The sequence below is a fragment of the Nostoc sp. EspVER01 genome (assembly GCF_034530635.1).
Classification (GTDB): domain Bacteria; phylum Cyanobacteriota; class Cyanobacteriia; order Cyanobacteriales; family Nostocaceae; genus Nostoc.
In genome coordinates this window covers 1-115,343 of record NZ_JAVRCS010000016.1, presented here as the reverse complement: position 1 = coordinate 115,343, position 115,343 = coordinate 1, and the positions used below count along the sequence as shown (strand labels likewise).

General features: G+C 41.1%; 100 protein-coding genes and 2 tRNA genes (1 of these 102 running past the window's edge). 45 read left to right on the top strand and 57 right to left on the bottom strand.

What is annotated here, in order from left to right:
* Nucleotides 1–467, top strand: partial view of a TolB family protein gene (locus RMX69_RS16040; protein ID WP_289796452.1) — the 3' portion only. 58 nt of this gene lie to the left of the window's left edge; 467 of the gene's 525 nt are visible here — the last part of the coding sequence; the start codon falls outside the window, past its left edge; it ends in the stop codon at nucleotides 465–467.
* Nucleotides 468–574: 107 nt separating this feature from the next.
* Here the strand turns inward: RMX69_RS16040 and RMX69_RS16035 are convergent, their stop codons facing one another.
* Together RMX69_RS16035 and RMX69_RS16030 are read right to left on the bottom strand one after the other, a co-directional pair.
* Entirely contained in the window at nucleotides 575–1,579 is a 1,005-nt protein-coding gene (locus tag RMX69_RS16035) for a succinate dehydrogenase/fumarate reductase iron-sulfur subunit (RefSeq protein ID WP_289799955.1), read from the bottom strand.
* 1,160 nt (nucleotides 1,580–2,739) lie between these two features.
* Entirely contained in the window at nucleotides 2,740–2,901 is a 162-nt protein-coding gene (locus RMX69_RS16030) for a hypothetical protein (protein WP_289796451.1), read from the bottom strand.
* Between the two features lie 148 nt (nucleotides 2,902–3,049).
* Here RMX69_RS16030 and RMX69_RS16025 point away from each other — a divergent pair, with 148 nt between their 5' ends.
* Both RMX69_RS16025 and RMX69_RS16020 read left to right on the top strand, forming a co-directional pair.
* Nucleotides 3,050–3,487, top strand: a complete 438-nt coding sequence (locus tag RMX69_RS16025) for an AbrB family transcriptional regulator (RefSeq protein WP_289796450.1) — start codon at nucleotides 3,050–3,052, stop codon at nucleotides 3,485–3,487.
* Nucleotides 3,488–3,635: 148 nt separating this feature from the next.
* The gene (locus RMX69_RS16020; protein ID WP_322638014.1) at nucleotides 3,636–4,511 is read left to right on the top strand and encodes a type II CAAX endopeptidase family protein; all 876 of its coding nucleotides are present in this window, start codon (nucleotides 3,636–3,638) and stop codon (nucleotides 4,509–4,511) included.
* Between the two features lie 88 nt (nucleotides 4,512–4,599).
* Here RMX69_RS16020 and RMX69_RS16015 read toward each other — a convergent pair whose 3' ends face one another.
* On the bottom strand, nucleotides 4,600–5,562 hold the full coding sequence (locus RMX69_RS16015) for a M48 family metallopeptidase (RefSeq protein WP_289796448.1): 963 nt from the start codon (nucleotides 5,560–5,562) through the stop codon (nucleotides 4,600–4,602).
* A 132-nt stretch (nucleotides 5,563–5,694) separates the two neighbouring features.
* Between RMX69_RS16015 and RMX69_RS16010 the strand changes: the two genes are divergently transcribed.
* The 3 genes from RMX69_RS16010 to RMX69_RS16000 all read left to right on the top strand — a co-directional run bounded on the left by RMX69_RS16010 (nucleotide 5,695) and on the right by RMX69_RS16000 (nucleotide 9,035).
* A complete protein-coding gene (locus tag RMX69_RS16010; protein WP_322638013.1) occupies nucleotides 5,695–7,275 on the top strand; it encodes an ATP-dependent DNA helicase in 1,581 nt (526 codons plus the stop codon).
* 166 nt (nucleotides 7,276–7,441) lie between these two features.
* Nucleotides 7,442–7,657, top strand: a complete 216-nt coding sequence (locus tag RMX69_RS16005; RefSeq protein WP_289796446.1) for a DUF2839 domain-containing protein — start codon at nucleotides 7,442–7,444, stop codon at nucleotides 7,655–7,657.
* 1,033 nt (nucleotides 7,658–8,690) lie between these two features.
* On the top strand, nucleotides 8,691–9,035 hold the full coding sequence (locus RMX69_RS16000) for a DUF1815 family protein (RefSeq protein ID WP_289796445.1): 345 nt from the start codon (nucleotides 8,691–8,693) through the stop codon (nucleotides 9,033–9,035).
* A 273-nt stretch (nucleotides 9,036–9,308) separates the two neighbouring features.
* Here RMX69_RS16000 and RMX69_RS15995 read toward each other — a convergent pair whose 3' ends face one another.
* Nucleotides 9,309–11,378, bottom strand: coding sequence for a CHAT domain-containing protein (locus tag RMX69_RS15995; RefSeq protein WP_322638012.1), 2,070 nt, complete (start codon nucleotides 11,376–11,378; stop codon nucleotides 9,309–9,311).
* Between the two features lie 116 nt (nucleotides 11,379–11,494).
* Between RMX69_RS15995 and RMX69_RS15990 the strand changes: the two genes are divergently transcribed.
* Complete coding sequence (locus tag RMX69_RS15990) at nucleotides 11,495–11,995, top strand: acyl-CoA thioesterase (RefSeq protein ID WP_289796443.1); 501 nt, start codon at nucleotides 11,495–11,497, stop codon at nucleotides 11,993–11,995.
* Between the two features lie 66 nt (nucleotides 11,996–12,061).
* Here RMX69_RS15990 and RMX69_RS15985 read toward each other — a convergent pair whose 3' ends face one another.
* From RMX69_RS15985 to RMX69_RS15975, 3 genes are all read right to left on the bottom strand, one after another.
* Nucleotides 12,062–12,259: a hypothetical protein gene (locus RMX69_RS15985; protein ID WP_251956093.1), complete on the bottom strand. Its 198-nt coding sequence runs from the start codon at nucleotides 12,257–12,259 to the stop codon at nucleotides 12,062–12,064.
* A gap of 418 nt (nucleotides 12,260–12,677) precedes the next feature.
* Nucleotides 12,678–13,340 carry a hypothetical protein gene (locus tag RMX69_RS15980; RefSeq protein ID WP_322638011.1) on the bottom strand — a complete coding sequence of 221 codons (663 nt, stop codon included), beginning with the start codon at nucleotides 13,338–13,340 and terminating at the stop codon, nucleotides 12,678–12,680.
* Between the two features lie 63 nt (nucleotides 13,341–13,403).
* Nucleotides 13,404–14,753, bottom strand: a complete 1,350-nt coding sequence (locus RMX69_RS15975; protein ID WP_322638010.1) for an AAA-like domain-containing protein — start codon at nucleotides 14,751–14,753, stop codon at nucleotides 13,404–13,406.
* Nucleotides 14,754–14,923: 170 nt separating this feature from the next.
* Here RMX69_RS15975 and RMX69_RS15970 point away from each other — a divergent pair, with 170 nt between their 5' ends.
* The 3 genes from RMX69_RS15970 (at nucleotide 14,924) to RMX69_RS15960 (ending at nucleotide 19,544) form a co-directional block, all read left to right on the top strand.
* Entirely contained in the window at nucleotides 14,924–18,664 is a 3,741-nt protein-coding gene (locus RMX69_RS15970; RefSeq protein ID WP_322638009.1) for an AAA-like domain-containing protein, read from the top strand.
* 77 nt (nucleotides 18,665–18,741) lie between these two features.
* Nucleotides 18,742–19,152 (top strand): hypothetical protein, encoded by a 411-nt coding sequence (locus RMX69_RS15965; protein ID WP_322638008.1) that lies wholly within the window; start codon nucleotides 18,742–18,744, stop codon nucleotides 19,150–19,152.
* Nucleotides 19,149–19,544: a type II toxin-antitoxin system VapC family toxin gene (locus RMX69_RS15960; RefSeq protein ID WP_289796437.1), complete on the top strand. Its 396-nt coding sequence runs from the start codon at nucleotides 19,149–19,151 to the stop codon at nucleotides 19,542–19,544. Before RMX69_RS15965 ends, RMX69_RS15960 begins: the two co-directional genes overlap by 4 nt.
* A gap of 118 nt (nucleotides 19,545–19,662) precedes the next feature.
* On the opposite strand, the gene RMX69_RS15955 is transcribed toward RMX69_RS15960, so the two are convergent.
* Both RMX69_RS15955 and RMX69_RS15950 read right to left on the bottom strand, forming a co-directional pair.
* Entirely contained in the window at nucleotides 19,663–19,929 is a 267-nt protein-coding gene (locus RMX69_RS15955) for a BrnA antitoxin family protein (protein ID WP_322638007.1), read from the bottom strand.
* Complete coding sequence (locus RMX69_RS15950) at nucleotides 19,913–20,188, bottom strand: BrnT family toxin (RefSeq protein ID WP_322638006.1); 276 nt, start codon at nucleotides 20,186–20,188, stop codon at nucleotides 19,913–19,915. The genes RMX69_RS15955 and RMX69_RS15950 overlap by 17 nt, the downstream gene beginning before the upstream one ends.
* Nucleotides 20,189–20,650: 462 nt before the next feature.
* Here RMX69_RS15950 and RMX69_RS15945 point away from each other — a divergent pair, with 462 nt between their 5' ends.
* Together RMX69_RS15945 and RMX69_RS15940 are read left to right on the top strand one after the other, a co-directional pair.
* On the top strand, nucleotides 20,651–20,899 hold the full coding sequence (locus RMX69_RS15945; RefSeq protein ID WP_096728755.1) for a type II toxin-antitoxin system HicA family toxin: 249 nt from the start codon (nucleotides 20,651–20,653) through the stop codon (nucleotides 20,897–20,899).
* Nucleotides 20,896–21,126, top strand: a complete 231-nt coding sequence (locus tag RMX69_RS15940; RefSeq protein WP_096575287.1) for a type II toxin-antitoxin system HicB family antitoxin — start codon at nucleotides 20,896–20,898, stop codon at nucleotides 21,124–21,126. The genes RMX69_RS15945 and RMX69_RS15940 overlap by 4 nt, the downstream gene beginning before the upstream one ends.
* 390 nt (nucleotides 21,127–21,516) lie before the next feature.
* Here RMX69_RS15940 and dxr read toward each other — a convergent pair whose 3' ends face one another.
* Nucleotides 21,517–22,713, bottom strand: a complete 1,197-nt coding sequence (gene dxr / locus RMX69_RS15935) for a 1-deoxy-D-xylulose-5-phosphate reductoisomerase (RefSeq protein ID WP_289796434.1) — start codon at nucleotides 22,711–22,713, stop codon at nucleotides 21,517–21,519.
* Nucleotides 22,714–23,214: 501 nt separating this feature from the next.
* Here dxr and RMX69_RS15930 point away from each other — a divergent pair.
* A complete protein-coding gene (locus tag RMX69_RS15930; RefSeq protein ID WP_289796433.1) occupies nucleotides 23,215–24,522 on the top strand; it encodes a mannosyltransferase family protein in 1,308 nt (435 codons plus the stop codon).
* A 64-nt stretch (nucleotides 24,523–24,586) separates the two neighbouring features.
* Complete coding sequence (locus RMX69_RS15925) at nucleotides 24,587–26,518, top strand: DMT family transporter (protein ID WP_322638005.1); 1,932 nt, start codon at nucleotides 24,587–24,589, stop codon at nucleotides 26,516–26,518.
* Nucleotides 26,519–26,851: 333 nt separating this feature from the next.
* On the opposite strand, the gene RMX69_RS15920 is transcribed toward RMX69_RS15925, so the two are convergent.
* The 3 genes from RMX69_RS15920 to RMX69_RS15910 form a co-directional block, all read right to left on the bottom strand.
* Entirely contained in the window at nucleotides 26,852–28,396 is a 1,545-nt protein-coding gene (locus RMX69_RS15920) for a glycosyltransferase family 39 protein (RefSeq protein ID WP_322638031.1), read from the bottom strand.
* 22 nt (nucleotides 28,397–28,418) lie between these two features.
* Nucleotides 28,419–28,580 (bottom strand): hypothetical protein, encoded by a 162-nt coding sequence (locus RMX69_RS15915; RefSeq protein ID WP_289800145.1) that lies wholly within the window; start codon nucleotides 28,578–28,580, stop codon nucleotides 28,419–28,421.
* A 220-nt stretch (nucleotides 28,581–28,800) separates the two neighbouring features.
* Nucleotides 28,801–31,098 (bottom strand): PhoD-like phosphatase, encoded by a 2,298-nt coding sequence (locus tag RMX69_RS15910; protein WP_289796431.1) that lies wholly within the window; start codon nucleotides 31,096–31,098, stop codon nucleotides 28,801–28,803.
* A gap of 254 nt (nucleotides 31,099–31,352) precedes the next feature.
* Between RMX69_RS15910 and RMX69_RS15905 the strand changes: the two genes are divergently transcribed.
* Nucleotides 31,353–31,562: a hypothetical protein gene (locus RMX69_RS15905; protein ID WP_289796430.1), complete on the top strand. Its 210-nt coding sequence runs from the start codon at nucleotides 31,353–31,355 to the stop codon at nucleotides 31,560–31,562.
* Between the two features lie 264 nt (nucleotides 31,563–31,826).
* On the opposite strand, the gene RMX69_RS15900 is transcribed toward RMX69_RS15905, so the two are convergent.
* The 3 genes from RMX69_RS15900 to RMX69_RS15890 form a co-directional block, all read right to left on the bottom strand.
* Nucleotides 31,827–32,255: a DUF2358 domain-containing protein gene (locus tag RMX69_RS15900; protein ID WP_289796429.1), complete on the bottom strand. Its 429-nt coding sequence runs from the start codon at nucleotides 32,253–32,255 to the stop codon at nucleotides 31,827–31,829.
* A gap of 12 nt (nucleotides 32,256–32,267) precedes the next feature.
* Nucleotides 32,268–33,422 carry a glycoside hydrolase family 10 protein gene (locus tag RMX69_RS15895; protein ID WP_322638030.1) on the bottom strand — a complete coding sequence of 385 codons (1,155 nt, stop codon included), beginning with the start codon at nucleotides 33,420–33,422 and terminating at the stop codon, nucleotides 32,268–32,270.
* Between the two features lie 180 nt (nucleotides 33,423–33,602).
* Complete coding sequence (locus RMX69_RS15890) at nucleotides 33,603–34,421, bottom strand: DUF1206 domain-containing protein (protein WP_289796428.1); 819 nt, start codon at nucleotides 34,419–34,421, stop codon at nucleotides 33,603–33,605.
* 209 nt (nucleotides 34,422–34,630) lie between these two features.
* On the opposite strand from RMX69_RS15890, the gene RMX69_RS15885 reads away from it, so the two are divergent.
* Entirely contained in the window at nucleotides 34,631–35,494 is an 864-nt protein-coding gene (locus RMX69_RS15885) for an alpha/beta hydrolase (RefSeq protein ID WP_322638004.1), read from the top strand.
* 306 nt (nucleotides 35,495–35,800) lie between these two features.
* Nucleotides 35,801–36,256, top strand: coding sequence for a pentapeptide repeat-containing protein (locus RMX69_RS15880; RefSeq protein WP_289796426.1), 456 nt, complete (start codon nucleotides 35,801–35,803; stop codon nucleotides 36,254–36,256).
* Between the two features lie 236 nt (nucleotides 36,257–36,492).
* Here RMX69_RS15880 and RMX69_RS15875 read toward each other — a convergent pair whose 3' ends face one another.
* On the bottom strand, nucleotides 36,493–37,350 hold the full coding sequence (locus RMX69_RS15875) for a sulfite exporter TauE/SafE family protein (RefSeq protein WP_289796425.1): 858 nt from the start codon (nucleotides 37,348–37,350) through the stop codon (nucleotides 36,493–36,495).
* Between the two features lie 224 nt (nucleotides 37,351–37,574).
* Here RMX69_RS15875 and RMX69_RS15870 point away from each other — a divergent pair, with 224 nt between their 5' ends.
* Nucleotides 37,575–37,760 (top strand): hypothetical protein, encoded by a 186-nt coding sequence (locus RMX69_RS15870; RefSeq protein WP_289796424.1) that lies wholly within the window; start codon nucleotides 37,575–37,577, stop codon nucleotides 37,758–37,760.
* Complete coding sequence (locus RMX69_RS15865) at nucleotides 37,757–38,941, top strand: anion transporter (RefSeq protein WP_289796423.1); 1,185 nt, start codon at nucleotides 37,757–37,759, stop codon at nucleotides 38,939–38,941. Before RMX69_RS15870 ends, RMX69_RS15865 begins: the two co-directional genes overlap by 4 nt.
* 326 nt (nucleotides 38,942–39,267) lie before the next feature.
* Here the strand turns inward: RMX69_RS15865 and metK are convergent, their stop codons facing one another.
* Entirely contained in the window at nucleotides 39,268–40,542 is a 1,275-nt protein-coding gene (gene metK, locus RMX69_RS15860) for a methionine adenosyltransferase (RefSeq protein WP_289796421.1), read from the bottom strand.
* Nucleotides 40,543–40,803: 261 nt separating this feature from the next.
* The gene (locus RMX69_RS15855; RefSeq protein WP_289796420.1) at nucleotides 40,804–41,808 is read right to left on the bottom strand and encodes a phosphoribulokinase; all 1,005 of its coding nucleotides are present in this window, start codon (nucleotides 41,806–41,808) and stop codon (nucleotides 40,804–40,806) included.
* 1,226 nt (nucleotides 41,809–43,034) lie between these two features.
* On the opposite strand from RMX69_RS15855, the gene petH reads away from it, so the two are divergent.
* Together petH and RMX69_RS15845 are read left to right on the top strand one after the other, a co-directional pair.
* Complete coding sequence (petH, locus tag RMX69_RS15850) at nucleotides 43,035–44,381, top strand: ferredoxin--NADP reductase (RefSeq protein WP_289799952.1); 1,347 nt, start codon at nucleotides 43,035–43,037, stop codon at nucleotides 44,379–44,381.
* A gap of 247 nt (nucleotides 44,382–44,628) precedes the next feature.
* Complete coding sequence (locus RMX69_RS15845; protein ID WP_322638029.1) at nucleotides 44,629–45,915, top strand: homoserine dehydrogenase; 1,287 nt, start codon at nucleotides 44,629–44,631, stop codon at nucleotides 45,913–45,915.
* Nucleotides 45,916–46,337: 422 nt separating this feature from the next.
* On the opposite strand, the gene RMX69_RS15840 is transcribed toward RMX69_RS15845, so the two are convergent.
* A complete protein-coding gene (locus RMX69_RS15840; RefSeq protein WP_322638003.1) occupies nucleotides 46,338–46,751 on the bottom strand; it encodes a hypothetical protein in 414 nt (137 codons plus the stop codon).
* Nucleotides 46,752–46,896: 145 nt separating this feature from the next.
* On the opposite strand from RMX69_RS15840, the gene RMX69_RS15835 reads away from it, so the two are divergent.
* On the top strand, nucleotides 46,897–47,052 hold the full coding sequence (locus RMX69_RS15835; RefSeq protein WP_322638002.1) for a hypothetical protein: 156 nt from the start codon (nucleotides 46,897–46,899) through the stop codon (nucleotides 47,050–47,052).
* Nucleotides 47,053–47,268: 216 nt separating this feature from the next.
* Here RMX69_RS15835 and RMX69_RS15830 read toward each other — a convergent pair.
* From RMX69_RS15830 to RMX69_RS15805, 6 genes are all read right to left on the bottom strand, one after another.
* Nucleotides 47,269–47,340: transfer RNA gene (locus tag RMX69_RS15830), tRNA-Lys, on the bottom strand.
* A gap of 63 nt (nucleotides 47,341–47,403) precedes the next feature.
* Nucleotides 47,404–49,653, bottom strand: a complete 2,250-nt coding sequence (locus RMX69_RS15825; RefSeq protein WP_322638001.1) for a GAF domain-containing protein — start codon at nucleotides 49,651–49,653, stop codon at nucleotides 47,404–47,406.
* A gap of 350 nt (nucleotides 49,654–50,003) precedes the next feature.
* Nucleotides 50,004–50,567, bottom strand: coding sequence for a hypothetical protein (locus tag RMX69_RS15820; protein WP_289796416.1), 564 nt, complete (start codon nucleotides 50,565–50,567; stop codon nucleotides 50,004–50,006).
* On the bottom strand, nucleotides 50,567–51,805 hold the full coding sequence (locus RMX69_RS15815) for a glycoside hydrolase family 10 protein (RefSeq protein ID WP_322638000.1): 1,239 nt from the start codon (nucleotides 51,803–51,805) through the stop codon (nucleotides 50,567–50,569). Before RMX69_RS15815 ends, RMX69_RS15820 begins: the two co-directional genes overlap by 1 nt.
* Nucleotides 51,806–52,036: 231 nt before the next feature.
* The gene (gene glcD / locus RMX69_RS15810; protein WP_322637999.1) at nucleotides 52,037–53,509 is read right to left on the bottom strand and encodes a glycolate oxidase subunit GlcD; all 1,473 of its coding nucleotides are present in this window, start codon (nucleotides 53,507–53,509) and stop codon (nucleotides 52,037–52,039) included.
* 61 nt (nucleotides 53,510–53,570) lie between these two features.
* Nucleotides 53,571–54,458 carry a WG repeat-containing protein gene (locus tag RMX69_RS15805; RefSeq protein WP_289796413.1) on the bottom strand — a complete coding sequence of 296 codons (888 nt, stop codon included), beginning with the start codon at nucleotides 54,456–54,458 and terminating at the stop codon, nucleotides 53,571–53,573.
* 171 nt (nucleotides 54,459–54,629) lie between these two features.
* Here RMX69_RS15805 and RMX69_RS15800 point away from each other — a divergent pair, with 171 nt between their 5' ends.
* Entirely contained in the window at nucleotides 54,630–55,337 is a 708-nt protein-coding gene (locus tag RMX69_RS15800) for a Uma2 family endonuclease (RefSeq protein ID WP_289796412.1), read from the top strand.
* A gap of 53 nt (nucleotides 55,338–55,390) precedes the next feature.
* On the opposite strand, the gene miaA is transcribed toward RMX69_RS15800, so the two are convergent.
* Nucleotides 55,391–56,296, bottom strand: a complete 906-nt coding sequence (gene miaA / locus RMX69_RS15795) for a tRNA (adenosine(37)-N6)-dimethylallyltransferase MiaA (RefSeq protein WP_322637998.1) — start codon at nucleotides 56,294–56,296, stop codon at nucleotides 55,391–55,393.
* A 214-nt stretch (nucleotides 56,297–56,510) separates the two neighbouring features.
* On the opposite strand from miaA, the gene gyrB reads away from it, so the two are divergent.
* A complete protein-coding gene (gene gyrB / locus RMX69_RS15790; RefSeq protein WP_289796410.1) occupies nucleotides 56,511–58,448 on the top strand; it encodes a DNA topoisomerase (ATP-hydrolyzing) subunit B in 1,938 nt (645 codons plus the stop codon).
* A gap of 1,665 nt (nucleotides 58,449–60,113) precedes the next feature.
* On the top strand, nucleotides 60,114–61,283 hold the full coding sequence (rpoD, locus tag RMX69_RS15785; RefSeq protein WP_094353188.1) for an RNA polymerase sigma factor RpoD: 1,170 nt from the start codon (nucleotides 60,114–60,116) through the stop codon (nucleotides 61,281–61,283).
* Nucleotides 61,284–61,414: 131 nt separating this feature from the next.
* Here the strand turns inward: rpoD and RMX69_RS15780 are convergent, their stop codons facing one another.
* The 3 genes from RMX69_RS15780 to gyrA form a co-directional block, all read right to left on the bottom strand.
* Nucleotides 61,415–61,600: a chlorophyll a/b-binding protein gene (locus RMX69_RS15780; RefSeq protein ID WP_289796409.1), complete on the bottom strand. Its 186-nt coding sequence runs from the start codon at nucleotides 61,598–61,600 to the stop codon at nucleotides 61,415–61,417.
* A gap of 307 nt (nucleotides 61,601–61,907) precedes the next feature.
* The gene (locus RMX69_RS15775; protein ID WP_289796408.1) at nucleotides 61,908–62,372 is read right to left on the bottom strand and encodes a GNAT family N-acetyltransferase; all 465 of its coding nucleotides are present in this window, start codon (nucleotides 62,370–62,372) and stop codon (nucleotides 61,908–61,910) included.
* Nucleotides 62,373–62,380: 8 nt separating this feature from the next.
* Complete coding sequence (gene gyrA, locus RMX69_RS15770; protein WP_322637997.1) at nucleotides 62,381–64,933, bottom strand: DNA gyrase subunit A; 2,553 nt, start codon at nucleotides 64,931–64,933, stop codon at nucleotides 62,381–62,383.
* Between the two features lie 283 nt (nucleotides 64,934–65,216).
* On the opposite strand from gyrA, the gene RMX69_RS15765 reads away from it, so the two are divergent.
* Entirely contained in the window at nucleotides 65,217–65,621 is a 405-nt protein-coding gene (locus RMX69_RS15765; protein WP_289796406.1) for a response regulator, read from the top strand.
* A gap of 228 nt (nucleotides 65,622–65,849) precedes the next feature.
* Here the strand turns inward: RMX69_RS15765 and RMX69_RS15760 are convergent, their stop codons facing one another.
* Nucleotides 65,850–66,743 (bottom strand): tetratricopeptide repeat protein, encoded by an 894-nt coding sequence (locus tag RMX69_RS15760; protein ID WP_322637996.1) that lies wholly within the window; start codon nucleotides 66,741–66,743, stop codon nucleotides 65,850–65,852.
* 571 nt (nucleotides 66,744–67,314) lie between these two features.
* Here RMX69_RS15760 and RMX69_RS15755 point away from each other — a divergent pair.
* The 6 genes from RMX69_RS15755 (at nucleotide 67,315) to RMX69_RS15730 (ending at nucleotide 74,088) form a co-directional block, all read left to right on the top strand.
* A complete protein-coding gene (locus RMX69_RS15755; protein WP_289796403.1) occupies nucleotides 67,315–67,872 on the top strand; it encodes a hypothetical protein in 558 nt (185 codons plus the stop codon).
* 101 nt (nucleotides 67,873–67,973) lie between these two features.
* On the top strand, nucleotides 67,974–69,587 hold the full coding sequence (locus RMX69_RS15750) for an efflux RND transporter periplasmic adaptor subunit (RefSeq protein ID WP_322637995.1): 1,614 nt from the start codon (nucleotides 67,974–67,976) through the stop codon (nucleotides 69,585–69,587).
* Nucleotides 69,588–69,609: 22 nt separating this feature from the next.
* Complete coding sequence (locus RMX69_RS15745) at nucleotides 69,610–70,890, top strand: ABC transporter permease (protein ID WP_409878825.1); 1,281 nt, start codon at nucleotides 69,610–69,612, stop codon at nucleotides 70,888–70,890.
* Nucleotides 70,891–70,996: 106 nt separating this feature from the next.
* Entirely contained in the window at nucleotides 70,997–71,668 is a 672-nt protein-coding gene (locus RMX69_RS15740) for an ABC transporter ATP-binding protein (RefSeq protein ID WP_289796401.1), read from the top strand.
* A gap of 117 nt (nucleotides 71,669–71,785) precedes the next feature.
* On the top strand, nucleotides 71,786–73,198 hold the full coding sequence (locus RMX69_RS15735; protein ID WP_289796400.1) for a TolC family protein: 1,413 nt from the start codon (nucleotides 71,786–71,788) through the stop codon (nucleotides 73,196–73,198).
* A 140-nt stretch (nucleotides 73,199–73,338) separates the two neighbouring features.
* Nucleotides 73,339–74,088 carry a class I SAM-dependent methyltransferase gene (locus tag RMX69_RS15730; protein WP_289799950.1) on the top strand — a complete coding sequence of 250 codons (750 nt, stop codon included), beginning with the start codon at nucleotides 73,339–73,341 and terminating at the stop codon, nucleotides 74,086–74,088.
* 113 nt (nucleotides 74,089–74,201) lie between these two features.
* On the opposite strand, the gene RMX69_RS15725 is transcribed toward RMX69_RS15730, so the two are convergent.
* Nucleotides 74,202–74,492, bottom strand: a complete 291-nt coding sequence (locus RMX69_RS15725) for a hypothetical protein (RefSeq protein WP_322637994.1) — start codon at nucleotides 74,490–74,492, stop codon at nucleotides 74,202–74,204.
* 28 nt (nucleotides 74,493–74,520) lie between these two features.
* Complete coding sequence (locus tag RMX69_RS15720; protein ID WP_322637993.1) at nucleotides 74,521–74,988, bottom strand: VOC family protein; 468 nt, start codon at nucleotides 74,986–74,988, stop codon at nucleotides 74,521–74,523.
* Nucleotides 74,989–75,065: 77 nt separating this feature from the next.
* Between RMX69_RS15720 and RMX69_RS15715 the strand changes: the two genes are divergently transcribed.
* The gene (locus tag RMX69_RS15715) at nucleotides 75,066–75,548 is read left to right on the top strand and encodes a DUF4385 domain-containing protein (RefSeq protein WP_322637992.1); all 483 of its coding nucleotides are present in this window, start codon (nucleotides 75,066–75,068) and stop codon (nucleotides 75,546–75,548) included.
* A 206-nt stretch (nucleotides 75,549–75,754) separates the two neighbouring features.
* Here the strand turns inward: RMX69_RS15715 and RMX69_RS15710 are convergent, their stop codons facing one another.
* The 5 genes from RMX69_RS15710 to RMX69_RS15690 form a co-directional block, all read right to left on the bottom strand.
* Nucleotides 75,755–76,492, bottom strand: coding sequence for a hypothetical protein (locus RMX69_RS15710; protein ID WP_322637991.1), 738 nt, complete (start codon nucleotides 76,490–76,492; stop codon nucleotides 75,755–75,757).
* 276 nt (nucleotides 76,493–76,768) lie between these two features.
* Nucleotides 76,769–76,906: a hypothetical protein gene (locus tag RMX69_RS15705; RefSeq protein ID WP_289796393.1), complete on the bottom strand. Its 138-nt coding sequence runs from the start codon at nucleotides 76,904–76,906 to the stop codon at nucleotides 76,769–76,771.
* Nucleotides 76,907–76,942: 36 nt separating this feature from the next.
* Nucleotides 76,943–77,962 (bottom strand): aldo/keto reductase, encoded by a 1,020-nt coding sequence (locus RMX69_RS15700; protein WP_322637990.1) that lies wholly within the window; start codon nucleotides 77,960–77,962, stop codon nucleotides 76,943–76,945.
* 97 nt (nucleotides 77,963–78,059) lie between these two features.
* On the bottom strand, nucleotides 78,060–78,395 hold the full coding sequence (petJ, locus tag RMX69_RS15695) for a cytochrome c6 PetJ (RefSeq protein ID WP_322637989.1): 336 nt from the start codon (nucleotides 78,393–78,395) through the stop codon (nucleotides 78,060–78,062).
* Nucleotides 78,396–78,450: 55 nt separating this feature from the next.
* The gene (locus RMX69_RS15690) at nucleotides 78,451–78,675 is read right to left on the bottom strand and encodes a hypothetical protein (RefSeq protein WP_289796390.1); all 225 of its coding nucleotides are present in this window, start codon (nucleotides 78,673–78,675) and stop codon (nucleotides 78,451–78,453) included.
* A 191-nt stretch (nucleotides 78,676–78,866) separates the two neighbouring features.
* Here RMX69_RS15690 and RMX69_RS15685 point away from each other — a divergent pair, with 191 nt between their 5' ends.
* Nucleotides 78,867–79,667: a histidine kinase gene (locus RMX69_RS15685; RefSeq protein WP_322637988.1), complete on the top strand. Its 801-nt coding sequence runs from the start codon at nucleotides 78,867–78,869 to the stop codon at nucleotides 79,665–79,667.
* Nucleotides 79,668–79,878: 211 nt separating this feature from the next.
* On the opposite strand, the gene RMX69_RS15680 is transcribed toward RMX69_RS15685, so the two are convergent.
* The 4 genes from RMX69_RS15680 to RMX69_RS15665 form a co-directional block, all read right to left on the bottom strand.
* Nucleotides 79,879–80,070: a YqaE/Pmp3 family membrane protein gene (locus RMX69_RS15680; RefSeq protein ID WP_322637987.1), complete on the bottom strand. Its 192-nt coding sequence runs from the start codon at nucleotides 80,068–80,070 to the stop codon at nucleotides 79,879–79,881.
* 132 nt (nucleotides 80,071–80,202) lie between these two features.
* Nucleotides 80,203–80,601, bottom strand: a complete 399-nt coding sequence (locus tag RMX69_RS15675) for a phage holin family protein (protein WP_190940546.1) — start codon at nucleotides 80,599–80,601, stop codon at nucleotides 80,203–80,205.
* Between the two features lie 379 nt (nucleotides 80,602–80,980).
* Nucleotides 80,981–81,334 carry a 2Fe-2S iron-sulfur cluster-binding protein gene (locus RMX69_RS15670; protein WP_322637986.1) on the bottom strand — a complete coding sequence of 118 codons (354 nt, stop codon included), beginning with the start codon at nucleotides 81,332–81,334 and terminating at the stop codon, nucleotides 80,981–80,983.
* A 13-nt stretch (nucleotides 81,335–81,347) separates the two neighbouring features.
* On the bottom strand, nucleotides 81,348–83,507 hold the full coding sequence (locus RMX69_RS15665) for a Tex family protein (RefSeq protein ID WP_322637985.1): 2,160 nt from the start codon (nucleotides 83,505–83,507) through the stop codon (nucleotides 81,348–81,350).
* 672 nt (nucleotides 83,508–84,179) lie between these two features.
* Between RMX69_RS15665 and RMX69_RS15660 the strand changes: the two genes are divergently transcribed.
* The 7 genes from RMX69_RS15660 to RMX69_RS15630 all read left to right on the top strand — a co-directional run bounded on the left by RMX69_RS15660 (nucleotide 84,180) and on the right by RMX69_RS15630 (nucleotide 92,725).
* Nucleotides 84,180–84,398, top strand: coding sequence for a hypothetical protein (locus RMX69_RS15660; protein ID WP_322637984.1), 219 nt, complete (start codon nucleotides 84,180–84,182; stop codon nucleotides 84,396–84,398).
* 1,962 nt (nucleotides 84,399–86,360) lie between these two features.
* Entirely contained in the window at nucleotides 86,361–86,750 is a 390-nt protein-coding gene (locus RMX69_RS15655) for an EamA family transporter (protein WP_289796385.1), read from the top strand.
* A 23-nt stretch (nucleotides 86,751–86,773) separates the two neighbouring features.
* Nucleotides 86,774–87,130 carry an EamA family transporter gene (locus RMX69_RS15650; RefSeq protein WP_322637983.1) on the top strand — a complete coding sequence of 119 codons (357 nt, stop codon included), beginning with the start codon at nucleotides 86,774–86,776 and terminating at the stop codon, nucleotides 87,128–87,130.
* A gap of 89 nt (nucleotides 87,131–87,219) precedes the next feature.
* On the top strand, nucleotides 87,220–88,524 hold the full coding sequence (locus RMX69_RS15645) for an NAD(P)/FAD-dependent oxidoreductase (protein WP_289796383.1): 1,305 nt from the start codon (nucleotides 87,220–87,222) through the stop codon (nucleotides 88,522–88,524).
* 45 nt (nucleotides 88,525–88,569) lie between these two features.
* Nucleotides 88,570–89,394, top strand: a complete 825-nt coding sequence (locus RMX69_RS15640; protein WP_289796382.1) for a glycosyltransferase family 2 protein — start codon at nucleotides 88,570–88,572, stop codon at nucleotides 89,392–89,394.
* Nucleotides 89,395–89,702: 308 nt separating this feature from the next.
* Nucleotides 89,703–91,175 carry a TldD/PmbA family protein gene (locus tag RMX69_RS15635; protein ID WP_289796381.1) on the top strand — a complete coding sequence of 491 codons (1,473 nt, stop codon included), beginning with the start codon at nucleotides 89,703–89,705 and terminating at the stop codon, nucleotides 91,173–91,175.
* A 209-nt stretch (nucleotides 91,176–91,384) separates the two neighbouring features.
* Nucleotides 91,385–92,725 carry a TldD/PmbA family protein gene (locus tag RMX69_RS15630; protein ID WP_322637982.1) on the top strand — a complete coding sequence of 447 codons (1,341 nt, stop codon included), beginning with the start codon at nucleotides 91,385–91,387 and terminating at the stop codon, nucleotides 92,723–92,725.
* A gap of 70 nt (nucleotides 92,726–92,795) precedes the next feature.
* On the opposite strand, the gene RMX69_RS15625 is transcribed toward RMX69_RS15630, so the two are convergent.
* From RMX69_RS15625 to RMX69_RS15610, 4 genes are all read right to left on the bottom strand, one after another.
* Nucleotides 92,796–93,236, bottom strand: a complete 441-nt coding sequence (locus RMX69_RS15625; RefSeq protein ID WP_289796379.1) for a pentapeptide repeat-containing protein — start codon at nucleotides 93,234–93,236, stop codon at nucleotides 92,796–92,798.
* Between the two features lie 171 nt (nucleotides 93,237–93,407).
* Nucleotides 93,408–94,421 carry an aspartate carbamoyltransferase catalytic subunit gene (locus tag RMX69_RS15620; RefSeq protein WP_289796378.1) on the bottom strand — a complete coding sequence of 338 codons (1,014 nt, stop codon included), beginning with the start codon at nucleotides 94,419–94,421 and terminating at the stop codon, nucleotides 93,408–93,410.
* Between the two features lie 176 nt (nucleotides 94,422–94,597).
* Entirely contained in the window at nucleotides 94,598–95,950 is a 1,353-nt protein-coding gene (gene mgtE / locus RMX69_RS15615; RefSeq protein WP_289796377.1) for a magnesium transporter, read from the bottom strand.
* Nucleotides 95,951–96,386: 436 nt separating this feature from the next.
* Nucleotides 96,387–97,508: a glycosyltransferase gene (locus RMX69_RS15610; RefSeq protein ID WP_322637981.1), complete on the bottom strand. Its 1,122-nt coding sequence runs from the start codon at nucleotides 97,506–97,508 to the stop codon at nucleotides 96,387–96,389.
* Between the two features lie 1,113 nt (nucleotides 97,509–98,621).
* On the opposite strand from RMX69_RS15610, the gene RMX69_RS15605 reads away from it, so the two are divergent.
* Both RMX69_RS15605 and RMX69_RS15600 read left to right on the top strand, forming a co-directional pair.
* Nucleotides 98,622–101,828, top strand: a complete 3,207-nt coding sequence (locus RMX69_RS15605; RefSeq protein WP_322637980.1) for a glycoside hydrolase family 15 protein — start codon at nucleotides 98,622–98,624, stop codon at nucleotides 101,826–101,828.
* A gap of 41 nt (nucleotides 101,829–101,869) precedes the next feature.
* The gene (locus RMX69_RS15600; RefSeq protein ID WP_289796374.1) at nucleotides 101,870–102,247 is read left to right on the top strand and encodes a GxxExxY protein; all 378 of its coding nucleotides are present in this window, start codon (nucleotides 101,870–101,872) and stop codon (nucleotides 102,245–102,247) included.
* Nucleotides 102,248–102,387: 140 nt separating this feature from the next.
* Here RMX69_RS15600 and RMX69_RS15595 read toward each other — a convergent pair whose 3' ends face one another.
* From RMX69_RS15595 to RMX69_RS15585, 3 genes are all read right to left on the bottom strand, one after another.
* Entirely contained in the window at nucleotides 102,388–102,702 is a 315-nt protein-coding gene (locus tag RMX69_RS15595; protein ID WP_289796373.1) for a YkvA family protein, read from the bottom strand.
* 240 nt (nucleotides 102,703–102,942) lie between these two features.
* A complete protein-coding gene (locus RMX69_RS15590; RefSeq protein ID WP_322637979.1) occupies nucleotides 102,943–104,673 on the bottom strand; it encodes a serine/threonine-protein kinase in 1,731 nt (576 codons plus the stop codon).
* A gap of 229 nt (nucleotides 104,674–104,902) precedes the next feature.
* Nucleotides 104,903–105,751, bottom strand: a complete 849-nt coding sequence (locus RMX69_RS15585) for an alpha/beta hydrolase (protein ID WP_322638027.1) — start codon at nucleotides 105,749–105,751, stop codon at nucleotides 104,903–104,905.
* 295 nt (nucleotides 105,752–106,046) lie between these two features.
* On the opposite strand from RMX69_RS15585, the gene RMX69_RS15580 reads away from it, so the two are divergent.
* Nucleotides 106,047–107,579 (top strand): SagB/ThcOx family dehydrogenase, encoded by a 1,533-nt coding sequence (locus tag RMX69_RS15580; protein WP_322638026.1) that lies wholly within the window; start codon nucleotides 106,047–106,049, stop codon nucleotides 107,577–107,579.
* Nucleotides 107,580–108,416: 837 nt separating this feature from the next.
* On the opposite strand, the gene RMX69_RS15575 is transcribed toward RMX69_RS15580, so the two are convergent.
* The 7 genes from RMX69_RS15575 to RMX69_RS15545 form a co-directional block, all read right to left on the bottom strand.
* Nucleotides 108,417–109,145, bottom strand: a complete 729-nt coding sequence (locus tag RMX69_RS15575) for an ABC transporter ATP-binding protein (protein WP_289796371.1) — start codon at nucleotides 109,143–109,145, stop codon at nucleotides 108,417–108,419.
* A 65-nt stretch (nucleotides 109,146–109,210) separates the two neighbouring features.
* Nucleotides 109,211–109,435 (bottom strand): indolepyruvate ferredoxin oxidoreductase subunit alpha, encoded by a 225-nt coding sequence (locus RMX69_RS15570; RefSeq protein WP_094353237.1) that lies wholly within the window; start codon nucleotides 109,433–109,435, stop codon nucleotides 109,211–109,213.
* 194 nt (nucleotides 109,436–109,629) lie between these two features.
* Nucleotides 109,630–110,844, bottom strand: a complete 1,215-nt coding sequence (locus RMX69_RS15565; RefSeq protein WP_289796370.1) for an ATP phosphoribosyltransferase regulatory subunit — start codon at nucleotides 110,842–110,844, stop codon at nucleotides 109,630–109,632.
* Nucleotides 110,844–111,794 (bottom strand): J domain-containing protein, encoded by a 951-nt coding sequence (locus RMX69_RS15560; RefSeq protein ID WP_289796369.1) that lies wholly within the window; start codon nucleotides 111,792–111,794, stop codon nucleotides 110,844–110,846. The genes RMX69_RS15565 and RMX69_RS15560 overlap by 1 nt, the downstream gene beginning before the upstream one ends.
* A gap of 74 nt (nucleotides 111,795–111,868) precedes the next feature.
* Nucleotides 111,869–112,681, bottom strand: coding sequence for an inositol monophosphatase family protein (locus RMX69_RS15555; RefSeq protein ID WP_289796368.1), 813 nt, complete (start codon nucleotides 112,679–112,681; stop codon nucleotides 111,869–111,871).
* 99 nt (nucleotides 112,682–112,780) lie between these two features.
* Complete coding sequence (locus tag RMX69_RS15550) at nucleotides 112,781–113,326, bottom strand: thermonuclease family protein (protein WP_322638025.1); 546 nt, start codon at nucleotides 113,324–113,326, stop codon at nucleotides 112,781–112,783.
* Between the two features lie 98 nt (nucleotides 113,327–113,424).
* Nucleotides 113,425–113,793 (bottom strand): 2Fe-2S iron-sulfur cluster-binding protein, encoded by a 369-nt coding sequence (locus RMX69_RS15545; RefSeq protein WP_322637978.1) that lies wholly within the window; start codon nucleotides 113,791–113,793, stop codon nucleotides 113,425–113,427.
* Nucleotides 113,794–113,899: 106 nt separating this feature from the next.
* Here RMX69_RS15545 and RMX69_RS15540 point away from each other — a divergent pair.
* Nucleotides 113,900–113,986: transfer RNA gene (locus tag RMX69_RS15540), tRNA-Ser, on the top strand.
* 808 nt (nucleotides 113,987–114,794) lie between these two features.
* Here RMX69_RS15540 and RMX69_RS15535 read toward each other — a convergent pair.
* On the bottom strand, nucleotides 114,795–115,067 hold the full coding sequence (locus RMX69_RS15535) for a hypothetical protein (RefSeq protein WP_322637977.1): 273 nt from the start codon (nucleotides 115,065–115,067) through the stop codon (nucleotides 114,795–114,797).
* Nucleotides 115,068–115,343: the final 276 nt, after the last annotated feature.

Sequence of the window (115,343 nt, the reverse complement as noted above, 5' to 3'; positions counted from 1 at the left end):
TTGGCTACCCTCGCCTTTTGAGTTATCCCTTTGATCCAGGGGGTCGGAGTCTCAATAGTTTAGCGTCGGAATTAAACCCCCAAATTTCTGGGAGATACATTGTTTTTATTACTGACCGGCGCGGTAGCCAAGATGTTTATATGTTTGATACGGTAAATCGTGATTTGGTTGATTTGCCAGGTTTAAATTCCTTTGATGCGATCGCAAATCATCCTAGCGTTTCACAAGATGGTCGTTATATTGTGTTTGCTGCTAGCCGTCAGGGGCGATCGGCTATTTTTCTCTACGACAGAGAAACACGCCAATCGCGGAATTTGACCAATAACCTGCAAGCCGAAGTCCGTAACCCTACAATTAGCGCTGATGGTAGCAGAATCGCTTTTGAGTCTAGTAACAATGGTCAGTGGGATGTTTTAGTATATGACCGTTTTGGACAACCGTTAAATATACCTCAAGAACCGCGTTGAACTAAAGTTAAGAGTTAGAAGTGAGGAGTTATGAGTTAAAAATTCCTAACTCCTAATTCCTAACTCATAACTCATAACTCCTAAGTTTTACTTCTAACTCCTCACCTCTAACTTTTGTTTTCTACTTGTTGCACAGATTCAATGAGCAATCGCACTTGTTTTGTCCCCTCAGAAGCTTCAAATGATAGGGGAAACTTACCCCGGAGGATCATCCGCAAGCCGAGGGGTGCAAGACTGAGTAATCCTTTTAAATCCTGAAAATAATTACCGACAACTTGTAAACCAAATTGACGTTCATCAATCCAACCACCTTCTTTAACCAAATCTACCAATACTTTCCGGTGACGAATTGAGCGACTATCGCTGGCTTGTTTCTGGGTGAGAATTTCTTGTTTAACTTTGGTGATTTGTTCTAATGGTGCAACTTCCATTGGACAAACTGAATCGCAGTATAAACAACGGGTGCAACCCCACACACCTTTAGTCCCTTCGTTGTAGCTTTCTAAGCGATTTTCGGTGTCGCTATCGCGGGAGTCTGCTACCATTCGGTAAGCTTTGGCAAGGGCATGGGGACCTACAAAGTCTGGATTAACTTCACGAGCGTTGCATTCAGAGTAACAAGCACCGCACATAATACAGTTACCAGTTTGATCGAGACGCGATCGCTCTTGTGGTGTTTGCAAAAACTCTCTTTCTGGTACTTGTCGTGCTGCCGTACTCACATAAGGGGCAACTGCCTCTAGATTATTCCAAAAGCTGCTCATATCTACAACCAAATCTTTAATCACGGGCATATTGCCAAGAGGTGCGATCGTGATTTCATCAATAGCATTTACTTTACTTTGAGATGATGGTATTTGTTGTAATCTGGCAAGTTCACTCCCAACATTTTCTTTACAAGCTAAAGCCGAACGCCCATTAATTCGCACAGCACAGCTACCACAAATAGTATTGCGGCAATTTTTGCGAAATGCCAAAGTTCCATCTTGCTCCCACTTAATTTGATTGAGGCAATCCAAGATTGTATTACCTGGTTCGGCTTCCACAAGGTAGGTTTGTACAACAGGGGAGGAATTTTGTTGCTGTCGAATGACCTTAAAAATAACTTCCATAACTACTAACCAAAATTTTAAAATTACTTCACCAGCCTCAACAATCATGAGTCAAAGCAGGTAGTTGCGAAAAGGGTGTTATGCTTTTTCGCCCCTAATTCAAATCCTGGTGTTAATAGGCTGACGATTCAAGGGCGACTGATTCTAGTTTAAGGATAACCATTAAAATTTTACTTGTAGTAGCACTGTCGGCAAGATTTTCGTCAAATTCTGAGTTAAAACGCCAAAAATGTAATCGCAGCTTTGCATTGAATTTACCTGTTTGGAATGTAAAGGAAAGAGGGTTTGCTTAAAAAGTAACTTAAGTTGATCTTTGACCTAGCGATCGTATCCAAATGAAATGTATGTGAAGTTAGCAACATGTCTTGATGTCAACTTGAGTCAAGCAGTCCTGACAGTAAAATTCCACCTTCGCTACCACTTGACGGAATTTTTTGATTATATAGAAGTCTGAAAGCCCATGTTTAATATATAGTAGTGGCAATCAAGCACTAGGCAGATGTTAAGAGATTTGTTCTTCCCATAGACAGACGTGTAAAATCTTCTGACTGCTTTTGACCTGAAGATAATAAACCGAAGAAAAATCCCCACCACTTTCAAAGAAAAGTTAGAGCACCGCGAAACCCGGAGGTGAGAGACTTTTCGCTTTTTGGCTTGCTCTCAATCAAGAAAATATGGGATTGAACTCATTGGTCAAAACTGCTCGTCTCAATTATATAAATTTTTATAAAAGCCAGATAGCAATGCTCACGCTTGCAATAAAGGGTTAAGAAAATCGTCACTGCTTTTTTCTTCTTTTAGTCCAGGAATTTAAATAAAAATTTACCAGCAACTTTAATTCAAAATTAAACAACTATTTTGCTATTATTAGTCCATGCTAGTATTTAATATAAAATTACGAAGTAGCAAAACCAGAATCAATAGCCGTATCAGCGCGGTTACTACTGCTTTGTTGATTCGTAATGTAGAGACAAGAAAATTCGCGTCTCTACTGGTAGGACAAAAGGGTGTATGCCCGTAGGACTCTATTGAAATACTATGCTGTCCTAAGCTTGAGAGGACGAGTGGAGAAAACTCTACTTGCTCATTGCCAAGAAAGGCAAGCACTGAAAGTGAAAAACCTGCAATTTTTTGGGTCTACGACTTATTTGCAGTAGAACCTAACCCCATTTGTAAAGGTGGCTGAAAGTTACACCGCTACAGTAACGCCAAAGGAGAAAATAGTTTTCTTTCTGATGGCGAATAATGGTTAAAAGTGCCGTAACATCACCAAAATTAATGTCTGTGGCAACTATGGCCTCTAGTTGGTTGTAGACAACCATATATAGAAGTGCTTTTGGCTCCTATCGGCAGGAATTCACCCGTTACACTAGGGTCTTCAGTAGCTCTATGCAAATGCTAAAAAATTAAATGCTGGCATGAGACTACATAATTTATCAGTTTGGAGAGAGTAAGGAAAATTTGAGCATAATGACTGAAACTGCAACCGCGCCATTAACTGGAAAAGCACTACTTGCTAAAGTAAAAGAACTTTCCACATTACCACGCCGAGAAAGAGCTAAACAGTGCGGCTATTACACTGTTACTAAGAATAACCAAGTTCGTGTCAATCTCACCGATTTTTATGACGCTTTGCTGTCTGCTAGGGGAATTCCTCTAAGTCCAGAAGCACCTAAAGATGGTCGTGGTCGTGAACCGACATATCGGGTTAGTGTCCATCAAAATGGTCAGATTGTAATTGGTGCTACATATACCAAAGCAATGGGCTTGAAGGCTGGAGATGAGTTTGAAATTAGGCTGGGATACAAACATATTCACCTAATTCAACTAGGTGAAAGCGATAAAAAACTAACCTCACAAGATATAGATTCTGACGAATCAGACGAAGATTTGGAAGACGAAGACTAAATTTGCTGATGGTAAGGATAAGTTTCAGGTGATGATAACTTGTCCTTACCCCCACAGCAAACTGGTAGCCAGCTAAAAAATACGATTAGACCCCTTGCAGAAGTCACCAAATTGAGTAGAGTCTTGATTAATCAGCAAGAAATCTATAATGCAAGAAGTCTATCGTGTTTTTTTGTTTATTTTGATAACTTTCTTTGAATCTTCGGTCAACGCCTTACTGGCGTTTATAGAAAATGCACCGCCACTAGTTATAGTGACGGCATTTTTTCTTTTCTGGATAGTTTGCTGGTTGCCAGTAGCAACAGTATCGGCAATATTGCTTAATTGGCAACCTCCTAAACCTTTACAGCCAGAGCAAAAAATGCCGTTATTGGTGTCACTTTACCTATTAGCTCCCCCGATCCTCTGGGGAGTTGTTTGGTTGACTAATAAATCTTTTTCAGATTACGGCTTTGTTGGCAATCTTTCAACTCTTGGTTTTTTAGCACTAGGTTTTAGTTTAGGAGTGCTGAGTCTAACTATTGTATTTGGTGGGCAATTCGGGTTAGGTTGGTGTTCTTTTGAAAAGTCGAATTTCAAGTTACTACTACCCATCTTGCTACCAATTTTCTTGATAGCGTTGTTAGTCGGTGGGATAGAAGAGTTAGTTTTTCGCGGTTTCCTGTTCACAGAATTAGCGCAGGATTACCCAGTTTGGGTAGCAGCAGCAATTTCTAGCTTGATTTTTGCCTTGTTACACCTGATTTGGGAGCAACGCGAAACTGCACCCCAACTTCCTGGATTATGGCTGATGGGAATGGTGCTGGTATTAGCACGCTTTGCTACCAGTGGTAATTTGGGTTTAGCTTGGGGATTGCACGCAGGATGGGTATGGGCGATCGCTACCATAGATACAGCAGAACTAATTACTTACACTGGTATTGTCTCTGACTGGTTTACAGGTAAAAATAAAAAACCCTTAGCGGGTTTGGCGGGAATTATTTGTGTATTGGGAACTGGAGTAATTATCTGGTTCAACTCTTAAGTATTTTAATTTTCTGTAAAAAGTTGCTAGCCAGATCCCCGACTTCTCAAAGAAGTCGGGGATCTAAATCCACCCTTAGTACTAAAAACTACTCATTCCTTCTAATTCTGTCGATTTCTCGTTGTAATTCTTCAATTTGACGGCGTAAAACTTCTGTTTGACTTGCGGAAGATTCTGCTGCAACATTTACCGATCCGGAAGCAGGCGATCGCTGATAATTTCCTCGGCGAATTTGCTGATATTCTTCGGATACAGCCCACGCCCGTAAGTAATGTAAGCGTTCAACAGGGAAAGGATGACTCAACATCATACCCTGAGCGCCATTGTAGATCAAGAATTTATATATCTGATTCAGTCCATCTTCATCCAGTGCCTGATAATTTTCTGACTGCTTGATAAACTCTTGTAAACTACATTCATTGGCATATTTGTTACTACCGCCAGAGAGTTTCATCATCGTTGACATCACAGGATTCAAGTCATCCATTACTAGTAGTGCAGCGCGATCTGACGATAACTCGGCTTTGCGCCGCCACTCAAAAAAGGCATAAATCAAGCCTTGTGTGACAATATTACCGATGCCAAAGGTCAATTCTCCCAAGGCAGAAGCAGCATTCATCGCCCACATCGCCATTTGAATTAAAATAGTATGACCACATTTAATATGCCCCAGTTCATGGGCTAGCACCGTCCTCATCTCGGCTTCGTCTAGTAAGTCTAGTATCCCTGTATTTATGACTATATAAGGATTCTCTTGCCCCAGCGCATAGCTATTTGCTTGGGGATTTTGCGAGACAAACAGTGTTGGTTCTGGGTAAATGTCCAAATCTCGGACGCATTCCCGAAACATCTGGTAAATAGTGGAATATTGACGCGGCCCAACTTGGATGCTGTTACCCATTAGATAGACTAATTGAGGGCGTTCGTAGATAAATTCCACAAATTTACGAGCGATTAAATCAAATCCTGGTAAATTTCGTAAAGCTTGCTCGGCTTGGCGATCTAGTGGATGCCTGAAGGCTTCGCTGGAAATTCCTGTGTAAGTTGGCATAATTTAGGGTATTGGGTGATTGGTCATTGGTCATTGGTCATTAGCAAAGGACAAAGGACAAATGACAAATAACAAGATAATAGAAATGGGGCAATTGGAAGTAAAAATCACTTTGTATGGAATTGAAAGCGTGTGATTGAGGCAGAAGTTCATTTGTCACTACATAACTTTTTGCGATCGCAAGCGGGGTTCCCTTCCTGGCCCCATCATTTGACGATGGCACGGTTGGTAGCACGCGCCTTGCGCCTGGGACGTAGTGCCCTAATTCAAGTAGGGGCAGTTAGTGGCTATCAAGGGCGGTATCGTACTAGTTTCGTAGCATCAGCCCTAATGTGGCATGGCCCTGTAATTATTGTTGCTCAAGAAACAGTGCAGCAACTTCTACTGCGGGTGGAAATTCCCCGTCTACAGCAATGGCTACCAACCAATAAATCGATTAGGACAGGTGATGCTTGGCCTGATGCTGAGTTCCAAGGGCTACTCTTAACTTCCCCAGAAGCTTGGTTAAAAGGACAATTGGCTGGTGGTGGCTCACGCTTTCCCCAAGGCATCCCCACAATTATTGATGGGGTAGACGATCTCGAAGACTGGGTGCGTCATCAACTTACCCAAGATATTCAACCCGATGATTGGGATCAACTCATGCTAGCTTGTCCCAACCAAGCGGAGGCAATTCGCGAAGCACGGATACAACTAACACACGAACTTTTTCAGCATCCTGCCAATCCCTATGAATGCTATCTAATTTCCCAGCCAGAAATAGAAATTTTAAGCCGTCTCTATTCTGCTTTCGAGTCAGTACAAACACTGCCAGAACCTTGGAAACAATTCTGGCAACAATTTCAAACCCTTGATGAAAATCTTTCCCCCCCTACTCTCTCATCTCCCCCTGCTCCCCCCCCTCTCTTCTGGGCGACTATTGCCCATCGACAAGGTTTATTTTCTTTGCACTACGCCCCAATGGAATTAGGAGAAATACTTTCACCTGTTTGGCAGCGACAACCAGTAGTTTTAATTGGTAGCGCTATCGAACCGGAAACTGAGGCTCCCCTTTTTCACCAGCGCTTGGGTTTGGACGATTTAACTTGCCTGAAGTTCTCTTCGGAAAGTCAAGCGGAAGCAATTCAACTGTATGTACCCTATAAGTTGCCTCTACCCAACACACCAGAATTTCAAGCGGCATTTATTCACAAAGTCCGCACACTGGTTTGTTTAAGTGCAACAGCACCAGGATTAACGGTTGTCTTAGTGGGAGATGTACCACTAAAGGCTCAAGTGGCGACAATTCTAGCCTCAGAGTTTGGTTCGCGGGTGCAAGTAGAAAAAACTTGTTTAGATGAAAATGGTATTTTGATTAGCGGTTGGGAATTTTGGCGAGAACATCAACGAGTCTTGCCAGCGCCCCATCTATTAATCATTGCTACTTTGCCCCTACCATCTTTAGAAAATCCTCTGGTAGCTGGTAGGGTAGCTCTTTATAAGCGATCGCATCAAGATTGGTTCCGTTTATACTTGTTGCCAGCAGCTTTAAATGAATTACAACGGGCGATCGCTCCAGTACGAGAAAGTCAAGGAATTGTGGCTTTGCTTGATAGTCGTGTAGTTAACCGCAGCTACGGCGCTCAAATTCTCGCAGCTTTAAGTCCTCTGGCACGCATTAACTATCTCGATCCCAGTCTGTTTTCCAATACCGATGAGGAAAATTCTGCCTAAAGTTCAGTTACCAATGCCCAATTTAAATTTTGTCAACCAAAGCGCGATCGTCTAAAAGCAAGCACTATTATCAGCTTATAGAAGGTGATGGAATTCATTGTCTTTCTGTAGGCATGATTCCTGGCAAAATAAATTTAGAACCTAAGTAGAATTTGAGTTGCTGATTATGGGTGAAGCAAAGCGTCGTAAAACCACACTAGGGGAAACATACGGTCAAGAGACTCGGATCTTGTCTTGGGTTCCAATCACAAAAACTCAAGGCGAACAATTTGTCGCTTGGACTACTCGTGGTGCTTGGATAGGCATTGGTCTCATGGTTGTAGGATGGGCAACAATCCGTTTTATCGGCCCAGCTTTCGGTTGGTGGCAAGTAGTCTATTAATTCTGAATTCATAATTGAATTAGTTGGATATCTAGATATCCAACTAATTCAATCCCACAAACAAAGACAATTACGCGCGACTGTTTCGACAATCATGACAAATTACGTTAGCGCAAGGGTAGCAAGCTTGCGTACCCCTATGGGAAGGAAGCTAGGCGCAGCCTCTCGTACAAAGCGTTATGACTAATTACGAATTAGTTAACTGAGTTATTAATAAAAAATAATTACTCTCTTGGGATAGATAATCGAAATATATTATATATTCATTAAATTTGGCAAAACCAAACTAAGATAATAATCCTTCTAAATTATCGTGTTTTGGTTCGTACAACTTTTTAAAAATAATCCGAAAATACCTGTAAATATTGCCTAAATGGCAACATTGTTCTGCTGAGTTTAGGTATCGTCAGTATTAAGTTTTTCCATTGTCGATTCTACACTCAAATTTCTCTTACTAATTACGTTGGCTTTGTATAAAGTGTTGCTTTTATTCTCCAGCAACTACTTAATTTAGAATTTGCACTGTCATCTTCTTAACTTTACATATATGGGAGGAACGAATTTGGTATAACTAATCATTTGTATATACCAAAATCTACGTTAAAAAGAGAACAGATTAAAAATTTAAGCAAGAGACACTATAACGATGTAAAACTACATTCTGTCGTCTAATAACAGTGCATTTGACTGCACATAGCCAATATAAACCAAATATGTAGCTTTTCTGTAGTTGACTAGTGCTAAATTTAAGTTACTCTTAAAGCGGATCGCTTACTCTAAGAATCTACTCTGACAGAGGTGTATAAAGATATAGTTAAATTTAGCAATTCTGTCCGAAATTTTGAATTTGCAAACTGAATAGTTTGATACGGCTCTCAAAACCTCGATCCACTACCCTAAACAAGGTAGTCAATTAACGACTCAATATCATCTGTCTGGTAATTGTAATGAATAGTTTACAATACCAATGGGTGAGAAAATCTAAAGAAAATATAAAAGAAACTCAAATTACTGTGGTGTCTGGAGGACAAAAGTGTTTCTGAGACTAGCACATCAACATCGACAATTTGTCCAAGATTTGGTAATGAACCTACAAGCCTTGGCGATTGTATTAGAGCGACGTGGGTATCCTGCATCCTGCTATACCTGTGGCGACCAAATGAATAGTGCATCGTTTATGGTTAGCTTGGGTGATAACCATCTGATTCGATTTTTAGTGTCCGATTACGGCATTACTTGGACGGAAATGCGGGATGACCGCGAATTAATGAAGCTAGAGGGTGCGGAGGCAATTAGCCAGCTAGATGAACTGGCCGATCTTGTCAAGCAATCTATGCAAAATGATACAGGCTCTAAAACTCTTGCCAAGAAGTATTAAGTTTCAGAGATCGATAGCAAATTAGAAATTGATTAACGGTAACTGTTAATCAGTAATAGTGGTTTAGTTAGCGATCGCTCTTACCTATTTCTCCATTACCATTAAGTGATTGGACATAGCTAGCCCATCGCACATTTTCTGTAGCTGCCAAAATCTCATGAGCCGGATTTTCAGCCTACTCCTGCGGTCAAAATCACCGTTATTGCGCGTTACTAAGGTGTCCGATAGTGAATCTGGGCAGTAGCAGCAATTATAATGTCAGATGCCATACACTTAAAGTCCATTGCCAATTAAAATAAAGGATGCCCAATAGTACGGATGACTAAAGTCATTAACTGCTGCTACGGGTGCATTGTGAATTATTTCCTTCCAGTTTCCAGTAATTAATGAGACTTGAGCTTGACGTAAAGCTTCAGTTTTACTCATATTTTCAGTAGAGAGAATACCATAAAAAGCACTCATGAGTGCTTGCGTACCACCATCATCTACAGACCATAAAGAGGCGATCGCGGCTCTAGCGCCGGTTTGTTGCATCTGATAGCCAAAGCCCAAAATTTCCTCACCGTTACCTAACTTGCCTCCCAAACCGGTTTCACAGGCGCTCAACACTACCAAATCTACATTCGGGAGTGACCAAGTGGCGACATTTCTAAAATTAACGCGATCGCCATTCCCGAATAAAATAAACGAATCTTCTGGTTTACCAACCACAAAGGCTGCATGAGTCGCTAAATGGACAATCGTATAATCATCCATTTGGGGTACAGCGACTCTGGGGGTAAAGGCATCGTCTAAAAGTTTCGTAGTTTCAGGAACCGCAGCTGCTAGACTTTCCACCTCCCGCGTTGCAAAGGGTAAGCCAGCAAAAGCAACTTGTCGATTACCAACTTTGATTTGATAATTACCTTTAGTAAAAGCACCCGCTAAAACCCGCAAAGTAGATTGTTTTGGGGTGTTTAAGTTAGTTAGGCTAGCCGATGTAATGTGATTCAGATTAAAGCGCTGCACCAGCCATTGTTTGCCATCATATAAAGCAGTTAACGGAATGTAGCGTAACCGATCGTCTGGAGCGTAAATCAGAGTTTGCGTACCTGATAGCTTCAAGTCTTTCTCTATCGGTTTAATGAGCCAGTCATATAATTGGCGTGCAGGTGCTTTAATATTTCGACTGGGATTGATTAAAGCTTGGCGGAAAGCATCAATTGTTTGATAGAGGTTTTCGCGCTTGACAGCAACGGTGCGATGAATTGGTGGGGATTCAGGAGTTACCAATACCAATTCCAAACTATCTTTTAAAATCAGTGGGTAGAGTAGTGCTGATTTTTGAGGTAATCGCGCCAAATTATCTCGAAGTTCGTTGAGACTCTCCAAATCCAAATTTTGCCGCCTAGCTGTACGGCTAATTTGCTCTACCTGTGCTTTCACTGAAGGACTATTGATAAATTGGTTAAATCCATCTAGAAGTTGCTGTTGATTTAAGACTAATTGTTCGATGCGTTGTTTCTGTTCGAGCGATCGCTCCTTGGGGGAAATTTTCCGTAGTGTTGTCAGTTCTTTACCCAGCACAACAGCATTATCCACACTTTGATCCAACTTTTGTTTAATTGGTTTTTCTGTTGCCGCTATATTAATACCTTTGACAGTACGTTGATTACCCGGCACGGTCTGGAGATATTCCTCTAGTTCTTCAACTTTGAGTAAATCCATTGTCCTTTGTGCTTCAGCAACACGTTCTTGTTTGAGCAATCGTTCACCCAAAATGCGATATGTCTGGCTAACAGTTATGTTGTAAGCATCTGGTTGCGGCGCACTCAATGCTGATGGATTCAAGCGAGCTTTCTCACGATTAATCAAGCAATGCTTGTAGAAAAAAATTGCTAACTCTGGCTGGTTTTGGATATCGAATAAGTAACCTATGTTACTGTAGGTTTTGCCAAGTCGAACCAGATCCCCAAGTTCTTTGTTAATTAATAAAGCTTGCTGATAAGATTGAAGTGCTTCTGGATACTTTTTTTGATTTTGGTAGATTCTGCCAATATTGTTGAATGTTACCGCTTCCCAAGAGCGCTCTCCAAAGTCCCTGCTGATGGCTAATGCTTTCTCTAATTTCTGCAACGCTTCTTGCGATTGACCTTGACGAGATTCTTTGATAGCTTCTTCATTGAGCCTTGCAATTTCTGAGAGTTCATTATTCTTGGGTAAAGCTTGAGCTTTTTCTCCAGATTCGTACCTCAACCTTGCATTTGTATTTACCTGGTTATTGTCTGGGTATGCCATCCCAAAACCTAGTAAGCTAAGTAGAGATAAAGTAACAACACTCACATGCCGGAGATTAGGCTGCATAACAAAACACTCCCTATGCTCGGAAGGTAAATATTAAATCAATAAGTCCGGCAACGCAATTAATTTTTATGCTATTCAATAATTTGGAAAATTTATAGGCACTGAGAAATTTGAAGATGTCAGAAGAAAAACCCAGCCGACCAAAATTGCCACCAACCAGCGCCCTTGACAATCCATCCAGTCACGAGTTTGGGAATTGGTTTGAATATCCTGTCAGAGTGCAACCCCACCACACAGACTATGCCGGTCTTGTCTGGCACGGTTCCTATCTAGCTTGGATGGAAGAAGCGCGGATTGAATGTTTGCGATCTATAGGGATTGAATTTGCTGATTTAGTTGCTATAGGTTGTGATTTACCAGTTGTAGAACTGTCAGTGCGCTATCACCGTTCAATTCAATTGGGTATGGCAGTGGTAGTAAAAACCCGCATGGCTGAGGTGACAGGTGTCCGCATCAATTGGGATTATGCCATTGTCTCAACTGATGGACAAGAATTATACGTTACGGCTAAGGTGACATTAGTGGCTTTAGATCGCGAAAGAGGCAAGATTATGCGTCAGTTGCCGCCGAGTTTTAAGGATGCCTTAGCCAAGATTTCAGCATTAAATAATGATTGACCAAGAAAGGTTGTCATTTCATATTTTATACTTCACCTTTCATTAGTAAAAGTGAAGTATAGATTGTTACTTTCCAGTTTGGATCTGCGACAGATTTTGAGCAAACTGCGTTACATAATGCCAAATATCTTGGGGAGTAATGCCAAAACTAATATTTAATAAAACAAGGATTGCCGCAAGAGTTAATGCAGTACTCACGGTTGCTTTCAACAATTTCCATAATATTATGAAGATTATCCAAGCTATAATCAACGTAATAATCATATATATTAATTCCTTAATAATTGCCCTTGTTTGAGAGTGGGCCGATTCAGAAAGGGGAAATTTTTATCTAAAGTCAAAACTACTATTGCTAAAGCTATTAGACCTAATTTGGAATAGATACTAAAGCTAAGATTTTTGTCTAACTGTGCCAATGCCATATTAGCTGAAAATGATCCAATTATTCGGGTAAAAGGCAACTTATTTGGCAAGTTGGCAGAATTACTGGAAAGACTTTTTTGAAATTTTTGTATCAATAATCACAAGATACGAGAGTTAGATTAGGACTCCGATTTGATTTTTGAAAACATCCTGAGACTGAAAGGCTGTTGTATCAGGGTTTCATTTGAAATTTTGTTCAGAAATCAGACAGGAGTCCTAATAGTTGCTAAAAAAATCTATTCAGCAACTAGTAAGATAATTACTGTATCAACTCGAAGGATTCAAAAAACTTTCTGACATCACTGACTTGAGGATTTTTATCGCTTCCAACGAAGAGTATATACAACCGTTGATTAACAATAAAAACTCTACCCGTCATAAAAATTCCTTCTTTTTCATCCCACAGCTTCATTTCTATGCCCGGATATGCACCTAGAGTAATATTTTCCTGACTTAGTAATTTTTTCCCATCCTTTAACATTGCTTGTAGAGCAGAATCCAATAATTCACTTGAAGGAATCTGAGTCACATCATTGTTAAAGTCAGCATAGCTAACCATAAACACATTTGTTTCATTAGTACTCAGATACATTTTTGTAGACTCAACACCTTCATGCATCTCGCTATTATCTGGTGTCATGTCTGAAATTTGCTCACCGGGCATGAGAATAGAGAATTTACCTTCATCTGGAGAGAATTTTTTCCATTCTGGTGCTGGTGCGATACCTTCGATGCTGCACGCATCGCAAATCTCACTTGATGTCGGTAATTGGGTTAGATTTAGATTCTGGCTATTTCTTGCATCAACTTTAGGACTATTGAATGTTGTTGCTGATACCAAAACCAAAGCTGCTAGAAGTAATTTGTTGGACTTGATGATTTGTAACATTGAATTGCCTGTTGAAGTGGACAATTCCATCATCTACAACTGATACTTGAGTACAAACTTGCGTTGTAATTGAGTTAATTTAGTTAAATAGTCTTTTTAATGACTGCGAAAATATTGACGGTATAACTCACATCTCGGCGTTACTTGATCACCTTGTAACTTTACTAGTCCTAGACTATATAATTTAAATCTTATAACATTGGGCAAATGTACTGGACTACTACTATAAGCAACCTCTTGCATTGCATCCCATAATTCTGGTTGTTGCTGCAAAATAGATTCTAGGCGTTGCAGATGTTTACTATAAATGCCTTCTGCTGTGGCTGCGGTTTGCAAAAATTCGGCTAAATTGATTTCTTGCCGAGCAATTTGATACAGAGCTAAACGCACTAAAAATGGATGCCCTCCCACCAATCCTGTCAACTTTTCTACCTCTATATCGCTCCAATTGAGTTGATGCCGTTGGGCTAAATCCTTTACTTGTTCGTGGCTAAATTCTAGTAATTCCACTGCCAAGCCAACGTTAAATGGTGATTGGTTGATATCTACTGGTACATAAGCTTCAGTGGAATATACTAACACCAACCGAAGTTTTTTCCAGATATCTCGACGTTTGGCTTCTTCATGTAAAGCGCGTAATAATCCAAAAAAATCTCTGTAGATTTTGGGATATTCAAATAATCTATCGACTGTTTCTAAGCCTAAAACTAACGGTTGATTGATTTCTGGAAATAAATAGCGCTCAAAGTAATTTTTACAAGTTTTCATATAGCCAAAGCGCTGTCCCGATTTCCAATGCTCATCGAGTTGTTGCAGCAATTTTTCGAGTAATTCTCGATTATTTCCCGCAACTGCTTCGGTGACGGTATCGCAAAACCAGCGCAGAAATTTATTTAAGTCGGAGAAAAACTCCTCTTCTGCTAGCTGAAAATCGATAGCTACTGTTATATTTCCTTGATTTTCTGATTGATGCAGAATCCGCGCTAGGAGTGAAGATTTACCCATCTGCTGCGGTGCTTTGATGCGAATTAGGAAACCTGGTTTTTTGATTTCTTCGTAACAACGCTGTTCTATGGGAGGACGTTCTACATAAAAGGGAGAGTCTAATGCTACTTCCCCTTCTGGATATTCAAGTTCGCAAGTAGAGAGTAAGGAAGGAGAAAATGATGGAGAATTATTTATTTTTTCTATTTTTTGGGGTTTTTGTGTATATGTATCTGCGAGTACTTCAAAATCGGCAATTTCCTTGACTTCAAAATCTAATACATTGCAAAATTCTAAAAAGTTGAGATAGTCAACTGGTTTTCCATTAAGGAAATTGTAAGCTGTTGATTGTTTGCGATCGATTCTCTCAGCTAAATCGATTTGACGGGCAAAGCCTTTTTCTCTCATCCTTTGCTTGACAAGGGTAATGCACTCTGTACGAACTCTAATTCCGCGTGGCATAGCTGGGTTATAAAAAAACTATGCAATTTACATTACAGGATAAGTGTTTATTTGGTAAAGTCAATTACAACTCAATAGCAACTCAATAAAAACTCAATACGTACTCAATATTCTCGAAATTAAACTCAAGATAGGCATCCATGTAATTGTTATCTATTGGAAATTAAATTATGACTGGAGACTACGAGTATAAAGTTGGTGGCAGTTTAGGAGAAGATGCTCCCAGCTATGTAACACGGCAAGCGGATTCTGACCTTTATTACGGATTGAGGGCAGGTGAGCTTTGTTATGTTTTTAACTCCCGACAGATGGGAAAAACGAGTTTGTTGGTGCGGACGATGAAACAGTTACAAGCTGATGGTTTTGCTTGTGCTGTGATTGATATTTCGGGATTGGGTAGTCAGGATATCAGCCTTGAGCAGTGGTATGCAAGTATTGTTGATAGCCTGTTGACTGAACTTAATTTTGTTGAACCAGAAGATTTGGTTGTGTGGTGGGACAAATCTATCGAAATTGCTCCGGTGCGACGTTTGGCGAAACTTTTTGATGAGTTGTTACTGCCAAATATTAGCCAAAATATTGTGATTTTTCTCGATGAAATCGATAGTATCCTTCGCTTGGAGTTTCCGGCGGATGATTTTTTTGCTTTGATTAGAAGTTGCTATCAAAGACGCTCTTTTAAAGCTGAATATAGACGTTTGACTTTTGCTTTAGTTGGGGTAGCAACACCTTCAGATTTAATTAAAGATGAGGAAAGAACGCCGTTTAATATTGGTACAGCGATTCAACTTTATGGTTTTAAATTAGATGAAATTGCACCTTTAGCAAAGGGGTTAGAGGGGAAGGTGGAGAATCCTCAAGCTTTGATGCGAGAGGTTTTGGCTTGGACGGGGGGACAGCCTTTATTGACACAGAAGGTTTGTAATTTGTTAATTCGGGATTTGAAAAACCCCAATTTGCTAGCGAGGAGGGGAGAAAAATGGGTGGAAGAGGTGGTGAGGAGTGGAATTATTGATAATTGGGAAGCGGAGGATGAGCAACAGCATTTAAAAACTATTCGGGATAGGATGCTTGCTAAGGAGCAAATTGCTGTGGGTTTGTTGGGTTTATATCAGCAAATTTTGCAGCAGCGTGAGATTAATGTTGATCGTAGTCTCGAAGAGATGAGGTTACGGTTGACTGGTTTGGTGGTGGAACAGCAGGGAAGATTGAGAGTTTATAACCAAATTTATGCGAATGTTTTTGATTTAAGTTGGGTTGATAATGAGTTAGGTAAATTACGTTTTTATGCTAATAATTTAAAGGCTTGGGAAGAGAGTGAATATCAGGATGAGTCCTATTTATTGCGGGGGGAAGATTTAGAAAAGGCTCGTCTTTGGACTGATGGAAGGAGATTAAGCGATACTGATTATCGGTTTTTGTCTGCGAGTGTGGAAACCGAGTTAAATCAGAAGGTTGTGGAAACGGAAGAGAGACAAAATCAGGCTTTAGAGCAAGAGAAGAAAGCCAAACAGCGTTTACTACAAACACAACAAAATATTGAAAATACACTTATTGAAGAAAAGCTAGTAAATAAACGGCTAACCAAATTACAAAAAAGAACAAGACGGGTATTGCTGATTGGGGCATTCGGATTAATTATCATGACAATCATAGCAGGGATATGGTTTAACATTGCGCGAGAAACACAAATAGCAGCAGATTTGGAATTAAACGGTGCGCTTGTACAACAGCAATTTGAAAATGACCCACTGGGAGGAATGCTAAGAGCGATGGAAATTGCTCGAAAACTACAACAGCAAGTCAGCGATGGTCGCCCTTTAGAAAAATATCCGGCTCTAAATCCAATGCTAGCTTTACGAAGTATCTTAGTTAATATTAAAGAACGTAACCAGTTTAAAAATTCCGTACTTTTTGCACGTCAGCAAGTATCATTTAGTCCTAATAGTCAGTATTTTGCAACAGCAGGAGATACAGTAGCTCTATGGGATAGTAAAGGGAAAAAGCTTGCTGAGTTTCATGGCAAAAAACCAGGTGGTACAAAATGTGATGGTAGTAGTTGCATTTTTTATAGTGTGAGTTTTAGTCCTAACAGCAACCAAATTGCAGCAGCACACAATGACGGCTCAATAGTGTTACTGAAAATATCCGGGCAAAAGCTTGTGAAATTTAAGGAGTTTAAAGCACATTCCGATATTGCAGGTAGCGTCAGTTTTAGTCCAGATGGCAAGCTACTTGCTACTGCATCTCAAGAAGAGAATGAAGCATTTTTATGGGACTTGTCAGGAGAAAAAAAAGCTGAATTTAAAGGTCATACAGATATTATTAATAGCGTCAGTTTTAGTCCAAATGGTCAATTAATTGCAACTGCCAGTAATGATAAAACAGCACGCTTATGGAATCTTTCTGGACAAAAGCTTGCCGAATTTCAAGGGCATAAGAACGTAGTGAATGATGTTACTTTTAGTTTTAATAGTGATTTAGTTGCAACTGCCAGTAGCGATAACACAGCACGGTTATGGAATTTATCTGGGCAGCAAATAGCAGAATTAAAAGGAGGACTTAACAGTATATTTAGTGTGAATTTTAGCCCTGACGGTCAACAAATTGTAACTGGAGGAGGTGATGGTAAGGTGCGCTTCTGGAATTTATCTGGACAACAACTAAGTGAATTAAAAGTTAGTCCAAATCTTCTTACCAGTACAACTTTTAGTCCCGATGGTAAGCAACTTGCCACAGCCGGAAATGATGATATGGTAAGGTTGTTTAATTTATCAGGAACAAAGACAACAAACGAATTTGACTTGCTTACTGATAGAATTGTCGATTTTATGTTTAATCCACAAATTGTTGACAATGTAAGCTTTAGTCCTGATGGTAAGTTCATTGCAACAACTGAAGATGGAATGATGAGGATATGGACTTTAGATGGACAAAAAATTCACGAACTTAAACCGCCTGAAAATTTTGTCGATTCTGCAAGTTTTAGTCCTGATGGTAAGTTCATCGCTACAGCAGAACCAAAAGGTTTGAACTTTATCAAATTGACTTTATGGGATTTGGCAACACAGTCATTAAAAAAAATAACAGAGTTTCAGTATCATGTAAGCATGATTTATGGTAATTATATAAGTTTTAGTCCCGATAGTAAGCGACTTGTGACACCAGGAATAGATAAAGATAATAATCAAACAGTACAGTTAAGAGATTTATCAGGAAACATTATTAATGAGTTTAAGATTGAATTTTTGGCAGCCAGGATGAGTTTTAGTGATGATGGCAAACAAATAATCGTTGTTGGTGATACTTTAGGTGCAGATAAAAATAGCAAGAAGCTATATGAATATAAGATAGTGCAGTTTTGGAAATTATCAGGAGAAAAAGTAGGTGAATTTAAAGTACCGAAGAAGCAATCAGTGATGGATATTAGTAATGATTTTGAAAATGCAGTAATTGCTACTACCATCATAGATGAAGAAGATAAAGATTACGGCACAGTTTTGTTGTGGAAACTATCTGGAGAGAAACTCGCCGAATTCAAACCATATCAAGGTTTAGTTAAAACTGTGGAATTTAGTCCTAATGGCAAGATAGTTGCAACATCAGGAATTGATAGCACAATCAAGTTGTGGAACCTCAACGGAAGGCAAGTTGGTGAATTTAAGTTAGGTCAAAATAATAGCAAATTAAAAACTAGATATGGTTTAGATAACAGAACTCGAAATGATATTAACTGGATGAGTTTTAGTCCTGATGGCAAGATGCTTGCTGCTGCATGTAATGATGGGATGATACGTTTGTTTGTAGTTGATAATTTAGAAAAAATGTTAGAGCGAGGTTGTAAGTGGTTGGATGATTACCTTGCTACTCATCCTGAGATGCGAAAAGAAATTTGCCCTGATAATAAATAGCCACACTACACATTTGTGGTATGGGGGAAGTGCGATCGCATTTATTGGGTTGATGAGAAAGTGCGATCGCATTTGTGATGTTGGGGAAGTGTGATCGCCTTTGTGATTTTGGGAAGGTGCGATCGCCTTTATTAGGGTTGATGGGAGTGCGATGTCTGACGACAAGCCTTACGGCTACGCACTACCTGTCATCAGACGGATTGGAGAGTTCCGCTAAAATAAGTAACACAGTCATTAGGCGCAAAGTTATGAGCAATCAAGAACTAGAGCAACAACTCCTCAGCCTCGACTTAGCAGAAAGGATTCGCATCCTTCAACTTTTGGCTCAAAGCCTGACAGTGCCATCATCACAGCCATCCCGAACCCCTGACGAATTTGATTTAACCTGCGATCGCACTCCTCAGCATCCCCTACGCAAAATCCCCGTGACAATTCCTCCAGATTTTGACGAACCCATGCCTGAATTATGGGATGCTTTGGGACAATGATTTTGCTAGACACCCACATTTGGCTTTGGTGGCTCCATACTCCAGAACAGCTTTCTGAGCGTGGACGTACCTTATTAACCATAGGCGAAAATCAAAATGCCCTCATCGTTTCTGCCATTTCTGTTTGGGAAATCGCAGTCAAGCATAGTAATGGGAAACTACCACTTCCCCTTACCGTCAATGAATGGTTCGCACTTGCAAAAACTCGACCTGGAATTACCATAGAACCACTCGATCCACTAGATGCAATCGCCAGCACCCAATTACCCGGCGACTTCCACAAAGACCCAGCTGATCGTATTATTGTTGCGATCGCCTACCGCCGCAATATAGAACTTATGACCTGCGATCAAAAAATTCTCAACTATCCACACGTCAAAACACTTTGGTAAGTGCGATGTCTAACGACAAGCATTACGGCTACGTGTTTTGGTTTTGGGCTATGCGTTTTGGTTTTTGGGCAGTGCGATCGCATTTATTGTTGATGAGATGAAGTGCGATCGCTAAGTTTCAGCCTATTTTCTCCAATAGTGCTTCATTGATAACCGTTTGATAGCCTACCCCTCGTTTTTCTGCCTCTTCTTTCGCCCAGGCTATGATTTTAGGATGAAATCTGATAGAAATCGGCTCATACTTTTCCTCTTCATCCTTAGCCGGTCGTCCACGCTTCCTGAGTGTAACCCCAAACTGATCTGCGATCGCATCTCTGAATATTTGGTTTTCTTCTGGTGTAACTCGTCTTGCTCTCTCAAAAGGAAACTCAGATTCCTGACTCATATTGTTGACACTCCTTTTTTGTAGCTCTTCTTGCACTAATTATCCTTATTTGCTCACCTCGCATGGTAAAAACAACTACAACAATTGACCCATCTTCTATTTCACCAATCGCCAATTCTCTTTCTTCTCCCTGAGAATGAATAGAGTCTTCCGTAAACAGAAGATAAGGGTCGGCAAAAACTGTTACAGCTTCCTCGAATTGAATACCGTGTTTCAAAAAATTTGATTCGGCTTTGTTGTCGTCCCACTCAAAACGCATTTATAGTATATACCAAAAATATTTACCTTTGCTATACTACACGGACTTTGACTTTCGGATGAAGTGCATAGACGCGATCGCATTTGTGATGTTGGGGAAGTGCGTTAGCGCAGCTTAACGTTCGCGTAGCGTCTCGTAGAGAAGTTATCGCATTTGTTGGGTTTGTGGATGGCGATCGCTTTTGTGATGTAGGGGAAGTGCGATCGCTTTTGTGATGTTGGGGAAGTGCGATCGCATTTGTTGGGTTTGTGGATGGCGATCGCCTTTTGTTTTTTTGGAAAGTGCGTTAGCGCAGCTTAACGTTCGCGCAGCGTCTCGTAGAGAAGTTATCGCCTAAAACAGAGTTTTGCTTACCGCCACAACCACTCATGCAAGGATATAACATCTAAAATACTAACAATTAATCTGGGATTTTTGGCTTTTAAGCAGAGAAAATAAATGAGAAGTTGGCGGTGAGGAGTAATGCCGAAAAAAGTAAGAGAGTTGAAAGCAATGGTGTCAAAAGTTGGCTATATTCTTCAACCAGGAAGAGGTAAAGGAAGTCATACATATTGGAAGCATCCGTTGTTACCCGAAGAACCCCTGACCATACCAGGTAAAGACGGCGATGATGCTCCGTTATATTTAGAAAAAAACATCCAACGGGTGCTGAAAAAACTGCAAGAAATGGAAAACACGGAAAACGAAGCAAAACAGGAGCCAGAAGAATGAACTATCACTACAGCATGGTAATTCAATGGTCGGAGGAAGATAGACTTTTTTTAGTACACTTACCTGAGTTCCCCTGGCAACAATTTCATACGCATGGTAGGACTTATGAAGAAGCAGCAAAAAATGGTCAGGAAGTAATTGAGACTTTTGTGGAAATGTTGAAAGAGGAAAACAAACCACTACCAGAACCGAGAATGCTTCCTAAAAAACCGTTGCAAGTTGCGTAAGTTAAGTGGGGGCTACGCATTTATTGTAGTTGGGGAAGTGCGTTGGCGCAGCTTAAAGTTCGCGTAGCGTCTCGTAGAGAAGTTATCGCGTTTGTTGGGTTTGTTGGAAAGTGCGTTAGCGCAGCTTAACGTTCGCGTAGCGTCTCGTAGAGAAGTTATCGCATTTGTGATTTTGGAGAAGTGCGATAGCGAAGCGCTGACTTGTCAATTCGCATTTTTGTTGAAGTTTGGAAAGTGCGATGTCTGACGACAAGCCTTAAGGCTACGCGGGTTTTTGATATTGGGAAAGTATAATATTTGATCGTTAGCCTTCAGCATTAGGCTGAAGGCTAAACAATAATTGGTCAAGAGCTAGAAAATCTGCCTTTTGGGTATCTCAATTAAAGGTTTTTATCGCAAAGAAATTATCCGCGATTGATTTTCTAACTTTTCAGTCGCTATTAAAACTTCTTGTCTTGCCCATTTATCTGCTGCCAAAATGTCATCTAAAGAGGGATTTGTACGGTTATCATTTTGATGGCGATCGCACACCCATTCGATACACCGAGGAATATCTAAAAAGCGAATTTTTTCATCTAAAAATAAAGCTACAGCTTGCTCATTGGCGGCATTTAAAACAGCTGGCATCGAACCACCAGCTTTACCCACAGCATAAGCTAACTGCATACAAGGATACTTTTGGTGATCTGGTTCGCGGAAGGTTAAGTTTCCAGCTTTGACTAAATCTAGTCGTTCCCAGTTGGTGTAGATGCGATCGGGCCAAGATAGAGCATACAGCAAAGGTAAGCGCATATCCGGCCAACCGAGTTGGGCTAAAACGGAAGTATCTTGCAGTTCAATCAGCGAGTGAATAATACTCTGGGGATGAATGACAATTTCGATATTGTCATAATCCAACCCAAACAGGAAGTGAGCTTCGATTACTTCCAGTCCTTTATTCATCAAAGTAGCAGAGTCTACTGTGATTTTCCGTCCCATCGACCAATTAGGATGCTTGAGAGCATCAGCAACGGTTACATCTGCTAACTTTTCTACATCCCAGTCGCGGAAAGCCCCACCAGATGCGGTGAGCAAAATTTTCCGCAAGCCATCTTTGGGAACACCTTGGAGGCATTGAAAGATTGCGGAATGTTCGGAATCGGCTGGGAGTAATTTTACACCATGTTTTTCGACTAGGGGTAGAACCACAGGGGCCCCAGCAATGAGAGTTTCTTTGTTTGCTAAGGCAATATCTTTACCAGCTTCAATCGCTGCGATCGTCGGTAGCAAACCAGCGCAACCAACAATCCCAGTTACCACGGTTTGGGAATCCCCGTAACGGGCGACTTCTATCACTCCGGCGTCACCTGCCAATAGAATCGGTTGGGGATCAAGGTCAATGAGTGCTTCTTTGAGCGCGGGTAATTTAGCTTCTGAGCAAATGGCTGCTATTTCCGGTCGAAACTGCCGAATTTGAGCAGCCAACATTTCGACATTGCTCCCAGCCGCCAATCCCACAATCCGAAACTGATCTGGGTACTGAGTGACAATATCTAAAGTCTGAGTACCAATAGAACCAGTGGAACCAACGAGAGTAATCGCTTTCACAATTGCTTAAGGATTTACAGACAACTCCCACTATAAATTGCTGGGGACTCTTTAATAACAGCAATCACTATAATCGATACACTGACTCCACGAGAGGGGAGATGAGGGACAAGGGGGACAAGGGAGAGGATCACTAACTAATGACTATTGACAAATAACAAATCAGGACTTACGCAAAATCATGAAAAAACGAACCACAGAGGGCGCAGAGGACACGGAGAAATAAGAGTTTCAGAGAGTTATTGCGTAAGTCCTACAAATGACAAATTCTCATATATATAGACAAAATTTGTATTTATAAATACTATACTTTTAAAGATAAATTCCGACAAAATTGACAAAATTAACCAAGTAGGGAACACTTTTAAGTAATTTTTAATCTGTACAGTTTGTTAATTATTTTGATGGAGGATTTAATATGCAAGATTTTACTCATAAATCGCTGTGTTACAGCCATAGTTAAAAGGATATATAAAGGAGTTTGTTGAAGCACTCAACCTTATGGTCAAAGTTCAGATAGTTATAAAAAAAGCTTTATGGAAAAATGATTTCCTGTTTCCAGCAGCAATATGGCTTGCCAGCCGAATATTTATTTGGACAGCTATGTTGCTGGTTGCGCCAAAGCTACCGTTAGCAACAGAGGAATTTTTGCCTAGTTTTAGCTGGGGAGTTTTTGATGCCTGGGATAGTATACATTACCGTGCGATCGCAACTTCTGGTTATGAATTTGTGAATGACGGCAAGCAGCATAATCTAGCCTTCTTCCCCCTATTTCCCTTAAGTATCTGGGTTTTGATGAAGTTGGGCTTACCGTTTGAATTGGCAGGCACCTTAGTCAACAATTTGGCATTTTTTGCAGCGCTTTACTGTTTGTACTTTTGGGTTAAGGAGCATTATGACATCAATGCAGCGCAATGGGTAACTGCTGTGCTTTCTTTGTATCCAGCTTCGATGTTTACGGGAGTGATTTACACAGAGGGGCTGTATTTGTTTTTGAGTACGGCGACTTTGCGGGCATTTGATCAAAAACAGTATGGCTGGACTGCCCTTTGGGGGGCGATGGCGACAGCAACACGTCCTACAGGTATGGCACTAATTCCAGCACTGGCGATCGCAGCCTGGAAAGAACGCCGACCACCCATTGCCTATATAGCTGCTTTGACTACTGCTATTGGCATACTTCTATTCAGTTTGTATTGTGCGATTTATTTTGGCAACCCTTTCGCTTTTATCGAAGCACAGCGGGGATGGCGACCAACTCTAGGGTTTGATTGGCAGGGTTGGTTAAATATGTTCATGCAAATTGCCGTTGGTAGTAAAAATTGGCAATTTGGCTGGGTTCAAAACTCCTCTGGTGCAATTCAAGACCCCTGGTATCTCTTGTTATTTGGCGTGATTGTTGCCAGTGGCTATCTTTTATGGCATTTCCGTCAACGTTTTAGTTCTGTAAAATTATTTTATGGGTTTTATGGTTTAGTCTTATTTTTGTTGATTCTGGCAAGCGAACAGTGGATCAATAACTTCCTCAACTTGTTCATGGTCTTAGGTGGTGGCTATGTGTTGTGGCGCTTACACACGCAACTGACCCCAGTTACAGTTATTTATGGCTTTTGTGGTATTGGTTTACTGTTGGCCTCTGGAGGCACTATTTCCTTGAGCCGTCTCGCCTACGGTATTGTGCCTTTGAACATAGCAATTGGTGTGCTGCTATCTCACCATCCTCGTCAAGGATATTTAATATTGGGCGCTTTTGTGACACTACTAGCCAAAATAGCTGTAGGATTTGCCCAAGACCACTGGGTTGGTTAAAAGGTTTGATCCATATATTTGTATTTGGTTCTTTCTTGGTAAGAAGTTGAATTTAAATTTCCTAATGAATCTATCCGATCAAACGAAGATAGCCCTTGCTTCATTATTTGTAGGTGTCGGTGCCATATCTTTTGGCTCTATTTTCGTAAGATTGAGTGAAACTGAACTTAGTCCCAATGCCACTGTATTTAATCGCCTTTGGCTTGGTAGTGTGGTCTTCTTGCTCTGGCATGGATACAAGACGATTCGTCAGCAACTTTACTTAGAAAAACCTGTACAACAGCAGCCCTACACTAGTCAGGATCTGTGGCTATTGCTTGGTGCTGGTATTTTTTGGGCTGCTACTTTAGTCTTCTTGGCTTGGTCACTGACTCAAACTAGCGTTGCGATCTCTAGTGTCTTACATAATCTCGCCCCCATATTTACTAGTTTAGGAGTGTGGCTGTTATTTCGTAAGGGTTTTGAGAAGCAATTCCTGATTGGCATGGTCATCGCCCTTGGGGGAGCGATCGCCATTGAATTTGAGGAACTGCAAATCGCTACAGACGAAGCTCAAGGGGGGTTTACTGCGATAATTTCTGCGGTTTTCTTGGGTGCATACCTGCTAATCGTAGAAAAATTACGAACCAAATTTTCTCCCGCCACAATTCAGTTGTGGATCTGTGCGATCGCGGCTTTAGCCATCTTCCCCATACTTTTGTTCACTCAAGCTCAGATTTTCCCCTCTACAGTCAGTGGGTGGCTTTGGGTCATTTCTCTAGCTCTAATTTGCCAAGTTTTAGGTCATGGGCTTTTGACCTATAGCCTTGCTAGGTTTTCTTCTGTGGTTGTCTCCTTGGTGCATCTATTAGAGCCAGTATTTAGTGGCATTTTCGCTCTTGTAATATTTTCAGAAAAATTAACTTTCTCAAATTGGGTAGGTTTTGCTGTAGTTTTAATCGGTTTATACTTAGCCATATCTAGCCAAGCTACTCTTAATTTGCCGTTCCAGGAATCTGTCAAAACTATAGTTAACACTTTCGTTAAAAGTATGACGCTCAAACTGTCATTACTAAAGCAACAATTCTCCGAAACACCAGCTTTATTAGGAGCTATCTCATTATTTGCTGCCCTAATTCCCATATCTTTAGCACCATCTCTGGCAAAATTGTGTCAACAAGAAATTGGTGCAAATGCTGTAGGATTTCATCGCAGTTGGATCGCCGCAGTCGTCTTTGGGCTGTGGAATGCACTTGAGGCTTTGCGTCGTCAACAATCTGATCATCAACCTATAGAACCGAAGCCTTTTACAAAACAGGACGTGTGGCTGTTATTGGCAATGGGAACTGCTGCAACTACCTCCCTATTATTGTGGGCTTGGTCACTAAGTCAAACTAGCGTTGCTAACGTGGCTTTACTGTCTAATTTGAACCCGTTATTTGTTGCTGCGGCTGGGTATCTGTTATTAGGTCGGCGCTTCGATAACAGATTTGTTATTGGTATGGTCATAGCGCTTTTAGGAGCGATCGCCTTTGAATTTCATAAAATGCAATTTGCAACTGACCAAATACTTGGTGATGCGCTAGCATTTTTAACCGCGATTTTTATCGCCACCTATTTGTTGCTGATAGAACAACTCCAAACCCGATTTACGACCGCAACCATCATGCTTTGGCGTTGTGGTGTGACTACAATATTTCTGTTACCTATCCTCCCATTTATCGAAGAGAGATTATTTCCCTATTCTTGGATGGGGTGGTTTTTCATTATTTTTCAAGCTCTCTTCTGCCAAGTGTTGGGTCAGGGACTTATAACTTATAGTCTCAGCAGACTTTCATCAGGCATCGTCGCCGTTACCCTTCTCCTCAATCCAGTCCTGTCTTCCATTTTTGCTTGGTTCATTTTTTCAGAACAGGTAGGCTTGTTTGACTGGGTAACTTTTGCCGTAGTTTTAGCGGGTATCTATCTAGCCCAATCTAGTCAATTCACAGTTCAAGTAACGAACGAAGGCTCGTAGCATCATAACATCTAGTACCGCAAGGCGGAAGTCAAAAGTCAAAAGTCAAAAGTCAAAAAGTTTTAATTTTGGGCTTTCTGGCTGTAATGAAATAGTAGGTTTATTTCCACCTACCTCTACTAGTAGGCTAGTAGCATCATAACAGCTAGTAAAAGTTCATTTATCTATAGGAATAATAAATAATTTGCTATTCGATTTGCCCGCAATCTTTAGGTAGTTTAGGTTAATTAATATCAATGTTTTATGGGTTTTATGGTTGATCAACGAAATATCTCTAAATTATTTGAAAGTTTGGATATCTAAGATAATCTACTATTCAATAGATGAGGATAATTAATTTTTAGTAATCAGAGTAAAACCGTTGGCTACTCCTATAATTTTACTACCAGTTAAATCGATTTGCTGTAAAGCCGCATCGTCTAATAGCAAATAAGATTTATTAGATAACATTTGTTGTAAAATTGGCACAGTCGCAGCAGTTACCTTGCGATCGCTATAAAAGTTCAAACTCGGACGATTATAAGCAAAAGAAGTGTAAATTTGTGTTCCTGGTGAAACATTTGCTCGAATTAATTCTGCTACTGGTTTAACTGGAAAAGCTTCCTTTAATTCCCAAATCCATGATTGCGAACTCATTAACAGTGCTAAAACTAAGTACATCCCAGAAAATAACACTGGAATAAAGTTGCGATCGCGTTGTCTAATTAACCATACTGCGATGCTCATACTTATTGCCAAAACAATACTCATGATTATTAAAGTAGGCTCTTTCTTTGCAAGAATAAAGTAAACACAACCTCCTAAACCAGCAATAGCGATAATAGCCAGAAATATTGTCAAACTTCGCGCCTTAAAATGACCATACTGCCAAATGTCGCTAAGTTTAGCACCAATTGCCAAAGCTAAAAATGGATATACAGGCATAACATACCACGGGAGCTTAGTTCTCATTAAAGAGATAGTTCCTAAATAAATGATTGTGCCAATAATAATTAAACTTCCCCAGGAAGTATGACGTTTTTTCCAAGCTAAATAAAAACCTCCTGGTAAAAATAATAGCCAGGGAAAACTATACTTAATTAACTCAATTAAATAGTACCAGGGTGGGCCACTATGACCTTCAACAGGTTGTGTAAGGCGATCAAAGGTTTGTGTTTGAAAGTTCACTTGGAAGAAAGTTTCGCCATAATGTTGCCATTGAGCAGCAAACCAAGCGATCGCAGGTGCATTTCCTAATAACATTCCCACTAATAAATAAGGGCTTGTTAACAAAGCAAACTGCCGATCTGCAATCAGGAATAAACAAGCGATCGCTCCTAGCGGCAAAACTATCATCCCTTTCGTGAGAGTGATTAACCCTAGACAAAATCCCACACCTAGAGCATACCGACGATTCTGACGTGCTTTTAGCAAACAAAATAACAGCAGCAAGAAAAAGGTAATAGTTGTACCATCTAGCATTGCTAGCCTTCCGTGACGCAGCACAGGCAACATTGTCAGGTAAACTAAAGCGCTAAACAGAGCTGGTAAACTTTGGTTAAAAAGCAAACATCCCACCAAGTAAAGCAAAGGCACTCCCAAGGCAGTTAACACTGCACCCGGTAGACGTGTTGTCCACTCATTCACGCCTGCGATCGAGTAAGTCCAAGCAATTAATAAGTGCATCAGGGGTGGCTTATTATGATAAGGTTCTCCTCCCAAGGTGGGGTAAAGCCAATGCATTGAACCAAATGGGGCACGCCAAATTTCACGGGCAACCTGTGCCACAGTACCTTCATCCCAATCTCGCAAAGGGGAGTTTCCCAAAAATATCAGCCATAGAAATAGAGATATTACCAGTAGGCTAAATAACCATTCTTTTTCTCGGAATAGACGCATATCTAAAATCGGGATAATCATCTCAAACCTCCAGGATATCCCCACTAAAGCTTGCTTTATATGGCATCATAGCAGCTTCGGAATCAACCAAAAATGGTAGATTTTCTTTAATGGTGGCGATCGCTTGCAACACAGCATCTCTGTCTGTTTGTGCCAATGTTGCACTAATTGGGGTCGTAGACACAGAAATCACTCTCCAGTAAGTTTCTTTAATCTAGAGTGCCTACATATACAACTAAAATTTCCATTCACACAGCAAAGCTGGTTATCGTAAGAGTGTTCCAAAAAATAAATGATCCAAAACCCGTCATTGCGTTCGCGTAGCGTCTCGTAGAGAGCAAAGCGAAGCAATCGCAAAGACTGAGATTGCTTCGCTTCGCTCACAATGACAATTGGGTATTTTTTTACTTAGAGTACTCTAATAAAGACTGATTGGGCGTTAACTGGCTCTCAAAACGGCTGTAAACAATTTGGGTTGGATACCAACAAGAAAACCAGTATAAATCTTGAATAACTTTGCAAGAATTACTCTCATCTGCTAACTCAAAGTGAACTAGAGCTAAATTATTCAATCCAACTACCTCTCGTCCCTCCTGAAACCAACGAGATTTCCAAAAAATCAGGGGTTGTAACCATTTCCATTTGGCATTTTCGGCTCGTTTCCAAGGAGCTATCAAGGATAATATATCTGCTGTGTAGGTAGAAGTCTGAACGCTGTTTCGAGGTATCCATTCCAGCACACAATGCCAGTCAGAGTCATTCAGCAGTTGGCGATTATGGTGTAATTGTTTCTCGGAAATTTCTACCATATTGGGTGGGTTGCTCCAGCCTATCCAATGTCGCACTTGTTCTGGGAGGAGCCAATCTTTCAATCGTGTATGAATCAGCCGCGTCAACATCTCTTCATTCTTCAATGCACTAGCGGTTAACTGTACCAAGACGGATTGTAATTTGGAATGGGTGCGTGCATAAGACAAGTGAGCAACAGAACTATAGTGGATATCCCCAGATAGAATCACGACTTGTTGACGTTCCTCAAACAAAGTAGTTAGAAATTTCGCCAGTGCTTCAACATTAATGTTCCAGGCATCTCCAACATCTGTTGAAAAAACTTTCTCCTGTTTTAAGTGCCAATGATGAATCCAATCAATCACTTGTAATCCAAATACATTTGTGGGCGCAATCACAAATGTAGTTTGAATCTGAGTTTGTTCAACTAGTTCTTGTAAAGGTAAAACTAGTTGTTGCTCAAAAGCTTTTGGACACAATAACATTGGTGGGGCAATTGGTTTTTGATCGGCTGGATAACCCCGCCATGTACGTGTATCCAGCACAATTACTTCATGGCAATCGCTGCGGACTATGTAATGCCAAGTCAGCGCTTCAGGATCTCTATCCAGAATAAATACTGAACCGTCTCGGACTAAAACAGGTAAACCTGTAGCGGGATCGTTGGCTGGCATACCTACATAACGAGCGATCGCCTGATCAGCCTTTGCATCTGTTCCTTGAGAAGCTGACCAAGCTTGTGCAGCCGCCAACAGCTTTTCACCTGGTTTTCCTTCTGCAAATTGCCCTGGTGTATTGCCCCATCCTTGAAATACTGTATAGGCTAACAATGCATTTTGGACTATTCTTCGCCCTAATGGCCGCCCCAGGACTCGCAAACACCAAGCTTGGTTCAAATTCCAGTCATCACTAACATCATGGTCATCAAAGATGCTGTGCATGGGGATATTGGCAAGGGCGCGGCGCACTTTCCAAAGGGTATAGATAAATTGTCGTAAATGCTTAACTGCGCGATTCCAGTCTTTGATAGCATGGCGATCGCGTGTTACTTGCTCTCCTTTGGGAAATGTTGTTGGCCAGCACACTGGCGACCAAGCGAGTAAATAAGTAGCGTAATATTCACCCAGACTGAAAAGATGACTGTTGACTTTCTCAGCTTTATTATGTAACCCTGCGGTCAAACCAGCTTGAGTTGTCGCAGCATCAGCACGTTCTCCAGGTGGTAGCTGCTGGGGAGTGCAGTACACTCCATTCACCGGAAGTCGTTCTTCCCAACCCAAGAGGGCATCACCAAGAGTAGTGGCAACCCACAACGATGGATCTGCTACATCATCTCCATAAATTTGATCTCCCGTGAGAAACAGCTGATGAGGGCGGTGCTGGGGTTGATTTGCTGACGCCTGAATCATACTGTCGAGAATTGGCAATGCATCAAACCCATGACCATGAGGTTTACGGCAGGAAGCATGGACAATTTGCAAATCTTGAAGACGGTTTGGCGGTAGAGCAAAGGTTGGTTTTTGATGATCGAAGTAGCTGATGCTAACTGTAGGAGAGGAGTTTGAACATAATGCTTGTTGCAGAGTTTCCGTGGTTTGGTCAGGAACAGTAAACTGGAGGTCGTATGCATAGATGCGACCTCCAGTTAGGCGATGTCCAATTGTAGAGCGAGCCGTGATGGCAACTACATGAAGATACTTACCCAGAGCAAAGGTAGAGCGTTCTCCCTCCAAGAAGCAATTTCCTATTGCTTCACCATCATTTGTTGTGTCATAAACCTTAAGTTCTACCTGACAAGATTGTTTTAGTGCCACCCATACTGTCACAGACTCTGGCTCAGTATGTTTGAGGATTGGTCCCCCTAAAATCAGTGGCAGTTCTTGTAAAAACTTGTCTCCAACTTGATACTTCATTGCAAACAGTTGACAGTGACGGTGTTTTAGATGTGTTACTTTGCTCCTAAATTGGTAGCCCCAACTCATCTAATTACCAATCATGCATCAATTCTCATCTGTTTAACATCAGTTCATAGCGCAAATTGATTGCAGCCTAAAAGCTCAGGGAGGAGCAAGACGCCCATCCTATAATAGTGATTATTTGAGTTAGGGAACTCCAAGAAATAAATTATCCAATATTGTGGGGTGGGCAACATGAGCGCCCAGTCGATATGGCTCTCGTGTCGCCCACTCCACAGGAGTTAATTGAATATTTTTTTATTTGGAAGTCCATTGAAGATGAATGGTTACATCTCAAGCGTGACGAGCTTGCTGGTCAAGTTTTTGAAGATGAATATGAGTTAGCGATCGCTATTATGGATGGTATAAATCATAGAGCCAAGCAAGGTCAGTATCAAGTTGAGCGTTTTACGTTTAATTAAGTTGAACTACTTATAAGTTCAATTAATGATCTTTTGCAAGGTTTGTAATCGTTTGTAAATAGACTTTTCTGTCTGCATCTTAATATTTTTAAGCCAAGGGTAAAAGGTGGAATTAGGGACTTCCAACTAAACAAAATATCCCATCGCTGTCTAGGCAGGGGAGCATACTTCTCTACGAGAGGCTGCGCCAACGACTACGCTCAGTAACCGGGGGGGTGGGGTTCTTGTACCTCACTCAACTGAGAACCGCTATATAATAGCTGACTAACTATCTCCTTCCCTTTGCCAAAACTGCCGTAAAATCTCCCCTGGCTTTCTATCCCAGGTGTCGATATGCTCGTATATCAAATTATCTTGATTGAGTTTATATGTTGAATAGCCATTAAAAAGCAACCCTGCTTTCCAGGGAACGCGCAACACTCCCCGCACCGTCCACTTTGCTAAAATCGTGTCTTCGGCTGACTGATAAACCTCATGTACATCAAAGTGAATTTGGGTAAAAAATAGCCGAGCGTGAAATCGTAAAGTCCAAAATATAATGCGATAATTAAATTTGTATTTGAATGTATTCACCGGATCTTGAAAATAGATATCCTGTGTATAAATTTGATATGAAATATCTTTTTCAAAAAGTGTCGGTAAATCCTCTTTTAAAGTCTTAATTACATGTTCCACCGAAAATTGAGATTCCACGCGCCTTTTCCCTTAAAAAATCTTTTTTAACACCCTTTGCAACCCTGGCCAAATAGAAGATGTTTTCTTGTGACTCACACCACCCGCACTCAAATCTGACAGAGTGGGAAATGATGCAGATTTAGCGTAAGGCCCATTTCGCAAAACTTTAGCTAGGGTATTATTATTTTCGCGCAAACCTTCGTAAAAAAAGAATACCTCTCCTTGAATGCCAAGTTGACGATTGTATTCAATTGCCTGCACCAGATATTCTGAACTAATACAGTAAGAGCCAAGCTTCATCAGTATTCCTGGTGCTAACTTGGGCAGTATCGCATCTGTGAACTGCTGGTTTACCAGTTTATCAGCGATCGCAGCGTAACTCCTAAAGTCACGGCGATAAATCTGCGGCTGAATCATATCAACAATTCCCCGCTTCAGCCATGTGGGTGAATCTTGCAGATATTCCTGGAATGCCCAATCATAGATATTAGGTGCGATCGCTATTAATAAATTAGGATTCACCGCTTTCACCTCCTGATAGAGACGCGCCAAAAACTCACTGAGAATATCTGCACGCCACTGTAACCATTGTCTATCCTTGGGGTTCTGTGGCGGATTGCGATCGAATTCCTGGCGATAGCGGTTGACAGTTACCTCATCATAGCCACCTTCACAGGGTAATGCAGGGAAGCGATCGTCTCCTTGAACACCATCCACATCATAATTCTTTACAACTTCCAGTACCAAGCTCAACAAGAATTCTTGCACCTGTGCATCGAGGGCATTCAACCACTCAAAGCCGTTTTTCTTCAGTAAGTTGCCGTTACAATCACGTGCAGCCCATTCCGGTTTTTTCTGTAAAAGTACACCACCATTCAAATTGTAGGAACTGGCAAAACCGTATTCAAACCAAGGAATGACTTTCAACCCAACTCGCCGCGCCTCAACTACCACCTCTTCTAAAGGGTCACGGTCTACAGACATCGGGTCAATTTCGACTCCAAATGTCTGCTGCATTATTTGACTAGGATATAAAGTTACTGCCTTATTCCAAACAACGGGAAACACCACATTAAATCCCGTTTCGGCGAGCAAATCCATCGCCTCAGCAATGCCTTGCTTTGACCTGAGAACCTTACTATCAGTAGTAGTCAGCCAAATACCACGGGTTTCTATTATTGCCATTTCTTTGAAGAAGAATTCAGGAGTCACAATTCAGGAGTCCGAATCAATTAGTAGACTAAATTTTCTTGTTTTGTAGGGGTTTTAAACCCGATTATTCGTCCGCCAATCGTACAGAATACCCAACTGAATTCTGACTCCTGAGTTCTGTTTGATAAATTGAAATTCTCGGCACTGCACCATCTAAACATTGACTAGCCGACGATACCGCGCCTGTATTATTGTGTAAATCCCATAGGCAACTAAACCTAGTGCCACAATACCCAAAAGCCATGCTCCATTAGGCTGTTGCGCTAGCGTCTGTAATACTTCATCCAAACCTTCAGCGGTAGCGGCGTTTGATTGTCTTGCAGCTTCAATTAAAAACCAACCGATAATACAAAATACTATACCCCGTGCTGCTAAACCAAATCTGGAAATCCTCATTACCCATTGGGCTTCTGTGTTGCTTAATTCAGTTAAATTGAGTTCTTTACGAAATTTGCCACTAAAAGCTTGATAAAACTGATAGAAACCTAGAGCAATTACAAACGCCCCCACAGTTCCAACTAACCATTCACCAAAGGGTTGAGAAAGCAAACGTGCTGTCGAATCTTCAGTAGAATCACTACTATTTTTACCGCTGCCTGTACCCATAACGATTTGTACAGCACTTAAGGCTAAACTTGCATAAATCAAGCCATTAACTGCGTAACCAATTCGTATTGCTAAACCTTTGGCATCATTACCTTTATTTTCTGGGTCTTTAATTGCCTGTACAAAACGCCAGATTACGTATCCAATCAAGCCAATTGCAACTAAAGCCAGCAAAAATTGACCAAATGGTTGGTTAACGATTGTTTGGAGAGCGCCTTGGGTATCAGTTGTTTTACCACCACTGCCAAAAGCCACTTGTGCTGCCAGTAGTCCAACGATACCGTAAACTACTCCTTTGGAAAGATAGCCAAATCGTCCCAGTCGCTCAACCCACAATGAAGCATGGTTTGTCAACTGTTGTGTCATGGTAGTTGGGAAGAATTATTATTATTTACCTTTTATCAAAATTTACCCACGATTCACATCTACCTCAAGACAAATTGTCTAATATTTTTGCAAAAAAGCACTATCGTAATACTGTCTTTCAATAGATGTGAGGCTGCTCAAAATAATATTACAGTTGCTAAGTACAGTATTATTATTTAGTATTTTTTAATGCTAAATTTGGATTAATTATGTCTCTAATAGAAACTTATTGTAAACACGAATATATAATTACCAATGGGGCAAAACTACATTACGTTACCCAAGGTGAAGGTCCTTTAATGTTGATGTTGCATGGGTTTCCTGAGTTTTGGTACTCTTGGCGGCATCAAATACCAGAATTTTCCCAAAACTTTAAAGTCGTCGCCCTTGACTTGCGTGGCTACAACGATAGTGATAAACCAAATGAGCAATCAGCTTATGTAATGGATGAATTTATCAAAGATATTGAGGGAGTAATTAAAGGATTAGGATACCAAAAATGTGTATTAGTTGGACATGATTGGGGAGGTGCGATCGCTTGGAATTTTGCATACACTCACCCCGAAATGTTAGAACAATTAATTATTCTTAACCTGCCTCATCCTGCCAAATTTGCCCAAGGGTTACGCACTCTCCAACAGTTGCAGCGAAGTTACTATATCTTCCTTTTTCAACTACCCTGGATGCCAGAATTATTCTTACAATTTTCAGGCTACCAAGCAATTGAAACAATTTTTAAAGGTACAGCAGTTAACAAGAGTGCTTTCACTCAAGCCGATATTGACGCATATAAAAATGCTGCTGCAAAACGCGGTGCCCTCACAGCAATGTTGAACTACTACCGGAATGTTTTTCAGCAGAGAATGCTTAATCCAAATTGGGGCGTTCTGAAAGTGCCAACACTGATGATTTGGGGAGAAAATGACCCTGCACTCGGCAAAGAGCTAACCGACGACACCGGAGCCTATGTCAGGAATTTCCAAATCAAGTACATTCCAAATTGTGGTCATTGGGTGCAGCAAGAACAGCCGGAATTGGTTAATCAATATATGCGAGAATTTCTGAGGAATTAAACTGAATCATCAATTGATAAGTATAAATACTTCTCTAACTATCTATAGAGAAGTAGCGCCAGTTTTTTATTTTAAAAAGATTTAATAGTAATTTAATACTGGCATTTTTTGAGAAATTTTTGGTAAAAATAGCCAAAAAATCGGAATTAATGGCATTTTTGACATCACTTTTATCTGTGTTTCAGATCACAATTAACTTGTCAGGAGATAGATTGTCACAAGAGAGATTGACCTCACGAAGTTTAGTGAGATAATAGAGCTGTGAGGGACAGAACGGACGCAACTTGATTATTAAGGGGGAAAATTATGAAACTCCAGCTATTAGCGGCCATTGCCTTAGCAACTCCCCTATTTTTTGCTAGCTCGGTTAGAGCTGAGAATCCACAGGATTTACAAAAGCTGCTTTCAACTGGGGAATGTGTTAAGTGCGATCTATCAGGAGCTAACCTCAGTGGCGCTCATTTGATTGGTGCTGATTTGAGAGGCTCGAAACTCCAAGGAGCTAACCTTGTAGGAGCTAACCTCGAAGGTGCTGACTTAACTGGTGCAAACTTGGCAGGTGCTAACCTAACATCTGCTTATGTAACCAATGTGAATTTGAAGCAAGTTAATCTCAACGGAGTAAATTTTACTCGTGCTACAATTCACGATTCTAATGTGTATCAAGCATCAATGAACGATCTAAATCTTACTGATGCGGAAATATTTAACACTGGAATTGGGATTGGTGGAGAAGACGCTCAAATTCCCGATTGGAAATAGACCCAACTGAGTACACAGGTAAAAATCAATACAACATAGGTTTTGGCGGGTTTTAAATCAAATAAACTAGTTTTTTGCGAGAATTATCTTTAAAACCTGCCTCTACAAAAATATTAAAATAAATGAAACCCCTCTGCGCTGTAATCACTTTACTATGGTAAAAGCAGAGGGGGTTTCTTATGGGCATTGTGGCCGATATCTACACAAAAAGTGCAATCAAAATCTGAAAAGCTTTGTTATTTCCCATTAGAAGACTTTACTTTGTGAAAGACCCGAAACGCCGATATATTCAAAATTATCCCTAGTGTTACCTTTAGTATCCTTGGTGGAACAATACCGACAAGCATTCCTCCGATTATGGCTCCAATCACCGAGCCAACTCCCATAGGCGCTATAGTATTGCCCAAGAGTGTACGATCTGCAAATGCACCTCGACTAGCATATTTGATAACCCCTACTAGTACAGTTGGTAAGCTAACGATAAGACTGGCTGTACCTGCTGTTTTAATATCTGCACCAAAAGCAAAAACAAGTGTTGGGATTATCACTTCACCCCCTGCAACCCCAAGTAAACTGCTTACCAGCCCAATTGCTAGACCAAATAAAATACCTGCTGGAATACGCCAACTTAAAGCAGGCGGTAAAAAAGCTGGTATTTGTTGAGGTAGAAAACCCTCGACTATTAGGGCAATACCAATCACTACTAATAACATTAAGATGATGCGCTCAAGCTGTTCGTTTGAGAGCCTTCCTGCGATCGCTGCCCCGAAAAAGGCTGTGATAACCGCTCCAGTTATCAAGGAGAAAACCACAGGAAGTAATGGAATAACTTGACTCAAAGAAAGTGTACTGCCCCGGATTGTCAGAGAAGCAGCGATCGTAATCAAGCTGACAGCTAGGTTCAAAGGTATGGCCTGCCGCACTGAATAGTTCAATGTGCCAGCCAGGACTGGCAGTCGAAACTCTGCACCTCCTAAGCCAATCAGCCCGCCTAATACCCCAATTGGCACGGCGTAGAGAAAGGATAATCGGAAACGACGAACTTGCAAGCTTGTAGTTGTAGGCTTTAGTGCAGACGAATTATTCTTTTTCATTAATTTCCTGCTTAGGTGCTTTTCTCGTCAAAGCTATATATATCAGGATTTATTAATAAAAAAGAGGGTTAGATAGGTGAATAGGTTGTAATTAAACATTTAACCATGCAGGTAATCTGCTAGCTGCAACTCTCGCTGCTTTAGCAGGTTAATTTATTACGCGCAAGGCTAGATTTTGAGTGTGATTTCCGTGTCAATGGTAACTTATTTGACTAAATGTAGGGATGCTCAACACTACCATTGGTGTTGGTGCTGGTTACAATGTTGGTTTTTTGATTCTAGCAGCGATGCCTGCTGCGGGCTATGCCTACGCAGTTGTGGCTTTGGCAGTTTTTTGGTTCTGTGTACCTGAAACAAAAACAGGAGTTAATAGAAAGGCATCAAATCAAAAGAATCTAGCGAAATCATGATTGTTTTCAAATCCATCATCATTGGGCTGACTTATATAGGTTTGGGTTTAGGATATCTCCCTGGTTTGCGGATGAACCGAGCCAGTATTGCTTTAGTTGGTGCAGCTTTGCTGATGGCATTCGGGGTATTAGACCTCAAAGAAGCATGGCAAGCAATAGACTATAAAACGCTGATTTTCCTGTTTGGCATGATGGTAATCAGCACAAACTTAGCTTACGCTGGTTTTTTCCAGCTAACCCTTGATACAGTTACACACTTTACCCGTAGCCCTTTGGGTTTGCTAATTGTTTTAACTTTTGGCAGTGGAATTCTCTCGGCTTTTTTTCTGAACGATACCATCGCTCTAATTTTGACTCCTTTGGTTCTCGGTTTAACCCAAACTTTGAACCTCAATCCGATTCCTTACTTACTTGCTTTGGCAGGAGCAACTAATCTGGGTTCAGTAGCTACATTAAGTGGCAATCCACAAAATATTCTAATTGGTTCGTTTTCTGGTATCAGCTATCTCGATTTTGCGAAAGCATTGACTCCCATCGCATTAGTAAGTTTGTTGATCCAAATTGCGTTATTGTGGTGGCTTTATCCTGATGTCCGTTCTACTAAGTCTTGTCCGAGTGTAACCCCAGTGCGTTACCGCATATTTAAACCGTTGCTTACTAAAAGCCTATTGATAACAGGAGGACTATTATTTACATTCTTAATTGGCATACCCCCAGCCCAAGCAACACTCGTAGCTGCCAGTTTACTGTTTATTACTAGGCGAATCAAACCGCAACGAGTTTTAAATAAAGTAGATTGGGATTTATTGGTGATGTTTTCTGGACTATTTGTTGTTACCGCTGGAGTAGAAAAATTAGGAATATTGAATTTATTTAGCGGTTTAGTTTATACTCCCTTGAGCATATTAGGAATTACTGCTCTGCTTTCAAATTTAGTTTCTAATGTTCCAGCAGTATTATTACTACAACATTTACTTCCCCATCCAGACACGAAAACCTGGTTACTATTAGCAGCAGGATCTACCTTAGCAGGTAATCTAACTTTATTAGGTTCAGTTGCTAATTTAATTGTTGCTGAGGCTGTTGCAAAACTTGGTTATCAGTTATCATTCTGGGAACATCTACGTTTTGGTCTACCGTTAACTGTCCTGACTCTCATCCTGACTTATTTTTGGATTTAGTCATTTGTCATTGGTCATTTGTCACTTGTACTGAGTTTCGACTGCGCGGTAATCGAGCGAAGTCGAGATTCAACTACCGCGTAGTCGTAAAGCCTGCGGCATAGCTTCGCTTCGGGCGCAGCCTCTCGTAAGAGAAGTATTGGTCATTTGTCAACAAGTCTCCGGGACCCTGAACTAATATGGGTAGAGTATTCAGAATTTAGAATTCTGACTCCTGTTTTATTTTTCGATATTCAGGTGGTTACTAAAAAATAAGGGTATTGTAACTTGTTAAGTTGCCAATACCCTCATGTAGATAAACTAAGTTTTGACAGTAGCGTATAAGTCTAAGTCAGTGCCTGAGCAACTGCTGCCGAAAGTGACTCATTTGCTGCTTGCTTCAACAATTCGGCTTTATCGGTCTGTTCCCAAGGCAAGTCTAAATCAGCCCGCCCAAAATGACCGTAAGCCGCGACGTCCTGATAAAAACGTCCGCCTCGTTCACTTGGTAAGTTGCGTAAGTTGAAGGTATGGATAATCCCTGCTGGACGGAGTTCAAAGTGTTTGTTGATTAATTCCAGTAAGGTTTCTTCATCCACTTTGCCAGTACCAAAGGTATCCACTAGAATGCTTGTTGGTCGTGCTACACCGATAGCATAAGATAGTTGGATTTCAACTTTTTCTGCCAACCCAGCGGCGACAATATTTTTCGCGACATAGCGAGCCGCATAAGCAGCAGAACGGTCTACTTTCGTGGGGTCTTTACCAGAAAAAGCGCCGCCACCATGACGTGAATAGCCACCGTAGGTATCAACGATTATTTTCCGTCCTGTCAGACCAGAGTCTCCTTGAGGACCACCAACGACAAATTTGCCAGTGGGGTTGACTAAAAAACGTGTTTCGTCATTAGGTTTAACGTCAATGTCGCCAAAAACAGGTTCGACCACTGCTGACCAGAGGTCTTGTTTAATTTTGGCTTGTACCGCTGCCTCATCCGTAATTTCCCCAATACTGGCTGTATGCTGGGTGGAAATTAGAATCGTATCAATACCTACGGGGCGTCCATCTTCGTAGACCACAGTTACTTGGGTTTTACCGTCAGGACGCAGGTATGACAATTCACCTGTTTTACGAACTGCTGCCAATCGGCGAGCAATGCGGTGGGCGAGACTGATGGGTAAGGGCATCAGTTCTGGTGTTTCGTTGCTGGCAAAGCCAAACATTATACCTTGATCGCCCGCACCAATTTTATCGAATAGCTCATCACTATCTTGCTGGCGGGTTTCTTGGGCGGTGTTAACGCCTTGGGCAATATCGGGTGATTGTTCGTCTAAAGCCAGCAGAACGCTGGTGCTGTTAGCAGAAAAGCCATTGTCGGCATTGGTATAACCAATTTCGGCAATTTTTTTCCGGGCGAGATTGACAAAATTTACATTAGCTTTGGTGGTTATTTCACCAGTGATTAGCACCAAACCAGTATTAACTACGACTTCAGCGGCGACACGACTGCTCGGATCTTGTGTCAATAGGGCATCCAGAATAGTATCAGAAATCTGATCGCAGATTTTATCTGGATGACCTTCGGTGACTGACTCAGAGGTAAATAGATATCGACGAGACAAAGGAAATTCCTCCATCGAGAGTTTTTTTGTTAACTAAATGTGAGTATTTAGTTTAACTACTAATTTCTGAAATCATAACAATATTTATACTTCAGTCGTTAGTATCTTCTTGATATTGATAAAAACCACTAACTATAAGGTAAATATCCGTAAGTAAGATAAATGTATGCTAATTATTTTGCAGCTAAAATGTATTTAATAACACAAAAAAAGGGGGTACCCGGAAGCGCCCCCACAAGCTTTGACACAAACACTGCTGCTTTAAACCTGAATCGCTAACTTTGCTTCCGTAGCTGTCAACCGCTCATAAGCAGCACGCATCTTCAAACCTGTAAGCACTTGGAAGAAACCAGTTCCATTATTGGAACCTGGATACTCGCGGTGCTGGAGTAACAAGTGAGTCAATTCACCCTGATATTTGGTGGATGTATTGCTGAGATGGGTTTCGATGTAAATGACTTCTTCCAAATTGTCAAATTGACCATCCACCTCTAGTACTGAGACATAGCGGCCGTAGTAAACATCTGAACCGTAGTACAGTTGCATACCAGGATAAGAACATGTCAGCTTGCGTCCACAAGGAGTCCAATTAATTGTTGACCCTTCATCAAATAGGTAGGTTGGATCGAACCCTTCCTTACCTTCCCGCTGGAGCATACGTACCCGTAGGACTCTGCGCTCGGTGTCGTTTTTGATCAAGTTTGTGGGCAATACCTGGAGAACCACATCGGCGAATTCTCTTTGCGGTTCGATAAACTTTTCAAAGTCAGGTTTGCGGGAATTGATTTGCGCTAACACATCTTCGTAGCGATGACCGCGTTCAGCCATATCTCGCTGGATTTTCCAGGCAATTTTGACCTCATCGCTAATGTCAAAATAAACACTGAAGTCGATTAGCGATCGCACCCGCTCATCATATAAAGGATGCAGCCCTTCAACAACTATAATGTGATTCGGCTCTACCCGCTCTGGCGGATCGATCAAGCCGGTTTCGTGGTTGTAAATCGGCTTATCAATAGCTTGACCACTTTTGAGCGCTTTAATTTGCTCATACATCAGGTCAAAATTGTTCGCCCTGGGGTCTAGCGCCGTTATCCCCGTTTCTTTGCGCTGTTTGCGATCCAACGAGTGATAGTCATCCAAGCAGATGACTGTCATTAAATCTTCACCAAACAAATCTATCAAACGACGCAAAAACGTAGATTTACCGCAACCAGAGTCTCCGGCTACTCCAATCAGTACCACGCGTTCCGGCTTACTTGTCATAAATCTCCTCTAAAATACTAAAGTTGTGTCAATAATTTTTCACACAGCAGATTCTGAAGCCAGGAGTTTACCCCTTTGGTTTATCCTGCGTTCTTGCTACCTAGCACATCTATAAGACACCAAGCGGGTAGGCAACAAAGTAATTAAGTTGCTACTCGTCGGACTAGCCTGAATGTTGGTGCCGGTAAGTATTTAATCCTAGTGATATATTTGATTTTAACAGAAGGGGGTATCCCATACAAGATTGCTGTCAAGAAGAATTAGCGTGGTTCCTCAATCATTTTTTTGTTAATTTAGTTGTTAATTTAAAAATGGGGATCAGCACTGCTCATCAGCGTTGCACCTTTATCAGTCTGCTACTTGTGACTCTATAGAATCAAGACTATAAAGTATAATTTATTATTGCCGCAAAATTGCCGCAAATTTTCTAATGTTCCTAAATTGTAATTCCTGCTCGACAATACTTAATATATTCAAAGCAAAAATCTATCCAACGAATGAGGAAATAACTTACATTACCCAAATTGTTGGCTGTAAATTTATGAATATGCTCATATAGAAGCGTTGACGTTATGGCAAAGTACTGATGCAAGGTTGACAGATTTTTCACATCAAGTGAAACTAATTACAGTTGCTTAAATTATCATTGTCCATCTCGTGATATTTGTGGCTGGAGTTGTCCTAGTTATGTAATTGTCCATAGATAGGTAATGAAGATAGCTAACAACATTCCAGAAGAGTAGTAGATTTGGAGAAGTAAAACCAATCGGAAGAAAACCTTCCTTTCTTGGCATTCTCCGATTTAAACCCCTGGAGTAAGCAAGCACAAGGGAAGCTTTTGGAGGTAAATAGAGCGGTAGCTTCCACCGCTCAAAGTAGCCCTCCGAGAATATCTACTATTGTGATATTGTGAGTTGCTCATAGGGTACTAAGGTAAAAAGCTATCTCCCTGATGGGGGTGGTAGTTAACGAAAAAAAGATTAAATTGATTCATTATTAACATTCTCCACAAGACTTCTCCTTTACCTTAGAAGGTGAACAGGTGTGTTTTTTGCTATGCCTGCATGTCTTTGGTGAGTGTACTTAGCAAGGCATTAATTTAATGATGCCGTTTTTCCTTCAGGGCCAGTTTTGTGAAACGAAAATCCGGTAAACTAAAGCTGGCATGGGATGGGAATAGTTTTTTTTGAAAAACGGTTAAGTAAATTATCGGAGTGGTAGAACGAATGTACAATCAAGGTGCTGTTGAGGGTGCTGCCAACACAGAATTAGGTAGCCGCATCTTCCTTTATGAAGTAGTGGGTTTGCGTCAGAGTGAAGAAACCGATCAAACTAACTACCCAATTCGGAAAAGTGGCAGTGTGTTCATCAGAGTGCCTTACAACCGCATGAATCAAGAAATGCGACGTATCACTCGTCTAGGCGGCACAATTGTTAGCATCCAGCCTGTAACTGCGCTACAGCCAGTTAATGGTCAAGCCTCATTTGGAAGTGCTACAAGCGTTGTCAGCGAGTTAGCTACATCTGGGGAAACTGCTAACAGTGAAGGGAATGGTAAAGCCACACCTGTAAATACTCATAGTGAAACCAAAGGTTTTGCTAAACCACCAGCTGAAGAACAGCTCAAGAATAAGGACAAGAAAGGCAACACCATGACTCAAGCGAAAGCCAAAAAAGACCACGGTGACGTTCCTGTTAACACTTACCGTCCCAATGCTCCGTTTATTGGCAAGGTAATATCTAATGAACCGCTAGTCAAAGAAGGTGGTATTGGTATTGTTCAACACCTCAAATTTGACATTTCCGCCGGGGATTTGAAGTATATAGAAGGTCAAAGTATTGGGATTATCCCACCAGGATTAGACAAGAACGGCAAGCCAGAAAAACTGAGACTCTATTCCATCGCCTCAACTCGTCATGGCGATGATGTGGATGATAAGACAGTATCACTGTGCGTCCGTCAATTAGAATATAAGCACCCAGAAACTGGCGAAACAGTCTACGGTGTTTGCTCTACACACCTGTGTTTCTTAGAACCAGGGGCAGAGATAAAAATTACTGGGCCTGTGGGTAAGGAAATGTTGTTACCCGAAGATCCCGAAGCTAATGTCATCATGTTGGCAACTGGAACGGGTATTGCCCCGATGCGGGCTTATCTGTGGCGTCAGTTTAAAGATGCAGAAAGAGCAGCTAACCCAGAATACCAATTTAAAGGATTCTCTTGGCTAATATTTGGTGTTCCCACAACTCCAAACCTCTTATATAAGGAAGAACTGGAAGAAATTCAACAAAAATATCCTGATAACTTCCGTCTGACTGCTGCCATCAGCCGGGAACAAAAAAATCCCCAAGGCGGTAGAATGTACATCCAAGACCGCGTAGCGGAACATGCAGATGAATTGTGGCAGTTGATTAAAAACGAAAAAACCCACACCTACATCTGCGGTTTGCGGGGTATGGAAGAAGGTATTGATGCAGCCTTAACAACTGCTGCTGCTAAAGAAGGCGTAACCTGGAGTGATTACCAGAAGCAACTCAAGAAAGCTCATCGCTGGCACGTAGAAACCTATTAAGTTAGTCATTGGTCATTAGTCATTAGTTTTAGACAAAGGACGAAGGACAAAGGACAAATGACAAAGGAAGCAGGATAATCAGTAGGTAGGGCAAACGCTCTACCTACAATTGTTTTGTTATGAATATTGTAAATAGCTGAGGCAAGAGTTCTCAGTTCTGAAGAGTAGAGTACTAAATAATACTTGTTACTACTCAGCACTCAGCACTCAGCACTCAGCACTAAAAAATAAATTGGGTGCAAAATTTGTGGGTGTGAAACTAGGAATACTGGGATTAGGCACCGTGGGAACGGGAACAGTGCAGTTGTTGCAAGATAGCGCTGGGCGTCACCCATTGTTGCAAGAGATAGAAATTTATCGGGTGGGAGTGCGATCGCTAGATAAACCCCGTGCAGTAGAATTGTCTACGGAAGTCTTAACTACAGATTTAGATTCTATTGTCAACGATCCAGCGGTAGATATAGTTGTCGAAGTGATGGGCGGACTGGAGCCGGCGCGATCGCTAATTCTCAAAGCTTTAAGTAATGGTAAGCATGTAGTCACAGCCAATAAAGCAGCGATCGCCCGCTTCGGAGCGGAAATTTTCACAACTGCTAATCAAGCTGGCGTCTACGTCATGCTAGAAGCCGCCGTGGGTGGTGGGATTCCGGTGATTCAACCTTTGAAGCAGTCTTTAAGTGTTAACCGAATTCATACTGTAACTGGCATTGTTAACGGTACAACAAACTACATCCTGACACGGATGCAAACAGAAGGCAGCAACTTTAATGATGTCTTAGCTGATGCCCAACGTTTGGGTTATGCTGAGGCTGACCCCACTGCCGATGTGGATGGCTTAGACGCAGCTGATAAAATTGCCATCCTGGCATCATTAGGCTTTGGTGGACGCATCAACCTCCAAGATGTTTATACTGAGGGGATTCGGCAAGTCAGCAAAACAGATATTGCTTACGCCGAAAAATTGGGATTTGTGATTAAATTGTTAGCGATCGCTAAACGTGATACTCCCTCATCCCCCCTTTCCGTCAGAGTTCATCCTACTTTAGTGCCTCAAGCTCATCCTTTGGCTAGCATCAATGGGGTTTACAATGCCATTCTTGTCGAAGGAGAACCCATCGGGCAAGTAATGTTTTTTGGCCCCGGTGCTGGTGCTGGTGCAACCGCCAGTGCTGTCACGTCAGATATTTTGAATTTAGTTGCTGTCCTCAAAACTAATACAGCAGTTACAAATCCATTATTAGCTTGTGGGCATCAAGAATATTGCCAAATTGCACCGATGGCAGAATTGATAACTCGATTTTACGCCCGTTTCCTCACCAATGACCAACCTGGAGTTATCGGTAAATTGGGGACTTGCTTTGGCAACTATGGCGTTAGCTTAGAGTCAATTGTCCAAACTGGCTTTCAAGGAGAACTAGCAGAGATTGTAGTTGTTACCCATGATGTGCGAGAAGGCAATTTTAGGCAAGCTTTGGCAGAAATTCAGAATTTCTCAGCGATTGAAAGCATTCCCAGCTTACTGCGTGTACTTTGAGATTAGTTGAGAGTCAATAGTGTTCGGTTCAGGCAAGAGATGCGATAAATCATCGGTCTTTGCGATTTAGAAGCAAGTGTAGAAGTTTATACAGCAATACGGTTCAGTTAAGCATTGTTTTCCTCTCTCTGTTCCCTCTGTGCCTCTGCGGTTCGTTAAAAAAATTGACTTTGATAAAGAGTTTTAGCCTTAACTGAACCGTATTGGTTTATACAGCAGATTGCAACTTCTCTACGTTCGCGCAGCGCGTCGCAGACAGAGGCTACGCCAAGGTGAAGTACAGATGATGGTAGGGGCACAACATCTTGTGCCCCTACCCATGTACTTCATTTACCTGAAATACGCTGTAAATTAATTGGTGGAAAATATCAGTTATTAGCAGCAAATGAGCGCGGACATTATCCTGAGTCTAGGCGTAGTTATTACTCTCTAAATTGTGCCGCTGTAATTGTTACTGGTGCTTTATCTTTGATTTGTCTGAATAAGAAATTTTGATAATTTCCGTCTTTCTCAGCATATTTATATGCTTCATATCGAAAACCATCTAGTTTTCCTTCAGATACAAGTTTATTCCAATCATTCCCATTTATTCTTATAACGTAAGTTGGTGTACAGACATCATATTTTACATCTGTAGTAATATTTCCTTTGTACCAACCTATTGTTGGTGCTTCTTGAGTAAACCATCCATTTTCAACAGTTGCAGCTCCTTGATTAATGATTTTTTCACAATTTTCTTGAGCGAATGCTTGTGGAGTAAACAAGAATGTCAAGCTACTTACAAAAAATGCCAAAAACACTAGAATCAGTCGTGTAATTCTGGTGATACTTTTCATGATCTTTCTACGTATAGATAAATACATAGAATAAATTATCACTCATGAGAAAAACATACAAGGACAGTTAAGACAGTTAAGACATTCAAACTATATTTAATAAAAATTTTAGGTTTAAAGAAAATTGATTCGCAGCACGTTAAGAATGACCGACAAAATCACTCTCATGGATGCTTTAAACTTAACCTTGATTTTTGAAGTTTTTTTACCTGTTATAGCAATTACTGCCGTAGGAATTGCAATTTACTTCATTATGCAAGCCCTACCAGAAGATGGATTTTTTAAACTTGGATTTGACTAATCCCAAGAAGAAACAGAAATAAGTATAATCTCTATTTCGTCACATTCTAAACGTCCAGTGGACAAGCAATACATTCCACTAGACTGCTAAGAGCAAGGGAGATTTTTAGTTAAATTAGTCAAAGGTTTACTGGTATTTATCCCCGAAAATAGGGGCTTTAAAAGGTTGGTACTTGCTCGATTTAGGCAAGGGTAAATTCTGAAGGGCTGAAGAGAGTGGGTGACGAGGGAATCGAACCCGCAACCAATAGATTAAGAGTCTACTGCTCTACCGTTGAGCTAGTCACCCACACGAATAACAATGGTAGCATAACTTTTGACAATTTAGCTAGTGCTATGCCCAAAAAAGGAATTAAAAGGGGAATTTGACAGTGAAGGTGGTTTGACCTGCTGCACTCTCTACATAAATTGAGCCGCCTAAATGTCTGACCATTTTTTGCACTAATGCCAATTCCAGCCCTGTGCCGCTATGTTTCCAAGGGTCGTGTTTGGAAAGGTGATAGAAAGGTTCAAAAATCCGCGAGAGTTCATTGCTGGTAAGCTCTATTCCCGAATTGGTAATATTAAGCTCGACTGTATCCCCGATCAACTGAGCAGAGACTGCGATCGCTTCCCCGGCTGGGGTATATTTGCAGGCATGGTTGAGCAGTTCCGTGACAATCCGCTCCAAATCAGTGATATCTGTCTCCAAAGGCGGCAGCGCCCGATCGACAGTCAGGTTTAACTGCTGTCGCTGGCAGTTGGTGAGGTCTCGAAAAGATTCGATAATGGGGTGAAGCCAGCTTTGAAAGTCAATGGCAATCAAGGTTGGGGGATCGGGTTCGGCTTCGAGATATGTGAGTGTGAGTAGGTCGTTAATTAACTTGCTTTCTCGCCCACACTCGTTATGCAGAATCTGCAAGAGTTGCGGCACTATTTCTATTTCTGATATTTCTGCTGGTGTGAGGACACTTTCGAGAGTTTGGACTGCAAGGCTAATGCTTGTTATGGGTGTCCGCAGTTCTTGGGACAGAGTTCTGAGAAATTGGTTTTTGAGGCGATCGCTTTTTTCTAGTTCTTTTACCTGTACCTGGTTTTGTTTGTAAAGCTGGGCTTGACGAATGGCGATCGCACATTCATTTGCTACCTGCTGCATTAGCTCAATTTCAAATTCGTCAAAAGCCTCTTGTGATGGTCTTGTCAACCAAATATTTCCCAAAATCCCTTGAGTATCGAAAATTGGACAAGCCATCTGAGACATAACTAGCAAATTTGGTTGCCATCCCGGTACAATTTCCAAAAATTGCAATGGTTGTTTTTGCAACAGCGGCTGATAAACTTCAAGATAGTCTGCAATCTGTTTGGTTAATCCTTGACATTGGGGCAAATTAATGGTGTATTCGTAAGCAATAGTAACTAGAGTTTGACAGGTACTGTAGAGTTCAATTTGGCAACGCTCAAGGTTTAGTAACTTTGCTAATTCCTGGGTAAGTGTCTGCAACACCTGAGTTTGATCCAGACTGTCGCGGATTTGTTCTGTCATGCGTCGCACCAAGGCTTCAAAGTTTCGCACCTGCTGCAACTGATTTAGATGTTTCTGTTTTTGCAACTCCATCTTGGCTTTGAGATCCTGGAGTTGCTGATGAAGTTCTGCCTGTTGGATTGCAATGCCGATTTGAGTTGCCAACTGCTTGAGCAAGTCAGTTTCCGTTTGCTGCCATTGACGCGATTCACGGCAATGCTGGGCAATCAATAGTCCCCACATATCTTGCTCTTGGAAAATCGGCACGACGAGATTGGCTCTTATCTGCAAAGATGTCAGGAAATCTATATGGCAAGGATGCAAGCCGGCTGCATAAATATCTTCAACAACTTGAATGCAACCTCGTCCGTAGTGTTCTGGATGTTTGCCACTGAAGCAGGGATCGGTGATGTTTTTTCCCAACAGTGGATCGCTGGCAGCTACAGTTGATTCGGCAATGATTACTCCACTACCATCAGTCTCGAAGCGATAAATTAACACGCGATCGCAATTCAAAAACTGTCGCAGTTCAATTGTAGTCTGATGCACAATTGTCTCTAATTTTACAGATTGGTGAATCCGTCCAGCGATCGCTTCTAGTAGTTGTTCTCGTTCAACCTGGAGTCCAACTGCTTGCTCTGCTTGCTTCACAGAGGTAATATTACTACTAGTACCAATCAATCGATAAACCTTGGAGTTAGAATCCTTTAGTGGCGTGAGAGTCGTACTCCACCAAGTAGGAACTCCCTGGAATTGCAAACATTGTTCGTAAGAAATAGTTGTGCCGAAGCTTACACAGTCCACATAATGTTGACGCACCTTTGCAGCATCAATAGCAGAGAGGATATCCTCTGGCTTTTTGCCCCGGAGATCGTCTGAGCGAATCCCTATCCACCGTTCATGAGTGGGATTAAGGGCCACATATTGAAAATCTCCATCCTCCAAAACATCAACTACAAATATTGATGCCTGTACAGAATCATACATGCTGAGTAGAAACTGCTCGCTACTACTTTTTTCATCTACTTCTGTGCCAAAAAGAATTTGAGGTGGCGATAATTTTGTCAACTCCATAGTTGATTCCACTGGATTTATATTCATGCGAGAGTCCCACTCTTGTATTACTGACTCTTCTAGGCGCTCTTTTGTCGTTAAGCTTGTAGTAGATGCACTTTAGCGCCTATAGCAAAGTATTGTCAGCTGTTGCTCATCGAAATTTTGATCTTTCTCTACTTCTTGTCAGAAATCTAGGAAAGCTAATAGGAGTCAGCTTAACAAAATCCTGCTTTTTGAAGGTGAAAATACATTTGCAGGTTAGGGCAAACTTACTGAAATTTTTTAACGGTTTTTCACGATTGTTGCATATATCTAAGTGCAAACCTCAGTATACATGAATTAAATTTATAATTCTTAATAAGAAGAGAGACGCGATCGCTCGCGTCTGTGGCAACTTACAATCGCAATTTGTAAGCATTGATTCCTGTGAGGATACCAACCAGCAGCCAAGTGATTCCTAATCCGATGACTTCACCTAAAAATAACTGGCTTAAGTAGCGCCAGATTGTTCCCACAGCAGAACCCACAGGGACAGCAACAGCCCAACTTGCCGCAGAAACAAATATCCATCGCCATGCTACAGGTTGGGGAATTGCTAACCATTGTGCTAATCCAATCCCCAAACCGCCAAAAGCTCCATAAACCGCCCCTGACAAGATTCTCACGGGAAGAATCTGAGTGCTAGGTACAATCCAACCCACAGCACCAATACCGATCGCAGTGATAATACTCCAACCCAAAAGACTTGACAAAATCCACCTGATACAAAATATAGGTTGTTTGAGAAGACAACCTTGAGGAAGTGCGATCGCAAATCCGCCAATAGCAGCCTCTACCACCCCAACATCTGGCTTTTCGCCGACTTCAATTAAGAGTAAACTCAATAAAAATCCGCCAAAAGTAGCTAAAGTCCACAGCAACGTAAAGCCAAATCTAGTATTGTTAGGCGCGAATGGCATCAAAGTTTCTTTGTTTGTAATAGTCTGACAGTTTTTGCATTAAACATCTCAAAAAAACCTTTGCGTCGCTGTTGTGGTGATTCCGGTACGATGTAACCCCACAGACTCTCCCAGTAGAAAAAGGAGATACCATCAAAATTGCGATCGCGTACTACCTGAACCTGTTCTCTAACTTGTGCCATTTTCACCGGATTACCTACCGTTCCTGTGGATATACCAATACCTACAGGAATTAGACTTTGAGCCAATTTTATAGATGGTTGTTCCAATTGAGCGATAAAAGACTTTTTGTCGTTTCGATACACCTGCAAAATTAACTCATTAACTAAACCTTTTTTTACCCAATTTTCCCAATCTTGCAAATAGTATTTATAAGCAAAAGCTTGATAGTTGGGAGACAGAGATATTTTGATTTTGGGCTTAACTGCCTTCACAGCTTGATAGATTTCTGCCATAAAATCAGTAATTTTATCTGCCCGCCACCGCATCCATTCTGGGTTAAAAGGGTCGGTAGGGGGACTTTTGCCTTGATGTTCTTGCTGGTATAGTTCAATAGTGAAGCGATCGTAGCCGAACTGTACAGGCATCCCAAAATGGTCATCAAGCTGAATACCATCCACATCATAATCCCTTACTACTTCTAAAATTAACCCTTGAATAAACTCTTGTACTTGTGGATGTAAGGGATTCAACCAAGCTTGTTTAGTTATTAAAAGATTGTCGATTTCTTCTGGTGGAGCATCTTGAATAGAGTTTATACCTTCTTGCCCAATTGTCAACCAGTCAGGATAACGCCTTGCTAATTGTGAATAATGCGGCGTCATGAACCCGTATTCAAACCAGGGAATGACTCTCAAATCTTTATTTTTGGCAAGTGTTACTATTTTTGCTAAAACATCCTGTCCACCGTGCATGAAATTAAGCAAAGGTTGAGTTTCTGATCCTGTAGTTATTTTGGCTACAGTACTCTTGTAAAAAGTATGTCCTCGGTTCCAAACTACAGGATAAATCGTATTAAAGTTGAGAGTCGATAATTGATTTATGGCACGGTTAATACCCCAAGGGACAAATAGTACACCACTAGCAACATTAGTAAGCCAAACGCCGCGGATTTCTGTAGTTAAAGGACTGGTTTTTTGGGAATAAACTGGCAGTGAAGAGGGTAACAAACCTGTTAAAGCGACTACTAATCCCAAACACAGCAAGTAAGCAACACAACGGCGAGCAACCCGATTCATTTGTAAGCGTGACCTAGTGCGATCGGAATATGTATATAACTACAAAATAAAGTTGTAATCCTCCGGATGATGTAAAGAAATGATGATTCAGAATTCAGGAGTCAGAACTCAGAACTCAGGAGTTAGAGGTCAGAATAGTTGAAACAATACAGAGGAAATTTTGGTTATGAATCTACTTAACAATACCAAAACCTGATAAATTATGACTCCTAACTCCTAACTCCTTTCTGCTTAAAATCTTTCCACACCTTCAAATTGTTTTAGTGCCGATGCATTTGCTGCTTCACCACAAGTTCGTGGTGTGGGGAATATCTTTTCAGGATTTGCTAACCCTTTAGGATTAAAAACTTGCCGTACCCATTGCATAGTTTCTAAATCAACTTGGCTAAACATCTGTGGCATATAACACCTTTTCTCTGCACCGATGCCATGTTCACCAGAAATACTACCACCGACTTGGACACAAAGTTTAAGAATTTTTCCACCCATTTCTTCTACTTGCTCTAATGCACCAGACACAGAATTATCATAAAGAATTAGCGGATGAAGATTGCCATCGCCAGCATGAAACACATTAGCAACCCGATAACCGTATTGTTTACTTAATGCCTCAATTTCATGTAAAACATAAGGCAACTGAGTCCGAGGAATTACACCATCTTGTACATAATAATCTGGACTTAAATGTCCGGCCGCAGCAAAAGCCGCTTTGCGCCCTTTCCATAATTTCAAACGAGTTTCTGGGTCAGTAGCAGAAGTGACATTCCGCGCCCCATTCTTTTTACAAATTTCGGTAACTCGCTGCTTATTCCCTGCAACTTCCACTTCTAAACCGTCAATTTCTATTAGCAAAATAGCAGTAGCATCGCGGGGATAACAATTAGTTGCTACAACATCTTCAACTGCATTGATGCTAAAGTTGTCCATCATTTCCATACCACCAGGAATAATCCCGGCACTGATGATGTCAGAAACAGTTGCTCCAGCAGCTTCAATACTTGTAAAATCTGCCAATAGTACACAAATTGATTCAGCACTTTTGAGAATTCGCAAAGTAATTTCTGTGGCAATTCCTAAAGTGCCTTCAGAACCAACAAAAACACCTGTTAAATCATAACCAGGCATTTCTGGAATTTGTCCGCCCATATCGATAATATCTCCTTCCGGCGTGACAATTTTTAATCCTAAAACGTGGTTAGTAGTAACACCGTATTTTAGACAATGTACGCCACCAGAATTTTCGGCAATGTTGCCCCCAATAGAGCAGATAATTTGACTAGATGGGTCAGGAGCGTAGTAAAATCCAGCACCACTCACAGCTTGTGTTACCCAACTATTAATCACCCCTGGTTGTACAACTGTCCGTTGATTTTCTAAATCAATGCTGAGGATTTGACGCATTAATGAGGTAACAATTAAAACTGAATCTTCTACTGGTAAAGCGCCACCAGATAGACCAGTACCAGAGCCGCGTGCTATGAAAGGTATTGAATATTGATTGCATATTTTCACAACTTGGGCAACTTGTTCTGTAGTTCTGGGTAAAACCACCACAGCGGGACGTTGGCGATAACCAGTTAAACCATCGCATTCATAGGTAATGAGTTCTTCGCGGCGTTGCACCACACCATTTTTGCCAAGGACACCCTCGAATGCTTTGAGAATGGGCTTCCAGTTACGTTGTTTTTTATCTTGGGTAAGCATAATTTTTTAAAGTTCAAGGTAGATGTTCCAGGCTGGTTAGTATAGCTGTAATTACTATATTTTAAATTCTATCTTCTTCCTCTGTTGTAAGTTCTGACTTCTCATCTCTTAATTCTTTTTTTAGTGATGTATCTATCTCTATATCTTTTAAAAAATTAGAGTTGGGAGAATTGACCATGTGACCTGTATGGTCAATATATTTATGATTTTTGCCAATTCTGACTCGTGCTTGCCCTTTAAAAAACTTGTCAGCACCATCAAACTGAGGAGAGATTATTACCTGCCCTGATAAGTCAATATAGCCCCATTTATAGGCAATTTTAACTGCTGCCAGGCATTCCGAAAATCTATCTACGTAATCAAAATTGGATGGTATAATAACTCGTCCTGATAAATCTATGTAGCCGTATTTCTTGCCAATCTTTACTCGTGCTAGACCTTGGGAAAAGCTCTCAGCCCAATCAAATTGACAGTTGATGACTATCTGCCCTAATGAATTGATATAGCCCCACTTGTAGTCAATCTTTATCAGTGCTAGACCTTCTGCAAACTGCCAAGCCTGAGTAAATTTAGGAGGTATGATTATTTGCCCTCTCTTATCTTTATATCCATACTTTTCACCATTCTTAAATCGCTCTAAACCTAATGCAACGTCTTCCACTTTTTCAAACTGAAACGGAATCGTGATAATCTCTCTATAAACACTTTTGTTGCTAACTTCAAATCGCGTTACCTCATAAGAAAATCTTTCAGGCTTATCAAACTGTGACTGAAGAATCATCGTCCCCATCTGGTCGATGTAGTCAACTTTATGACCAAGCTTTACTTGTGCTATTCCATTGAAAAATTTTCCAGCCTCATCAAACAGAGGTGGAATAACTACTTGTCCTTTTTGATTTTTGTAGCCCCACTTGTCCCCCTCCTGGAATGGCCTCAAGCCCTTGGTCATTTAGTTTGCCTACCTTTTATTTTCGTACTAACACAAACCTCTTATTGTCAATAATGGCACAATCATCTCCTAAAGCCAAAAATAGTGTGTCCACTATTTTTGGCTAACTTGCATCCTCTCATCCCCAATGAACTAACCTAGAAATAACGCTTTCAAATACTGGACAAAATCATGGTTCAGGAAGTTCTAATCAATAATGATGATTACTATGTGCCAGATGCCAACCAACTAGTCACTGAAGATGATACACCTGTGGACAATTTTGCTTCGGAAAAACAACAACGCCTGTTGGTTGGCTCTCTTTATACTTCTCTACAGCCGCAGACTTTTTTAGCAGCAGCCAATGTCGGGATTTACCATACAGACGGTCAACCCGCAATTGTACCTGACGTTTTTCTCAGCTTAGATGTGCAAGTACCTCAAAATTGGTGGGAAAAACAAAATCGTTGTTATATGGTTTGGCGTTTTGGCAAACCTCCAGAAGTTGTCCTTGAAATTGTCTCTAATCAAGAAGGTGATGAACTTGGCAAAAAACTGAAAATTTATGAACACATGCGGGCTAGTTACTACATCGTATATGACCCAAATCAGCAATTAGGAGAAAAAGTACTACGTGTTTATGAACTTAGGGGAACACGCTACTTTGAAACCTCAGAAATTTGGTTAGAACAAGTTGGTTTAGGTGTAATTCTGTGGGAAGGTGAATTTGAAGGCAGACAGGATCATTGGTTACGCTGGTGTTACCAAGATGGGAATGTTTTATTGACTGGAGATGAACGCGCCGAACAGGAACGACAACGTGCTGAACAAGCAGAACAACGCACCCAATTACTAGCAGAAAGGCTACGGGCTATGGGCGTAGATCCAGACACTCTATAGGACACTAGCTGTAAAGACGCAAGGGCTTTTTACGTCTTTGTATGAGTCAATTATCACGAACTTGTGCAACTTATAAACTCTTTTATACGCTGCCAAACCTTCTCTACTAAATCAGGATCATCTGAATCAAACCATTCAATTTGTGGATATGCTCGAAACCAAGTACGTTGTCGCTTGGCAAATTGTCGTGTATGCAAAACTGTTAATTCTTTCGCTTCATCCAAGGAAATATCCCCAGCCAAATATTGCTTTATTTCTTGATAGCCCAAAGTATTCAACAAAGACAAATCAGCGCCATATTTTTGACAAAGATTCTCCACCTCAGCGACCAAACCATTTGCTATCATTTGCTCAGTACGCTGTTGAATCCGAACATCTAACTTTTCAACATCGCAATCTAAACCAATTTGCAAAATCGGATAATTCGGTGGATTCTCCCCTTGCTGTTCTGAAATTGGATATCCGGTGACGTAAAATACCTCTAATGCTCGTAAAGTCCGCACTGAATCGTTGCCATGAATCTTTTGTGCAGCAACTGGATCAACTTGTTGTAAAATTGCGTAGAGTTGTGGTTGTCCTAGAGATTCAAGCTGCGATCGCAATTCAATCTGTGGTGCAACTCTCGGAATTTTCATTCCTTGGACAATAGAACGAATGTATAAACCAGTACCACCAACTAAAAACAGTGGTGTAACACCAACAGAAGCAATTAAGGCTTGTGTTTGCTCCTGATACTCTGCTACTGTCATCGTGTCTGTTGGATCGCAGATATCTATTAGATAGTGCGGCACAAATTTTTGTTCAGCCACAGTTGGTTTCGCCGTCCCAATATCAAATTCACGATAAACTTGACGAGAATCAGCACTAAGAATTACAGAACCCAACCGCATTGCCAAAGCCAAAGCCAAACTCGATTTTCCCGTTGCCGTCGCCCCACAAATCACAATTAATTTAGTCATTAGTCATTAGTCATTAAGCTATTCTCCCCCTGCTCCCCCTGCTCCCTGCCCCTCTGCCTCCCCTGCCTCTCTTGCACGGTACTGCAACCCCAGTATAAACTTCTCTTGAAAATGCCCTACAGACGCCAGCAAGGCTTTTGTGTTACAATTTTGGAGTGTTTTTACTTTTATTTGCCTTTCGGCGATTTCAACCCCACGCATCAGGAGAGTTTACATGACGAGCAGTTACAGTGCCGATCAGATTCAAGTTCTGGAAGGTCTGGAAGCCGTCCGCAAAAGACCAGGAATGTACATTGGTACCACTGGGCCGCGAGGACTCCACCATTTAGTTTACGAGGTGGTGGACAATTCAATCGATGAGGCTTTGGCGGGTCATTGCACTCATATAGAAGTGGATATCAACGCTGATGGTTCCGTGACTGTAACAGATGATGGTCGCGGTATTCCCGTCGATACTCACTCGCGTACTGGAAAATCGGCTTTGGAAACCGTAATGACGGTACTGCACGCCGGTGGCAAGTTTGGCGGCGGTGGTTACAAAGTTTCTGGAGGATTGCACGGGGTTGGTATTTCTGTTGTTAATGCCCTATCTGAAGTTGTAGAAGTTACGGTTTGGCGAGATAAAAAGGTTCATCTCCAACGCTATGAACGCGGTATCCCAGTTACGGAACTGCAAACCAAGCCTTACAAAGAAGCTAGAACTGGAACTTCTGTCACCTTCAAGCCAGATACCCAAATTTTTACAACTAGCATTGAGTTTGATTACATAACTTTATCAGGTCGCCTACGAGAATTGGCGTATCTGAATGCAGGTGTCAAAATTACCTTTACTGACCACCGTTTAGAACTACTAAAAAGCGATACAGCCAAGGTAGAAACCTACGAGTACAAGGGTGGGATCAAAGAGTACATTGCGTACATGAACCGTGAGAAGCAACCACTGCATGAAGAAATTATCTATGTGCAGGGCGAACGCAACAACGTACAAGTGGAAGTTTCATTACAGTGGTGTACTGATGCTTACACGGATAATGTACTAGGTTTTGCTAACAATATTCGCACGGTAGATGGTGGTACGCACTTAGAAGGGTTAAAAGCAGTTCTGACTCGGACATTAAATGCGATCGCCCGCAAGCGCAATAAAATTAAAGAGAATGAACCTAACCTCAGTGGCGAACACGTCCGCGAAGGTTTGACTGCGGTAATTTCCGTTAAAGTCCCAGATCCAGAATTTGAAGGACAAACCAAAACCAAACTCGGTAATACTGAAGTACGGGGAATTGTGGATTCTTTGGTGGGAGAAGTCCTCACCGAGTATCTAGAATTTCATCCTGCCATAGCAGATTCAATCTTAGATAAAGCTATCCAAGCTTTCAAAGCCGCAGAAGCAGCGCGTCATGCACGGGAATTAGTTCGCCGCAAATCTGTACTAGAATCTTCGCCATTGCCTGGTAAATTGGCAGATTGTAGTTCTCGTGACCCTAGCGAATCTGAGATATTCATTGTGGAAGGGGATTCAGCAGGTGGGAGTGCCAAACAAGGACGCGATCGCCGCACTCAAGCAATCTTGCCTCTACGTGGTAAAATTCTTAACATTGAAAAAACCGATGACGCTAAAATTTATAAAAATAACGAAGTTCAATCGTTAATTACAGCACTTGGTTTAGGTGTCAAAGGTGATGAATTCGATTCCAACCAACTGCGTTATCACCGTATAGTCATTATGACGGATGCTGACGTAGATGGAGCGCACATCCGTACTTTGCTGTTAACATTCTTCTATCGATATCAGCGATCGCTCATCGAACAAGGCTTTATTTATATTGCTTGTCCCCCACTGTTTAAAGTAGAACGGGGACGTAATCATGAGTATTGCTATAGCGATCGCGAAAAAAATCAAGCGATCGCCAAATTCCCGGCTAACGCCAACTACACCATCCAACGCTTCAAAGGTTTGGGTGAAATGATGCCACAACAACTCTGGGACACCACCATGAACCCAGAAACTCGTAAAATGAAGCAAGTCGAAATTGAGGATGCCGCCGAAGCCGATCGCATCTTCACAATTTTAATGGGCGATCGGGTCGCACCCAGACGAGAATTTATCGAAACCTATGGTTCTAAACTCAATTTCACCGATTTAGATATCTAATCTCAGCAGTCCTAAATCATTTGTAAAAAACAAGATCCCCGATTTCTTTAAGAAATCGGGGATCTTTAACTTTGAAATATTGCTTGACATTCCTGCAACAGATTTTGGTAAAGAATTTATATTCAAAATTTCTGTAAAAACTACCTCTTTTGGATGATGACAATCTATGAAATTTATAAACTTATTGTATTAACATTTTTGATACTACAAATTATGTCGTTAGAGTAGTTGACTTATCACTTGTGTGACAAGCTTATAATACAAAAAATACAAATATTCCAAGTTTCTCTCTGTGTAGTTCATATAATTTGCTAATTGTCAAGATTTTTGAAACAATCAATGCTCGATTGTTAGCTAAACCACCAACTTTGTTGGAAAGTTAGTTCAGATAATACTCTTTGCTCTGATTCGTTGATTAATTTGAACCACCAGCTAGAAACACATTTGTTATGCTTTAAGAAAATAACTGAATATCATCTATCCAACAGCAATTAATAAGTATTTTGAGGATTTCTCATCATAAGATGACAGAAACCTACCGAAATAAAAGTATTGAAATTTACAATTGATTTACGCAAAAAAGCTTTGTAACTAAATCATCAGGTAATCTGCTGGATTCTCTGTGTTCGAGGTAATAGCTGTTGGAAGTACCCACCATAAGGCTGAAAACTTGTTAATATCTTCATGTAGTGCCATGGCGATCGCGATCGTATCGTATGTATCTAATGTACTTTTGCCTAAGATAAGACGATATTGGCAAGTTCGCAGGACAAATTGTTTTTGAATTGATTAAAATATCCTTGTATACAATAAGAAAAGTTTGTCAAGTTTCATAGGGCTGAAATCGCCACAGTGCGCTAACGTGTGAATAAGACCCAATTAGTAAACCTAAATTGATCTTCTATCAGGTCGATTCTGCCACCGCCTCAACTCCTCAGTTAAGGTAGTTAGTACGCAGAAGGTTAACTGCTTTCAGGCAAGCACCACCACCATTGTTGTATTTACCCAAGGACAAGACCCGTTTTAGTCTAAGGGATGCTTAATTTATGAAGGAAATGTAAAAATGGGTAGGTTAAGACGAATAGTCTGAGTTAACATAAAATGCACTCTTTCTCAGTAATTAATGTTGTGTAAAATACATGAAATTCGGCAGACACAAGCATACTTACTTCCTAATGTAATAAGAGCGTCACTGCAATTCCGAAAGGTAGAGAAAAAATTTCCGGGTATAAATCCCGTTTTCAATGTCTTTTTGGTGAAAGTAGCTAAAAGTTACTTAATGAATTCATGATTAATACACAAAAAGAGTGCAATTTCTGTGAAACAGGCTACAATCGGAAGAGTCTTTATACGAAAATCTGCCAACAGTCTGAACTCATTTGTATAGAGTGGCAATTTTTTTGATAAAGGCAAGTATTTTTTTTGACCAGTTAGTTGAAAGCAATATGTGATAGCAACACATATAACATTTACTAAAGTGAGCAAGTCACCTTTAGTATTTGCTTAAACTAAAGTAAAAACCCTCCTACCGGAGGTGTAAAACTTCCGAAAATATCTCTGGCAAATCTGCCAAAAAACTTATTTTCGGTTGGCAATTGGCTCGTTTAAAAGAGCCGTTAACACATCTTGAGTAATTGATTCTGCAAGGAGCATGAGGAACGCGGCATGAACCAGGCTAACAACGTACTCGAAAGCATATATCAGCCTGACCTAGAAATAATGAATCAGCCTGAGCTCGAGTTAGAAGAACTCTTAATAGACGATGAAGAGGACTTGCTGATCATCGATGAAGGTGACGAGGAATTTTTAGAGCCTCAGTCTGATGAGGACGACGCAAAGTCTGGAAAAGCCGCTAAATCGCGTCGTCGGACACAAAGCAAGAAAAAGCACTATACCGAAGATTCCATTCGGCTTTACTTGCAAGAAATTGGTAGAATTCGTCTGTTGCGGGCAGACGAAGAAATTGAATTGGCGCGGAAAATAGCTGATTTGTTGGAATTAGAGAGAGTCCGCGAAAGACTCTGTGAGCAATTAGATCGCGATCCTCGAGATAGTGAATGGGCAGAAGCAGTACAACTGCCACTACCAGCCTTTCGTTATCGCCTCCATGTTGGTCGTCGGGCGAAAGACAAGATGGTGCAATCCAACCTCCGTCTTGTAGTTTCAATTGCTAAGAAATACATGAATCGTGGTTTGTCGTTCCAGGACTTAATTCAGGAAGGCAGTCTCGGTTTGATTCGTGCCGCTGAAAAGTTTGACCACGAAAAAGGTTATAAATTCTCCACCTATGCTACATGGTGGATTCGTCAAGCAATTACCCGCGCGATCGCAGATCAATCCCGCACAATTCGTCTTCCAGTTCACCTTTACGAAACCATTTCTCGGATTAAGAAAACTACCAAGTTGCTATCTCAAGAAATGGGTCGCAAACCTACTGAAGAAGAAATCGCCACTCGGATGGAAATGACCATTGAGAAGTTGCGGTTCATTGCGAAATCTGCCCAGTTACCTATCTCATTAGAAACGCCTATTGGTAAAGAAGAAGATTCTCGATTGGGTGATTTTATTGAATCCGATGGTGAGACACCAGAAGACCAAGTTTCCAAAAATCTTCTGCGCGAAGACCTTGAAAAAGTCCTCGACAGTCTTAGCCCACGCGAACGCGATGTTCTCAGACTGCGTTATGGCTTGGATGATGGTCGGATGAAAACCCTTGAGGAAATCGGCCAGATTTTCAACGTCACCCGCGAACGGATTCGTCAAATTGAGGCGAAAGCACTCCGCAAGTTACGCCACCCAAATCGTAACAGCGTTCTCAAGGAATATATTCGGTAGTCAATTAGTCAATAGTCATTGGTCATTAGTGAATAAACAAATGACAAATGACAACTGACAAAAAAATAAAACCTGGTAGTGAATTAGCACTCCAGGTTTTTTTATTTATAGGTCATCTTGGATATTAAGACTTATAAGATACCCCAAAAATGTAGGAAGCCTTGACCAGAGAAAACCTCAACCAAAACGGCTGCTGAAAAGCCAATCATTGCCAACCGACCGTTCCAAACTTCTGCTTGTGGGGTAAAGCCCCAACGCCAAGCGTTGCGATCTTCAATTACGGGAGTACTGACTTTTGTTGTACTTGCATTTGTCATGGTTAGAACTCCAAATTCAATTTTTAAGGTTTATTGCCTTATGTAAACTAATATAACAAATATTTTGAGAAAGGCAACATTTTTTATACTTTTGTTTCCATGACTTGACATAAATAGTAATAGCTATTTATACAGATTCAAGCATCTGTCTTCAGTAAGATTTCCTGATGTTAAAGAAATGTGATCTAGAATTTTACTGTTATAAAAAATATTATCTTATTGAGAGTTATTATCAAATAATTTATTTAAATTGCCTTGTTCACCATATAGTTTGCTATCTTAAGATAAAAATTATTGATAGTTTAAGTCAGTACCAGACAATTTCCATTTCTTTTGCAGTCGAGACAAAACTAAGCTTTTCGTAGACGCGTTTACCATCCTCAGTGGCGTGAAGCCAGAGGCGTTTTGCCTCAGTTGCTCTCATAAAGCTAATAATTTCCTTTAACAAGGCTGTTGCAATTCCCTGTCCTCGCCACATCGGAATTGTATAAACGTTCATAATGTAGGCTTCTAAGCCTGAGAGATTGCCATTGTAAGGGGGTCGTTGAAAAAATACCAAGCCGCTAGTGGCAACAATTTGACTATCCACTTCAGCTACCCAAGCTAAAAACTCACCCGACGGCATTTTTTCGCCAAGATATCTTCGAGTTGCTTCTGCTAGGTTTGTGATGTCAAAGTCACCTTTAATCTCACCAACCTCTCGCAGAAGTTCGAGACGCAATTGAATTAGCGCCTCTAAATCCTGCAAGTTGGCTTGTCGCAAGTTGAACATTACCTAATTTACGATCGCACTTCAGCCACAGTGATAATTTTTTCATCACGGTTGAGTTGGAGGATACTTTCACCTTTCACATCTCTACCTAAAAGCGGCACTGTGTCCACAGGTATCCGCACTACCCGTTCCTTATTCGTCACTAAGGCTACCTCGCCAGATGCGTTGGCGTAGCCCGCCGTTCGCGTAGCGTCTCGTAGAGAAGGCATCGCTATGACCATACCAGCTAAGTTGTCAGTTTTGCTAGCAAATTTCAGCGCTTGCGTCCCCAAATCACCGCGATTAGCTGCTCTCAACTGACTCGCAGCCATCCGCTTGGCATATCCTTCTTGAGTAACTAAGAGTAATTGGTCATCTTTACCGACAGTGACACAGCCAACCATTTGCTGATTTTTCAATAGTCGAAATGCTTGTAAACCCATCGCTGTGCGTCCCATGACTGGTAATTGTTCATCATTGACTGCAAAGCGCAACATTCGTCCACCGGAACTAGCTAAAATAAGATGCGCCCCTGGAGCGGTGAACTGGGTAAATGACAATTCATCATCATCTTTGAGCTTCAAAATCGTGATGCCGCGCCGAGTTAAGTTAGTAAATTCTCCCAGAGACAGACGTTTAATTCTTCCCTGTTTTGTTAAGAGAATCATCTGCCTAGTTTCAAAATTTTCCGGCAGCAAAAAGCGGCTGACCACATCTTCTTGAGCGCTTTGAGCAGTACTACTGAGCATAGTAATCAAAGGTTTTCCCCGTGGAGAACGTCCAGTGGTTGGGGGAATTTCTCCCACATTTACCGGATAGACTTTGCCGCTACCAGTTAGTATCAGCAAGTCTTTCCCCGTGTCAGTCAACACAGTTTGGATAATAAAGTCATTATCGTGCAGACCATTTTCAGCTTTTGACTTTCTCCCAGATGGCTGAGTGCGGCGGACATAACCCCGTTGGGTAAATTCTAAAATCGCTTCCTCTACTGGTTCAGAAGATTTAAATTCCTCCTCCTCTGCCCCTCTGCTCCTCTGCCCCTCTGCTCCTCTGCCCCTCTGCTCCTCCGCTCTAGACTTCTGCTCCTCTCCAATTTTCGTTCGTCGGGGATCGTTATATTTGCGCTTGAGCGATCGCAAATCTTTTTTCAGCGCCTTGAGTAATTCGCGGCGATCGTTGAGTAATTGCTCCAACAAGCTAATTTGTTCGCTGATTTGCTCAAATTCCTGCTGCAAATTTTGCTGTTCCAAACTCGTGAGGCGGCGTAACGGCATCGCTAGAATTGCATCTCCTTGTACCTCACTCAAATCCAGTTGGTTACAAAGATTAATTTTTGCCGTACTACCATCGGGAGCTTGGCGCAAAATTTGAATTACCTCATCCAAATTAGACAGCGCTTTCAGCAAACCTTCCACCAAATGCACACGACTTTGGGCCTTACCCAACTCGTAATTGTAGCGGCGGTTCAGCGTCTCTTCTCGGAATTTCAAAAATTCCTGCAACAGTTGGCGCAAACTTAACTGGCGGGGTTGTCCATCCACGATTGCGAGGAGAATCGCCCCAAAAGTCATTTGTAAAGCAGTTTGGTGATACAAATGCTGGAGAACTTCTTGGGGATTGGTATCGCGCTTGAGTTCAATTACTACCCGCATCCCTTCGCGATCGCTCTCATCTCGAAGATCAGAAATTCCTTGCAAACGTCCTTGATTTACTAAGTCCGCTACCTTCTCAATCCAGGCAGCCTTATTCACTTGATAAGGCAATTCTGTAATGATAATTGCCGACCGTCGCTTGCTTCCCCGACTGGCTGGAATTTCCTCCAGAGTCGCGACTCCCCGTAGCAAAATTCCACCTTTACCTGTGGTGTATGCTTCCCGAATTCCCGTCTCACCAACTATTTCCCCACCAGTGGGAAAATCTGGCCCTGGAATTAGCTCAAATAATTTTTCATCTGGCAATTCTGGGTTGTCGATTAAGGCAATTAACCCATCGACAACTTCCCCCAAATTGTGGGGTGGTACATTCGTCGCCATTCCTACAGCAATACCAGAACAGCCATTAAGTAACAGAAACGGCAACTGAGCAGGTAACACCGTTGGTTCTTGCTGGGAATTATCAAAGTTCCCGACAAATTCCACAGTTTCTTCACCAATTTCTGTCAGCATTCCCTCATGGCTGATCGGTGCGAGGCGCGTTTCTGTGTAGCGCATCGCTGCTGGCGGGTCATTATCGACACTACCAAAGTTACCGTGTCCTGCCAGCAAAGGATAGCGGCTAGAAAAATCCTGCACTAGCCTTACTAAGGCATCGTAAACCGATTGGTCGCCGTGGGGATGGTATTTACCCAACACATCACCCACTACACGGGCACATTTTCGATAAGGTCTATCTGGTACTAAACCAAGTTCGTGCATTGCATACAAAATGCGCCGATGCACTGGTTTTAAGCCATCACGCACGTCTGGTAGCGCTCGCCCGACAATCACGCTCATGGCATATTCTAGATAAGACCGTTGCATCTCGGTGTGCAGGGCTGTTGGAATTACCTGTCCCGTTGAGAGAAGGTTTAACTGTTTTGCCATGAGTTTTTTCCCTGAAATTTAACTACACAAAAGCCGATGGAACTCAACACTGCGGCAACCACAGCATAACGGATGAAATGAGATTCATAACAAAATTTTGATAGTCGCAGAAGAAAAAGCAGTAGTATCATCCTTGATGACGAGGATGCAATTGACTATTAAAAAGGATGCACACGAGTATAATCTACATAAACTTAGTAGCCATCATACTTACAATGATTGCATTTCTTAATTTTGAATTCTGGAATTCTTTAATCTCCTCACCTCTATAACTAAAATTCTCATGAAAACTGTTTTAATTGTCGAAGATGATCTAATTAATGCTCGTGTTTTTTCCAAAATTTTGTCCAAGCGTGGCGGCTTGGGTGTAAAACACACTGAAAATGTCGAAGAAGTTATAAAAATTGCCCAATCAGGAGAAGCCGACCTGATTTTGATGGATGTTTCTCTGTCCAGAAGTGTTTACCAAGGCAAATCTGTTGATGGAATCAAGATTACACAAATGTTGAAATCTGATCCGAAAACAGCAAACTTGCCTGTAATTTTGGTGACAGCACATGCTATGGAAGGCGATCGCGAGAACTTTCTCAAGCAAAGCGGTGCTGATGGCTACATTTCTAAGCCAGTTGTTGACCATCAACAGTTCGTTGACCAAATCATCGCACTTCTACCCACAGACGAGAACTAAGAATTAACGACTTATTTCAGGAATACTCGCCCGCAAATGTTTTTGGGCGATAGTTCCTGTATTTATCTAGTATAGATGTACTACGAAAAGGTACTATTAGGCAAGTGCTGAGTAGTGAGTGCTGAGTAAAGAGTTTGGAGTTAGAAGTTTGGAATTAACAGTTAAATATTTGAACTCGTAAACTCAGCACTCCTCACTCATTACTCATTACTCATTACTCATTACTACCTATTGAGTAGGCTGTTTTCTAGGCGTAGGCGCTGATGATGAGTTTGCTGGTTGCTGTAGGGCTGCTTGAATACGGGGTAATTCTAGGAATTTTTTCGTATCAGACAGTAGACGATCGCCCCAGAGATTTTCTTTGAGGAAATTTAAATTAGCATAGCGCGAATCGATACGGAGTGCAGTTTCTCCCAAGGTTAGTCCTTGTTGGCGATCGCCTTTAGTATACAGTGCCACCGCTAAGGCCAATAAAGGTTCTGCTGCTTGTTTATCAAGGGTTACAGCAGATTGCCATCGCTTAATCGCTTCGGGGATATTACCCTGTTCGTAGTTGATTAAACCAATATTGTTAAGCGCCGGCCAGAATTTTTTATCTTGAGAGACGGCTTTATCGTACTGGGCGATCGCATCTGGCAATCGACCCAGCATAAAGTAAGCATTACCCAAATCAAATAAACCCTCTGGATTATTGGGTTTTAACTTCAAACCTTCTTGATAATTGACAGCAGCAGCCTGGTAATTTTTCTGCTGAAAATTAACTGAACCCAAAGCAAACAGAATATCACCATTTTTAGGGTTGATAGATTGTGCTTTTTTCAAGCTAGCGATCGCACTATCAAACTCTTTAGTTTGCAGTTGCAATCCACCTAACAGCAACCATACTTTATCATTCCCAGGAGCCAGTTGACTAGCCAGCCGCGCTCGTGGCAAAGCTAAGTCAACCTGTTGAAACTGAGCTAGTTGAGCCGCCTCTTGTGCCAAGCTCAACCCCTGCTTTTCTAACTTTGTCGCATCTAGTTGCAGTGTATGGGGTATTAATGCCTGCGCGTTAGCGGCTTTTGGCATACTCCACAAACTACAAACCATCAGAAGAGAAATCAAACGAACATGTTTAGGCACATTACCGCCTTTAAGCCACTAATCAAAGAATCTTTCAGCTAGCTTAAACGATCTCCGCTCTTGACGGCAGCAAAATCTTACCAATCTTGGGAAAGGAATGCGGGGAGTAGGGGGAGTGAAGAAGGGAATAGGTAGAGGTTACAGGGTGCAGATTATTTCCTATCACCTATCACCTCCACCCTAATCCCAATGTCCAATGCATAATCCCGGATTTATCACCACACCTCTTAAAGCCTGCGCAAGTGCCGGGGAGAAGTAATGAGTAAGAAGTAAGAAGTTTTTACTCATTACTCATTACTTCTCCTTTGCTCCATCAAACGCCTTGAGCTTGTGAGAAATGCGGGATAATGCCCATTAAAAAAAAACTGATGACTTTGGTCATACATCAGCCTGGAATTACTAGTGACTTTCGTCATACATCGGTTTCAACTTTTTGATCAATAATTATTATGTATGAATTTATACGACGAGGTAAATATTAAACACCTTAATGCCAAAACAACTGTCTAAAAGATTGCTGACTTCAAACTTCAGCAATCTAGAACTTTAATACAAATAAGGAGTCAATTCCATGTTGAAACCAAACCGTATATCGATAGTATTAGCTGCTGCTGCTCTGATAATTGTTCCTACTCTCTTGACTGCACCTGCAAGTGCCCAGACGAAAGTCTACGTTGTTGGCGATCGCGATCAAAATTGGAACCGCGACGGCAGATCCAATTCTAGAGAAGTTAGAAACTCTAGAGACAGGGATAATAATTGGAACCGTGACGGCAGACCCAATCCTAGAGAAGTCAGAAACTCTAGAGACAGGGATAATAATTGGAACCGTGATGGTAGATCCTATCCTGTAGAAGTCAGAAACCCTAGAGATCGGGATAATTGGAACCGTGATAACCAATTTAATGGCAGAGTAGTCAGACTTGGTAATGGTGATATCAGATATCCCAATGGGCAAATTATTCCTTCTAGATCCATAGTCAGACTGCGTAATCAAGGTTACTTCAGACTTCCTAACGGGGATATTCTGCTTCCCAATCAGGAAATTGTTCCTGCTGGGAGATTAGTGAGAGTGCGTGATGATTATTTCAGACTTCCTAGTGGATTAGTACTGCAAATAAACCTTTAAAACACTAAAAACTCAAAATCATTGTCAGTATTAGGCTACCAGGCTATAGTTTTAGCCGTGAATAAGTAGCTCGGTAGCCGTTCCTTATAGACAAAATGGATATGAAAATTGATACACAAAATACCGTAGATTCATCAGTTTTAGTTCCAGAGGTAAAGAAAAAAAAGAGCAGACTTAATTGGCTCTCTTGGCTAATTGCTCTTTGCCTTTTGGGTGGAATTGGCTATGCCGTTTATTACCAAGTAACGGTTGCTCCCCGTCAACAAGCCAGCCGCCGGGTGCTGACAAGACCTGTACAAAGGCAGAGTTTAACAATCACAGTTTCAGCGAACGGAACGGTGAAGCCTGAGCGGTCAATCAACCTTAGTCCGAAAAATTCCGGCATCTTAAAAAGGCTGCTGGCGAAAGAAGGAGATATCGTTAAACAAGGACAGATTGTCGCTTACATGGATGATTCCAATCTTCGGGGGCAACTTACCTCTGCTCAAGGACAATTGGCACAAGCCGAGGCGAATTTGCAAAAAGCGATCGCAGGTAATCGTCCTCAAGATATTGCCCAATCACAAGGAGCATTAGACGAAGCCGAGGCGAATCTGCAAAAGGTACAAGCAGGTAATCGCTCTCAAGATATTGCCCAAGCACAGGCACGCTTGCAAAGCGCTCAAGCCGCCCTTCGCCAAGCAGAAGATGATTTTGTTCGCAATCAGCAACTTTACAATGCAGGCGGTATTTCCCTTCAGACTCTCAACCAAAACCGCTCCAATCGTGACAGCGCCCAAGCTAATGTAAATGAAGCACAGCAAGCACTGGCTCTGCAAAAAGCCGGGTCGCGTCCAGAAGACGTTGAGCAAGCACGGGCTGTAGTGAAGCAGAGACAGCAAGCTTTGGCACTTGTAAAAGCGGGTACACGCCAAGAAGATATTGACGCAGCCCGCGCCCAGGTAACATCGGCTCGTGGCTCACTGCAAAACATCCAAGCCGAAATCAATGACACGATCATTCGCGCACCCTTTGATGGTGTGGTGACAAAGAAGTTTGCCGATCCAGGTGCTTTCGTGACACCTACAACTGCCAGTAGTGAAGTAGCTTCTTCTTCTTCTTCTTCAATCTTGTCTCTCGCTTCAACAAATGAGATTGTCGCAAGTTTAGCGGAAACAAATATTTCTAAAATTAGCCTTGGTCAAAAAGTCTCGATTCAAGCAGATGCCTATCCAGGAAAGACCTTTGAAGGTAAAGTAAGCCAAATTGCTGCCCAAGCAATTGTCGAGCAAAACGTCACCAGTTTTGAAGTCAGAGTATCACTATCAGATCCTCAAAGACTACTGCGGTCTGGGATGAATGCGGAAGTAGATTTTCAAGTCGGTCAAGTTGAAAATGTTTTAGTAGTACCAACGGCTTCAGTGGTACGCCAAGAAAATGCTACAGGCGTCTTTGTGCAAGGAAAAAATAACAGACCTGTGTTTACTCGCATAGAGGCTGGCGTCACCGCGAATAACTTTACCGAAGTTAAGTCTGGATTGACAGGAGACGAAAGGGTATTGCTCAGTTTTCCACCAGGATCGCGTCCACAATCAACACCAAGAGGAGGAGTTTTCCCTGGTTTAGGTGGAGGTGGAGGAGCCGGAGGAGGCGGAAGAGGAACAGGTGGCGGCGGAGGTCGTTCCGGCGGCAGTTCTAGCGGTGGTGGTCGTTCTCAAGGCGGTGGTTCCCCTTAAAATTAGTTTTAAATAAAACATTATGTTTAAGATATTTAAGGGCTTTTACAAAGCGAAGAATACCCGCACAGTACCATTGCTGGAAATATTGACAATGGCGGCAGAGACTCTGTGGAGTAACAAATTACGCACATGTCTAACTATGTTGGGCGTGATTATTGGGATTTCTTCAGTTATTGCGATTACTTCTGTTGGTCAGGGAGTGCAAAAGGGGGTTGAACAACAGATACAAGCATTGGGTACAGATGTGATCCAAATCTTAGCGGGTGCTGCAAGAAGCGGGAATGTCCGTCAAGGAGTCGGTTCTAGCAGCACCTTGACTTGGGAAGATGCACAGGCGATCGCTACACAAGCGCCATCAGCACAGATGGTTTCTGCTTATCTCCAACGCAGCGCTCAAGTTGTCTATGCAGGACAGAACACCTCAACTACCATTTATGGCACAGATTTGAACTACCCAGAAGTCAGAAATACCAACCCCCAGCAAGGGAGATATTTCACTCAAGAAGAATTAGATATTGCCGCACAGGTAGCTATTCTTGGCCCCACAGTCCAAAACACGCTCTTTGGACAGGGTGTAAATCCTATCGGTGAGCGAATTCGGATTCAGGGAGAGGCTTACGAAGTTATTGGGGTGATGGAACCTAAAGGTTCCCAGGGGCCGATGGATCGAGATGACCAGATTTTCATCCCTCTAACTAGTATGTCGAAGAGACTAGTTGGGAATAATGCCCTGGTGGGCGTTTCTGTAAGTGGAATTTTAGTCAAAGGCGCTAATCAGGAAGAATTAGAAGCCGCTCAGTTTCAAGTTACCAATCTTTTACGGCTGCGTCATAATATTTATCCGCCGCAAGCTGATGATTTCCGACTGACCAATCAAGCTGATATTGTTAGTACCTTCACTAATATTGTAGGTTTATTTACAGTAATGGTGGTAGCGATCGCTGGAATTTCTCTAGTGGTTGGTGGTATTGGTATTGCTAACATTATGCTCGTTTCTGTGGTCGAGCGGACGCGAGAAATCGGGATTCGCAAAGCCGTAGGAGCGACTAATTCAGCCATTCTCAATCAATTTTTAGCGGAAGCGATCGTGATTTCCATTGTCGGCGGAGGTATTGGCATGGTCACTGGCGTTTTATTAGCCTTTGTGGCTTCAAGCGTTTTCAAATTTCCCTTTGTAATTTCTTTTTTGTCGATCGTTGCTGGCTTTGTACTCTCGTTATCTGTTGGCTTAGTTGCTGGGGTGATTCCAGCACGGAACGCTTCTAAATTAGATCCAATTAACGCTTTAAGAAGCGACTAAATAATTCGTAATACTTCGGCTTACCTCGGCTTCGCTCGGCACAAGTCGCTCAGTACAAGTTCGTAATTCGTAATTCGTAATTCCTAACTCCTAACTCCTAATTCTTATGCCAACAATGATTTGGATGGAATCCATTACTAAAACCTATTATTTGGGAGAAGTTAGTGTTCCCATACTCAAGGGGATTGAACTCTCTATTGAGGAAGGAGAATATGTCTCAATTATGGGTGCGTCAGGTTCGGGTAAATCCACGCTGATGAATATTTTGGGATGTCTGGATCGCCCGACAACTGGAGACTATATTTTTGAAGGCAGAAACCTGACGACTTTTGATGATGATGAATTAGCCTATATCCGCAACCAAAGGATAGGTTTTGTGTTCCAACAATTTAACCTATTGGCGCGGGCGACAGCACTGGAAAACGTCATGTTGCCAATGGTTTACGCTAACTTGCCCAAACCAAAACGCCGGGAAAGAGCATTAGAAGCCTTAGAAAAAGTAGGATTAGGGGGACGCATATCTAACCGTCCTAGTCAACTATCTGGGGGACAACAACAACGAGTCGCGATCGCTCGTGCTTTGGTTAACCGACCTGCATTAGTTTTGGCAGATGAGCCGACAGGAGCTTTAGATACTGAAACTTCCCATGAGGTGATGAATTTACTGACTGAACTTAATAACCAAGGAATCACGATTGTGATTGTCACTCATGAACCTGATATTGCTGCTCAAACCCAAAGGATTATCCGAGTTCAGGATGGTTTGATTGTCGGCTAATTTGTTAAGATTAACCCTTGGAGGAAGAATTTAAGATTTAAATCTCTGTAGGTCAATCAGGATGAAGACTTTTGATTATATCCTCAAAAGAACCTAATTAATTACTACATCTAGATTATGAATTTCAGCTTATTATTCGTGCATTTTACCTGGGTTACTGTCGCATTCGCGATTCTTCTTCCAAATGCAGCAAGTGCAACAACTCCGCCAAAAGCACAGAATTCTTCAAGCTCTGTACAAGTTCCCGATCGCCTCAACCCCAATCCCAACCCTCTGCAATTTCCGACTAAACCGGAGGAAGTAAGGATTCAGGGAACTGTGCCAATCAGTTTGGCACAAGCTTTGGAACTAGCAAAACGTAACAATCGAGACTTACAGGTAGCTATATTACAGCTAGAACGCAGTCGCTCGGCGCTACGCGAGTCTCAAGCTGCTTTGTTTCCTACTCTTGGTATTAACAGTGGTGTGACTAATAGTGGTAATGGTTTTAAGAGCAATTCGTCTCAAGCCAGCACTTCTTTTAATGGTTCAGCACAACTGAATTATAATCTCTATACTTCTGGGAACACGCTAGCGACTATCAGAGCCGCAGAGGAACAGCTACGGATAGATGAATTAAATGTTGAAAGTCAGGCTTTGATAATTAAGTTGAATGCCACCACTCAATACTACGATTTGCAACAAGCAGATGAACAAGTCAGAATTAATCGGTCTGCTGTGCAAAATGCCCAAGCTAGTTTGCGGGATACTCAAGCTAGAGAACAGGCTGGAGTGGGGACGCGGTTCGATGTGCTGCAAGCTCAGGTAAATTTAGCAAATGCCCAACAACTACTTACTAATGCGATCTCACAGCAGCAAATTGCCCGTCGTCAGCTTGCCACGTTGTTAAGTTTATCGCAGTCATCTGAGATCAGTGCCTCAGATCCCGTACAATTGGCGGGTCTTTGGCAGCAGACGGTAGAACAAAGTATTGTCCAAGCGTTTCAAAATCGTCCAGAGTTGCAACAGCAATTAGCACAACGTAATATTTCCGAGCAACAGCGACGACAGGCACTTTCACAGCTAGGGCCGCAAATTAGTTTGGCAGGAAACTACAACCTGCTAGATCGGTATGACGATGGTGTTAGCATTACTGATGGCTATTCAGTGGGACTTCAAGGAAATCTAACTTTGTTTGATGGGGGAGCAGCAAGAGCAAGGGCAGCTCAGTCGAAAGTTAATATTGCGATCGCAGAGACTCAATTTGCTAACCAGCGCGACCTAATTCGCTTTGATGTAGAACAGTACTATGCTCAATTGCAATCCAATTTAAATAATGTGCAGACTTCTAGTGTGGCCTTAAATCAAGCAAGAGAAGCTTTGAATTTAGCAAGATTAAGATTTCAAGCTGGTGTGGGCACTCAAACAGAGGTAATTGATGCTGAAAATGACCTGACAAGAGCAGAAGGTAATCGCATCGCAGCTATTTTGGATTACAATCGCGCTCTAGCTAATTTACAAAGATCGGTAACATCCAGGGCTTCGCGCTAAGAATGTATAGCTGTAGTCAGATGTGTTATACCAATTCAATTAATGATTGCAACATATTCTTGGGTAAAGACGCGATGAATCGCGTCTCTACAAATGGTCTATTTGTCGAATGCTTGTTTCCGATTGGTATTAGGAACCAAATGTCAAATTTTCTCTACTTTATAGTAACTCTTGTTGCGATCTTGAGTTGTTCGCTGCTGAACCCAACCCTGACAGCACAAGCCGCCTCTTCATCCACCACTGTTTACGAACAACGGATAATCCACAGTCCAGATGGTATCGGCAAATACTACATGGGGCGCGAAATAGCCCAAGTTATGGGATACACTGGCGCTGGCTGGCTAGAACGTCCCAGCCGAGAAGGAGAGGAACAGCCAAGTAAAGTAGTCAGCCTTCTCAATCTCAAACCTAATGATGTGGTGGCAGATATTGGCGCTGGTACAGGTTACTTAAGCTTTCGCATCGCGCCGTTATTAACAGCAGGTAAGGTGTTGGCTGTAGATGTTCAGCCAGAAATGTTGGAAATTATTGAGTTATTCAAAAAAGAGAAAAATATCACTAATGTTGAGCCTGTTTTAGCCACTTTTACTGACCCCAATTTACCATCTGAAAGTATCGATTTAGCCTTAATGGTGGATGCTTATCATGAACTTGAGTATCCCCAAGAAGTGATGCAAGGAATTGTGAAAGCACTTAAATCAGGTGGGAAGGTGGTGCTGGTTGAGTATCGAGGTGAAAATCCTTTTATTATGATTAAACGTCTGCACAAGATGACTCAAAAGCAAGTTCGCAAAGAAATGCAAGCTGTTGGTTTGGTTTGGCGGGAAACTAAAAACTCGTTACCTCAACAGCATTTAATGGTGTTTGAGAAACCCAATACTAATTCGTAATTAGAAAATAAATGTGAGGAACTTGTGAGGATTCATGAACTAGTCCAACGTGCAGACGAATGGGGGAAGTTCCTGAGTTCAGTAAACCAAAAAGTTTTTAGAAGCCTTGCTATCTATTTTTGGGGAATGAGACTGGCGCTTTTGGTTGCACTATCCCAAACAATCCAGCTAATAGAATTATCTAAATCATCGGGGCTGTTTGAAACTTTAAAATATAGCTTTTCTTCACGTTTTCTTTCAATGGCAAAGTCAGCATTTTGAGCATAAGAGACTATAAAACCTTTGTCTCGTAAACAATACATTGCCCAGGCTTTCAATGATTGCTTGTATGGTTCGTGTGGAATTGGCGGTTTTGTGATCGCGTCTTCAATTACTTTAAATATTTGCGTGAGTTTCGCGGTCATAGTAGATACTTTTGTTATTACCCTTAAGTTAACTAGCTTCTGGATCGCAACGAATTTCAATCATAAAGCCATCTGGATCGTAAAAATACACTCCTCTGCCAGTAGGACGAGTGACAGGGCCATGTGCGATCGCTATTTTATTTTCTATGATCACTGTCACCGCGCGATCGAATAACTGCGGATCGATGTCAAAGGCTAGATGGTAGGCTCTGGTGAAGGTCTTTTCGGGGTCTGGATTTGGTGGTGATAATTCTGGTTCCCCAAATAAATCCAGGATTGTACCATCCGGGGTGATGAAGTTGGCTACTTTCCCAGATGCGACAAGTTCCACCAGGGTTGCGGGTACTTCGTCGCCTGTGAGTTCATGCAAACCCAGGATTGTGCCATAAAAGTAGCGGGAAGCTTGCATATCCTTGACGTTGAGGGCAATGTGATGTATCTTACGCAGATTTCCTGGCGCAAGGACACTGTTCGCGGATTGGGTGCTAGATAGCATAGTAGAACAAAATCTCAATACTTTGATAGAAGCTGAACTTTTTACTTAAAGTTTAGTATTCATAATAAAAATCTATCATGCCATTTGATTATTCTTTAGACTTTAAAAATATTGATTTTCGCCAACATCCTGAACTCTATCGTGTTGGCAAGGGTGAGCAGGGTGTACTTTTGGTTGAACCATACAAATCAGAAATTCTTCCTTACTGGCGGTTCAAAACTCCTGAGATTGCTAGAGAATCGAGTGAAAAAATCTACGAGATTTTTCTTGATTATTTAGATAAAGATGATTTTGTCGGCGCGGATATGGCACGAAAGTTTATCCAAATGGGTTATACTCGCTCTCGCCGTTATGCTAATCATAAAAGCGGCAGGAAGTATAAAAAAAATTCGGAAGATTCAGGTTCCAAAAAAGAAATTCTTCCTTATGAAGTAGACTTAGTGAAAGCGGAATCGGCAGCAATATTTAAAGCCAAGTGGGTAGAAGCAAAGACAAATGAGAAATATCAAGAGCTTTTAGCCAAGCATAAGCAGATGTATGAAAGCATTTCACCTTTGTAAATAAATATACTTAGCGATTAGATATCGTGGCTACACAAACAAAGTCCGCCTGCGTGCGCGGACTCAGGAATTTGTAACCCACGGAGGTGGACTTCTCTACGAGACGCTGTTCGCAAACGTTTGTGTAGTAGCAAATTCTATTCGCCTAATACTTTTCAAACTTAAAGTATATTTTCAATCAATTCGACTTTTTAACACTCCCTTTCTCATAAAGGATTTCTGACTTTTGAAAATCCTTTGAATATCAGTTTTATATTGAAAATACTAGAATGTAAACCGTAGATAATACATGATAATCCAATGAATGTAAATCCATTGAATACAACTAAGTTTATCTTATCTTGATTTATTTTTGGTAAAAAAGTTGTACAGCCAAAGATTAATGAACATATTGCAATCAATGAGAATATTGCAACAAAACCAACACTTGTAATGAGTTCTTGCAACCTTTTAGAATTATTTCGGCGTAAAAAATTCTCCCAATGAATAAGTTCTTTTTTGGGATGAAATGATGAAGTATCTGGTGATAAATTTTCAATTCTTTGTTCAATATGTGTCAGATACAAACCAATGGTAGCTATTGTTGATGAATAAGCTGTCCAGAATGATATTATTAAAGAACACGCCAAAGGAATCAATAGTACTAAAATCAGAAAAAAGAAGAGATCAAAACTAGTAATTGTATCACTTATCCTACTTACATTATCATTTTTTTGTAGTATATTAGGTATTGTAATAAAAACAGTTAAAGCTGCAACACCAGAGCTAATAAGATTACTACGACCTTTAAATTTATCTAAAATCTCTTGTCGTAATACCTCATATTCTTTAAGAAGAAAATCTACTTTTACTTTTTCAGCTTCCTTAATTCGGTTTTCAGTTGGATTGGTGCTTTGGGTATCGGTATTGGTTTGACTATTTTCATTAGGAATTTGTAAAGTCATACAGTTTTCATAAAAACAATATTAAGATTTATCTCTTGAAAAAGTTGAGCATCTCTATCTTGAAGTTATAAAAAGACTGTGAGGAACTTGTGAGGAAATACGGTGCTTATTAAAACTTAAATTTTGCCAGGATTGAGATTGTCCTTGGGTAAACGCATCTGAAAGTACCGAAAATCCACACAGGAGACTCATCAAGTGGAATTGTTATTACAAAATTCGGTTCCAAATTGAATTTCTTTTCCCGGATGCAAAGCAATTTACAGGTTTAAGTGATTGTCACTCGCCAAACCAGCCCCCATAAACCTCCGCTTTATCCAGGCGATGTGAGCCATAATCACAGCGTAATTCAAAAGTCTGCTGTTGACTGAGGGCGAAGGTGAGTTTAGGGGCGTGGCTGACAGCAATAGTTTCCACATTAACCTTCACCGTATTATCACCTTTCTCCCGAAATTATCGCCGATATTCGTCGCCACAATCGCCGATAAGCTGGTACAAATCGCGTGATTGGCGAGATACTGCATTGATGCGATCGCGATCGTCTGCATCTAAACTAAAACTAAATACTTTAGCGTTATCTTCTATATGTTCAGATACACCAAGTCTGGCACCAACTATCACACCGCCCACAGTTGGCTGATCTAAAATGTAACGCACTGCCACGTTGGAAATGCTTACCCCATGCTTATTAGCAATTTCCTTCAAGATAGCCAGCAACTCTTGAAATAATCGCCAACCACCCCAAGCATCGATCATATTTTTATATTTTTTCAAACTAGCAGTGGAGAGATCAAATCCTTGCGGTTCTGGTTTACCCAAATAGTTTTCTGATAACAAACCGCCGCACAGTGTACCGTAAGTAAAAAGCTTTATGTCATGCTGTTGACAAAACTCTACCATATTAACTTCGGGACGGCGGTCAATAAGCGAAAACTGTACTTGGTTAGAAACAATTTTGATACCCGCTTCAGTAATAATCTTCAAGTTTTCTGTGTCAAAATTAGTTAAACCTAAATGCTTAATTTTACTCTCAGTCTGAAGTTCTGCCATATATTTGAGGGCATCCAGATAATTTTTATCCTGATATTCCCACCAATGAAATTGCATCAAATCTAACGATTGCACATTCATTCTTCTCAGGGAAATATCAATATTTTCCTCGACGAGTTTCTTCGTCATTTTGCCTGGACGAGGTACCCATTTCGTAAAGGCTTGTACCTGAGATAAAGCAGCTTTACCACGAGTATCAATTAGTTGGCAACGAAACTCACCAATAAAGTCTTCCGCAGGGCCATAATGATCTGCTAAATCCCAAGTGGTAAAGCCAGCATCTAAATATTTGAACATAGTCTCAATAGCGGCTTGGGGATTGATCTGTCCGTGTGCGCCGGAGACTTGCCACATCCCATTTAATATGCGGCAGATGTTCAAATCGGGAGTAAATTGGAGACGACTAGCTGCGGGTAAGTTCATTTTCAATTTATGAGTGAAAAGTTAGGAATGGGAAGACTTAACAATTACTAATAGATAAATCATAACTGATAATTCCTAATTCCTAACTCCTGACTTTTTAACGCCAGTCTTTTTCAGCTTGTTCGAGAACGTAAGCAGCAACGTCTTGAATTTGCTGTTCAGTGAGACGTTCTTTGTAGGCTGACATATTATTTTTACCATTGGTAACTATAGATGTAACTGCCTCTATTGAATCCATACCATACTTTTTCAGGGCTGGCTTTTTGAGATTTTTACCTCGCCTGATGATGTTGCTGCCATTGATATGACAACCAGCACAATGAACACTAAATATTTGTTCACCGTTAACTGTGTCTGCTGCACTAGCAGACAAAGTAAAAGTACTGATTAATAACAAAAACGTTACTAATACTAATGTAAGTAGTTTTTTCAATTAATTTCTCCAGATTTGGACATACTAGTTGTAAGCATAAGTATCAGAACCAATACTAGAGGGATTCAAAGTCAGTTGCAAATCCAGCAAAATTTGCACAATCTTCTTGAAAAGCTTCTGCATCACTAACATCCTCAATTTTATAAGACATGATGCGCGTACCATCTGGCATTTTTTTGGAACCAATCAATTCACCTTGATATTTCGCTGCGATCGCTTTAAAATCAACACCATAGATTTTCCAGGCATCACCCGAACAAGTAATATTTACTTGCCACATATTTCACTCCTAATTACTACCACTAAATATTCATCATCTCATAAATGGGTAACATCTTACACATCACCTCTTGGGGATTGGAATTTTCTATCTAAAGGAAGTACCAAGCCTGATCGGGCTACGCCATAATATTGATGTAAGAACATCTCTAGAAAATTTTATCCAAATTAGTTAAATCCCAAGAGTTGAAAATGCCTAACAATATCAAGCAACAAATTCAAGCCGACTTGCAACAAGCGAAAGAAACTGGACAATTAAGAACTGAGAGGATTCGAGAAATAGTAAAATCCGCAGTTTCTCAAGTAGCTTCTGAGTTTAAACAAGGTTCTAGTGAAGTTCGTAGCATCGTAAAAGATGCAGTGTCTGCTGTAATTGAAAACTTCCAAGAAAAAGGTGGCGAACTCAAAGATGAAGTGACAGCTTCCATTGAAGGAGCGCTGGAAGGGATTAATAGCAAAAGACACGAAAGCATTGCTCAAACTCAAACAGATATAAAAAGGTTACAAGCTCAACTTGATGGTGAAGAAGAACAACTCCAACAAGAGGTTGATGTAATTTTGGCAGAGATTGAAGAAACGGGTAAGGAAAAACCTGCTAGTACTAAAACTGCAATAGATTCTGCTGTCAATGCTATTAAAGATAGTGAAGAAGTAGGATTGTTAAAGAAACGTTACGCGCAACTGCAAGCGCAGCTAGCTATTGTCCGAGCTAATATGGCTGCACGCTACGGCGGACGTAATATGGAGGTTCAAGATTATCTAGACGAGGCTAAACACTGGTACGATAAGGCTCGTCCTCAAGCAGAGTCTATGGCTGTACAGGTAGAACAGAAGCGATCGCAGTTAGAAGATAAACTGGGTGAAGCTGGTACATCTCTAGCCAGAAAAGAGCGGCAAATCAAACAAACATTGAGAGAGTTACTCTTAACGGCGGCTGACTTATTCAAAGATAAGGAACCTGCTGCTAAAGAGCGCGAGACTATTCATAAATAGACTGTTTTAACGTTTAATTGACTTATAAAAGTAGGGTGGGTAATTCTCACCCTATTTTGTTGAAACAGCAGTTTTCATTAGACTTTTTACATTAATCAAAAGCCCTCACCCTAAATCCCTCTCCCAAGCTTGGGAGAGGGATTTTAAAATTGACTTCCCTTCTCCCAAATTGCGAGAAGGGGTTGGGGGATGAGAGCTTTAATATTGCGTATTAGTAAATACGCCCTTCTCGATTAAGTTGTTCATCATGCTTGGCTATAACCCAAATTGCATGAATACTACCAGGAAGCCAACCTAAAACTGTGAGCAAGATGTTAATAAACAGAGTTGGGCCAACTCCAACAGTCAGGAAAACGCCTAAAGGAGGCACTAACAAACCTAGAATAAAACGAACTAATTTCATGATTTTGCCGTATTTTTGTGAGTTTCTTTAATTACATTGTGCTGAATATACCGAATTATAAAATATCCACCTTCGGATATTTTATTTGGAGTAGAGATGTGATAAAACTGGTATTTCTACTCCTTATAATACTTATCTAGAAGGTAATTCACCTTGGGTTTTTACATCGCCACTGCTGGTTAACAGGTTTCTTTCAACAAAGTAGTTGTTAATAAAGGTGTTAGCAAAAGTTAGAATCACTGGCCCAAGAAGGAAACCAATAATTCCGCGAACTGCGAACCCAGGAACTAGGACTGCTGCTAACCAGAAACACAAACCGTTGACAACGAGCGAAAATGCTCCAAATGATAGAAAGTTAAGTGGTAGAGAAAGAGCAGACAAAACTGGTTTAACTGAACCGTTAATTAGACCAATTACTAAAGCAGCAATTATAGCCGCGGGAAAGTTAGCAATATTAACGCCTGGAACAACTAAATCAACAATCAACAGGCTCAAAGCTGTAGCTAGGGCGGTTAATAATGGTGTTAACATTTTTCTTACCTAATCACTAAAGATTTTTTGTAACTTCTTATCTCATCTTCAGCTATGTTCTAGGTTTTAACCTCTCTTGTAAGGTAGAATTTGGTTCTACCATTAGGCCTATCATTGAGAAAAATATAGCGGTTCCAATCCTGCGTAGGTTTTACTTAAAAAAGCACTCCGAGGTAGGTTGGGGAGCCACTGCGCCCTTGCGGTTCCCCAACTTGTACCCCTGCGGGGAAGCAAGCTACGCGCAGCGTCTGCCCTTCTCCCTTTGGGAGAGGCTCGCGCCAAGGGAGAAGCACGTGGCGTTTGAGGAACGAAACCCAACATTTTCACATTTTTTCGGGTTTCACTACCTTTAACCCAACCTATAAATCTTCTTAACCGATTAGTATTGCGATCGCTCAGACTTTCCAGACTCAGGCTTATAATAAAGGGCTGATTTATATAAGACTTGTTCTTGATGGGTTTCTAAAGTGCAATCAGACAAAGGATAAGTTACACAAGTAACAACATAACCAGCCTGTATTTCGCTGGGGCGTAGAAATTTTTGCTCACTTTGATCGACTTCACCACTAATAAGTTTAGCAATACACGCAGAACATTCGCCTTGTTTACACCCAGATGGTAGGCGGATACCAGCATCTTCCGCCATATCCAGAATATATTGATCGTCTGGTACTGGAATGGTGCGATCTAATCCAAGTGTAGGATTGATAAATCGAACTTGATAAACTGCCATCTGCTGTTTCTAATTATTGTTTAACTGCTTTCATCGATAAACTAATCCGTTTGAGTTTCTCGTTGATTTCTAACACCTGGACTTTGACTACTTGTCCAACTTTGACAACTTTGTTGGGATCGTCTACAAATCTATCAGCAAGTTGGGATATATGCACCAAGCCATCTTGATGTACGCCGATATCGACAAAAGCACCGAAGTTAGCGACGTTCGTCACAATTCCCTCTAGTTCCATTCCCACATTTAAGTCCCTGATTTCCTTAATTCCTTCTCTGAAGGTGGCATACTTAAACTCAGCACGAGGATCTCTACCTGGTTTTTCTAGTTCGCTGAGAATGTCGCGCAGTGTGGGTTCACCGACGCTATCGGTAACATATTTCTTCAGATTGGTCTTTTTGAGTTTTTCGGCAATTTCTGTTACCTGATTTAATGGCACATTTAGATCAGATGCGATCGCTTCTACTACAGAATAACTCTCTGGATGCACTGCTGTATTATCCAATGGGTTATCACCGCCGCGAATCCGCAGAAAACCCGCTGCTTGTTCAAAAGCCTTTGGCCCCAGCTTCGGAACTTTCAACAGTTGTCGGCGATTTTTAAAGGCTCCATTCTGGTTGCGATGGGCAACAATGTTATTGGCAACGGTTGCCGTAATCCCAGAGACGGATGTCAGAAGTTCTTTGGAGGCGGTGTTTAAGTCTACGCCGACGTAATTCACGCAGCTTTCTACAGTGTCATCCAATTTCTTTTTCAACAACTTCTGATCGACATCGTGCTGATATTGTCCCACACCAATAGATTTGGGATCGATTTTCACTAGTTCCGCCAAAGGGTCTTGCAAACGGCGGCCGATACTAATTGCGCCACGCACAGTAATATCTAAATCGGGAAACTCTTCTAACGCCACTTTGCTAGCAGAATATATAGATGCGCCAGACTCATTCACCATCACCTTAACTGGTTTGCGTTCTATATTTTGTAATACTTGCGTGACAAATTCCTCTGTCTCGCGGGACGCTGTACCGTTACCGATGGCGATTAACTCAATTTTGTACTTTTCAATCAGATTTTTGACAGTTTGTGCAGCTTTGAGTCGCTGTTCAGCCGCTTGGTGGGGAAATACTGCCTGATATTCCAAAAATTGTCCCGTTTGGTCGAGGACAGCAACCTTACACCCAGTTCTAAATCCAGGGTCTATCGCCAAGGTTGGTTTCATCCCTGCTGGTGCAGACAGCAGCAACTCCCGCAGATTAGTTTCAAATGTCTTGATTGATTCTATGTCTGCATAAACTTTTTTCTCAGAAATAACCTCTCCCATTAGAGATATTTTCATCAAACGGTTGAATGCATCCTTTAACATTGATTGATAAAAATCTCGAATTGTCCGTACTTTGGTTTTAATTTCTTTCGACTCAAGATAGTAAAGTACCGTATCCTCATCGAAAGCAATTTCAAAGCTTAATATTTTTTCGGTTTCACCCCGGCACAACGCCAGCATATTGTGGGGTGCAATATTTTTTACCCTAATTTGATAGTTACGGTACATCTCAAATTTGGTTGTACCTTCGGGATAATCATCTTTGATGCGGGAGACGAATACCCCTTCTTCTAAAAGATAATCACGGATATACGCACGTAACTCAGCTTTTTCAGCTACTTCTTCTGCCAAAATATCAGCAGCACCTTTGAGCGCTTCTTCTGCTGTTTTTACTCCCTTGGTTTCAGAAATATACTTAGCCGCTTCTTCTTCCAAAGAAGCCGTTGCACCATTTTTGACATTTAGCGACTTGATGAACTCTGCTAGTGGTTCTAGTCCTTTTTCTCTGGCGATGGTGGCACGGGTGCGGCGCTTTGGGCGATAGGGTAAGTATAAATCTTCAAGTTCGGTTTTTTGTAAGCAAGATGAGATTTTAGCTTTGAGTTCATCTGTAAGTTTATCTTGTTGGGCGATCGCACTTAAAATCACCGATTTTCGTTCTTCCAGTTCTGTTAAATAAGTATATCGATCGGCCAGTTCGCGTAGTTGCACTTCATTCATTTCATCGGTGCGCTCTTTGCGGTAACGTGCAATAAAGGGAATTGTTGCACCCTCCGCCAAAAGTTCCAGCGCGTTTTGCACCTGATGGGATTTGAGGTTTATTTCAGTTGCCAGTATTTGAGGAATGTTCAGCATTAGGTGTCTAAAATGAAAATGCTACTTCTAAAGGTAATATGCTAGACCCTTATCCTGGCGCAAGGCCAAAGTTTTAAGCTAATTTACCAGATGATTGCTCGCAAGAGTGCAATTGGCGAAATAGACAAAACCCACCTACGCAAGTTTTATAACCCTTTCAATCCGCGTAGATGAATCAGAACTTGTCTAGCACAGGGCAGCTTGGCTGATTGAGGAGAACGACAAAAGTAGCATCACCCATAGGAATTGTCTGTTTCTCAGGGACTTCCAAATAAAAAAACATCCCAAATTTTCTTGTCGGATGGGTGTCCCCACCCGTCCCAGATTTAGGGCGCTCATGTTGCCCACCCCACAAAATGGATAATTTATTTCTTGCTTGGAAGTCCCTTAAACACTACGCAATTTCGCGTAGCGTCTCGTACCCACTTTTAAAGCTTGCTACGCTCACCATCGAACACAGAAAAAGGGGTTGTCAAGTTTTTTGGCGCTTCATCTATCGCAATAATTATTCCAATTGGCGTAAAATACAACCTTGCGTAATCTTGATTTTCTATAATATTTATTTCGCTCGACTGTTGTAGCCAAAACCTTATTGGATGTAAGATTAACCACACTTCCAAAAAATTTGTTTGTTCTAAAAACACTACAACCTTTAGTTCAGAGGTTAGTAAAATGCTTTTGTTTTTCTTGATACCACTATGTACTGCTTTAGCTACAGGCTACTTGTTCAAAAAGAGTAGTGATGAAATTGCATATCTTGCAGGTGTATTTGCAGCGATTAGCTTTATATTAAGTTTAGTATTAGCACCTTGGCAGATTCAGTTTGGATTATTAATCATTGTCTTCGTCATTACCAACAGACTTTTGCAGGATAATGAGTCCAAACAATAGGAAAACAACCTAGAGAAACCTCTATCCAGCCAATGAAACTCAGCGTTGTTTTTCTTGATACCACTATCTACTGTTTTAGCTACTGCCTACTGGTTCAAAAAGAGTACTAATAAAATTGCATATTTTGCAGCGATTAGCTTGATTTTAAATTTAGTACTAGCATCTTGACAGATTCAATTTGGATTGTTAATCATTATTACCAACAGACTTTTGTGAGGATAATGAATCCGAACAATAGAAATATCTCTACCCAGCCAAGTCAAATTGGCGGACTAATAGCTCTGTCTAAAATATGTGAATTTAGATGGAGATTTTTGTGGATATAAAACAATTCAAACTCTCGATTGTCATCTAAAATTCTGGCTGTAATTTGGTGTAACGTTGTGTGATATTATCAGTGCCAGTACTGTTGTTCGAGCTTAAATTTTCCTTTGGTAAACTTTTAACTTTGCATTTATCGAGTCTAATACTAACTCTTTACTTAATACAAGTAATACAAGTTTAAGTATCTAGGCATAAATAAACTTAAAGTTTGTAGTAAGGACTTTAGTCCTGATAATCCTTACTCTGAGCGATAAATCGCTCACCACAAACTAGGAGTTTATTTTGTATTTAATTATGTCTACCTACTTAATACCCAGAAATTAGTTCATAAATGTACAAAATTCTAAGACAAAAATTTATAATGGAGGAGGGCTTTTATTTTATGAAGTTTTTGTTTAAGTGTATTTGTCAGTAGATAAATTTTTGATAAAGTATAACGATAAATTTGCAACACACCTTTCTCGTGGTATTCTAGTAAGTAATTACATGTAGCAATAAGTTTGGAGAAAAAAGCCTATTTAAAATTACGAGGAGAAATCAAGCAAACCTAATACTGAATGGTGTAGAAATATCTCAAATTCAATACAACTAACGTCAACTTAAAGTTGATTAGCCGACGCTAGTTTGCATTAGTTGTTTTGTTAAAAAGGCTCCATTTGGACATTCAGCGAAATTCCCCATAAACCTGTAAAGCGTATTACTGTAGATTGATTTATCTCCTCTCTATGATTTACGCCCCCAGTCATACTTGTATTACTTATTGCGTTACCATACCCAAAAATAGCACGTATACATACTCAATTTGAGTAAAAGCCTTTACTTTTATAAATCGGCTTAATTGCCAGCCGAGATTACAGATATGTCTGTGAGTCGGGAGAAATTTTATGATATGTTCAGTACATTAATCAACTTTCCTGGAGCAAATAGAGAATATTTATCAATCCAGCTAGGTTTTAGAGCTTGAGAAGAGCAATAGTATCTTCAAAAGATTTCGACAGCAGGATACAACTGATGAAAGTTAATGAATGGGTTAATCAACAATTCTAGCAATCCATTTTGGTTTAGGTGCATCTGTTGAATATGTGGGTGGAATTAGAGTTCAGCATCAGCGATGTCTACAACTGTCTACACCTACGCACACTGCAAACTTTGTGTATGTAGATATAATTTGTGACAAAGTTATCAACCTTCTCTATATCTGCATCTACTATTAGATTATCGCGATCGCGCTAAAAATAGCGTTAGAGCAAACCTGGGTAGCACAGAAAATATGTGTAATTCACAGTTGGGCAAACTCTAAATTGATTGTGTCAATTGCCAAGCAATAAATTGGTTTGCTTGAGAGTATAACCCAGTAAAAAAAAATAAGCGTGCTTTACTCCCAATCATATCGAACGCTGTCATGATAGAGCAACTATACTGAAATATTACATAGTATTTAGTTTTTAACTTTAGGGCATGAGCTTCAACGATCATTTTGATATCAGTCACTTCAGCATAGCCTTCCTAATTTTGTTGTCTATTTACTGAAGTGGAGATCGAATTTTAGAGAAGGTGTTGCCGGGATATGAAACGTTCAAAACAACTGACTTTTTACTGCTCGGTTCATACCTACTATCTTGATTAAGGCAAAGTACTATGAAATCTATGTCGCAAAGCTCAAACTTTAAAATAATCCCTTATACTATTTTATTTGTAAGTATTTTACTTAGTATCTGTGGACAACTGCTGATGAAAAATGCCATGCTTTATACAAACGAGGGAGTATTTAATTGGGATTTTCTTCAAAAATTATCATTAGCTATTACTGTTTACTGTTTAGGAATAGTAAATTGGATATTGGCTCTGCGCTCTGTAAAATTAAGTATTGCTTATCCACTGACAAGTTTAAATTATGTCGGGATACTTTTCGGTTCATACTACTTTTTTAATGAGGTGATTACATTAACTCGAATAGTAGGAGTAATCACTATCTTCTTGGGTGTTCTTTTAGTAGTTATCCCCATAAAAAAGCTCAAGTTTAGATAATTAATTACTTCAAAAATAAAAAAATGAATATTTTTACTTGGCTAAATTTAATACTTGTTGTTTTGTTTGGAACAACAGCTCAACTCTCACTTAAATATGGATTTTACATCTCTAACTCTAATAAAGGAGAAAGCGGATCTCTCAAAAATCTCTTATTATCTCGTTATTTTTTGATTTGGTTTATCTGCTATACATTTATGACTATATTGTGGCTTTATGTATTGCGGACAATTCCTTTAAGTCAAGCGTTTCCCGTTTTAGGATTAATGTATGCATTTGTACCAATTGCTTCTCACTATCTTTTAAAAGAAGAAGTTGTTTTTAGTCAGTGGTTAGGAATTTCCGTTATTATAACTGGCGTAATTCTAGTTGGACATTGATAGATTAACAAGCGAATAATCAGATTATTAATATTAATAGTTTTTGAAGATCATCCTCTAAAAATTTTCACAAAATCTAAATTTAATTTATGAATATCGGCATCGTTGGCGGAGGTATAACTGGGCTAGTATTAGCTCAACGTCTTTCACATCAAGGACATAAAGTCACCATATTTGATAGTAGCAAGCAGCTTGGTGGACTTACTACCTATCATGATTACGGATTATTTACCTGGGATCGCTTTTATCACGTTATCCTACCTTCTGATACTCACTTAATAAACTTTATCAGAGATATTGGTCTTGGAGATAAACTACGTTGGCATCGAAGTTTAACAGGCTTTTATGACAATAAAAAGTTTTATTCTATTAGTAATACTATAGAATTCCTGCGTTTTCCTCTATTTGGAATTATAGGTAAAATCAGATTAGCTTTTACTCTTCTATATGGTTCACGTCTTAATAACTGGCGGCGCTTAGAGAAGATTTTAGTTGAAGATTGGCTATTAAAACTAGGTGGTAAAAACACATACGAAAAGCTTTGGAAACCTTTGCTTTTATCCAAATTAGGAGAAAATTATAAGCGAATCTCAGCAGTTTTTATCTGGGCTTATATCAAACGACTATTTTCAGCGCGTGATTCTTCATTAAATAAAGAACAACTTGGTTATGTCTCCGGCGGTTATAAAACTGTTTTTGACCATATAGAGAAATTAATTTATGCGGCTGGAGGTCATATCCACAAAGGTGTTGCGGTTGAATATATCGCACCTCATCCAGGGGGTGGAATGTGGGTAGAATCTCAGGGTAAAAAAGAGCATTTTGATAAAGTCATCTTTACTGGCCCAGTTAATATCTTGCAACAGGTTGCTGCGAGGGAACTGGTGAAAGTTTCAGACACTACTAAAACAGTAGAATACCTGGGTGTAATCTGCATGGTACTGATTACTCGTAAACCTCTAGTTCCTTATTACGTAGTCAATATTGCCGATAAAAACATTCCTTTTACCGGAGTTATCGGTATGAGTAACTTAGTTTCTTTAGAAGAGACAGCAGGGTATCACATTACATTCCTACCAAAATATATTCTTTCCACCGACCCATTGTTAAAACAACCAGATGACGAATTACGTCCAATATTTTTCCAAGGTATACGTTTAATGTTCCCCGAACTTAAAGCAGATGACATTGTAGCAGCACATATTAATCGAGCGATTAAAGTACAGCCACTACAAGTTTTAAATTATTCCAGCCTTGTTCCAAAAGTGAGTACTGAAAACGATGATTTTTTCGTCGTCAATACCTCACAGTTGGTCAACGATAGCGTCAACAACAACGCAGTAGTTCGACAAGTCGATGAATTTCTCAAAAAATCAGCATTAGTGAATTATTGAAATTTGAGTAATCACACTTTATTTTAAAAATCACGCGAGGTCTTTATGAGTCTTTTTGTTCTTTTACCCGCATATAACGAGCAAGAGTCAATTCGACCCTTGTTCAAAAAGTTCCAAACATTGCAGCAAATCTTTAATATAGAGATAGAACTGATTCTTGTCGATGATGGCAGTAGTGATAAAACTGCTCAGACTGCAATAGATGAATCTCAATCACTAGGTATATTACTGAAGTTAGTCCAACATCCTAAAAATGCTGGTTTAGGTCAAGCAATTAAAACAGGTTTCACGACTTTCTTAGAAATTTCCAAAGAAGGTGATTTTTTAGCGGCGATGGATTGTGATAATACTCAACCACCAGAGCTATTAATAAAAATGTATGACACTATGATAGCTGGTAGCTATGATATTGCGATCGCGTCTAGATATCGCAAAGGTTCTAAAGTCATAGGCTTATCAAAATTTAGAGAGCTGATGAGTTACGGAGCCAGCTGGCTTTTCAGAATTGCCGCCCGTGTACCAGGCGTAAAAGACTACACTTGTGGTTACAGACTGTATAACCGTACTTTCCTCAGTAAACTGGATATGTATTATGGAGACAATCTATTCACTGAAAGTGGATTTGCTTGCATGATAGATTTACTGCTGAAAGCCAAAGCCCTCAAACCAAAAATCGTAGAAATTCCAATGGTTTTGAGATACGACCAAAAGCCGACTGCTAGTAAAATGAAAATTCTTAAAACTATTACTCGAACACTAAAGCTCTTGTTTAAGAATCTACTATCAACAGAGCCAGCTTCTAATTTAGGTCAGACTTTCAAACAGCAAGAAACACTCAGAATTCCACTAAGAATGGCAAACCGTAAATAAACCTGAGAAGAAAAGTCTGGATTCTTTGGTTGAGAAGAGTGCCAGTAAATACATAAATATAAGTGTATTTTTCTACACTTATACAAAAGCGGAGCTTTCCTTGCTCCGCTTTTGTATTCTGACTTCTGAATTATTCGTCAAATAGCTCCAAATTTCTAGTCTGTGGGCGGATTTGCCAAGGCGTTGTTAAAGGGGAGGGAAATCCACACGTTTTTCTAGCAACTGTGGCTTTTGCTCATTTGTTAGACTGAACAAACCAGGATTTTTTCAGTCAAATCTCTGAACTACGCCAGCAGACGAGGCTACCCATGCTTACAAGTACGCTACTTCTCTCGAATCAACTTCCCACTCTCCAATATTCCTCCACACCAGAGCGTTTCGATGAAACCTGGGAAGCCCCCCTGGCTACCCTTCTGGGACTAGGACGCGCCGCTGGTGCTGACTTCATCGAATTATTTTTAGAGCGTCGCAACTATATTAGTTCTCTTGCAGAAGATGACGCCATCACGAGTATTTCACCCAGTCTGTCTACAGGCGCGGGAGTCAGAGTATTTCGTGGTAAAGCTGACTGCTACGTTAGCACCAATGACCTTTCGTTTTCCGGTTTGAAAGCAGCCTTAGAAAAAGGTCTTTCTATCTTGGGATTGCAGCTACCCACTGCTAAGGCTTTCATCCCAGAAATCAACCTAGAATTACTCAGAGATTACGCCACCAAAAGAGGTAAAGATGCATGGCTACCAGTGTGTAGCTCCATCCGAGAAATGGGAGAAATCCTCCTAGATGGTACTGCCCACCTGAAGCAAAAAGCTAGCCATGTTCAATCGCGCCGTGCTACCTATTTCCGGGATTGGCAAGAAGTTTTAATTGCCGCTAGTGACGGGACTTTTGCCCGTGATATTCGCCTCACGCAATCAGTCGGATTTAACCTATTGTGTGCTGATGGTGCTAATCGTACCTCAATTGGCGATCGCGCGGGTAATACTAGTGATGCCAACTTCTTGAGAACTTGGGATTCTCAACAAGCCGCTGAGAAAATAGCAGAATCGGCTGGAAAAATGCTCTACGCAGATTACGTGGAATCAGGTACTTACCCGATTATTATGGCCAATCACTTTGGTGGGGTAATCTTCCACGAAGCTTGCGGACACTTGCTAGAAACCACTCAAATAGAACGTAATACCACTCCCTTTGCTGACAAAAAAGGCGAAAAAATTGCCCATGAAAGTTTGACAGCTTGGGATGAAGGGCGTTCTGAAAATGCCTTCGGAACAATTGACATGGATGACGAAGGTATGCCTGCTCAAAGAACCCTCTTAATTGAAAAAGGTGTTCTGAAAAACTTCTTGGCAGATAGAACAGGTTCCTCACGCACCGGACACCCCAGAACTGGAAGTGGACGCCGCCAAAATTATACCTATGCCGCTGCTAGCCGGATGCGTAATACTTATATTGATTCTGGCGAATATAGCAATGATGAATTATTTGCCTCTGTTGATAAAGGTATTTACTGTAAAAAGATGGGTGGTGGTAGCGTTGGTGCTACAGGTCAATTTAACTTTAGTGTTGATGAAGCTTATTTAATTGAAAATGGCAAAATCACCAAACCGTTAAAGGGAGCAATTCTCATCGGTGAAGCCAAGGAAATCATGAATAAAATTTCCATGTGTTCCCAAGATTTGGAAATTGCACCAGGTTTTTGTGGTTCCGTTAGTGGCAGTATTTACACCACAGTCGGACAACCCCATATCAAGGTTGATTCTATTACCGTAGGTGGACGATAAGAATTTTAGATTTTAGATTTTGGATTTTGGATTGTGAATGAGCAGGAGTTTAAGGCTAGAACAAAGCAGCTGGCGTTATGAGTTATTCGTCTAGTTGAGCAACTACCACAAACTAGAGTTGCAGTCGTAACATCCAAAATCCAAAATTTAATATCAAAAATGGAATCGCTTCCAATCCAAAATATGAAATCCAAAATCCAAAATAGACTATGCCGAATATAAATGAAATTGCAAATTCTGCCAAGGACAATGCTGATAAACTTGGCATTAAGAAATTCGACATTTATGGCTCAACAGTAGATGATACTAGCGTGCAAGTAGACCAAGGTGAGCCAAAACAAGTGAAAGCTTCAAACCGCTCTGGTGTTACTGTTCGTGTCTGGAATGAAGATAATACAATGGGTGTTACCAGCACCACAGATGTAGACCCCAAGGGACTAGAATTAGCTTTAAAAACTGCCTACGAAGCCAGTTTCTTTGGTGTTAAAGAAAATGTTCCTGATTTTAGTCCAGAGGCTACTACTCCGATTCCAAGTAAACCTCAAGATAAAGTACCCCAAGCACCTGTTGCTGAACTCATAGAAAAATTGTTGGTAGCTGAAAAAGAATTACTGGCAGCCCATCCAGCAATTAAAGGTGTACCTTATAATGGTTTATCGCAAAGAGATATTGACAGGTTTTATCTCAATAGCGACGGCGCAGTCAGAACTGAATCTCACTCTCTAGCATCAGTTTATCTTTATAGCAAAACTGAGGAAGATGGCAAAAAACCTCGCAGTGCAGGCGCTTATAGAATCAACCAACGTTTAGATAATCTAGATATTAATGGTTGCATCAAAGAAACCGCCGATAAAACTATCAGTCACTTGAATTATGAAAAAATCAAGACTGGTAAATATCGAGTTGTTTTCTCAGCAGAAGCTTTCTTAAGTCTGCTGGGTGCTTTTTCTAACTTGTTCAATGCCCAAAGTATTTTAGACAATCAAAGCCTATCTACCCCTGATGATTTAGGTAAGCAAATTGCTTCTCCTTTAATTTCAGTTTCCGATGATGCATTGCATCCAGCTAACGTTGGTGCGGAAACTTTTGATGGCGAAGGAACTCCCACTCGTCAAATTTCCCTGATTGAAAATGGCGTTTTAACAGGATTTCTTCATAGTGCTGGCACTGCTAAAAGGTTAAATGCTCAGCCAACGGGTAATGCTAGTATTGGTGCAAAAGTCAGCGTCAGTCCCAATTTTTATCACGTATTTTCAACAGCAACTCCTGAGCAAGAGTTTAGCTTAGACACTGCTGAAAATGTGATTTTTATCGATGATTTACAAGCTCTCCATGCTGGAGTTAAATCCTTGCAAGGTTCCTTTTCTTTGCCGTTTGATGGTTGGCTAGTTAATAAGGGTGTCAGGACGAGTATTGAGTCAGCAACTGTTGCTGGCGATTTCTTGGAACTCTTGAAGTCAATTATTTATGTAGAAAAAGAGCCAGAATTAACGCCAGGTGGAGTTTGCCCGAAAATCTGGGTTAATGAACTATCGATTACTGGCGAATAAAAGTTAAAAAGTAGAGAGTTAGGAGTTAAGTTAAACTCTTAACTCATTACTTTTGCATAATGAGCGATCATTAATATTCACCACCTACGCTAATGTCAGTATTAAAGACATCAGCACCAGTTAAATCAATATTAGCCAAAACTGCGCCATTTACGTCAGTATTATATAAATGAGCATTACTCAAATCAACGTTGGTAAGATTAGCATTATTTAAGCTAGTACCGCTGACAAAAGCATCTGTAAGATTAGCAGACTTTAAATTAGCACCGGTTAAATCTGCACCTTCTAAGTTAGCACCTTCGAGATTAGCTCCTTTTAAATTTGCATTTCTTAAGTCAGCACCGATTAGATGAGCGCCTTTGAGGTTAGCTCCTGCTAGATTGCATCCCATACATTCTCTAGTTTCTAACAAGCGGCGGACAGGGGCGGAATTTTCTGCTTTGACGGGAATGGGAGCAGCTAAAGATAGCGTGCTGAGTAAGGCTGCTGCCGTCAAAAAAATTCGTTTCATAATTTACCTCGGACACTTCTAGAAGTCATGAAATTCTGATCTTCTACGATACCAGTGTGCCAAGATTAGAGAATTCTGTCCTCATGCGATCGGAAGAATAATAAATGCCATGAGATGAGATATTCTTCCGTAACTTAGTCCGATGGGAGTAAATTTCCAACTGAGATTATATTAAGCTTTGCCGCTACCTAACAAATACAGCAAGGCCATGCGAACGGCAACACCGCTGGTAACTTGTGATTGAATGAGACTAAATTCTGGATCATCCATCAATTCAGAACTAATTTCAACACCACGGTTGACTGGGCCTGGATGCAAAACTTTGACGTTCGGTTTACAAAGTTGCAGTTTTGTGCGTGTAATGCCAAACAGTTGATGATATTCTCGCAAACTTGGCAGTAAATGAGCTGTCATCCGTTCCTTTTGCAGACGTAAAGTCATGACAAAATCGGCATTCTGCAAAGCTGGTTCTAATTGCCAGTGTAGAAATAGTTGGGGATTGGGGGAATAATTTCTGCCTTCTACTTCCTCCGAGATAAACTCGGCAAATAATTTAGGTAAAAGGGTTGGTGGTGCTGCCAGATGAACTTCAGCACCACTAGCAATTAAACTCCAAATATTCGATCGCGCCACACGAGAATGGAGAATATCCCCAACAATGGCAATCTTTTTCCCCTTTAAAAGTTCCAGTCTGGGACTAGCTGGGTCAATTAGAGTAGTTATGGTAAATAAATCTAGCAGTGCTTGAGAAGGATGCTCATGTTGACCATCACCAGCATTGAGGACGCTAACTCGTACACCTAGACGATCCATTTCAGATGCGATCGCATTTGGTACTCCTGCCTCTCGATGGCGGACTACCATAATATCAGTTCCCATTGCCAAATAAGTTTTCGCCGTGTCGAGAATTGTTTCTCCCTTAGTCATAGAAGATGTGGCGGCGGCGAAGTTTAGTGTATCTGCACTTAAGCGTTTCGCTGCAAGTTCAAAACTGCTGCGGGTGCGGGTAGACGATTCAAAAAATAAATTCGCCACCACCTGTCCCTGCAAGGTTGGTACTTTCTTTGTCCGCCGTGATAGCACCTCTTGAAAACTGGCCGCAGTTTGCAAAACTGTATCGTATTCAGTAGTAGTGAAGTCAGCTAGGGAAAGAATGTGATGACGATTCCAAGTTGTAGTAGGCATAGAATTTGGGGAGTGGAGACAAGGAGGACAAGGGGGACAAGGAGACAAGGGGGACAAGGAGGACAAGGAGGACCAGGGGGAATTATTGAACAAGTCTCTCCCTTGTCTCCCCCCTCTTCTTGGTATACCTTGTCTCTTCTCCATGCCCAATGCCCCATTCCCAATGCCCAATCCCTTTATGTTGGTAAATGCAAAACGTTTAAAGCTAGAGAAATTAGACTAAGGAACGTTAAAAATCCAATTGTATCTAGCATTGTAGTCACTAATGGGCCACTAACCAAGGCGGGGTCAAGCTTCAGTCGTTTCAAAGCCATTGGCAGTAAAGTGCCGAGTGTAACAGCCACAATTGTATTAGTTGCCATGACCATTCCGGCAATTAAAGCCACCCATCGCTCTTGAGGTCGTGCCCAAATTAAGGAAAGCAGGATCATGGTCGTGGCTAAAGCGAGAGCTGTACCTAAACCAGCTAGAAGTTCTTTGCGAAGAATTTTTAAGGTATCTTTGGGTGTTACTTCTCCCACTCCCAAGCCGCGAATTGTTACCGTTAATGATTGAATACCGACAGTACCACCAGTGTTAGAAAAAATTGGCATGATTACTGCTAGAACTGGTACTGCGGCAATTACAGATTGAAAAGGCGCGATCGCACTGGCTGCACCAATATACATGGCCATAATCCCCAACAGCCAAGGCAAGCGGTTGCGGATGGTTAACAGGGGAGAGGATAAAGCTGCTTCATCACCACTCACACCCCCCAGTTTTTGGATATCTTCTGTGGCTTCCTCTTCCAAAATATCCATGACATCATCAATGGTGACAATGCCCACCAATCGGTCTTCCCGATCAACTACGGGGATAGCGATTAAGTCGTAGCGCTGCATAATTCGCGCCACTTCTTCTTGAGGAGTTTCAGTTCTCACTTTGATGACGCGATCGCTAGCAATATCTTTGATGAAAACATCGGGAAAGGTAAACAGCAATTGCCGTAGTGAAACTACTCTCACCAGCGTCCGGTTATCGTCTGTGACGTAGGCGTAGTAAATCGACTCCTTGTCTTCGTCCTGACGGCGGATTTTGCTCAAGGCTTCACCTACAGTCAATCCTTGCCGCAACCGGACATATTCGGTTGTCATCACCCGCCCAGCAGTGCCTTCTGGATAGCCGAGAATCGTTGCTGTTGCTTGCCTTTGTTCTGGACTCAGTTCTTGCAATAGCCGTTTGATTACCCCAGCGGGTAGTTCATCAAATAATTCTGCCCGTTCATCGGGACTCATCGCTTCTACAAGTTGCACTACCTGGACATCATGTAGAGAATTAATTAGTTCTTCCTGCACCACTGTAGGCAAATATTCAAATACATCAATTGCCTGAGCTTTATTGAGTAAACGAAATGCGATCGCCCGTTGTTGTTCAGGCAATTGTGTAATGTAGTCTCCCACATCCACAGGTTGCAAGCGATTTAAATCCCATTTCAACTGGTTTAAATCGGTAGTATCAGTTAGCAAATCACGAATATCTTCTGTGAGCATGATATATATCTCCTAAGTCTCCCCCGCGCTGGGAGACTTCCTCACCACAGCTCAGAGGAGGTTGATACTGCCATCTTGTGGACTATTGCCCATAAAATTTCAACAATTCAATATCGATAGCTAAATCAAAGCATTGCTAGTCATCATCCTAACCCGGAATAGCGCTGTCCGGTAGATAGTGAGGAAATTTTATATCTTTAGTAGCTTTATATAAATTTTTAGCTTGCTACCTTGATTTTTTTGGCGGAATTATTCTGCGATCGCAGTAAGTTTTGCTACTAATATAATCTGTGAGAGCTGGCGATCGCGAATAAATAACCATACGGATGGCTAAAAAAAGGGAGTTGTCTCCAAACAGGGCATTAAAAAACTTCTGCTCATTCACAAATGCTTGAGATTCAGTAATCTAAATTGAGATACTCTTACTTGAGTGTCGTTAACTGATTACTAAATCATAAATAGCTTCTAGCTTGGCAGTTTGCTTGCGGATATCAAAATTTTCGCAAATAAACTCTCGTCCTTTTTTACCCATACTTTTAGCTAAAGCTCGGTCAGACAAAAGAATATCTAATTTTTCTGCGAGAGCTTGATCGTCTTTTTCATCAACTAAAAAGCCAGTTTCTCCATCTAAAATAGCATCTGGGATAGCGCTATGCCAGGTAGAAGTTATTGGTAAACCAGAAGCGGCAGCTTCTAATATTGAAAGCGGTAAACCTTCGCTATCACCGTTTTTTGCTGTTTGACTGGGTAGAGAAAATATTTCTGCATTTCTCATGGTTTTTTGAATCACTTCATAAGGTTTTGCCCCCATAAAATTGACTCTATTACTAATACCAAGCTCATCTGCTAGAGTTTTGAATTTTTCAGTCATTGTGCCATTTCCAATTTGAATAACTGACACATCTGGATGCTTACTGGCAATCCGGGCAAAGGCTTTTAATAGGGTATCAATTCCTTTTTTTTCAGTATGTCTGCCTACACATAAAATATATCTTTCACCTTTTGATTCACTCGCTGGGGCAAATTTTTCTAAATCTATACCACTATTTAGTTTAATAATTTTATCTTCAGGATAACCATATTCAATCATTTTTTTATACAAGAAACTAGAAAAAGCAATAAATTTAGATGCTTTTTGTTTTAATTCTTCTTCATGCAAAAGAAATTGATAAAATGCTGGATTACCTGATAGCCACATGGCACGACGTGAAACTGTGATATCAAAACCGTAAAATGTAACGATGAAAGGAATATTTAATTTTTCTGCCAATCGCATTGCATAAATACCATCTGGCCCAAAATGTCCGTGAATTAATTTTAGATTTTTTAGTTCAGACTCTTTTCCAAACATATCTGGTGAAGCAGAAATTATATGAAATAGTTGCTTAATTTTCCATTGATCGTTATCACTAATAGCAATATTATCAAAAGGAATTTCTTCTAATAGTTTACAAGTAAGAAATAACGGTTTGTAAGTTTGTAAATTATGGGCTTGCTCTCCAATAAAGGTTTCTGATACTCTCGGATAAGCTCGACGATACATCCCAACTGTTTTCATTGTGTTACTCCTATTTAAGATTAATATTTCTCTTTGCAAAAAAGGAACAAGATATTGGGTAAAAAACTTTTAAGTTCTTTATATAGTTATGCCCCTGGTTCTATCTGCTGCTATTTTGGATAAAATAGTAATTACCTGATTCATTCAGAACAGCAATAAAAATTGTTAGTTTTTTCAAGCTAATACTAGTCTAAATAAGTGCTTAAATTATTTATGTTAGTAAATGAAATAATAATTTTTTTGAACCTATCCTTTAGTAGATATCTTAGGGTGTAATAAAGCAAACTAGGATATTTATTATGTAAACAAACTGATTAATTTTTTATCACTTAGGAATTGACAGGAAAGCCAAAATAGCAACTATGCTTTTCAAGGCTTCTAGGTAGAGTTTTGCGATGCGTGCGGTAAATGCTCGCCCACGCAACTAATAAAATATGGTTTGTAAAAGGCTGAACCGATGTCTAGATGTGAATGCACAAGATGATTTATTTGTAAAGTACACAAGCCCTATTTTTTATCAAACTTGATTGGGTTGAGGATAGCCTCCCTTTTTTGACTGCAATTATTTGCTGAATGTCCAACACAAACACATCAATCTTAAAACATATCTACATTAAAATTATATTTATTAAAATTTTTACAAAAAAATGATTTAGTTTATACCAGCATAAGCATAACCTCGGAGTAGTGATTTAGTTTAGACTAGCATAAGCTCATCCTTCGGAGTGAGGCACTCTTGATTTTTTGACATCATCCCATCACTGATATTATGTCTGGCTAATTAGTTATAATTCCCGAATCTATGTACAAAGCCCAAAAAGCCCTCACCTCTGCGGTCTTAATGATAAGTCTTTAACCGGACACGATATGATTTATTACACCGAATCAATAGTAGATTCCCAAGACTACTCTTGAGAGTCACCTTTCTAAGACTCGACTTACTTGGAGGGATTTATTCCACCCACGCAGAGATCGATATTTCTAGATAAGATTAACGTTTCCGTATACCCTACGGTACGGAATCCTATCTCAATGTCCGATTCCCCATAGCCCAAGTGCAAGAAACCCACTCCTTTAAGGGGTTGAATTCTGCAAGTAGTTCTAAACCAAACCATGAAAACATCTACTAAATTGCTATCTCGCCTAGACTATTACTACCAGCAAATCAAAACGATTATCCTGACTCGTCAAAATCCAATTACGGGTTTACTACCTGCAAGCACAGCGATTACAGCCCACGGTGATTATACTGATGCGTGGGTGCGAGACAACGTTTACAGCATTTTGGCAGTTTGGGGTTTAGGACTTGCATACCGTAAGATTGACGACGACAAAGGACGCACTTATGAACTAGAACACAGTGTCATCAAACTGATGCGCGGCTTGTTGTTTGCGATGATGCGACAAGCTCATAAAGTCGAGACATTTAAACATACTCAGTCGCTACTAGATGGACTACACGCCAAATATAATACCGCAACTGGTGACATTGTTGTTGGTGATGACGAATGGGGACATTTGCAACTTGATGCCACATCTATATTTTTACTGATGTTGGCGCAAATGACGGCTGCGGGATTGCCAATAATTTATACAATTGATGAAGTTAATTTCGTCCAAAATTTAGTTTACTACATTGGACGAGCTTACCGCACGCCAGATTACGGCATTTGGGAACGCGGTAATAAAATTAATCGGGGAAATGCTGAATTAAATGCCAGTTCTGTAGGCATGGCAAAAGCTGCTTTAGAAGCTATCAATGGGCTGGATTTGTTTGGTGTGCGTGGTAGTCAAGCATCGGTAATTCATGTGCTACCAGATGAAATCGCCCGCGCCCGGATTACTTTAGAATCGCTATTACCGAGAGAATCTGGTTCTAAAGAAATTGATGCAGCGTTGTTGAGTATTATTAGTTATCCTGCCTTTGCAGTGGAAGATTTGGAGTTACGCGATCGCACCTTAAACGATATTATCAATAAACTCGCAGGTAAATACGGCTGCAAACGTTTTCTGCGTGATGGACACCAAACGGTTTTAGAAGATAGTCAGCGCTTACACTACGAACCGTGGGAACTCAAGCAATTTGAGCATATTGAATGCGAATGGCCGTTATTTTTCACTTATTTAGTTCTAGATGGATTATTTCGTAGCGAACAAGAACAAGTTAAAAAATACCAAGAGCTTTTAGAATCATTACTCATAGAACAAGATGGTTTGCGATTATTGCCAGAACTTTATTATGTTCCAGCAGAAAATATAGAGGCAGAAAAGTTAGCACCTCAAACGCAACCACGTTTGCCCAATGAAAATATTCCTTTGGTATGGGCGCAGAGTTTATATTTCCTCAGTCAAATGTTGAGTGAAGGGTTATTGGCGGTTGGTGATATCGACCCTTTGGGAAGACATTTGTGTGTAGGAAAACAGCGCGAATCGTTGGTACAAATTGCTTTATTAGCAGAAGATGAAGATTTACAGACGAAACTAGAAGTTCACGGAATTGAAGCCCAAACACCTGCCCAAGTTGAACCGATTCAGGTGAGAAAAGCTGGAGAATTTTCAGCAATTTATACCCAAATTGGACGTAACAACAAACTTGGGTTAACTGGGCGGCCAGTGCGGCGGCTGCGGAGTTTAACAACATCTAGAATCTTTCGGATTCGTGGTGAGACAATTGTATTTTTGCCTTCCTTTTCTGACTCCCAGCAGTTTTACTTAACTCTTGATTACCATTTTTTGCTAGATCAAATTAGAAGCGAACTAGCTTACATTCAAAAGTATTGGAGCGATTTAGGGCGTCCTACTCTGACTTTAATGTTGACACACACCATGTTAGAAAGTGGTTCTGAAGCATTATTAGAACTGATGCAAGAACTGAAAGATGGTGTTTGTAATGGTGTACGGGTAAAATTAGGGCGGCTAAATCAGTTAATGTTGACAGCCGGAATCCAAAGAATTGATTTTCTACCCAATGCAGAATTCTCGCGATCGCCAGTGAAAAATGCTAGCCCACGTTGCTATTATCTAGCATATCATCCTGAGAAAAACTGGCGCTTAGGACATACCCAAGAATTTCAAATGGAGTATGAAACCAACTTTGGGTTATTACTTTCTTCTTTGCGCTCATCAGAGAACATCTACGAGCAAATTGAGTTATTGCAAACTTTAACTCGCTTACAGGGAATGGAATTTGATACAGGGTACGGTGGCCCAGGATATCGCGTCACCGTAGGCGATTTACTCGACGAAGTTTATACCAAAGCTGGAGATTTAGGTATTTGGGCAGTAGTGCGTCGGGCTGCGGGGTTGCGCCAAATGGTTGATATCAGCCTATCAGATGCAGTAACGAGTATTTTGGTGCGGGGTAAGCAAATTGCTGTGGGTAAAGCTTACAGCGAAGCGTCCTTAATTACCGTACCCATGTCCCACGATGAGATTGCCGATAAAATTAATCATTTTTGTCGTGAAGATATCCGCGATCGCGTCCTCACTCAAGAGATTTTAATCTATGTTGGTATCTTAATTCGCTCAGAACCCGAACTATTCCAAGGACTACTAACCTTGAGAGTCGGCTATCTCATCCTGTTAATAACGAGCGAACTAGCGCGGGAATTACACGTTACTCAAGATGAAGCTTACGATTACTTAATGCAACTTTCACCCTTTGAAGTGAAAATGCGTTTGCGTCAGGTATTAACTGGATATACTGGCATGAGTAACCTGTTACGTCAGCAAGAATCACTGCACGTCAAACAAAAAGAAAGTGATATTGCTTGGGTAGTGTTACCAGGAATCGCCGAAGGGATAGAAGTTCCGCCGGGTGGTTGGCGACGGTTTCGCCAAGCTGAAGGTGCGACGGGGCGCGTACCAAAAGAATTTTTTAAGCAAGTTTGGCTATTAATGCAGCATTGCAAAGGTTTAGTAATTGGCGATAAACTAGAGCGGCGCAATCGTTTAGATAGCGAGATAATGCTGTCGGAAATGACAGCCGGGGAAAGAAATTTTGCTCTGTTAGTTGAGCATTTGCTGAATAAAATCGAAGCTCCAGAATATCGGCAAGTTAACATTGAAGCATTAATCGAATTAGGAGCGATCGCGGCTAATAATCCCAAGCTGCAAATTGAAGAATATATTGTGTTGGATGTGTTAATTGGCCACGCAGTGCGATTGGCGTGGCTAGAAAATCATAGTCAACGTAGCGATCGCTATGATGAGGATAAGGCGAGTGCGTGGCGATCGTTTTACAATACCTCTCCTAGAGATTGCGCTAGTTATATTTTGAAGGCGTTTAGGTTCTTGACTGAATTTGTGAAAGATTTTTAAACGCAAAGGATCGCAAAGGGAAGCGCAGAGGAACGCAGAGGATGAGAGAGAATGAGTTGAGTGGGGTGATTATTGGGTGTGCGATGAGGGTGCATACTGCTTTGGGGCCTGGTTTGTTGGAGTCGGCTTATGAGGAGTGTTTGGATTATGAGTTGAAGAAGTCCGGGTTGAGTGTTGGTAAGCAAATTCCATTGCCTTTGGTTTACCAAGATGTGCAATTGGAATGTGTTTATCGATTGGATTTGATTGTCGAAAATAAGGTAATTGTAGAGATTAAATCTGTAGAATCCTTCCACCCAATTCACTCCGTTCAACTCCTAACCTATCTCAAACTCGCAAACTGCAAACTAGGTCTTCTCCTCAACTTCAACGTCCTCCACCTCAAAGAAGGCATTAAACGCGTAGCCAACAACCTCTAACCCCTCCTCTCACTCCCTCTCATCCTCCGCGAACCTCCGCGCTTCCCTCCGCGCCCCTACCCTGCGGGAAGGCGAAGCGCCTATGCGTTGAAAAAAAATATCCCCCACCTCCGATTCCAAAAGCAGGGGTTTTATTAAAACTACTTAACAGAAACAGCATCAACATCAATAGTGCTTCCACTAGAGCTAGAACCCTCAGTAGTATTAGGTACTTCAGTACCCACCTCACCCTTACGAGCTTTCCAGCCCTCAATCACTAGCCCAGACACTTCACTAACTAGCAGAGTCAAAAGGAAAACATCATCAATCTGTCCCGCAACGGGTATAAAATCTGGGAGAATATCAAATGGGCTGACCAAATAAACCAACGTTCCTAAAATTACCCACCAACGGTATTTGGGGTTACGAAGCACACTGCGATACCAGGCGTAAAGTGATTGGATTGAAAATTTCATATTTTGAACCTCCAGATTATCTTTAATTTTCGCAAATCATCCTAAAAACTCACGGTGTGAATAACCGTCCTAGTTAGTCTGGAAGACGCTACTAGTAATTTGTCAACAAAGATAAACCACTAGTAGCGGGTTCATCCCAAACAGGCAAAAGTTGTTTGTTTATAGGGCTGATTAATCGATGAGTGCTGATATCTGCTGCTCTAGCCATAAGAGATATGCCTATGTACTGATCTTACTTTGCTAGAGATTTGAGAAATTGCTCGGTATAGTCTTAAACTTCTGTGCAGATCCCAAAGAATAATCTTCTAATTTAAAATCAGCAAAAGGCTTCTTTTCTAACCTATTCCGTAGCGCCTCGTCAAGAATGACACCTGATGATTCTCTTTTAACACCAATAATTATTACACTTGTCTGATATGTCGTTAAATCCTGATTTGCCCGACAATCACTCCGTTGAAATTGACCCAAATTCAATAAGCGATAACTTTTGACGCTTGGTGTATTAATAAATAATTTTTTAACCAAAAATTGTATTTGTTTTGAACGTTCTAAAGCCACACGTTCTTGAATTAATCTATCACCTTTGCAAGAAGCTGTACCGACAGAGATAATCTCATTGGGAGCTTCCATTATATTCTCTATACCTTCTTGTTCTAAATTCAACTTCAGAAGGTCAACGCTAATAATTTCATCATTGTATTTAATTTGAAAGTTGCTACCTAAAAGCCATTTATAGTTTAGTGATAAAACCGCTATATTAAACTCAGCAATCCTTCCTTGACTATCCCTACCTTCTTGGTAAGAAAAATAATCAATATTACCTTTTTTTTCTGGATATTGTCTGTAATAAGATGTTTCAGAAAAATCTGATTTCCGCATGGCTAAAGCCACTACACTAAGCAATCCTAATATTGCTAATAAGACTGCAAAAAATGTTAATATCGGCACTTTTTCCGGCTGCTGATTTGGAGGTAATGAGTTTTTATTAATATCTACAGATAAATCTTCAAGGTTAGAATTTTCTAGAATATTACTATTTGTCGGAGTCGTGTCTGTTAATTGAGTTTCTATTTCTTCTAGGGAATGCAAAATTTCTTCAGTACTGGCAGGACGTTGTTCTATATCTGATGCTGTTAGCCAATCAATTAAATTCAATAGTAAGGGTGAAATATGGGTAGCATGATTTTGCCAGTGCAACAAATTTTGCTGGACATCATACATCTCTAAAGGATGGTGTCCTGTCAGCAAGAATACAAAAGTGCGTCCCAAAGCAAAGAAATCTGACTGCGGTACTGCTTGACCATTCATTTGTTCTGGGGCGCTGTAGCCAGATGACATAAGTGCTGTCATCTTGTCGCCGTTGCTTAGTTGGTCTTGGTAGGTTTTATTAATTTCATTGGCGGTGCCAAAATCAATCAGTACTAGATTCCCCCCACTCTGCTCAAGGGGGGATCTAATCATGATATTAGATGGCTTAATATCTCGATGTAGGTACTGTTTTCCATGCACTACATCTAAAATTTCTATCAACTGTCTTAACCAGTCTATGGCTTGTTCTTGAGATATGGGACTATTTTGCTGCTGTAGCCACTGTTCTAAGTTGTAGCCATCGATTTTTTCCATTGCAATGCAATGCAACACTAAACCATTTCGGGTTTGATACTGGAAGTAACTATCTTCTTTAGGAATTCCGGGATGCTTGAATTGTCCCAACACCGTTACTTCTTGCTGAAATAGTTCTACTGCTTTGGCGTCGCCTGATAAATCTTCTTTGAGTATCTTGAGAATTTTGGGGGTATCTTGCTCGTATGCCTCATAAACTTTACTAAAACCTGTTGTCTCACTCAACAGGCACGTTACCCGATAACGCCCTAGCAATTCTAGATGGGAACCACAACTTTGACAAAAGCGGTTTTGCTGATTATTCGGGTGATTTGGTTTAGGGCAAACAGGGTTGATACAAAGGCTCATGACAGGAGAGTGGGGAGTGGGGAGATGAGGGGGCAGGAGAGGCTGGGGAGCTGGGGAGCTGGGGAAAAGGTTAGAGGTTAAAGGTTAAAGGGAAAAGGAATAAATTTAATCTTTCCCCTTTTCCCCTTACCCTTTTCCCCTTACCCCTTTCCCTTTCCCCATGCCCAATCCCTCTAGACATCGCTCCTATTAATTCTTCTGTTGCTGTATGACTAATCCCGTCTAATAATCATGAGATTTTTGATCTGTGTTCTGCCAAGAAAGCTGCCACAGTTTGGTTAAATGTCTCTGGTTGTGTCAAAAATGGCCAATGATTGCCGGGAACTTGGCAGATACGTAAGTTTTGAAGATAGGTTTTGTAGGGTTGAATTTGCCAATTTTGGCGATTCAATCCTTGTTTTGGCTGTACGAATAGGGCAGGGGTGTCAAGGGGAATTGTAAAACCGGGCACTTGCATCACTGCCTCAAAAATGCCGTCGCGGGTGGCTATGGTAAATTTGCTGCCCCAACTTCCATCGGGTTTTTGTTCTATTCCTGCTTGGAAGACTTGCTGTTGTAAAGGACTCCATCCTTGATATTGCTTTAATTGCCGTGCTTGTTGTTCCGCTTCTTCATGGCTGGCAAAGGGCCCCATGCTTTTAAGAAAAGGCAAGAAGCGATATAACATTGGGAAAGTTACCCTGAAAAGACTGGGCATTTTCCAGATAAAAATCGGATCGACAAGAATTATACTCCGTAAACGCTTTGGGTTTTGTCTTGCCCAGATGGCGGCTAATTTTCCTGTCCACGAGTGACTTACAATATGGGCAAAAGTCCATCCAAGACTATCCATGAGTGCTTCAAGGTCTGCGATCGCACTCTCAAAGCTATAATCTATCTCTGGTTTACTAGTTTGGCCATGTCCGCGCATATCTGGCGCAACTATGTGGTAATCCGCCGCCAAGTAATCTCCTAAACTAGACCACACCAAAGCATGGTCGCCTAAGCCATGTAACAGCAGTAAAGGTTCTTGACCTTGATTCCATTCTAAATAAGAAAGTTGGATATCAGGCTTTGATAAAGTTTGACGTACAGGCATCATTGCACATCCAGGCTTAGATAGTTTTGCGTTTATATGGTACTGCGAAAGAAGATGGGGAGCAGGGGGGCAGGGGAGCAGAGGAGGCAGGGGAAAAGGTTAAAGGTTAAAGGGAAAAGGAATAAATTTAATCTTTCCCCTTTTCCCCTTACCCTTTTCCCCATGCCCCATGCCCAATTCAATTGTTACCATTTACCACTTTATGACTCTGAGGATTGTACCAATTGACACGAAATAATGACGCTAATGAATGCCAAGATCAAGAAAAGGATGCCCCAAGGATATTAAAAGTACTATGCCAGAATTACACCAATCAATTGCCCAGCATTATCACGAACGGACTAAATACAACCCTGAGACTCTCGCTTCTAAAAGTCAGCGGTTAGACTGGACTAAACAGCCAGTGCCCTTCAAAGAATACAAAATTGGCTCTACTTTTGATCTCAAACCCTATATCCAAGAAAAAGCAGAGGCTTATGCTAATAACCCAGATGCTCAATGGTGGCAAAGACTTTCACGGCTATTGTTTCGCAGTTATGGATTGACGGCGAAAATGCCTTCTATGGGTAGTGCAGTTTATTTACGCGCTGCTCCCAGTGCAGGTGGACTATACCCTGCCGAGGTGTATGTGGTTTCCCGTGGTACGTCGTTATTGCCACCTGGTCTATATAACTACCAGTGTCGAACTCATTCTCTCATGCATTATTGGGAAAGTGATGTTTGGCAAACTCTTCAAGAGTCTTGTTTCTGGCATCCTTCTTTAGAAAATACCCAATTAGCAATTATTATCACTGCGGTTTTCTATCGTTCTGCGTGGCGCTATGAAGATCGGGCTTATCGGCGGATTTTTCTGGATACGGGACACTTGTTGGGTAATATCGAGCTAGCTGGTGCGATTACTGATTATCGCCCCCATTTAATCGGCGGCTTTGTGGATGAATCGGTCAACGATCTGCTTTATGTCGATCCGCAACAAGAAGGTGCGATCGCTGTCTTACCTCTGGCAGACTTGTTAGATGTGAATCAAAATTTACCATTGGGATGTACTGCTTTACCTTCCGCTACTGAAACCAGTTATCCTCAAATCCCTGATGGCGAATTACTAACATATTTCCATCGACACACCCAGATCCAATCAGGTGTAACTGGTAATCTTAATCTACCAACTATTAAACAAGAAAAATCTTTGGAGGATAAATACAATTTTCCTTTCTGTTTAAAAATTCCCACCACTACTGCACCTATAAACTGGGGACAAAAACTATCAGAACTGGAAACTACTATGTATAAGCGACGCTCTACCCGCGCTTACAATGGTGATGATTTAAGCTTCGATGAATTGAAAAGTTTACTCGATTTCACTTACCAACCGCAAAATTACATCGACCAAAGCTTAGATATTTCTCCAGACTACTTCGATCTAAATTTAATCGAAACGTTCATTGCTGTTTGCGGAGTTAAAGGACTGGAGGCGGGTTGTTACTATTACGCACCCAAAGCCCAAGAGTTACGCCAAATCCGGTTTAAAAACTTTCGGCGAGAGTTACATTTTCTCTGTTTAGGACAAGAATTAGGGCGGGATGCCGCAGCAGTGTTATTTCATACAGCCGATTTGAAAGCTGCGATCGCACAATATGGCGATCGCGTTTACCGTTACTTACACATGGATGCCGGTCATTTGGGACAACGCCTGAATTTAGCAGCAATGCACCTGAATGTAGGCGTCAGTGGTATCGGTGGATTCTTTGACGATCAAGTAAATGAAGTTTTAGGCATTCCTGCTGATGAAGCTGTTTTATATATCACTACATTGGGACGCCCAAGATAAAAATAATCGCAGAGACGCGGAGAATCCAGAGGTTTCTTTCTCTGTCCTTTAAGTCTCTGTGCAAGCTTAAGGGGCTACAACTTGGGCTAAGCTAAAACACATCTAATTTGCAGATGAAAATTTTCTCAATATCTTGTGGGGTGGGCATCTTGCCCGCCCTGATTATGCAACTTGAATGCTGATTAGCTTAGGATGCAGATAAAATAAGCCTCATCGCTCTTTGTCCTTGTTGGTAATGTTCGACATTTAAATTGCATATACTGGACGGGCAAGATGCCCATCCCACAAGAGTTATATTTAATTCGATTATGCAAATTAGATGTTTTTTAGTTTAGTACTGGTACTTGTTAAGATTTAGTATCAATAATTCGGCAACTAACTCGTAGGAATCTTCTATATCCATATAATCCAATATAAAAACTGCTATGACGGCGAATAAGTCCCTCCAAATTCTTTAATTCGACCGATATATTTTTGGATACCCGTACATTTAATTTATGGTTGGGGTCTAAATACCCATCCATGACGTAATTCAGAGTTGCGAATTGCGAATGGGGATTTTGGTAAATCCGGGTAATTTACATTTTAGTCAATTTTTCCTAAATGAATGTCCTGTTTTGCCTCTCGACTAGCTGTAGATGTGATTAGAAACGGATTATTAGGGAGAATTCTTTGAGCATCGAAAACGACGGTCGCGGCAGTGGCAGGTAATGTTATGGCTTTTGTATTAGTTATAGATAGCGTCGGCGCAGCCCAACCTAGTCATCGCTATAGACTGGTGAAGCTCCGATATTAAGCTGGTGTTATGTTGAATGGGGCAAGAGTGATAAAAAAGGGTTAATGTCTCTTACCTGCTCCCAGATATAGCTCACCCACTTTCGGGTCATTCAACAATTCTTCACCAGGGCCGGAGATCGCATCACGTCCCGATTCTAATACATACCCACGATTAGCCATCTCTAAAGCTTTACGGGCATTTTGTTCTACTAATACGATCGCAGTACCTGCCTGATTAATTTGTTTAATCTGCTCGAACACTTGTGTCACTAAAATCGGTGACAAAGCAGCAGATGGCTCATCTAAAATCAGCAAACCAGGTTCCAACATCAAAGCTTTGCCCATCGCTAGCATCTGGCGTTCTCCTCCAGAGAGAGTACCAGCACGTTGACGACGGCGATCGCTTAGTCTGGGAAACATAGTAAATATTTTATCTTTGATTGGTTTCAGGGGAACGTTAAGCACAAAAGCACCCATCTCCAAATTCTCTTCAACACTGAGAGAGGGGAAAACATTGGCGATTTGCGGTACGTAGCACATTCCTCGTTGGACAATTTCATTGGACTTTAGCCCCACGATATTTTCACCTTTGAAGGTAATTGTGCCTGTGTGGGGGATCAAAAGCCCAAAAATTGCTTTTGCCAAAGTAGATTTACCTGCACCGTTGGGGCCAATCACTGTCACCAATTCCCCTGGTGCAACCTGAAAATTCACACCTTGCAGGATATCTACATCTTTGATGTATCCAGCGTGAACATTTTGAACTTCTAATAAATAATCATTTGTCATTGGTCACTTGTCATTGGTCATTGGTCAACAGTCAAGCATAACTATTGACTGTTGACTATGGACTATTACGGAGTTTTTTGCAACTCTGGTCGTTCTTCTGCAAGAATCGCCCCTTCTACAGGGCAAACTTGGAGACAGATACCACAGTCGATGCAAGTAGCAAAGTCAATCCAGTACCAATCAGTTCCCTTGGTGTTTTTGCCTGGGCCATCATGAATACAAGCTACTGGACAGGCATCTACGCAGTCTGCAACGCCTTCACAGACTTCTGTAACAATTGTATGCGGCATGTTCTCGATTCCCTCTTTTCTGTATCGGCTATTTCTAGCCTAGCAGGGGAGGGGGCATGGGGCAGAGGGAGGGAGCAGGGGAGGCAGGGGGGCAGGGGAAAAGGTTAAAGGTTAAAGGGAAAAGGAATAAATTTAATATTTCCCCTTTTCCCCTTACCCTTTTCCCCATACCCAATGCCCAATTCCCAACTCACTTAACCCAATGGTTCAATTTTTGGTGAACCATCAGCTTTGATCCAGGCAATTTGGGCAATGCGGCGATCGCTTGCATATTGGCGAATCGCCTCTGCATCTCTTCCCCCCAAGTCAATTTCTACTCGCACCAAATCAGTAGAATCTCTGAGTTTTTGTGCGTAGACAAAGGCGGCGGCGTTAGCACTAGCTGTCTCTGGTGCTACCAACCAGTCAGTCGCTGGAGTTTCCTGCGGTAATTGCTGAGTAGACAACAGAACTTGGTATAAATCTTCGATACTTAGTCCAAAACCAATTCCGGGGATGTTTTCTCCTTGAGGATGATATAGCCCCAAAAGCTGGTCATAGCGACCACCACGCCCTAAAACTCTGGCTTGGGATTCGGTATCGTTGACAACTTCAAATACAATACCAGTGTAGTAATCTATGGTTTGGATCAGGCTGAGGTCGAGGATTAACGGAAATTTTTTCTCTGATTCTAGTAATTCTACTAGGGATTTGAGGTTATTTACTGCCTCTCGCTGTTCTTGATCTAGATCCAGACTACTAACTTTTTGCAACACGTCTGCACTTGGCCCACGCAAATCCATGATGGTTTGGGCGCGATCGCGGAGTTTGTCACTTAGAGGTAAATTATCTATGGTGATGCGGTCAAGATGAGCGATCGCACTGCGAACTTGATCTTGGAGATTAGCAGGAAAGGCACTCAGGAGCGATCGGGTAATTCCCGCCTCACCTAAAATTACATGCCATTCCTGCAAACCCAGTGCTGCCAAACAATCTGCTACTAACAGTAGTACTTCGGCATTCGCCAGCAATCCGCCAGTACCTAACAATTCCACCCCAGCTTGATAAAACTCTTGCTGGCGATTATGCCTACTTTCCCAAGTGCGGCGAAACACATTGGCGTTGTAATACAACCGTTGTGGATAAGTAACACCAGCCATCCGAGTCACAACAGTACGAGCAATAGATGCTGTTAATTCTGGACGTAGCCCTAATTCATCATCTTCGCCATTTTGTTGTAGTTGAATCACCATCTGACGCTGGATGGCTTCCCCCGCCATCAGGGTATCCATCCGTTCTAAAGTCGAGGTGATAATCCTGTGATATCCCCAACGATGAAACACCTGCTGTAACCGATCTTCAATCCAGCGTTTTTTCTCCACATCCAAGGGCAATAAATCCCTGGCTCCCGCTGCTGGTTGATACACCATTATTTTTTCTTCCCACCAAACAAACCACCGAACAAACCACTACCAGATTTCTCTGGTTGCTTATCTCCATTATTGGGGGATGAAGTCACCTTATGATCGCTAGGTTGTTGTCCTAAAGCCTTATCTATTTTAGGTTTCCATTGCAGAGCCGTTTCGTCACTGGGATCTAATTTTAGAGCGTTGTCAAAGTGGATTTTGGCCATTTTTAGCTGATTTTGCTTCAAATACACCATTGCAATTAAGCTATGACAGCGACTATTTTTTGGTTCTAGCTTCAGGGCCTCTTGCAACTCTACTTTGGCTGGGGAAAATTGGTTTTTATCAATCAAAGATTGAGCGCGACGAATATACTGTTCTACAATCAAGTCTTCTTTTGGTGGGGCTGGTGTTGGTGCTGTATTTTTTGGTGTATTTGGCTGAGGCGTACCTGATTGGACTTTAGGTTGAGCAGATGGTGGCGCTGCGGATGATTTACCGGCACTCCGCATTAAATACACTAAATTCAACTCACTAGCTTGGGCAATGACTTGCTGCGCTTGTTCTAAAGAATCATATTGGGTTTGGGCTAGTTTGGCGATCGCAGTTTTATAAAAATGATCGATATTACCTGCCTCAACTAACTGTTTAGCCAAGTCGGTGTTTAGAGTTACCGAAGTAGACTCTTGTACTAGACGTTTGCCAATTTGCGACAAAATTAGAATATATTCAGTGCGAGTGCGATCGCTAGCAAGTTTTTCGTAAGCCGGGTTAACCAGCTTTGATAACAATTCATTACCGAGATGTTTTTGAGCAGCAGTTTCAGTAAGACTACTGTCTGGGTGCAAACGACGAGCAACTTGGAGATAGCGTTTGCGAATCTCTTTGACATCGGCATCAACTGGAACGCACAGCACTGCGTGATGATCTATGAAATCATATTTAAATAGTCCACGATCTATTTTGAAAGACATATAGAGTTTTTGCACCAAAGGAGCAGTTAGATTGCTTTTAGTGTACCCAAAGTCTTAGGGAAAGCCCCCATCTGCTACACCCAAGCTGACAGTGGTGGAACCCGTAAAAGTTCGTTACTGAGAGAGTCGTGAATATAACTATTGGTGGCAAGAATTCTACCTGACTCAATTTTGACAGCAGTACCATCGTAGGCAGTAATTTTGCCCCCGGCTTCTTGTACCAAAATTATCCCAGCGGCAATATCCCAAGGAGAAAGTCCCCGTTCCCAGTAACCATCGACACGTCCACAGGCAACATAGGCTAAATCTAGCGATGCCGAACCGCTACGTCTAACTCCTTGGGTAAGATGGGTGAGGTGACTAAATTCTGCGTAGTTGTTATCAGAGGTTTCGCGGCGATCGTAGGCAAATCCTGTTACTAGTAGGCTTTTACTCAGTTCAGATGTTGCTGAAACCTTTATGGGCTGACGGTTACGCGTTGCCCCTAAGCCAGCAGCAGCACGGAATAGCTCATTGTGAAATGGGTCATAAATTACACCAACTTGGGGAACGCCATTAATTAACAGCCCGATGGAAACGGCAAAAAATGGGTATTGATGAGCGTAGTTGGTTGTACCATCTAGAGGATCTATTGCCCAGAGATATTCATTCTCTTGATTACCTAATTTCCCTGACTCTTCAGCGAGGATCGAGTGCTGGGGAAAGTGGCGGCGCAAAATTTCTAAAATCAACTCCTCTGAGGCTTTATCAGCAGCCGTGACTAAATCACCAGGGCGTCCTTTTTCAATAATTGCGTCTTCTAACTTACCCAAGTAACCTTGCAAAATTGCACCAGCAGCCAAGGCCGCTTCTGTAGCAATATCTAGAAAAATTTGTAGATTAGTCATTTGTCATTTGTCATTTGTCATTTGTCATTGGGAAGGGTGCAGAGGAGAAAGAAATATATTTGGTATTTTCCCCCTGCCCCCTGCCCCAATCCCCATTCTTCAAAGATTTTGGCGGCGAAACTCACCGGGAGTAAGGCGCATGGGCTTTTCTGGGTTCCAGATTCCTTGCCCCATGAGTCTAGCCCATTGTTGGGCGCGTTCTAAACGCAGGTCATACTTGTGGTTGGGCGATCGCCCCACAAACATTGCATTCCCTTGTTTGACTAATTCTTCATTTAACAACACCTTATTTTTCCACACATAAGCTAGAGTTCGCCCGATTTTGTCTTTTGCTTCTAAATCAAACTCCAGCGTTACCGATTGTTCTACACCACCAATTAGATTCTCTAACTGTTCTTTTGCTGCTTCTCCCCAAGGGCGCTGTCGCAAATCTGGTGCATCAACACCCACTAACCGCACTTGGGAAATCAAATTTGGTTGTTCAGCCATGCCTAAAACTTCCAAACTTTGCCCACTAACTACCCGTGCTACTTTCACCTGGGCTTCATTGTTTGGCAGTTGGTTTTTACCTTGACAACTCACCAACAGCAATAAGCAAGCCAAAATCGCTATTTTTCGCACCCACTCACCAAAATTTACAGGCATCAGAAATTCGGTGATTTTGAATTGTTTATCGAGACAGAATTCTGAATTCTGACTCCTGTTAGCGGTAGCGGGGCGTTTAGCCCATTCTGAATTCTTCTTCATTCCTCATCTAAGGGTAAACCCGCTTTAATTCTCCCCCTAGCAAAATAGCGTCCAAACTGGAGTTCGTAGACTTCATCTTCGTCTTGTGTCTCCACTTCTAAGTCAGAACGGGGGTAACTCACACACAACAAGGCATAACCTTGGCGACGTAAATCTGGCGACAAGCCGATCGCCTCTGGTTGGTAAATTTCTCCTGATAACACTCTCACAGCACAAGCAGTGCAAGCCCCGTTGCGACAGGAAAACGGTAGTTCCACCCCTTGTTTTTCGCCAGTGTGCAGGATGTAGCGGTCTTCTGGCACTTGTAGGGTGTGTGTTTTGCCAGTGGCGCGATCGCGAACTTTAATTGTGTATGTACGGGACATCTGGATTTGCGTTTTAGGATTGGGACTTTCAGATTCAATCTAGAATATCTTTCTTTATCTTTGCATTTTCTGGGATTCTATAGTATGATCGTAACTTGTGACACCTGGAGAGGTGGCCGAGTGGTTTAAGGCGCAGACCTGGAAAGTCTGTAATAGGGTAACTTATTCAAGGGTTCAAATCCCTTCCTCTCCGTTGAATATATACAGTATAAGAGTTTCAGGCTTCACCCTTTACTATTTTACCGTTTTATGCACTGCAATATGGTTTAGCAATTTGGTTTAGTTGGTTTAGTAAATTGGTTGAGGTAATAGCACTAAGTACTATTGCTTGTACTACTGAAATTCATAAGTAACTATCATCTGTTTTATGGAATACTTAGGTTTTTACTTATGACTGATAATTGATAAGGTAATTCCCTGCGATCGCCACAATTGCAATAATTTGCACTTATTATTCACTCATGAATATCGTTACCAAGTATCTTGAAGCAGTAAGGTATACCCCTGAAAAACGGATGCCATCTTAGATGACACCCGCGATGCTATCCAAGATGACATCCCAAGGTGTCATCTTTTTTTGTAGGGGTATATCAGTATCTTGTGCCAACAATATGGGTTAGCAAAAAACAACAATCCCAACCTTGTGCAAGTGAATAAACTTTAACACCTAGCGCCAAAATCGCCTTTAAGGTACTTGCACCAAGTTAACGGCATAGTTTTGATGCTTAAGTGTGTTCATGGTCAATCACGGCATCCATAGACAGTGATTTTCTCGCGCTAGATCAAAAGCCAGATAACGATGAACTTAGGAGTTGCTTTTCAGTCGCGAGTTAAAAACCCCAAAAACATCGAGCCATACAGCCTCCAGCAGAAAAAGTTATTCTAGAACCTTAAGGTATTGGAAAAACATTTTCTTCTAGTGAGTGACTAACTCACGACAAACCGATTGAGGGTTAAGGCTCAATCGGGAGAGTTAGTGGTGAGTGAGCAAAAGCTAGTCCCTAGTGTGTTGAATCTCTCTCGCTATCGCAACCATTAAGTAAGAGCGCTTTCCACTGTTCTGCTGTCATGTGTGGATAATCTCGCGCCAACTCTTTTGCTCTCAACTCAAGCTCCATCGTGCGGTCATTGTTATCTTGTATGTGTGGTCTTGGGTATGTCGCAAAATGGATGCTATCGCGGGTAACACCTTCGATGCTACCGAGGGTAACACCCAATTTGCAGGGGTCGTTAGCGTACTCTATATCTAAGGGTTCCTCATCTGGTAAACTCATAGGAACTTGTCTTAATACTGCACTTATTAATGACTGTGCATAGTCTTCAGCCCACATAGGATCTATTTTGCAACACACAAGCTTTTGTCCATCCCAAGTTAAAGACAGTAAGCTGTATTCATCACATATTTCTCTTATCCAGCAATTCAAAGAACCTAAGCAAAAAATGAAGGTAATGGGTCTGTAGAACTGTACGATATTGTTTTTCATTGTTAGTATTATTGTTGTTGTCAGAATGAATATTATTAGCACTGGTTTTTAGTGCATAGGACTCTC

What these genes read in the sequence shown, in the direction of transcription:
- RMX69_RS15805 (WP_289796413.1), bottom strand. Translation starts at nt 54,458, where the DNA reads ATGACCAAGGGCTTGAGGCCATTCCAGGAGGGGGACAAGTGGGGCTAC.
- RMX69_RS15585 (WP_322638027.1), bottom strand. Translation starts at nt 105,751, where the DNA reads ATGCCTGTACGTCAAACTTTATCAAAGCCTGATATCCAACTTTCTTAT.
- RMX69_RS15545 (WP_322637978.1), bottom strand. Translation starts at nt 113,793, where the DNA reads ATGTCCCGTACATACACAATTAAAGTTCGCGATCGCGCCACTGGCAAA.
- RMX69_RS15710 (WP_322637991.1), bottom strand. Translation starts at nt 76,492, where the DNA reads ATGACTTTACAAATTCCTAATGAAAATAGTCAAACCAATACCGATACC.
- RMX69_RS15950 (WP_322638006.1), bottom strand. Translation starts at nt 20,188, where the DNA reads ATGCGTTTTGAGTGGGACGACAACAAAGCCGAATCAAATTTTTTGAAA.
- RMX69_RS15565 (WP_289796370.1), bottom strand. Translation starts at nt 110,844, where the DNA reads ATGGTGTATCAACCAGCAGCGGGAGCCAGGGATTTATTGCCCTTGGAT.
- RMX69_RS16030 (WP_289796451.1), bottom strand. Translation starts at nt 2,901, where the DNA reads ATGGTTGTCTACAACCAACTAGAGGCCATAGTTGCCACAGACATTAAT.
- RMX69_RS15815 (WP_322638000.1), bottom strand. Translation starts at nt 51,805, where the DNA reads ATGAATCGGGTTGCTCGCCGTTGTGTTGCTTACTTGCTGTGTTTGGGA.
- RMX69_RS15580 (WP_322638026.1), top strand. Translation starts at nt 106,047, where the DNA reads ATGCCAGAATTACACCAATCAATTGCCCAGCATTATCACGAACGGACT.
- rpoD (WP_094353188.1), top strand. Translation starts at nt 60,114, where the DNA reads ATGAACCAGGCTAACAACGTACTCGAAAGCATATATCAGCCTGACCTA.
- RMX69_RS15750 (WP_322637995.1), top strand. Translation starts at nt 67,974, where the DNA reads ATGAAAATTGATACACAAAATACCGTAGATTCATCAGTTTTAGTTCCA.
- RMX69_RS15945 (WP_096728755.1), top strand. Translation starts at nt 20,651, where the DNA reads ATGCCGAAAAAAGTAAGAGAGTTGAAAGCAATGGTGTCAAAAGTTGGC.
- RMX69_RS15725 (WP_322637994.1), bottom strand. Translation starts at nt 74,492, where the DNA reads ATGACCGCGAAACTCACGCAAATATTTAAAGTAATTGAAGACGCGATC.
- RMX69_RS15775 (WP_289796408.1), bottom strand. Translation starts at nt 62,372, where the DNA reads ATGTTCAACTTGCGACAAGCCAACTTGCAGGATTTAGAGGCGCTAATT.
- RMX69_RS15925 (WP_322638005.1), top strand. Translation starts at nt 24,587, where the DNA reads ATGAATCTATCCGATCAAACGAAGATAGCCCTTGCTTCATTATTTGTA.
- RMX69_RS15990 (WP_289796443.1), top strand. Translation starts at nt 11,495, where the DNA reads ATGTCAGAAGAAAAACCCAGCCGACCAAAATTGCCACCAACCAGCGCC.
- RMX69_RS15700 (WP_322637990.1), bottom strand. Translation starts at nt 77,962, where the DNA reads ATGAACTTACCCGCAGCTAGTCGTCTCCAATTTACTCCCGATTTGAAC.
- RMX69_RS15880 (WP_289796426.1), top strand. Translation starts at nt 35,801, where the DNA reads ATGAAACTCCAGCTATTAGCGGCCATTGCCTTAGCAACTCCCCTATTT.
- RMX69_RS15980 (WP_322638011.1), bottom strand. Translation starts at nt 13,340, where the DNA reads ATGATGGAATTGTCCACTTCAACAGGCAATTCAATGTTACAAATCATC.
- RMX69_RS15715 (WP_322637992.1), top strand. Translation starts at nt 75,066, where the DNA reads ATGCCATTTGATTATTCTTTAGACTTTAAAAATATTGATTTTCGCCAA.
- RMX69_RS15685 (WP_322637988.1), top strand. Translation starts at nt 78,867, where the DNA reads ATGCCTAACAATATCAAGCAACAAATTCAAGCCGACTTGCAACAAGCG.
- RMX69_RS15965 (WP_322638008.1), top strand. Translation starts at nt 18,742, where the DNA reads ATGTTGGGGAAGTGTGATCGCCTTTGTGATTTTGGGAAGGTGCGATCG.
- RMX69_RS15870 (WP_289796424.1), top strand. Translation starts at nt 37,575, where the DNA reads ATGCTCAACACTACCATTGGTGTTGGTGCTGGTTACAATGTTGGTTTT.
- RMX69_RS15940 (WP_096575287.1), top strand. Translation starts at nt 20,896, where the DNA reads ATGAACTATCACTACAGCATGGTAATTCAATGGTCGGAGGAAGATAGA.
- RMX69_RS15720 (WP_322637993.1), bottom strand. Translation starts at nt 74,988, where the DNA reads ATGCTATCTAGCACCCAATCCGCGAACAGTGTCCTTGCGCCAGGAAAT.
- RMX69_RS15670 (WP_322637986.1), bottom strand. Translation starts at nt 81,334, where the DNA reads ATGGCAGTTTATCAAGTTCGATTTATCAATCCTACACTTGGATTAGAT.
- RMX69_RS15630 (WP_322637982.1), top strand. Translation starts at nt 91,385, where the DNA reads ATGCCGAATATAAATGAAATTGCAAATTCTGCCAAGGACAATGCTGAT.
- RMX69_RS15640 (WP_289796382.1), top strand. Translation starts at nt 88,570, where the DNA reads ATGAGTCTTTTTGTTCTTTTACCCGCATATAACGAGCAAGAGTCAATT.
- miaA (WP_322637998.1), bottom strand. Translation starts at nt 56,296, where the DNA reads ATGACTAAATTAATTGTGATTTGTGGGGCGACGGCAACGGGAAAATCG.
- RMX69_RS15960 (WP_289796437.1), top strand. Translation starts at nt 19,149, where the DNA reads ATGATTTTGCTAGACACCCACATTTGGCTTTGGTGGCTCCATACTCCA.
- RMX69_RS15690 (WP_289796390.1), bottom strand. Translation starts at nt 78,675, where the DNA reads ATGTGGCAAGTAAATATTACTTGTTCGGGTGATGCCTGGAAAATCTAT.
- mgtE (WP_289796377.1), bottom strand. Translation starts at nt 95,950, where the DNA reads ATGCTCACAGAAGATATTCGTGATTTGCTAACTGATACTACCGATTTA.
- RMX69_RS15820 (WP_289796416.1), bottom strand. Translation starts at nt 50,567, where the DNA reads ATGCCATTCGCGCCTAACAATACTAGATTTGGCTTTACGTTGCTGTGG.
- RMX69_RS15765 (WP_289796406.1), top strand. Translation starts at nt 65,217, where the DNA reads ATGAAAACTGTTTTAATTGTCGAAGATGATCTAATTAATGCTCGTGTT.
- RMX69_RS15835 (WP_322638002.1), top strand. Translation starts at nt 46,897, where the DNA reads ATGACCGACAAAATCACTCTCATGGATGCTTTAAACTTAACCTTGATT.
- RMX69_RS15885 (WP_322638004.1), top strand. Translation starts at nt 34,631, where the DNA reads ATGTCTCTAATAGAAACTTATTGTAAACACGAATATATAATTACCAAT.
- RMX69_RS15895 (WP_322638030.1), bottom strand. Translation starts at nt 33,422, where the DNA reads ATGGCAATAATAGAAACCCGTGGTATTTGGCTGACTACTACTGATAGT.
- RMX69_RS15755 (WP_289796403.1), top strand. Translation starts at nt 67,315, where the DNA reads ATGTTGAAACCAAACCGTATATCGATAGTATTAGCTGCTGCTGCTCTG.
- RMX69_RS15575 (WP_289796371.1), bottom strand. Translation starts at nt 109,145, where the DNA reads ATGACAAATGATTATTTATTAGAAGTTCAAAATGTTCACGCTGGATAC.
- RMX69_RS15875 (WP_289796425.1), bottom strand. Translation starts at nt 37,350, where the DNA reads ATGAAAAAGAATAATTCGTCTGCACTAAAGCCTACAACTACAAGCTTG.
- RMX69_RS15570 (WP_094353237.1), bottom strand. Translation starts at nt 109,435, where the DNA reads ATGCCGCATACAATTGTTACAGAAGTCTGTGAAGGCGTTGCAGACTGC.
- RMX69_RS15730 (WP_289799950.1), top strand. Translation starts at nt 73,339, where the DNA reads ATGTCAAATTTTCTCTACTTTATAGTAACTCTTGTTGCGATCTTGAGT.
- RMX69_RS15550 (WP_322638025.1), bottom strand. Translation starts at nt 113,326, where the DNA reads ATGCCTGTAAATTTTGGTGAGTGGGTGCGAAAAATAGCGATTTTGGCT.
- RMX69_RS16015 (WP_289796448.1), bottom strand. Translation starts at nt 5,562, where the DNA reads ATGCCAACTTACACAGGAATTTCCAGCGAAGCCTTCAGGCATCCACTA.
- RMX69_RS15920 (WP_322638031.1), bottom strand. Translation starts at nt 28,396, where the DNA reads ATGCGTCTATTCCGAGAAAAAGAATGGTTATTTAGCCTACTGGTAATA.
- RMX69_RS15645 (WP_289796383.1), top strand. Translation starts at nt 87,220, where the DNA reads ATGAATATCGGCATCGTTGGCGGAGGTATAACTGGGCTAGTATTAGCT.
- RMX69_RS15855 (WP_289796420.1), bottom strand. Translation starts at nt 41,808, where the DNA reads ATGACAAGTAAGCCGGAACGCGTGGTACTGATTGGAGTAGCCGGAGAC.
- RMX69_RS15985 (WP_251956093.1), bottom strand. Translation starts at nt 12,259, where the DNA reads ATGATTATTACGTTGATTATAGCTTGGATAATCTTCATAATATTATGG.
- RMX69_RS16020 (WP_322638014.1), top strand. Translation starts at nt 3,636, where the DNA reads ATGCAAGAAGTCTATCGTGTTTTTTTGTTTATTTTGATAACTTTCTTT.
- RMX69_RS15865 (WP_289796423.1), top strand. Translation starts at nt 37,757, where the DNA reads ATGATTGTTTTCAAATCCATCATCATTGGGCTGACTTATATAGGTTTG.
- RMX69_RS15590 (WP_322637979.1), bottom strand. Translation starts at nt 104,673, where the DNA reads ATGAGCCTTTGTATCAACCCTGTTTGCCCTAAACCAAATCACCCGAAT.
- RMX69_RS15910 (WP_289796431.1), bottom strand. Translation starts at nt 31,098, where the DNA reads ATGAAGTATCAAGTTGGAGACAAGTTTTTACAAGAACTGCCACTGATT.
- RMX69_RS15825 (WP_322638001.1), bottom strand. Translation starts at nt 49,653, where the DNA reads ATGAATATAAATCCAGTGGAATCAACTATGGAGTTGACAAAATTATCG.
- petH (WP_289799952.1), top strand. Translation starts at nt 43,035, where the DNA reads ATGTACAATCAAGGTGCTGTTGAGGGTGCTGCCAACACAGAATTAGGT.
- RMX69_RS15675 (WP_190940546.1), bottom strand. Translation starts at nt 80,601, where the DNA reads ATGTTAACACCATTATTAACCGCCCTAGCTACAGCTTTGAGCCTGTTG.
- RMX69_RS15600 (WP_289796374.1), top strand. Translation starts at nt 101,870, where the DNA reads ATGAGAGAGAATGAGTTGAGTGGGGTGATTATTGGGTGTGCGATGAGG.
- RMX69_RS15625 (WP_289796379.1), bottom strand. Translation starts at nt 93,236, where the DNA reads ATGAAACGAATTTTTTTGACGGCAGCAGCCTTACTCAGCACGCTATCT.
- RMX69_RS16035 (WP_289799955.1), bottom strand. Translation starts at nt 1,579, where the DNA reads ATGGAAGTTATTTTTAAGGTCATTCGACAGCAACAAAATTCCTCCCCT.
- RMX69_RS15660 (WP_322637984.1), top strand. Translation starts at nt 84,180, where the DNA reads ATGCTTTTGTTTTTCTTGATACCACTATGTACTGCTTTAGCTACAGGC.
- gyrA (WP_322637997.1), bottom strand. Translation starts at nt 64,933, where the DNA reads ATGGCAAAACAGTTAAACCTTCTCTCAACGGGACAGGTAATTCCAACA.
- RMX69_RS15560 (WP_289796369.1), bottom strand. Translation starts at nt 111,794, where the DNA reads ATGTCTTTCAAAATAGATCGTGGACTATTTAAATATGATTTCATAGAT.
- RMX69_RS15655 (WP_289796385.1), top strand. Translation starts at nt 86,361, where the DNA reads ATGAAATCTATGTCGCAAAGCTCAAACTTTAAAATAATCCCTTATACT.
- RMX69_RS15620 (WP_289796378.1), bottom strand. Translation starts at nt 94,421, where the DNA reads ATGCCTACTACAACTTGGAATCGTCATCACATTCTTTCCCTAGCTGAC.
- RMX69_RS15780 (WP_289796409.1), bottom strand. Translation starts at nt 61,600, where the DNA reads ATGACAAATGCAAGTACAACAAAAGTCAGTACTCCCGTAATTGAAGAT.
- RMX69_RS15650 (WP_322637983.1), top strand. Translation starts at nt 86,774, where the DNA reads ATGAATATTTTTACTTGGCTAAATTTAATACTTGTTGTTTTGTTTGGA.
- RMX69_RS15605 (WP_322637980.1), top strand. Translation starts at nt 98,622, where the DNA reads ATGAAAACATCTACTAAATTGCTATCTCGCCTAGACTATTACTACCAG.
- RMX69_RS15840 (WP_322638003.1), bottom strand. Translation starts at nt 46,751, where the DNA reads ATGAAAAGTATCACCAGAATTACACGACTGATTCTAGTGTTTTTGGCA.
- RMX69_RS15610 (WP_322637981.1), bottom strand. Translation starts at nt 97,508, where the DNA reads ATGAAAACAGTTGGGATGTATCGTCGAGCTTATCCGAGAGTATCAGAA.
- glcD (WP_322637999.1), bottom strand. Translation starts at nt 53,509, where the DNA reads ATGCTTACCCAAGATAAAAAACAACGTAACTGGAAGCCCATTCTCAAA.
- RMX69_RS15890 (WP_289796428.1), bottom strand. Translation starts at nt 34,421, where the DNA reads ATGACACAACAGTTGACAAACCATGCTTCATTGTGGGTTGAGCGACTG.
- RMX69_RS16005 (WP_289796446.1), top strand. Translation starts at nt 7,442, where the DNA reads ATGGGTGAAGCAAAGCGTCGTAAAACCACACTAGGGGAAACATACGGT.
- RMX69_RS15735 (WP_289796400.1), top strand. Translation starts at nt 71,786, where the DNA reads ATGAATTTCAGCTTATTATTCGTGCATTTTACCTGGGTTACTGTCGCA.
- RMX69_RS15905 (WP_289796430.1), top strand. Translation starts at nt 31,353, where the DNA reads ATGGCTCTCGTGTCGCCCACTCCACAGGAGTTAATTGAATATTTTTTT.
- RMX69_RS15595 (WP_289796373.1), bottom strand. Translation starts at nt 102,702, where the DNA reads ATGAAATTTTCAATCCAATCACTTTACGCCTGGTATCGCAGTGTGCTT.
- gyrB (WP_289796410.1), top strand. Translation starts at nt 56,511, where the DNA reads ATGACGAGCAGTTACAGTGCCGATCAGATTCAAGTTCTGGAAGGTCTG.
- RMX69_RS15930 (WP_289796433.1), top strand. Translation starts at nt 23,215, where the DNA reads ATGGTCAAAGTTCAGATAGTTATAAAAAAAGCTTTATGGAAAAATGAT.
- RMX69_RS15740 (WP_289796401.1), top strand. Translation starts at nt 70,997, where the DNA reads ATGCCAACAATGATTTGGATGGAATCCATTACTAAAACCTATTATTTG.
- RMX69_RS15680 (WP_322637987.1), bottom strand. Translation starts at nt 80,070, where the DNA reads ATGAAATTAGTTCGTTTTATTCTAGGTTTGTTAGTGCCTCCTTTAGGC.
- RMX69_RS15535 (WP_322637977.1), bottom strand. Translation starts at nt 115,067, where the DNA reads ATGAGTTTACCAGATGAGGAACCCTTAGATATAGAGTACGCTAACGAC.
- RMX69_RS15665 (WP_322637985.1), bottom strand. Translation starts at nt 83,507, where the DNA reads ATGCTGAACATTCCTCAAATACTGGCAACTGAAATAAACCTCAAATCC.
- RMX69_RS15995 (WP_322638012.1), bottom strand. Translation starts at nt 11,378, where the DNA reads ATGCAGCCTAATCTCCGGCATGTGAGTGTTGTTACTTTATCTCTACTT.
- RMX69_RS15975 (WP_322638010.1), bottom strand. Translation starts at nt 14,753, where the DNA reads ATGCCACGCGGAATTAGAGTTCGTACAGAGTGCATTACCCTTGTCAAG.
- RMX69_RS15970 (WP_322638009.1), top strand. Translation starts at nt 14,924, where the DNA reads ATGACTGGAGACTACGAGTATAAAGTTGGTGGCAGTTTAGGAGAAGAT.
- RMX69_RS15955 (WP_322638007.1), bottom strand. Translation starts at nt 19,929, where the DNA reads ATGAGTCAGGAATCTGAGTTTCCTTTTGAGAGAGCAAGACGAGTTACA.
- RMX69_RS16025 (WP_289796450.1), top strand. Translation starts at nt 3,050, where the DNA reads ATGACTGAAACTGCAACCGCGCCATTAACTGGAAAAGCACTACTTGCT.
- RMX69_RS15745 (WP_409878825.1), top strand. Translation starts at nt 69,610, where the DNA reads ATGTTTAAGATATTTAAGGGCTTTTACAAAGCGAAGAATACCCGCACA.
- RMX69_RS15555 (WP_289796368.1), bottom strand. Translation starts at nt 112,681, where the DNA reads ATGACTAATCTACAAATTTTTCTAGATATTGCTACAGAAGCGGCCTTG.
- RMX69_RS15635 (WP_289796381.1), top strand. Translation starts at nt 89,703, where the DNA reads ATGCTTACAAGTACGCTACTTCTCTCGAATCAACTTCCCACTCTCCAA.
- RMX69_RS15800 (WP_289796412.1), top strand. Translation starts at nt 54,630, where the DNA reads ATGGTTCAGGAAGTTCTAATCAATAATGATGATTACTATGTGCCAGAT.